Origin of the sequence: Amycolatopsis sp. lyj-108 (genome assembly GCF_046549005.1) — a bacterium.
Taxonomy (GTDB): domain Bacteria; phylum Actinomycetota; class Actinomycetes; order Mycobacteriales; family Pseudonocardiaceae; genus Amycolatopsis.
Window position 1 is genome coordinate 1 of the sequence record NZ_JAJPWQ010000013.1, and the last position, 115,343, is coordinate 115,343.

Consider the following 115,343-nt stretch of genomic DNA (forward strand, 5'->3'; position numbering starts at 1 on the left):
GAGTCACCCAGATCACCGCACGCCACGCCCGCATGCTCGCCTGCGACGCCAAGATCATCCCCGCCGTCCTCGGCACCGAGAGCGAACCCCTCGACATCGGCCGCGCCACCCGCAGCGTCACCCCCGCACAACGCCGGGCCTTGAACCTGCGCGACCACGGCTGCGCCTTCCCCGGCTGCCATCGACGGCCGAAACATTGCGAGGCCCACCATATTTTGCCGTGGGGCCAACTCGGCGACACCGACCTGAACAACCTCTGCCTGCTCTGCCGCTACCACCACATGGTCATCCACGGCCAATCCGGCTGGAAAGTCCGCATGACCAACGGACGCCCCGAATTCATCCCACCCCAATACCTCGACCCGCTACAGAAGCCCCGCCACAACCACCGCTGAACCCGAGGAGCCCGCCGACCACTTGGCGACGGGCCCCTCGGCATGCCTGGAGCACCGCGCGAAGCCAGGCCAAGCCAACGGTCTCGCTCCTCGGAACGACGCACCAACCTCCTCTCACCGAATCCCGCGCCGCCGATTCGCCGCGACCAGCGCGACAATACTGAGCGACGCGGTCGCCAAAAGGTAATAACCAGGCGAAACAGGTGATCCGGTGGCCGCGATCATCGCGGTCGCGATGGTCGGCGTGAACCCGCCGAAGACCCCGACGGTGGCGTTGTAGGCGAACGAAAGTCCCGTCGCCCGGGTGTGCGCCGGGAACACGTCCGCCATCACCGACGGAAGCGCGCCGAAGTAGGTGGCCTTCAGCAGTCCCAGGATCGTCATCGTGATCGTGAGGGTCAGGAACGACGGTGAGGTGGTGACCCACAGGTACAGCGGCACCACGCCTGCCCCGATCACCGCAGCGGCGCCGATCATGATCCTGATGCGGCCGTGCCGGTCGGTGAGCAGCCCGACGATCGGTGTCACGACGGTCAGGATGGCGGCGGTGATCATCAGGGCGACGAACGAAAGCGAGTCGTCCAGGCCGAGGTTCTTGATCGCGAACGTCGGCAGCGACTGAAGGATGAAGTTCAGCGAGGTCGAGACGACCAGCGCTCCACCGGCGATCAGCAGGCCGCCCCACTGGAAGCGGAACAGCGTCCGGACCGGCGTGGACTTCGGCTGATCCTCCTTCGCAGCCTCGGGTTCGTCGACGTGGCGCCGGATGTAGTAGCCGACCGGGCCGACGAGCAGCCCGAAGACGAACGGGACTCGCCAGCCCCAGGACGTCATCGCGTCGGCGCTGAGCGAAGCGGTCAGCCCGGCGGCGAACCCGGCTGACATCAATGTCGCGAAACCCTGGCTGGCGAACTGAAAACTGCCGAGGAAGCCCTTGCGGCGATCGTCCTGTTCGATCAGGAACGACGTGGCCGCCCCGAATTCCCCGCCCGCGGCGAAGCCCTGGATCAGCCGCGCGACGATCACGCCGACCGGCGCGAGGAAACCGATCGTGGCGTAGCTCGGCATCACCGCCAGCAGGAACGTCCCGGCGACCATCAGCCAGATGGTCAGCACCAGCGCCTTCTTGCGGCCGAACCGATCGGCGTAGGCGCCGAGCACGAGACCACCGAGCGGACGCACGAGGAACGTGATGCCGAAGACCGCGTATGCCTGCACGAGCTGGACGGCCGCGTTCCCGCCGGGGAAGAATGTCTTGCCGATATAGGCCGCCATGAGCGCGTACACGCCGAGGTCGAACCATTCGAGCGCGTTGCCGATGGTCGCGGCGGCGATCGCGCGCCGCGTGGACGACGGCGTGCGCGGCCTGGCCACCGTCCGCTCGCTCATCATGCCTCCCCGCCGCGCCGTCCGAGAGCGTGGAACAGTGCCGCGGCGAGGACGATTCCCTCGCGGGCGATCGGCGCGAGCAGGTGTTCGTCGGGCGCGTGCTGCAGGCATCCGGGATAGGAGTGCGGCAGCCACAGCGTCGGAAGGCCGAGGAGGTCGGTGAACACATGGTTCGGCAGTCCCCCGCCGAAGCTCGGCAGGATCGCCACGCTCTGATCGGAAACCTCGTCGAGGACGCTCTTCGCCCAGCCGACCCATGGGTCGTCGACCGGCGTGCGGCTGGCACGGAAACTCCCCTCGACGGTAACGTCGACCATGGAAAACCCTTGTGCAGCAAGGTGTTTCCTGATCGCCTCGCCCACTCCGTCGACATCGGTGCCCGCGACGTAGCGCAGTTGCAGCATCGCCCGTGCGCGGCCGGGGATGGCGTTGACCGGCCGGTCGATGTCCGCGGCGCCGAGCGAGAGGACTTCGAGGGTGTTCCAGCCGTACAGCCGCTCCGCCGCGGTCAGCCCGGTGTCGCCCCAGCCCACGTCCAGCGCCGGATCGCCCGGCTTGTTCCCGATCTCGAGTTCGGCGAGCGCCGCGCGGACGCTGTCCGGGAGTTCGGGCGGCAGAAGCTCCGGCACCTGGACGCGGCCGTGCCCGTCGACGAGACAGGCGATCGCCCCGGCGAGGGTGGTGGCGGGGTTACGCAGCACGCCACCCCAGTTCCCCGAGTGGTAAGCGTCAGGGCGGAGGTCGACGTCGAGGGCGATCCGGACACTGCCTCGCGCGCCGAGGAACAGCGTCGGCGTCTCCGCGTCCAGGCGGGGGCCATCCGACGCGATGAGGACCTCGGCGCTCAGTGCCTCCCGGTGCGCCGAGACGAACTCGTCGAGCCCCGGCGAGCCGATTTCCTCCCCTGTCTCGAACAGGAACTTGAGGTTGAATCCGAGCGAACCCGTCTCGGCGAGGAGCAGCCTGAGCGCGGTCAGATTGATCAGGTGCTGGCCCTTGTTGTCCGCCGAACCGCGGCCGTACCAGCGCTCGCCGTCGGCGGTCAGCGTCCACGGGTCCCGGCCACCGCTCCACCGGCCTTCGTGTCCGTCGACGACGTCCGCGTGGCCGTAACACAGGAGTGTCGGCAGCTCTGGCGACTCGATCCGGGTGCCGATCAGGAACGGGCCGCCGCCGGGATCCGGATTGGGATGGATCGCCACGGAACAGCCGAGCGCGGTGAGTGCCGGGGCCAGCACCTCGTCCAGGTATGCCTTGATGGCAACGCGACCGCTCGGATGATCACTCACGGTCGGATACCGGACGAGCTCGGCGAGTTCGGCGAAGAACGCTCCCGAGTCGACGTGCTCGTGGGCCTTCGCGACCAAGTCTGCAGGGATCACCGTGTTGTCTCCCGATTCGCTCGTCGAGTGTCGCAGAGGAGCGTAAGTCGGTTTGCGTATCGGGACCATTGCCGTTTACCGTGCTCCGCGTTCTCATTGCGGCAATCCTGCGGAGACCTGATGCGACTACTGCCGATCGCGTTGACGTACTTCCTCGAAGTCGCCCGCACCGGCTCGGTGTCCGAAGCGGCGACAGAACTGACGGTGGCGCCGTCGGCGATCAGCCGCCAGATCGCCAAACTCGAAGCGGGGCTCGGGGTGCCGTTGTTCGTCCGGCATCCGCGCGGCATGGTGCCGACCGGGGCCGGGACCCGGCTGCTCGACCACGTCCGGCGCAGCGAGGCCGAATCGGCCGTTCTCGTCGACGAGCTCCGCACCGGCCGCGGACTGCACGCCCGGTCCCTGACGGTCGCCTGTTCCGAGGGGTTCGCGCGCCGCGTGGTCCCGCAGGCGATCGCCGCCTTCCGGCGCGAGCACGACGTCACGTTCCACATCGACGTCGTCACCAGGGAGGAAGCGACTCGGCGTGTGCTCGAAGGCGCGGCAGACGTCGCCGTCACGTTCGCGACCGGACCACAGCACGGGGTACGTGTCGAGAGCGCGGTCGTCGTCCCGGTGTACGCGATCGTCCCGCTCGATCATCCGCTGACCAGCCGTGACTCCGTCGAACTCGCCGAACTGTGCCGTCATCCGCTCGCGCTCCCGGCGCCAGGGCAGAGTCTGCGCGACCTGTTCGACATCGCCGCCAGGATCGAGAATCTCGCCGCCCATCCGGTGCTGGAGTGCAACGAACTGAGCCCGAAGTACGAGTTCGTCCGGTGCGGCGGCGGGATCGCGCTCGTCGGCGGGCTGGGTGACATCGAGCAGGACGCGGCCACCGAAGGCGTCGCCTACGTGTTGCTCGACAACGCCGTGTTCCGCAAACGCGAAGCCCAGGTGCAGACCATGGCGGGACGGACCTTGTCCTTGGCGGCCTTGCGGTTCACGGCGCTGCTGACCTCGTTCGTCCGCCCGCCGGTCAGCGGAGCAGCACTCCCGGGTTGAGGATTCCGGCCGGGTCGAGCGCGGACTTGGCGGCGTCGAGCGCGGCGGCGAACGCGTCGGGGCGCTGCCGGTCGTACCAGGGTCGATGGTCGCGGCCGACGGCGTGATGGTGGGTGATCGTGCCGCCATGGGACGCGATCGCCTCGGAGACGGCGGCCTTGATCTCGTCCCACTGCTCGACCGTGCTCCCCCAGCGCCCGGCGGCATAGATCCCGTAGTAGGGCGCGGGACCGTCGGGGTAGACATGGGTGAAGCGGCAGGTGATGACACCGGCACCGCCGCACACCTCGTCGATCGCGGCGCGTGCGGCCGACGTGATCGCGTCGTGGAACTCCTCGAAGCCGTCCCAGGTGCACGCGGTCTCGAAGGTCTCCACGATGAGCGACCGGCGGGCCAGCGCGTCACGTTGATAGGGCATACGCAGGAACGACGATCGCCACGTCGATGCACTGTCCTGGCCGGAGGAATCCTTGCCGCGCCTGGTTTTCACGACTCCGCCGTGGCCCGCGGTCACTTCGAGCGCGCGGTCGAGCCAGGGGTCGACCGGATGATCGGCGGATTCGAACCCGATCAGCAGGAGGCCACCGCCCACACTCGCGCCCGCGTTGATGAAGGCCTCGGCCGGGTCGAGGAGACGGCAGTTCGACGGGTGGAGCCCGGACTGCGCGATCGCGCGGGTGGCGGCGACCGCGTCTTCCTGCCGCTCGAACGCGACCGACGCGGTCACCTGCCAGACCGGGCGGTCCTGCAGACGCATCCACGCTTCGGTGATCACGCCGAGCGTGCCCTCGGAGCCGAGGAACATCCGATCCGGTGAGGGGCCCGCACCCGAGCCCGGCAGGCGCCGCGATTCGCTGATCCCGGCCGGGGTGACGACACGCAGCGACTCGGTGAGATCGTCGATATGCGTGGCGAGAGTGGCGAAATGCCCGCCCGCGCGGGTGGCGAGCCAGCCGCCGAGCGTCGAATGGGCGAACGACTGCGGGAAATGCCGCAGGGTCAGCCCCAGCGGGCGAAGGCGGTCTTCCAGCGCCGGCCCGAAGATCCCGGCCTGGATCCGGGCCGCGCGGCTGACCGTGTCCACTTCGAGCACGTCACCGAGGCCCGCGAGATCCATCGAGATCGCCGGCCCGTCGAACCTCGGTTCGACCCCGCCGACCACGGAACTGCCGCCACCGTACGGAATCAGCGGAGTGCCGGAGGTCGTGCACCAGTCGAGGAGGTCGACGACGTCCTGCTCGGTACGCGGGCGGGCGACCAGGTCCGGCAAGTGGTCGGGCCGTCCGAGCAGGTTGCGGACGACATCGCGGAACGCCTTGCCCCTGGCGTGGGACAACCGGTCGACAGGAAGGTCGCTGCACAACGAGGCGAGCGCCGCGGGCGGACGGATCCGCGATACCGGGACGTCGAGCCCCGCGGGGTCCGGCGGGGCGTGGTCGGTGAAGTCGTGAGCGGGCAGCACCCCCGAGGTGCGGGCGACCAGCGCGTCGGACTCTTCCCTGGACAGTGCGCCGGCGGTAGTGCCCCAGCCCCACCAGGAACGCTCCTCGGTCGGCATCGATGCCTCCGTTCGATCTGACTCGCCAGTAAGTTACCTATCGGTCAATTATTGTGTCAACGCATCGGCCGAGCCGGAGGTGAAGGGGCCTTTCCTCGCATCGGATGCGAGGAAAGGGCCCTTCACCTCGCCCGCCAGCCCTCCACCCAGGACCGATTCGAGGCCTTCGACGCTTTACAACGTTGTATCAACGATGTAAAAACATCCTGACGGCCTACCGTGGCCCGGCTCACACCGGTTCCCCGGCCCACGGCGTCGTGGTTTCACGCCTGCACAAGTCCAGTGGGCGGCGCACCTCCGCCGAGGCGGCCGCCCCCGGAGAAGGGTGTCGAGCAGATGTTGTCAACGTTGTCACCTCACCGCTCCCGAAAGCCGAGACGCTTCCGGAAATCACTGGCCACCGCGGTCGCGGTGGTCTCCGCCCTGGCGATGACGTCGGGAGCCGCGACGGCCGCGGAGAGCGGCTGGAAGATGGGCAAGCCGCGCCTGACCACGCCGTGGACGAACCAGGTGTCGCCCTCGAACGCGTTGCCCGAGTACCCGCGGCCGCAGCTGGTGCGCGAGAACTGGCAGAACCTCAACGGGGTCTGGGAGTTCGCCGGTGCCGGCCCCGGCGAGGTCCCGCCCTTCGGCGAGAAGCTCGCCGAGAAGATCCTGGTCCCCTACCCTGCCGAATCGGCGCTTTCCGGGATCCAGCGGCATGAGGACTTCATGTGGTACCGACGCACGTTCACCGTGCCCAGGAACTGGAACGTCGGCAGGGACAACACCCTCCGGATCAACTTCGGCGCCGTCGACTACAAGGCGAAGGTCTACGTCAACGGCAAGGAGGTGGCCGCGCATCAGGGCGGCTACGGCGCGTTCTCCGCGGACGTGACCTCGGCGCTGAAACCCAAGGGAGAGCAGGAGATCATCGTCGGCGTCGAGGATCGCGCCGACGCGACCTGGCAGCCCGTCGGCAAGCAGCGGCTGGTCCCCGACCGCGGGATCTTCTACGAAGGCGCTTCGGGCATCTGGCAGACGGTGTGGATGGAACCGGTCGCGGCGAAGCACATCGGCACGCTCGGCATGGTCCCCGATCTCAAGTCCTCCACGCTGAAGCTCACCGTCGACACCGGCGGCGACTCCGGGCTGACCGTCGAGGCCGTGGTCCGCGACGGCAGGAAGGTGATCAGCCGCAGCAAGGCGTCCGCTGCCGGGACGATCTCCCTGCCGGTACCCAAGGCGAAACTCTGGTCGCCGGATTCGCCGTTCCTCTACGACCTGGACGTCGAACTGAAGGACGGCCGCCGCACCGTGGACAAGGTTTCGTCCTACTTCGGCATGCGTGAATTCGGCACCGCGAAGGGCGCCGACGGCAAACTCCGCTTCACCCTCAACGGCAAGATCCTCTTCCTGCAGTCCACTTTGGACCAGGGGTACTGGCCGGACGGCATCTACACCGCGCCGACCGACCAGGCGCTGCGCTTCGACCTCGAACAGCACAAGGTCCTCGGCTTCAACACGGTCCGCAAGCACATCAAGACCGAACCCGACCGCTGGTACCACCACGCCGACAAGCTCGGCCTGCTGGTCTGGCAGGACATGCCGTCGATGCGCACCGGCGGGCGTCCGCCGGCCGACGCCCAGCGGCAGTTCCAGGTCGAACTGACGGAACTGGTGGAGCAGAAGAAGAACTGGACCTCGATCGTCGGCTACGTGCCGTTCAACGAGGGCTGGGGCGAATGGTCGCGCGAGACCACCGGCAAGATCGCCGACGATGTCAAGGCCCAGGATCCGACCCGGCTGGTCAACGCGCACAGCGGCGTCAACTGCTGCGATTCCCTCGGCGACTCCGGCAAGGGTGACGTCATCGACTGGCACGCCTACCCTGGCCCCGCGAAACCGATGCCCGACGGCAAGCGGATCTCGATCGACGGCGAACACGGCGGCTACGGCCTCGAAGTCGAGGACCACATGTGGTTCGGCGAAGGCCACGCCTACGAGATGGTGAAGGACCAGGCGACGCTGAACAGCCGCTACGTCCAGAACCAGCGCGACGTACTCGCGTCGGCGCAGAGCTGTGGCATCAGCGGCTCGATCTACACGCAGATCACCGATGTCGAGCACGAGGTCAACGGTTTCTTCACCTACGACAGGCAGGTGAAGAAGATGGACTTCGCGCAGGTGCGTGCCGTGAACCAGGCGATCATCTCGGGCGCCGACGGTAGCGGTTCCGGCGCACCCGACCCGGGTCCCGGCACTCCGGGGCTCGCCGGTGTGCACGCCTACAAGTTCAACGAGGGCACCGGATCCAGCGCGGCGGACTCGGTCGGCACCGCGCACGCCACGCTGACCAACACGCAGTGGGCAGGCGGTGTCGAAGGCGGCGCGCTGGCCTTCGCGGGCAACGGCCAGGCCGACACGGGGGCGAACCTCGTCAACACGGCGAGCAGCTACTCGGTCTCGGCGTGGGCGAAGCTGGATGAGGCGAGCGGCGCTTTCCAGACCGTCGTCAGCCAGGACACCGGCCGCGACAGCGCGTTCTTCCTGCAGTACTCCGGGCAGGATCAGCGGTGGGCGATGAGCTTCGTCGGCCTTCGCGCCTTGTCACCGGAGAAGCCGGAAGTCGGCCGCTGGTACCACTTGACCGGGGTTCGCGACGCCAAGGCAGGCACATTGTCGCTGTACGTCGACGGCCAGAAGGTCGCCTCGCAGAACGCCTGCTCCGCCGCACCGAGCACCGGGCACACCGTGATCGGCCGCGGCCAGTACGGCGGTCAGCAGGTCGACTTCCTGCGTGGCGCGGTGGACGACGTCCGGCTGTACGACCGGCCGCTGTCCGACGCCGAAGTCGCGACGCTCGCGAAGCGCGGCTGAGCTCGCTCGCGCGGCGCCGGGGTCACTCCCGGCGCCGCGTGCCCGCCACCCACTCCCGCACGATGTCGCCGAGCACGGGCAACGGCACCTGCCCTTGCCTCAGCACGACGTCGTGGAAATCGCGGATGTCGAAGTCCTCGCCCAGCCGCTCCTCGGCGAAGGCGCGCAGCCGCTGGATCTCCAGCCTGCCCGTCATGTACGACAACGCCTGACCGGGCCATTCGATGTACCGGTCGGTCTCGGACTGCACTTCGACGTCGCTCAGCACGCAGTGCTCGGCGAGGTAGTCCACGCACTGCTGCCGGGTCCAGCCCAGCGCGTGCAGCCCGGTGTCGACGACGAGCCGCGCCGCGCGCAGGGAGTCTTCGGCGACCATGCCCAGGCGCATCACGTCATCGGAGTACAACCCCATCTCGTCGGCGAGCCGTTCGGTGTAGAGCGCCCAGCCCTCGTCGAATGCCGAAAGCGGGACGAGTTTGCGCAGCCGAGGCACTCCGTCGAGCTCGTAGGACACACAAGCCTGGAAGTGGTGTCCGGGAACGGCTTCGTGGAAGGCGACCGATTCGGCGATGAACCGGAACCGCTCGGTCACCCGGTAGGCGTTGGTGGAGTAGACGCCAGGGCGGCTGCCGTCGGCCGACGGCGGCATGTAGTACGCCTGCGCGGCGGACGGCCCGTCCGCTTCCGGTACCGCGCGCACGACGCATTCGGCGGACGGCACCCGGCGGAACCAGGCGGGCGCGGCGGCCGTGGCCCGCGCGACCGCTTCCGTCGCGGTCGTGATCATCTCGTCCGCGTCACGCCAGCACAGGGAGGGATCGGTGCGCAGCCGACGCCGGACCTCGACGGGGTCGTCCTCGCCGAACACCGCCGAGCCCAGCCGCCGGTACTCGTCGTCCAGCGCCCGGCCGATTTCGAGGCCCGTCTCGTGCAGTTCCTCCGGCGAGATCCCGGTGGTGGTGTGTGTTCTGACCAGGCCCGCGTAGCTCTCCTTGCCGCCTTCCAGCCAGCAGAGGCCCGGCCGGTCGTCGGGGCGGCCGCGGCCGGCGATCTCGCTCGCGAGAGTGTCGCGATAGGTGACGAGCGCCGGGCGCACCTTCTCGGTGAACAGCCGTTCCCTGCGCGACACCCGGTCACCGGTCAGCGGTGGGACGAGTAGCGAATTGGGCTCGGCGGCCAAGAATCGGTCGACGTGGTCGATGGCGCCGTGCACCGCGCGATCCACCGGCGTCCGGCCCGCCGCGACCCCGGCACGGTGGCGATCGGCCAACGCCGCGAAGAACTCCGGGAAGGCGGCCAGCCTGGCCAGGTAGTCCTCCTCGGCCTGCTCTCCCGAAGGCTCGAGTTGCGGAAGCCAGGACAGCACGCCCGTTCCCTCGGCCGCCATCTGATCGGCGATGGTGAACTCGATCTTCCGCGAGTCCAGCCGGGAAAGGAGCGATTCCGCGTGGTGGGTGACGACGCCGAGCGTGATCCGGTCCGGATCCGTGGACCGCGCGGCGTGCCCGGCGATCCGGACGGCCCGTTCCCGCAGCCGGGCGTCACCGGCCTCGGAGACGTCCCGCAACTCGTGATCGTGTCCGGGGATGTTGTCGAAGGTCGCCATCAACGGCATCTCGGTCGCGAGTACGTCGAGGAGTTCGTCGGCCAGCTCCGCCGCTGTCGGCTGATCGCTCATATTCGATGACTACCAGACGGGACCCGCTCCTCGCTGGCGGTTTTTTCGTTCATTCCGGGCCGGTGAGCGACCGGTAGAGCGGCCGCAGCAGGGCGGTGACCGAGGTTCCGTCCACGGTGGCCTTGAGCGGCGGGACCTCGTCGAGCAGTCCCAGCGGGTCTCCTGCCGCCGGTCGGCGCTTGTTCGTGACGTCGCCGGCCGGGCCCCAGCCGAAGAAGTCGTCCATCACCTCGTCGAGGCCGGGCGTCTCGTCGTCCGCCGACGGAGCCGTCACGCGAGCGCCCGCCTGCCGTCCGATCTCTTCGAGCAGCGTCGCGCGGTCGCGGCCGCGGAGGGCGAAGATCGCGAACGGGTCCGCCTCTTCTTCGAGCGCGATGAGCCCCGCGACGAGGTGATCGCACGGGACGCGGGTACCGGGACAGGTGCAGTCCAGCGACAGTTCCCACGCCGCCTCGGGGAACAGCGGCACCTGTTCCGCGGCGAAGAAGCGATCGATGTCGTCCGGGATCCGGCCGTCGAGCAGGGCCGTCCTCGTGACCTCGTCCGCGGCCACGGCGGCGATGACCGCCGTCCACACCTGTTTGCCGAAGGTCGGCAGACCGACACGGACCTCGTAGAACCGCTGCCGCGTCACCCGGACCTGGGCGACGGCGGCGCCGGGCCCGACCGTGAGCGTGTCGACCCGACAGGGCGGCACAAGTCCTTTGTGGACACCCAGTTCGTCCAGTGCCCGCCGGAATCCCTCAGTCATCGGCCGCCTCCCGGCCCAGTGCGAAGACCTCGCGCAGCGAATCGGCGGACAGTTCCGTGAGCCAGTCCTCCCCGTCGGTGACGACGAGACCGGCCAGCGCTTCCTTCTTGGTGATGACGGCGTCGATCCGCTCCTCGATGGTGCCGGGGCAGACGAACTTCCGTACCTGGACGCTGCGCCGCTGACCGATGCGGAAGGCACGGTCGGTGGCCTGCTCCTCCACCGCCGGATTCCACCACCGGTCGAGATGCAGGACGTGGGTGGCGGCGGTGAGCGTCAGACCTGCTCCCCCGGTCTTCAAAGACGCGAGCAGGATCGACGGCCCCTCGCCCGACTGGAAGTGCTCGACGATCGAGTCGCGGCGCCGCTGCGACAACCCGCCGTGCAGGAAGGCGATCTTCACGTTCAGCCTGTTCGAAAGATGCGGCACGAGCAGATGTCCGAACTCGGCGAACTGGGTGAAGCACAACGCGCGATCGCCGGAGTCCAAGATCTCCGCCAGGAGTTCTTCGAGCCGGTTGACCTTGCCGGAGCGGTGCCCGATCGGCGAACCGTCGTGCAGCAGATGCGCGGGGTGGTTGCAGATCTGCTTGAGCTTGGTGATCGCGGCGAGGATGTTGCCGCGCCGTTTGACCCCGGCGCTGTCAGCGATCCTGGTCATCATCTCGTCCACGGTCGCGCGGTACAGCGTCACCTGTTCGCGGGTGAGGCGGTATTCCTGGAGGATCTCGATCTTCTCGGGCAGGTCGGCGAGCACGGTGGGATCGGTTTTGAGGCGCCGCAACAGGAACGGCCGGGTCAGCCGGCGCAGCTCGGTGGCCGCGGAAAGGTCGCCCCGGCGTTCGATGGGCACCTCGAACCGCTCGCGGAACTCCTGCCTGCCACCGAGGACGCCGGGGTTGAGCAGATCCGAAAGCGACCACAGGTCGGCGAGCCGGTTCTCCACCGGCGTCCCGGTCAGCGCGATCCGGTGCCCGGCGGGAATCCGGCGCAGGGCCTGCGCGGGTCCGGTGTTCTGGTTCTTGACCGCCTGCGCCTCGTCGAGCACGAGCCGGTGCCACCGGATGCCCGCGAGTTCGTCGGCGTCGCGGGCGGCGGTCGAGTACGTGGTGACGACGAGGTCCGCCGCGCCGGCGCGCGCCGTCAACCGCGCGCCGTGCTCGCGATCGGCACCGTGATGGAGGTGGACACGCAGCTCCGGCGCGAACTTGGCCGTTTCCCGTTGCCACGTCCCGAGCAGCGACATCGGGCAGACGAGCAGCGTCGGCGCCCTGTCGTCCTGTGCCCGCTCGATCGCTTCGAGCGCGAGCAGCTGGACGGTCTTGCCGAGCCCCATGTCGTCGGCGAGGCAGGCCCCGAGCCCGATCGACGTCATGAACGAAAGCCAGGCGACGCCGCGGCTCTGGTAAGGCCGCAGGGTCGCCAGGAACGTGGGCGGCGGCTCGGCCGGTTCGATGGTGCGCTGGACTCGGCCGGCGAGGAAGTCGTCGATCCAGCCGTCGGTCGTGACCTCGGTGACCGGGAGCGGCGTGTCGTCGAAGCCGTGGAGCAGGGCCAGCAGTTCCGCCGGTGTGGGCAGCGGCGGTTTCTCGCGATCCGGCTCGCGACGGAGGTACTCGAGACCGGCGCGAAGCAGCTCGGGGTCCACACTCACCCACCGGCCGCGCAGCCGCACCAGCGACGACTTCGCGGCGGCGAGCCCGGCGAGTTCCTCGTCGGTCAGCGCGTCCTCCCCGACGGCGAGCGCCCAGCGGTAGGAGGCGAGCTGGTGGCGGCCGAGCCGGTGCACCGCGGCCTGGTCGACGGGCGCGCCGCGGACGGACAGCTTGAGCGCGAGTTTCCGCCTGCCGCCCCAGCTCGCCGGGAGCTGGACGTCGAACCCGGCCGCGACCAGGTGCTCCGCGCCGCCGTCGAGGAACTCCACGGTTTCGGCCACGGTGAGGTCGTAGATGCCCGGCTTCTCGGCTTCGACCGCGGGGCGGAGCAGCGGCAGCACCTCGGCGGCCCGCTCCAACTCGGCGGCGAAGAGGCCTTCGGGGTCGGTGAACTTGGCGCCCGCCTTACCGGACCAGACGTCCTCGGACGGGAGCAGAAGACTGGGGTCGGCCGCGGAACGCAGGAAGAAGCGCAGCTGCCACTTGGTCCCGTCGCCGGTCTGGTCGTCCGGATCGTCGGCCGGGCCGTGCAGCGTGGGAACCTCGTCGAGACGGAAGCAGACGGTGCCCTCGGTGAGGTCGGTGTCGCCGACGGCGTCCCAGGCTGCGATGCCTTCGGCGACGATCCCCATCCGTCCCGGCGACTGGCCGATCCGGTCATCGGCGCTCTTCAGCGCGTGGAGCCACGACCCGAACGGGCCTTCGCGCCCGTCACTTTCCGTGGCGTGTCCGGCGGCGGCCAGCCGGTCTCGGACCGCGGCGTCGACCAGGGTGCGGAGCGCGTCGGTGACGAGCGCCGCCGGATCCGGTCCGGGGTGTTCGGCCCGGCCGACCGGCGGGGTGGCCGCGATCAGCGCCCGGACCGCGACCGCGTCGCCGCCGCGGGCCACCGGCCGCCAGCGCGCCCGCGCCACGATCTCGTTCCGCACGAGCGTGGGAAGCACCCGGCCGCGGCGCACCAGGTCGTCCGCCAGCCGCACGACGGCGCGAAGATGGCGGACGGAGGTGCCGTAGCTGACCGTGTCGGCCAGGTCGCCCAGCTCGGACGGGTCGATCAGGAGCGCCGGCACCGACCAGGGTTCCAGCGTCAGTTCCTGCTGCGGACGACCCCGAACGCCCAGTTCGGGCGAGGCGACCGGCCCGCCGCGCCGTGACGGCAGCAGCAGGACGGCCGACGCCGGCTTGCCGGGATGCAGGGCCGTCAGATCCGCGACCGACGCGGCGAACGGATGCGGCCGGGCCGCGCTCGACGGCCGCATCGACGTCGTCGCCGGGCGGTCGCCGTGTTCGCCCCAAAGCAGGATCCCGCGGCCAGGGGACCACAGGCCGTGCACGACGAGTGGCGACATGATCCCCCCTTCCGCGGTCTGGTCCTTCCAGCATGCCCGGGACCGATCAGCGTCCGGTCAGCGCGTCGCCGATAGGATCCCGTCGATGGAGGCGACCGGTGTTCTCGACGCGATCGATCCGCGCGAGGCGCTGACCGTTCTCGGCCCTTCCAAGGCCAAGAACCGAGGCGGTGACCTGCCCGAGTCCAGCACTGCCTGGCCGGAGGCGATGCTTCGCGCGCGGGCCGATGTCCTGGCGAGGTCCAAGGTCGACGACGGCGGGTTGCGGCCCGCGTGGCTGCGCTACAACGGGAACTTCTACCGGAACGTCGGCGGCGCCTTGGCCGAGGCCGCCGCGTCAGGGCGGACACTGATCCTCAGCGGCGGCTACGGACTCCTGCGCGCCCACGAGCCGATCTCCTACTACGACCGGAAACTCAAGCTCGGCGACTGGCCGCCGGGTGTGCTCGAAGACGCCGTCCTCGGCGAGGCACGCCGGATCGGGGCGGCGAAGGTGGTCACATTCGTGTCCGCCAGCGCCGACTACGCGAAGCTGATCCGGCGGATCCCTTGGGGTTCCACAGAAATCGGCGGCGTTCTGGTGACCGTCGACTTCCACGGAGGCGGCGCGCAGGTCGAGGTGCCACGGCGGCTGGCGCAGGCTTTCGGCGCATGGTGGCGCCGGTCGCCGTCGGACTATCCGGCGGGCATGGTCGTGGAGGAGCTGGCATGAGGGATACGGATCTCGCCGAGTTCTACACCCTGCTCGGCAAACTGGGACCTCCTCGACTACTGAGCGAGGCGACCGGCCGGGACGACTGGCCGAGTCACGGCGTCTACTTCTTCTTCGAGGACGGCGAGCTGCGCACCGACGGAACGCCGCGGGTGGTACGCGTCGGGACCCACGGCCTGGGCAGCAGCGGCCGGACGAAGCTGTGGCAACGCCTGGCCCAGCATCGCGGCACGCTCAAAGGCAGCGGGAACCATCGCGCCTCGATCTTTCGCCGTCACGTCGGGACGGCGTTGATCAAGCGCGACCGGGGGTCCGGCGATCTGCTCGCGGCGTGGACCAGTAAGCGCCGCCTGCCCGAGTGGGCCGCGGCCGAGGCCGAGATCGAGCGACAGGTGAGCGAGCACATCGGCCGGATGCCGTTCCTCTGTCTGGCGGTGCCCACCGACTCTGACGGCACCAGTCTGCGTGGCGACATCGAACGGAACAGCATCGCGTTGCTCTCGAACCGGCGTGACGCACCCGATCGCCCGAGCGCGGGATGGCTCGGCCATCACGCGGTGCACGAGAAAGTCCGCGAATCGGGACTGTGGAACGTCAACCACATCGACGAGGATTACCAGCCGGAGTTCCTGGCGTCGTTCCGAGCGCTGACAAGCCGCTGACTCACGGCCACCGCGTCTCGGACAGCACACGCGCGGCGCGAAGGAAGGCTTCGCGATCGGCAGCGGAAAGCTGTCCGAGCAGCCGCTCCTCCTGCGCCTGGATCTTCGACTGGGCCGACCTTCGCGCGGCGCGGCCGGCTTCGGTGATCCCCAGCAGCCGGACCCGGCGGTCTTTCGGATCCGGCTCGCGGGTGATCAGCCCGTCCTCCTGGAGTTTGTCGAGGGTGCCGATGATCCGGGTCTTGTCCGCGCCGACCGCCTTCGCGAGGGCGGCCTGCGTGCGGACAGGCCCGTCGTCGAGCGCGCTCAGCACCACGTAGCCCCACATGGTCAACCCGTGCTCGGCCAGCACCGGCGTCTCGGCGTTCATCAGCCGTCGCATCAGCCCGCCGAGCATCGCCGCGAGATCCGGCCTCCCCTGCTCCGCCATGCGCAGACCATACCGACCTGGTTCGCGAAACCGGTTGACGAACTCGTACGCATATGTAGATGATATGCGCATGCCTATCGATGAACTCCGCATCCTCGACGCCATCGTGACCCGGGCCAGCCTGGATCTGGTCACCAAGATCACGCCCGCCGACCTGACCAAGCCGACGCCGTGCAGCGCCTGGACCCTGCACGGCCTGCTGGCGCACATGGCCACCCAGCACCACGGCTTCGCCGCCGCGGCCGACGGCGAGACCGACCTCGGCCACTGGCGCCTGCTCCCGCTGGGCGACGACCCCGTCGAGACCTACCGCGCCTCGGTCAAGCGAGTGCTGAACGCCTTCGTCCCCTACGACCTCGCCGACCGGAAGTTCGCTCTCCCCGAGTTCTCCACCGAAATCACCTTCACCGCGGAGCAGGCACTGGGCTTCCATTTCGTCGACTACCTGGTGCACTCCTGGGACGTGGCCAAAACCCTCGGCCTGCCGCTCGAGTTCCAGCGAGAGGTGCTCGACGCCGGCCTGCGGTTCGCCGAGTCGATTCCGGACGGGAAGAACCGGAAAGCACCGGGCGCCGCCTTCGCCCCGGCCGTCGCCGAGAAGGGGCCGTCCGACCTGGACACGATCGTCGCCTTGCTCGGCCGTTCGCCGTCGTGGTCGCGTCACGAAGCCGTACTGGCGTGATGCGCGGCCTCGAGAATCCGTGCGGTGACGAGCTCCGGTTTCTCCAGAGACAACCCATGAGTGGTCTTGGGCACGACCTCGACATCGATGTGCGGATTCAGTGCTCCGAGCCGGGCCTCCACTTCGCGAGCGCGGTGGATGACGCTGCGTTCGGCGACCACGATCCGGGTGGGCACGTCGATCGCGGACAACTCGTCGTCGCTGAACAGGTGCATTTCAGGAAGGCGCTGTTTGTATTTGAGGGCACCGAAAAGCAGAGGTCGTACGATGTGCCGGACCTCGGGATCCCCGGACGACACCAGCCGGAGCAGCCATTTCGGCAAGAACCAGCGGAAGATCTCACGGAAGCTCCACCAGATGAAGCTCCGGCCGATCGCACCGAACCCCGCGGCTTCGAAGGTGACGACCCCGGCGATCCGGTCGGTGGCCCGGGTAGCGAGGTTCAAGGCGAGCCAGCCGCCTCGTGAAACACCGGCAAGATAGACCTTTTCGTGGCCGGTCCCCGCGAGCACCCCGTCGACGACCTCGGCGAGCCAATCCGCACAGTCCTCTGTGGACTCGATGGGCGCGGTCTGGATCGATCGCCCCGGTTCGCCGATCGTGTCGACGGCGTGGATCCGGTGCCGGACGGCGAGTTCCGCGATATGCGGGTACCAGGACAGTGACGTTCCCATCCCGCCGGAGAGCAGCACGATCGGCGGACCGTCTTGGGGGCCACAACGCCGGACACGGGTCGGGCCGAAGCTCGTCCTGATGTCCAGTTCCTCGGCGGGAACCGGCCATTTCCGCAGGATCGCGTCGTAGACGCCGAAGAACCGCTCTTCCGCTTTCTTGTCGATGAACTCCCCCAGCATGGGACCCCCTCAGGTTTATGGTGCACTTGCACTATAACAGCGGGTGGCTGTTCGGACCACCCCCAGGAGGTCATGGCAGAGTGACCGCGTGCCGAAACGTGTCGACCACCAAGAACGAAGGCGCGAGATCGCGGAGGCACTCTTCCGGATCGCCGCCGCCCGAGGCCTGCAAGCGGTCACGCTGCGTGCGGTCGCCGCGGAGGCAGGCATCTCGATGAACCTGGTCCAGTACTACTTCCCGACCAAGGAGGAGATGCTGCGGTTCGCCTGGCAGCGGGTCGTCGAACTGACCGGCGAGATCGCCGGAAAGAGCATCGTCGAGGCGATGGCGACCGGGGACGAACGCACCATCGTGCGCGCCTACCTGACCGCCGTCCTGCCGGACGGCGAACGCCGCCGCATGCTGGCCGCGGTCCAGATCGCCTACTTCGCCGTCGATGTCACCCGCGGAAGCCAGGACCCCGACCAGGAACCGCTTCTACCCCACCTGACCCGCGCGCTCACCGAGTTGCTCCGAAAAGCGCAGGCAAAGGGCGACGTCTCCGCCCGCCTCGACCCCACGCTGGAGGCCGACGCGCTCGCGACGATGTCCGCCGGCCTCGTGACCGCGATCATGGTCGACGCCTACACCCCGGAACGCGCGGCGGAGATCGTCGACTACCGGCTCGACGAGGTGTTCAGCGGCGATCGATGAGCGCTTCGATGCCGTCCAGGATGCGGCCGAGGCCGAACTCGATGTCGGCTTCCTCCATGCCTTCTTCGCCGTACGCATCGCCGGAGATCACGGCGGCGACGCGCAGGTAGCCTCGGCCTTCGAGACGCGGCCCCAGGAACGCGCTCAACGCCCGGACCTGATCCGAAGGGCTCGCGTTCACGTCTCGCAGCAGTGAAGCGGTGCTGCGGACCCAGCCGTCAACGAGGACGGCGCAGCCGGTCGCATCCTGGACGCTCAGGCCCGAGCCGGCCATCCCCTCCAGGAAGTTTTCCAGCCACCCCAGCAGATTCGGCGTGCTCGGCGCCCTGCGCACCGGCAGGTCGATCAGCCAGGGGTGGCGGCGGCAGCGTGCGAGGAGCGCGCGGGCCCAGGCCGTCACCGCGGCGCGCCAGTCGCCGGACGACAGTTCCGGCGGCGGCCCCCAGGCCGCTTCGGCGACCAGGACGAGCAGCTCCTCCTTGGAGCTCAGGTACCGGTAAAGCGCGTTCGCGGTGATGCCGAGCCGTTTGGCGATCGACGGCATGGACAGTGCCGCGTAACCCTCCGCGTCGGCCTGCGCGATGGCCGCGTCGACGATCTGCTCGAGGCTGTATCCCGGTTTCGGCCCGCGCCGGGGCGCCGGGGTGTGCCCCCAGGCCAGCGCGGTACCCGGCGGCAGCAACTCGATCTCGACGTCGTCCATCGGGGCATTGTTGCACCCAAAACAGGTAAAGGCATACACTGTTCATGGCATACACAGTTACTTCCTGAGTTGGGGGATCGACCATGACCGAACCGAACAGGCGGAACGTGCTCCGCGGCGCGGCCGCGCTCGCCATCGGAGGAGCCGCCGCGGCCTACGGGAGCACCGGGTCCGCGTCCGCCGCGCCCAATCCGGCGAAACCGCGTTACCCGTTCATCGAAGGCGCGTTCGCGCCGGTGAAGGAGGAGGTGACCGCGTTCGGCCTGCCGGTCACCGGCCGCATTCCGGACGACCTCTGCGGGCGGTACCTGCGCACCGGGCCGAACGTGCTCGGGCTCGAAGATCCGCGCGCTCACCACTGGATGCTGGGTGAGGGAATGGTGCACGGTGTCCGGCTGCGCGACGGGAAGGCCGAGTGGTACCGCAACCGCTGGGTGCGTTCGTCCGGTGTCGCGGCGAAACTGGGCGAACGGTATCCGTGGCCGGTGCCCGCCGAGGATTTCGCGCCGAACACCCACGTGATCAGCCACCACGGCCGCATCCTCGCCCTGCAGGAGTCCGGTGCACCGCCGTACGAACTCGACGGCGAGCTGAACACCTTGGGGCCCTTCGATTTCAGCGGCTCGCTGGAGGGCTCCTACACCGCGCACACCAAGTTCGACGCGCGCGCCGACGAACTGCACGCCGTGACCTACCACCCGATCTGGGACCACGTACGGCATCTGATGATCGACCGGACCGGCCGCGTCGTGCGGACCACCCGGATCCCCGTCACCGACAGCCCGATGATGCACGACTTCGGGCTCACGGAGAACTACGTGGTCGTCTTCGACGTACCGGTCACCTTCGATCCGCAGCCGGGCAAGGTCGTGCCCTACAAGTGGAACACGGATCACCCGGCGAGGGTCGGGGTGATGAAACGCGACGGTGGCCCGGTCCGCTGGTTCGGCGTGGATCCGGTGTTCTACTCGCACACGCTCAACGCCTACGACCACGGCTCCACTGTGGTGGTCGACCTGACGACGATGCCGGCGCCGTTCGAAGTGGCAGGCAAGCAGGGCTTCGGGGGCCCGTCGGCGTCGGGGCCGCCGGTGCTGGAGCGCTGGACGATCGATCTCGCGCAGGGCCGCGTGCGGCGCCGTGTCCTCGACGACCGGCCACAGGAGTTCCCGCGGGTCAACGAAAGCCTGGTGTCACGACGGCACCGGTACGGCTACTCGGCCTCCCCCGGCGAACTGTTCGACGTCTACCTGGACAAGCCCGCCGACACCTTCGGCAACGCGCTGATCAAGCACGACCTGCGGAACGGACGCTCGGAGGTGCACCGCTTCGGCCGGGGCGCCGACGCGAGCGAAGCGGTCTTCGTCCCGTCGTCCCGCGGCAAGTCCGAGGACGACGGTTATGCCCTCGCCTACGTCAACAATCCCGACCGTAACGCCTCGGACCTGGTGATCCTTTCGGCACAGGACTTCACCGCGAAACCCTTGGCGCGCATCCACCTGCCGAGGCCGGTGCCGCTGGGCTTCCACGGAAGCTGGGTCGCCGACTGACCGATCGGGCGGTCACCGGACGCCCCGGCGACCGCCCCTCGGGTTCACACCCCGGTGAGTACCTCCTCCAGCGCGGCGGCGGAGTCCGGATACCGCTCTAGCAGCGTCAAACCGGTGGGTGCGGTGCTCCCCCATGGCTCGTCGCAGCCCAGCAGTCCCGCCACGGCGTCGCAGGCCGCCGGGTGCGCGGCCAGCAGCGCGAGCCCGCTCCCGCCCGATTTCCTCGGTAGGGCAAGCGGTTCCGGCTGGTCTTTCCAAGGCGGAACCCATTCATCGAGCGCCGCCAGGCGGCCGGGGAAGATCCGCCCCGCCTCACGCACGAGCAGCGGCACCAGATCCGCGCCCCGGGATCGCAGCGTGGTGATCAACGTCGGCAACCACGGCAGCAGCAACCTGTCCGGGAGCTCGGAGAAGGCGTTCGACACCGCCTCGACGACGAAGTCGGCCAATCCCGGCGCCGGTTCCAACGCGTGGACGAACCCGCTCAGGTAGCGCGGATAAGCGGGCAGCACCAACGGGTTGGCCAGCAGTCCGGCGCACCGCTCGCGGAGTTCCGCGCGCGAGAGGCGGCCGAGCTGGACCTGCGCCGCCCACAGCAACGCCACCTTCGACGGCTCCTCCGGATGCGATCCGGAGATCGCCAGCTCCAGCTGCGTACGGTCGCACCCCAGCGACAAGGCGAGCGCCTCCATGCTGAACAGGAAGCCCAGCATCGCGGCGACCTGCTCGACCCCGGCCTCCTCGTCGGCGAAGGCCGCCGGGAGCAGGGTGCAGTAATGCGCGTACCCCGTCCTGACGAAGTCCTCGATCCACCGGGGCAGCACCGGCTCGCTGGTCCGGTAGTGCGCCAGCAGCCTCCGCACCCGCCGCAGCACTTCCGGCGCGCCGTCGACGGAACGTTCGGTGGCCAGCACCTCCAGGGCACGCGTGCCCAGCTCCGCCGCAAGCCGGGCGCTGCGCAGGTAGAGCGTCGCGTCCTCGACCGCTCCTAGCACCTTCGCCGCGGTGGCCTGCGGATGGTAGGCGGCACGACGAAGGCGTTGCTCCAGCACCTGTTCGATGCTGACACCCTCGTAGCCCAGCTCGATGAGGGCCCGCTGGTGGGTGCCCAGCGCCAGATCCCACGACTCCTGGATCGGCCGTTCACCGAGCCGCCGCTCCCCCATGATCGGCCGCGCCGCACCGTGCGGCATCAGGTACCGCAGCATCCACAGCAGATCGGAGCAGGGCTCCAGCTCCGGCCTCGAAGCGATGTCGAGCAACGCCCGCTGCACACCTCGTTGCTGCAGCTTGAGGTTCAGGGGTTCGAGCCTGTCGTGCACGTCGCGTGCCAGCGGCGGCAACGCGTCGTAGCCGACCTGGCCGATCCGGTCGCCACCCATCATGATCTCGACGAGGCGGCGCACGTCGCGCCTGCCGGGCACGACGTCCTTCTCGATACAGGTGACCGCCGCGTCCTGGAAGTCGTACGGCGTCGGCTTGGCCCTGTCACGCAGGCCCGCCAGCAGGATCGAGGTCTCGAACACCGCGATGGCGTCGGCTGTCGAGGACAGGTACCCGTTGCGGCGCGCCGCCCGCACGATCTCGACCGACCAGCCGAGCAGCTCGGCCTCGTCCAGCCGGTCGAGCACCGGAGGCCGTTGCAGGAAACCGGAAAGCTGATCCGACGCCGCCGGATCCGGCGTCTGTGCAGGCAGCTCCGCGGCCTTCTTCCGCTTCGGGACGCCCACCTGCCCGTCCAGCTGAAACTGTTTCACCTTCGTGCGCTTGAGGTTCTTCGCCCATTCCGTCGCGGCGATCGACACCGATCCCCCGGCGAGCCCGAACTGCGCCTCGATCGAGGCGTGGCTCGACGGGATCAGCCCGTACTGCCAGGTGCTCGCGCTGCGCGGGCTGATCACGAACCCGTCCGCGCCTTCGACGCCGAACTCCGCGACCCGGCTGGCCGCGTGGAACGCGCCGCAGATGTAGAGGCAGTCCGCGGGATCCGCACCGGAAGTGGCGAGGTGCTCGCGCATGCGGGTCCACATGTAGCGCTCGCGGTCTTCGTCCACCCGCACGCGCCGGGTGTCGCCGGGCGCGAGACGGCGGAACAGGCTGCCGATCAGGAACATGACCTGGCGGTAGGTGTCGTGGTCGCTGTCACCGAGCGGCAGCTCGACGTACTGGTGCCACCACTCCGACCAGTGCCGCACCCGCCCGTGCCGCAGGAGGTGTTCCTCGAGTTCGGCGAACCGCGGCCGCAGGTCACCGATCTCGACGCCGACCGCGTCTCCGTGCAGCGCGGCCTCTTCCTCCGCGGGCGGCGCGTCCGGATCCGGGACGGGTTCGCCTTCGTTCCACTGGAAGACGTGGTCGGCCGACCGGTCGACGAGGACGAGTTCGACACCCGGGGTGTCGAGGGCGTACGCGATCGCCTGGTACTCGGCCGAAGCCTCGGTGATCGGCGCGACAACGGACAAGGGCGCCCACTCGGCGGGGAATCCCTTCACGTCCGTCGCGAAAGCCTGCACCGCCACGGGAAGACGGCAGTTGCGCAGCTCGGTCAGCAACGGCGCCATGTCTTCGCACAGTTCGAGGTACACCACCTTCGGCCGCTTCTCCCGCAACCGCCGGGCCATCGCCACGGCCGAAGCCGGGGAATGGTGGCAGACCGGGAAGATCTCCAACGGTTCCCGCACGGCGCGGTCGACGTCGTCGACGAGCCCGAGCAGGATGCCCTCCAGCGCGCCGGGCCCGTCGGCGAAGGCGGCCGCGGCCTCCTGCAACTGGCCGCGCAGCGCCTCGAAGGCGCCGCTCACGAGAGGGTGGCGATCGCGTCGCGGCCGCCGTCGAGGAACTCCGGCCAGTCCCCGCCCTCGTCCTTGCTGCGCGGCTCGACGACGCCGTGCAGGTACTTGTTGAGGATCGCCAGGTCTTCCGGCTCACGACGGGCGAGTGAGCCGACCAGCGACGACGCGAGCGTTCGGGCGGTCAGCGCCTGTTCGCCGAAGAAGTTGCTGTGCAGCACCGCGTCTTCGAGCACGCCGATCTGTTCGGCGGTGGACAACGCGGACTCCAGCTTCTCGTCGTCGCTGCCCGCCGACGCCGCCGCGGCACGCAGGTCACCGAAGCTGCGCAGCAGCACGTCGAGCAGGGTCGGCGGCACGTCCAGCTCGATCTGGTGGCGGCGCAGCAGTTCCTCCGTGCGGAAGCGGACGATCTCCGCCTCGCTCTTCTTGTTCGTCACCACCGGGATGCGGACGAAGTTGAAGCGGCGCTTGAGCGCGGAGGACAGGTCGTTGACGCCGCGGTCGCGGCTGTTGGCGGTCGCGATCACGGAGAAGCCGGGTTTGGCGAAGACGATGCCGTCACTGTCCAGTTCCGGTACCGAGATGTACTTCTCGGACAAGATCGAGATCAGCGCGTCCTGCACGTCGCTGGTGGACCGGGTCAGCTCCTCGAACCGGCCGATCGAGCCCGCCTCCATCGCGGTCATGATCGGCGACGGGATCATCGACTCCCGGGACTGGCCTTTGGCGATGACCATGGAGACGTTCCACGAGTACTTGATGTGATCCTCGGTGGTTCCGGCGGTCCCCTGCACGACGAGCGTCGAGTTGCGGGAGATCGCCGCGGCCAGCAGTTCCGCGAGCCAGCTCTTGCCGGTGCCGGGGTCGCCGATCAGCAGCAGCCCGCGGTCGGAGGCGAGCGTGACGATGGCTCGTTCGACGATGCTCCGGTCGCCGAACCATTTCTGCGAGATCTCACGGTCGAGGCCGTCGGCGCGCTCGGCGCCGAGGACGAACAGGCGCACCATCTTCGGGGACAGGCGCCAGGCGAACGGTTTGGGGCCGTCGTCGATCGACTCGAGCCAGTCCAGCTCTTCGGCGTACTTGAGTTCGGCGGGGGCGCGCAGGACGTCGGACATGTCTTGCCTTTCGGGGAAGTTCAGGAGGTGAGGAAGGTCTTGAGTTCGTGGACGAGCTTGGTGATGTGACCGGAGATCACCGGCGTGCCGAGATCCTTGAAGCGCTCACGGAACCAGGGGTTGACGCTGCCCCGGCCGGCGCTGGTGACCGAACCGACCGGGATGAACTTCGCCCCGGATCGGTGGATCGCGGCCATGCTTTCGAAGAGCTGCTCGACGCGGGTCTCGTAGAAGTCGGAGATCCACACCACCACGGTGTTGGCGGGCTCGGCGATCTTCGGCTGGGTCAGCGCCATCGCGACCATGCCGTCGTTGCCGCCGCCGAGATTCGTGCGCAGCAGGGTTTCGAACGGATCGTGCACCCACGGCGTGAGGTCGAGGGCCTGGGTGTCGTAGGCGATCAGGTGAACGTCCACTTTGGGCAGTCCGGCGAAGATCGAGGCCAGTACGGCGCAGTTGACCATCGAGTCCACCATCGAGCCGGACTGGTCGACGACCGCGATGAGCCGCTGCGGGGTGGTCTTCTTCGCGGTCTGCTTGTAGTAGAGGCGATCGACGTAGAGCCGTTCCTCGTCGGGGCTCCAGTTGGTGAGGTTCTTCCAGATGGTGCGATCGAGGTCGAGGTTGCGGAACACACGTTTCGGCGGGACCGACCGGTCGACCTTGCCCGTCGAGGCCTTCTCGACCTGGGTCCGCAGGACCTCCGCGATCTCGTCGACGTAGCGGCGGATGAGCGACTTGGCGTTGGCCAGCGCCACTCCGGACAGATTGTCCTTGTCCCGCAACAACTGTTCGATGAGGGACATACTCGGGCTCAGCTTCGCCGCGAGCGCGGGATCGGCGAGGACCTCGCGCAGATGCATCCGCTTGACGAGGTCGGCCTCGATGGCACCGAGTTCCGGGCCGATCGACGGGAGCAGCGTGCTCAGATCGGGAGCCGGGCCCCCGCCGGTACCACCCAGCCCGGTCGGAGCGCCACCGGGACGACCGCCGCGGAGCTCACCGGGGCGGCACCCCAGTGCGCGCTCGAACCAGCCCGCGTCGGCCTGCCAGCTGGACAGCTGCCCGGCTGTCACGGTGGAGGGTGCCGCGGCGAAGACGTTGAGCAGCACCTTCGACACCAGCGCCGCTCGCCGCACCTCCGCTGCCTTGTCCCGGCTGTCTTCGGCTTCGGGGACCATCAGCCCGTCGAACTCGACGGCCAGTTCCGGATGACGCTGGACGACCGAGTCGACCGCGACGTTCGGATCGAGCAGCGCGGACGGCAGGCCGATGTCCTCGACCACGGCCACACTCGCCGCTTCGAGCGCGGCCTGCTCCTCGGGGTCGAAGAGCCGGGCGAGCAGCCGCCAGTACAGGACCTGGCGGCGGTTGTCCTCGGATTCGGTCATTTCCGCAACAGCCTTCCGGCGCGTTCGCGCAGCACGGCCGCGGCGTCGGTGGCCGCCTTCTCGGCTTTCACCCCGGCCTTGTCCGTGGTGCCCCCGGCCCAGGCCCCGGCGTGCACGGCGGTGGTCTTCTTGCGCACCGTGGTCTCCACCGCGAGCGGTTGGAGCCGGAAACCGCCGTCCCACCGGATCAGGCCGATGCACGCACTGGAACTCGCGACCGCTTTCGGTGTCAGCGGCCCGGCTGCCGGGATGCGGTCGGTCTCGACGGCGAGGTGGTTCCCCGCGAACGTGAACGTGAGCGCGTCTTCGTCGCCCTCGATGCCGTAGCCCTCGAGGAAGACGGGGACGGCGATCCGCACCGGATGCCGATCCAGTGGTGCGACCGCCGGCGTGACAGCCTTCGGCAGCGCGACACGCGCGGTGGAGAAAGCGTCCGCGGGCTCACCGAGGCGGGCAAGTTCGTCCTGCCAGAGCAGGTCGCCCTCGGCGGTGAGCGGCATCTCGGCAAGGTCCATCGAGCGGCCCTCGCTGATCGCCGTGAGCAGGGAAAGATGCGGGCGCAGCAGCTGCCAGATCCCGGCGCCGATGATCGTGTCCGGCTTCGGCACTGTCACGCTGGCACGCACGAGACGCGGCGTGCTGCCGTCTTCGGGCTCGAATACGGCGTGGACCTGGGCTTGCGCTGCCGTCGAGTGTTCCAGCAGATCGACCCCGAGCGGCAGCAGGCGGCCGGTGACCGTGCCGATCGCGGGCGTGGCCGCGGGCAAGGTCAGCAGCATCCCGCGCGACCACAGGTCGCCCCAGCGTCGAACCGGAACTCGTTCCAACGCCGCACCAGGACAGGACGCGGCGAGCTCCGCGGCAAAGCCGTCGAGCAGGACAGCCAGCCGACGCAGACTCGGTTCCGCGAGCAGAGCGGAGATCACCTGCGCCGAAGCCGAGATCAAATCGTGGTCGATGCCCTGCCAGCCGGCGCGGGCCAGATCGGACAGCCAGGAACGCGCGGCGGCCGGCAGATTCGGCATGTCCGTCTCGGACACTTGCCGAATGGACTCCTCTTCCGACGGCCGGCCGGTCGCCTCGGCAAGGCGCGCGAGGACGGCGTCGTGCACGGAACCGAACACGGCGATCCTCGCCGCCGCAAGGGAAACGAAGTGTTCCTCCCCCGCGGCACCGGCTGCCGTCTTCTCGGCCGCCTCGGCGACTCGCGACGCCAATGGCGACCCCGCGACGGCCTCGGCCAGCTCGGTCAAACCGGCGATCTTCTGTGGACGAAGCAAGCCGGCGACGAGTACGTCATCGAAGGCGTCGACAACCGCCAGCGCCTCATCGAGACCGGCGATGGGGTCGGTGAGCAGATCGGTGCGCATCACACCACCGCCCTGGTCGGCGGGAACCAGTGCAGTTCCGGCACCGGCGCCGTCGACGCTTCGAATTCCAGATATGCCAAGTGCCGCAAGAACTGGCTGAACACGGACGCGGCGGCGGTGTTGTCGCCCTGCGACGGCCGCGTCGCGCTCATGGTCTGCGAAATGGCCTGCGCGGTCGGCTCCGGAACTTCGACACGCAGGTACCGCGCCACACGCTCGGCGCCGTACTGAAGGGTGGATTCGTTGATCAGGGCGAGGATGTGGTTGCAGAACATGCCCCGCGCCCCGCCGCAAGGCCGGTTGTTGTTGGTACTACAGGCGAATTCGTACGTGCTCGCCGCGACCGACGAGACGTACACGCGCCCGATGTCCGATCCGCTGGACACCACGCCCTGCACCCGTCCGTCGGCCAGTTCGACGAACGGGACCTTCGCGAGCTTGCGCGGGCGGGCAGGTGGCAACACCCGGGCCGTGCTCGCTCTTTCCCAGTCTGACAACGCATCTTCTCCTTGCGGGGTGCCTCGGTGGGGACTGGGATGAACCTAGCGGGCGGCACCGACAGTTTTGATCACATCCGTTGTTTTGCGAGCTGAACCGCCAGATCGGCGAGGTCCTCGGTGTAGAAGTCGAACCGGTCCGTCGCCACCGGCGGGTCCCCGACAGGCCTCGCGACATAGGCGGTCCGGAGACCGACACTCTGCGCTCCCCTCAGGTCCCACGCGTGGGTGGCGACCATCAGCAGCCGCTCCGGCGGCGCGTCTGAGGCCCCAACGGCCAGTTCGTAGACGGCCGGGTCCGGTTTGTAGGTCTGTGCCTCCTCCGCGGAGAGCGCCAGATGCCACCGGAGGCCGGCGTGGGCATTGATCCGCAGCAGGCTCCTCCGGCCGGCGTTGGAGAGGCCGATCAGCCGGTGGTTCTCGGCGAGCCTGGCCAATCCTTCGACGGAGTCGGGCCACGGCGAGAGCTTCGGCACCACGTCTGTGTTGGTGGCGACCTGGGCCGCTTCGCGGTCGAGAACGTCACTCGGGGCGTACGGCCTCTCCCCCTCGACGATGCGCCGCTGCTCGGTCTCGACGTGGCCCTGCCACAGCTCGACCAGCTCGTCAGCGTCCGCATCCGGCGCGGCTTCCCGGATGGCCGCGCGAATCCCAGCCGGTTCGTCGACGAGCGTGCCGAGTATGTCGAACACCAAGGCGTCGATCTCCACGGAGAACCTCCCGGTAAGGGTTAAAGTAACGGTTAACCGCGAACGTACGAGAGGCCGGTAAGGGATGCAAGTAGCATTAGACGATTACGTCTGGGCGGCGGGCATCGCTACCGACCTGGTCAACACCACCGCGGAGGTCTGGCAAGGCGAAGACAAGCTGCCCGACCTGGCGTCTCTCGCCGCCTTCGCCGAGCTTCACTCACTGCCTGAGCCCTCCCGGCCCGGCGATCTGCGTGCCGTTCACCGGCTACGCGTCAAAGTCCGGGATCTGATCGACCACCCGGACCAGGCGCGCCTCATCACTGGCGCCACCGCGCTCACCACTTCGATCGGTGACGTCACCCTCGACACCTCGCGCGACCGCGCTCGATGGGCGGTCTCGCTCCGGCCGGACGCGACCGTCTTCGACGCGCTTTCCCTGATCTGTGGCGTCGGAATACTCGGCGTCGTCCAGTCTCTCGGCGTGGAACGGTTCCGCGCCTGTGGCGCACCTACGTGCCGAGGTGCGTTCATCGACACAACGCGCCCTGGGCGACGTCGCTATTGCATGCCGGGATTATGCGGAAATCGCGTCAACGTGGCCAACCACCGGGCACGTAAGGCCGCCGAGACTTTGGATTTCCGGGCGTCGTAGGCAAATGCCGTAGCAGCGGTTCGAGAACTTGGCCCATCAAAGAATACTGCCCACTTCGAAGTATGGTGCGCGCGAGTGAACTTTCTCGACAGCGGACGAGTCGTGGCGGACAATCGAATGCGCGCGACACATTACGGCAATCCCTTGTCGCGCTCAGTTCCCTCGCTCCCCTCATTCGGCGAAAAGGAAACCCATGCATGACGATGATGAGCCCGTAGGCCGGGTACTCGGCAGGCGGCAGGCGTTGATTCTCCTCGGCGCCGCCGGCGCGACACTGACTGTCGCCGGATCCGCCACCGCGAGTGCCACCACCTCCAGCGCAGGCACACCCGAGGTCTGCACGCTTGATTGCGTGGTCAAGCCAGAACAAATGGAAGGTCCGTACTTCGTCGACGAACGGCTCAACCGTTCCGATATCCGCAGTGAGCCATCCACCGGACAGCTGGTCGCCGGCACCGCGCTGGCCATCAATTTCACCGTTCAGCAAATTCGCCAGCAGGTGTGCACCCCACTACCGGGGGCCATGGTCGACCTCTGGCAGTGCGACGCGTTCGGGCTGTATTCCGACATTCCGTCCCAGGGAAGTCGCGGACGCCGTTTCCTGCGCGGTTACCAGAACACCGACCAATCGGGAGCGGCCAAGTTCACGACCATTCTTCCCGGCTGGTACACGGGACGCACGCTGCATATCCACCTCAAAATACGCACCGTCGGAACCAACGGCCGGCCGTACGAGTTCACCTCGCAGCTCTACTTCACACCCGAGTTCGGCGCGGCCTATCTGCGGACCGAACCGTACCGGCGGAAAGGCCCGGCCGACACGACCAACAGCCGGGACTCGATCTACCGCAGCGGCGGAGCCCAGATGCTGCTGCGCCCACAGCAGGCCGGAAGCGGCTACACGGCGGACTTCGCGATCGGTCTCGACCTGTCGAACACCCAGGTCGGCCGTCCCGACTAGCGCGTGTCTCATATTTGAGGGGTAAGGCAAACGTGTCGTGCCTGGGGCGAGACAGCGGTCTGGGTGACGCGACACCGCACTCGCGTGCTCAGACTCCGCACACCCGAGTGCGACATCCAGGCACGCGAGTCACGCCTTACCGAAGTACATGAAGGCCCCCTTCCTTGCGCTAGACGCAAGGAAGGGGGCCTTCATGTACTTCACGACCGGCCACCGAGGTCACAGCCGTCCCACTGTCACCAGAGACCACATCCGACGGTAGCGAAAGCCTCCTTCACTACCCTCAGAGTAGGCAAGGAGGCCCTCACAACCAGGAGAACGCATACGCAGAAGCGGACACCGGCCCACGCCGCGACACGTTTGCCCTTCCCCTCAAATAGAACCCTCATCGCCACTCACGACCTCTTTGCCTAAACGGGCATATGCCTTAAAGTAGACATTTCGTCGCTGGAAAGCGTCCCTTGTGGACACTCAGAGCGCAGCTGACTCCTGTCGGCCAGTCCGGAACCACGCTTGGGCGCGAAGATCGCGAGCTTGGCTTATGAAACGCGCGCTAAGAGCACAGCACAGGGCCCTCCCCGGCAACCGCCGGGGAGGGCCCTGCTACACCAGATGTCAGACGCCGGCGATCTGCTGGATCCAGGGCCGGTACCGCGTGATGTTCGTGTACGCGGTCGTGGTCTGCCGGTCACTCGTCGACGCGACGCCGACCTGACGGCCGGAGGCGAACATCGGGCCGCCCGAGTCGCCGCCGGCGGTGATGCCGTCGCCGCGGCGCGCGCACACCGCGATGCCGCCGTTGTAGTCACGGCAGGAGACCGACGTGACCGAGACGTTGGCGACCTTCAGGTAGCGCGACTGGCAGTTGATCTCCGAGCCGCACTGACTGGTCGCGCCCCAGCCGTAGACCTGGACGGTCTGCCCGACGGAGACGTTGGCGGTCGTGCCCAGCGGCGAGTACGTGGCGTTCACCGGGGCGGTGAGCCGCACGATCGCGAGGTCCGCGCTCGCGTGGCGGGTGACGGTGGAGCCGGTGGCCATGGTGCCGCCGCTCTGCTGGTCGAGGCTGCCGATCCGGAAGGTGAACGTGCCACTGCTGGCCACGCAGTGCTTCGCGGTCAGGATGTACTGCGGCGCGATGATCGTCGAGGTACAGGTCTGCCTGCCGTTGGCGAAGAGCCTGGCCGCCCAGGGGCCGCTCGACGCGTTCTGGCCGCCGATGATCATCGGCTGGACATCGGAGGACGGTTCCGCGGCGGATGCCACGGGGGCGGTGACGCCGAGCAACGCCGCGAAGGCGGTGCCGGCGATCAGGGCGAAGGAGCGCAGTCGCATGGTTCCGACTCATTTCTGCGACCCGGGTTCGGCCGCGCGATGGGGACGGGTGTGCTGATTCTGGGGCGCGGCAAGAGAAGCCTGACACCGACGAAAGTCGTGCAGTAGATACCTATTCCTACGTCGCGGCCACCGCTAAGTGGCCCTCTAGGTACTGGAACGGCCCACCGGTTACGACGACCGGCGTCCGTCCACTTGAGACGGATGGCGGCATAACCCCAGGGACATAACCTGGCTCCAGGGCTTCCCGAAAACCAGGTCCGCCACCACAATCGGGACCATGACCGCAGCACAGTGGACCCCGACCTACGGCGACCCCTTCGAGCCGGTGCCCTATCGCCCGGCGCGCATGTCCGCGGAAGAATCGCTGGCCACCGCCGCCGATCTGCGCCGCCGCATGGACACCCGCCGCACCGTGCGGATGTTCTCGACCGACCCGGTACCCGAGCAGGCAGTGGTGGACGCCATCGCGGTGGCCTCCACCGCACCCAGTGGCGCACATCAGCAACCGTGGACCTTCGTACTCATCAAGGACGCCGCGACCAAACAGCGGATTCGAGAGGCGGCCGAAGAAGAGGAGCGGGTTTCGTACGAGGGCAGGCTCGGCGAAGAATGGCTGTCCGCCTTGCGCCCGCTGGGCACCGACGCCGTGAAGACCCATCTCACCGACGCCCCGTACCTCATCGTGGTCTTCCAGCAGCGCTACTTCCTCGACGAGGACGGCACCAAGCACAAGCACTACTACGTCGACGAGTCGGTGGGCATCGCGGTCGGCATGCTGATCACGGCGTTGCATCTGTCCGGACTGGCCGCGCTGACGCATACGCCGTCGCCGATGCGGTTCCTCGGCGAGCTGCTCGAACGGCCTCAGAACGAGAAGGCGTTCGCCGTCATCCCGGTCGGCTATCCGGCGGACGACTGCGTGGTGCCGAACCTGGTGCGCAAGTCGATCGACCAGGTGCTGATCCGCCGTTGAGCGCGAGCGTGACCCGGGTGTGCGCGCACCCGGGTTGCGCGAAGCGCCCGCAAACAAGCAGTCAAACTGCGCATTAGTGCAGTTTACTGCTCACTTTGACGCATCTCTTGACATATCCGGCGGCGATTGGACAAGGTCTGGGCACCGAAGGCGACACGAAGGAGTGTTCTTCATGGCCGACCTGCCCTCTGTCTCCCGGCGGACACTGTTCGGCGGCGCGCTCGCCGCCGGGGCGCTCGCCGCGATCCCGACGAGCGCGACCGCAGCCGAAGAGGCGGAAAGCGCGCCTCGCCGTCCTGGTCAGCGCAGCATGATCGGGGTGCCGTTCGAACGGCACCAGACCGTCCGCGTCGGGATGATCGGTCTCGGCAATCGCGGCATGTCCATGATCGGCGGGTGGAGCGCCGTACCGGGCGCCGCGGTCACCGCGGTCTGCGACATCCGCGCCGAACGCGCGAAGGCCGCCGCGGACAAACTCGCCGCCGGTGGGCGTCCGCGCCCGGCCGAGTACGGCGGATCCGCCGACGCCTACAAGAAGATGCTCGCCCGCGACGACATCGACCTCGTCTACATCGCCACCCCGTGGGAGTTCCACTACTCACAGGGCAAGGCCGCGCTGCTGTCCGGCAAACACGTCGGCGTCGAGCTGCCCATCGCCACCGAGCTCGACCAGCTGTGGGACCTCGTCAACACCAGCGAGCAGACCGGCAAACACCTGTTCCTTGCCGAGAACTGCAGTTACGGCCGCAACGAGCTGGCCATCCTCAAGATGGCGCACGAGGGGGTCTTCGGCGAGGTCACCAACGGGCACGGCGGCTATCTGCACGACCTGCGCGCACTGCTGTTCTCCGACACGTACTACACCGACGCGTGGCGCCGGAAATGGCACACCCGCAGCACCGCGAGCTTCTACCCGATGCACGGCCTCGCGCCGATCGCCGCCTGCATGGACGTCAACCGCGGCGACCGGTTCGCCACGTTGCGCGCCACGGCGACCGAGCCGAAGGGGCTCGCCGACTACCGGAAACGCCACATGCCGCCGGGCCATCCGTCGTGGAAAGAGACCTACGTCAACGGCGACCTGGTGACCTGCCTGATCGAGACCGAGCAGGGGCGGATCATCCGCGCCGAGCACGACGTCAGCTCGCCGCGGCCGTACAGCCGCATCAACAGTCTCGCCGGCAGCCGAGGCATCGTGGAGGACTACCCCGCCCGCATCTACCTGGAGCCCGACCACAGCGGGCACGCGTGGAAGGACTTCGGGCCGTACCGCGAACGCCACGACCACTGGCTGTGGAAGAAGCTCAAGGACGACCCGAACCTCGGCGGGCACGGCGGCATGGACTACGTGCTGCAGTGGCGGATCGTGCAGCAGATGCGCGCCGGGCTGGTGCCGGACATCGACGTCTACGACTCGGCGGCCTGGTGCTCCCCCGTGCCGTTGAGCGTGGTGTCCCTCGCCCGCGGCGGGAAACCGGTCGCGGTACCGGACTTCACGCGCGGCGGCTGGTCGAAGCCCCGGACGGGGCTGGACTCGCAGCCTTCGGAGATGCCCGGCTAGGGCTTGCGGCTCGGTACGTGGCAAGGCTCCGTGAGGGCCTCCTTCCCTACCCTGAAAGTAGGGAAGGAGGCCCTCACGGACCTTCCTGGCTCGTCACGAGGAGTAGCGAGGCACGACGCGGTAGACACGGAGGTCCTTCGGGGTCCCCTTGGCGCGGAAACTCCGGCGCGGGCGCACGATCACCGCGCCGGGGTCCAGCTCGTCGACGACGCTTCCGCTGGCCAGCACCTCGTCGCCGTCTGCGGCGGCCATGATCCTGGCGGCGATGTTCACGTCGACGCCGAGGTAGTCGTTGCCGACGCGGCTCGGGTTGCCGCGGTGAAGCCCCGCGCGCAGATGGGGCAGGTAGCCCTCGGCCTTGATCACGCTCACGGCGGAGCACGTCTCGTACGCGGCTTTCACCGCCTCACCCGGGTCGGCGAACACGGCCATCACTCCATCGCCGAGCCCTTTCACGATGCTGCCGCGGTGCCCGGTGACGACCGATTCGGTCACCTCGGCGACCGAACGCAGCAGCTCCAGCACGCGCTCGTCGCCCGCCTGCAACGCCCAGGTCGAGAAGCCGACCAGGTCGGTGAACAGCACCGTGATCCCGTCCGCGGACATCGGCTGCGCGCCGGTCCGGCGGACGGCCTGCCAGGCCTGCACGGCGGCCAGTCCCAGCTCACGGGTGGCGCTGGGCCGGTCCGCGCCCGCCTCGGTGAGCAGGCGGGCGAGCCGGTCGGACGAACGGCCCGTCGACGGCGCCAGCGGGTCGCCGGGCGTGCCGTCCCCCGGGACGAGCCTGCGGAGGAACCGCGCGCCGCGCACCAGTTCGCCGCGCTGGTCCGTCGCACGCAGGAACCTGCGGGTCCGGCGATGCCACGGCTCGGGTCGTTCGGTCACGATCAAGACCTTAGACCGCGCACGGTACGACCGGAGCACCTGTCACCGGGATGACAAGAATGCGGCACGTATTTCCCCTTTCCGCCTTCGTATGACAATTCATGAACACGCCATTCCACATATGCGTGACAAGATCCACACGTAAAGAAAACGCGAGAGATCTTTTCCTTTCCTCGTTGGTGACTTTCCACCTAGATTCGGCGTCGAGCCCATTCAACGACGAAAGGACCTGACATGACGGAAACCCTCGTACGGAAGGGTGTTCGGCGGTTCTGCGCGGCCGGGATCGCGGCCGCGGTCGCCGGCACGGTCATGTTCGCCGCGGCGGGAACCGCTGCCGCCGTCGAAAAGAATCTCACGTACAAGGGCGGCTTCCCCATCATCGGCGACCAGAAGGTGGCGGTGGTCGTGAAGGCGGAAATCCCGGCGGCGGCGAAGGCCGGGGAGCCGGTTTCGGTGCCGTTCACCCTCGACGTCGACGCCGGTCAGGCCGCGGGCGACGGGCTCCGGCTCGTCGGCGCCAAGAAGCTCTCCGGCACGATCAGCTCGAAGGTGAACATCGCGCTCGGTGAGCAGAAGATCGCGATCCCCATCGAGCTGCCGATCCCCGACACCGAGGTGCCCGCCGAAGGACCGCTGAAGTTCACCGCGGAGGGCAAGGTCGACTTCACCATCCCCGCGGGCACCCCCGCCGGTGAGGCGACCAGCAGCGTGGACGCCGCGGCGACCTCGCATATCGTCACCGACAGCTCCCTCGGCGAGTTCGACGTCCAGCTCGCGCTCGACCCGCCCGACCAGGACGCCGTCCTCGGCAAGACGACCGTCAGCTGAACCCTCGTCTTCCCCCGGCTCGCCGAGCCGGGGGAAGACGCGTCTTGACCTCCAGCGCACTGGAGGTCGCAAGCTGTCGATCATGTGGATTTGCGACAGGTGCGGTATCGAACATCCCGCCACCCCCGAACCTCCCCGGTGCGTTCTCGACCGCGGCGAGGTCGGCATCGAAGAAGCAGGCGACCTCGGCGCGCACACCGGACGTTGGTGGACGCACGAGGAACTGATCTCCGCGCCGCACAGGACCTTGCACCGCGATCACGGCCGCGGCCTGCACAGCATCAAACGGGAACCGAACTTCGCGATCGGGCACTGGTCGTTCATCGCGGTGACCCCGGCGGGCACCCTGCTCTGGGATCCGCCGTCCTGGTTGGACACCGAGGTGCTCGACGTCGTGCGCGGCCTCGGCGACGTCGCCGTGATCGCCACCAGTCATCCGCACATGTTCGGCGCCCAGCTCGGCTGGAGCCGCGCGCTCGGCGGCGTCCCGGTGCTCGTCAACGAACGCAACCGAGAATGGCTGCCCGCACCCGATCCGGCGTTCGAGTTCTGGGACGAGTACGCGGAACCCTTGCCCGGCCTCGAACTCGTCCGGCTCGGCGGGCATATGCGGGGCAGCGCCGTGGCCAGGACGCCGGACGGCAGCATCCTCGCCGGGGACACGATCTCGGGTGGGCTCGCGCCGGACTGGGTGTCGTTCCAGCGCAACTTCCCCAAGCACGTCCCGCTTTCGGGCGCCGTGGTCCGCCGCATCGTCGACCGGCTCGACGACTTCGCCTACGACCGGCTCTACACCCTCGGCGGCGACACCATCGATCGTGACGCCAAGGCCGTGGTGCGCCGAAGCGCCGAAACCCACATCCGGTGGGTGAACGGCGACTTCGACCACCTCACTTGATCGCGTTCTTTTCCTTGTTGCGGAAGGTCAACGCGATGGCCCCCGCCATCGCCATGAAGAACGCGACAGCCCACATCCCGGCGCGGAAGCTCCCGGTCAACCCCTGCAACCAGCCGGTGAGGTAGGGACCGACGAAGCCCGACAGGTTACCGAAGGAGTTGATCAGGCCGATCCCGGCGGCGGCACCGACTCCGGTCAGGAAGGCGTTGGGCAGCTGCCAGAACACCGGGATCGCGGTGAACACGCCGACCGCGCAGACGGTCACCGCGATCATCACCCACAGCGGCGAGCCGAGATACAGCGCGCCGGCGATCGCGACCGCGCCGACGAACGCGGCGATGGCGACGTGCCCCGCCCGTTCGCCGGTGCGGTCCGAATGGCGCGCCCACAACACCATGGCCACGGCGGCCACCGCGTACGGGATCGCCGTGATGAGCCCGATCTCCACGATGCTGTAGTTGGTCTGGAACTGTTGCTGGAAGCCCTTGATCACCTGCGGCAGGAAGAACGCGAGGACGTAGAGGCCGAAGATGATCCCGAAGTAGACGGCGCTCAGCGCGAGCACGCGCGGATCGGTCAGCGCCGATCGGGTGCTCACCTCCTTGCCGACCTCACGGGAGTCTTCCGCGTCGATGGCCGACTGCAACGCCGTGCGCTCCCCCGGGGAGAGCCACTTCGCGTCCTTCGGTTTGCTCGGCAGCAGGAAGAACACCGCCACCCCGAGCAGGATCGAAGGCACCCCTTCGGCGAAGAACATGAAGCGCCAGCCGGCGTCGAAGCCGAGGACGCCGTCGCCGTGCTTGATGAGCAGAGACGAAACCGGGCTGCCGATGACCGACGAGAGCGGCACCGCGAGGAAGAACAGCGCGACGATCTTGGCTCGCTGCTTACGCGGGAACCAATAGGTCAGGTACAGGATGATGCCGGGGAAGAACCCGGCCTCGGCGATCCCGAGCAGCACGCGGACGATGTAGAAGCTGACCTCGCCCTGGATGAACGCGGTGGCCGAGGCGACGATGCCCCAGGTGACCATGATCCGCGCGATCCAGATCCGGGCGCCGACCTTGTGCAGGATGACGTTGCTGGGCACCTCGAAGAAGAAGTACCCGACGAAGAACAGGCCCGCGCCGAGCCCGTAGGCGGCCGAGCTGATGCCGAGGTCGGCGTTCATGGTGAGCGCCGCGAACCCGACGTTGACCCGGTCGAGATAGTTGAGCAGATAGAGCAGCCCGAGTAACGGGACCAGCCGGATCATCGCCTTGCGGACCGCTGACGCGGTGGACACCTCTGCCGTCTGTTCGTCCATCCGCGGGAGTGTAGAGGGCGATCAGAACAGTGGAGGCAGGAACGCACCGAAGTTTCCGCCGGCGGCCCGATCGGCCGGATCCGGATCCACCTGGACCGAGTCCGGGTTCAGCGGGTCGTAGGTGACCTTCACCGTCGAACCTCGGGCCGGGGCCTGCATCGGCGAGGTGATCATCGTCGTGATGACGGTCCGCTCACCGCTGTCCGTGGGAAACCGGACCTGCACGCTGAACCGCGGATTCCCCATCACCCAGACGTTCGTGAACTCGACGCCGAGCACGTGGCCGATCACCTGACGGCCGGTCTGGGCCAGCGCCTGCGCGCGGTCGTCCGCCTCGGCCCTGGTGACGAAGGCCCGCCCCAGCACCATGATCATCACCAGCGCGCTCACCCCCGCCACCGCCGGTACGAGATACGGCTCGTAGTAGACGATCCAGTCCACATCGGTCCAGGGGTCGGACGGCAGCCGCTGCCCCACCGACTCGGGCGGCGTCCAGGACGGGATCGCGACGCCGCTGCCCAGCGCGATGCCGAGGGACGCGGCGAGGCTGCTCGCCCGGAAGCCGACGCCCATCCCGCGCAGCGACATTCCGCCGCCCCACAGCATCGCGAACCCGAGCGACGAAGCCACCGTGATCGAGACGCTGAAGAACAGGACGAGCGAGACCGCCGGACCCGCGTCGGGCCCCCACGCGTCGACGCGGTTCAGCGACATCAGCCGGAAGCCGTCCAGCAGCCCGAGGGCGCCCGACCAGCCGACGGCCGCCCACGCGAGGGTCGTCGGCACGCCGAGCAACCACAGGCGCAGACCCGGGCGGCGGGCCTGCCGGGGGTCTCCCGGCAGGCCGAACTCGAAGGACCCGAACATCGCCGCCGCCTACGCGATCGGCCCGAACACGGCGACCTTCGCCGGGTCTGCGGGGTCGACGCGGGCCTCGTGACGGGTGCCGGGCGCGTACTGCTGGATCGTCGCCAGCGGCGCGATCAGCTGCGACACCGTCCGGTAGGTGGTGCCGTCGGCGCGGGTGACCTCGAGCGTCGCGGTGTACTGCGCCTGCCCGGCGATCTTCCGGCCGGTCGGCTCCAGCTCACGGATCACCAGGGTGGCGGGCTCGCAGGTGTCGTAGAGCCGCCGCAGTTCCGTGCCGTAGGCCTGCAATTCCTGCTGCTGGCGCAACTGCTCGTCCATCGGCAAGGCCAGGAACGCCGCCATGTCCGGGTCGGCGTTGAGGTTCCGGAACGCCTGCGCGGCCAGTTGCGGTGTGGGCAGCTGCGGGGTGATGTCGTGCCCCTGCGCGGCGGCGGCCTGCCGGAACTGTTCCGCGTGGCGGTGGAAGTCCTGCTCCCCACGCGCCATGCCCTGCTGCGTCGCGTCGTTGATCTTGTCGCGGATCTTCTTGAACATCGGGTGCCGCCTTTCGCCGTGTCGTTCGTGCTGGACACAGCTTCGGCGGACCGGCCCGCTACCGAACCCAGGTTTTCCCGTCGTCGGTCGCGTCGAGGCAGGTCAGCGGTGCCCAGAAGACCGGCGAGGCCGCCGGTTCGGGCTTCTCGCGCCAGCGGGCGAGCCGGGACCGCTGCCAGGCGCACAGTTCCGTGACCGGATCCTCGCCGGCGAGCGCGGCGTCGACGGCGATGACCAGTTCGGACATCGGGTCCGAACCGGGCACGGCGGCCGAAGTCGGCAAGGCCCAGACCGTGGCGGCGACCAGTCCCGCGCCTGCCGCGACGGCGGCGAGCAGCACACCGAACGGTTCGGCCAGGCCGAAATCGCTCGCGCTGGCGCAGCCGATCAGCGCCACCCGCGCCGGCATTCTGTCCATTTCGGACAGTGCGAGGTCGGCGGCGGTGAACGGCCGGTGCGCTCCGATCGGCGTGGCCGTGCCGGGAAGATCGGCGGAACAGGACAGATGGAGCGCGGTCTGCGCGCCGTACTCGTCGCGGACCCGGCTGACGTGTCCCACGAACACCAGCCGCGAACAGGGCCGCGAGAGGAGTTCGGCGAGCAGTCGGCGGTCGGTGTCGGTGCGGCGGACCAGATCGAGCCCACGCCCGGCGTCGGGCAGGACCGGGCCTTCGGCGAGCCGCGCGTCCAGATGGCGGATCAGCGGCGACGTCGCGTCCTGCTTGCCCAGCACCGAACCCAGCTCGCCGAACGCACTCTGGCCGGGGATACGCGGGTCGAGCAGGTAGACGGGCGGGCCGTCGGCGGCGGGCGGGCGGCGTGGGATCGCGGCCGGGGCGAGCAGTGAGACGTCGGCGACGTCGAGAACGCGCTCGTCACCGTCGAAACAGCTGCCGATCTCGTCGATCTCGAGCACGTGATCGGCCCGGCGGTTGGGCAGGGCGAGCAGTCCCCACGGGACACCGGCGAGGCTCGGGGACGGCTGGATCCGCAGGAGCGGGCGGGTTCCGCCGTCCGCGGCACGCCGGAGCCGTTCGACCAGGTCGGCGGGGAGGAGGTTGAGGGCGAGGACGCGGGCAAGGCGTTGTTCGCCGGCGAAGCTACCGAAGGCGTCTTCGCTCAGTGAGCGCCGAACGGCGTCGGCCACGCTCTCGCCTTCGCGCGGCGTGGGGGAAGCGGCATCCAGGCACTGGCGAGCGGTCGCGACCAGGGCGAACTCGATCGGATGGGTGTGAACGGAATCGAGATCCTCCGCGGTCCGCCAGGTGAGGAAGGTGTGGCCGGCGTCGGCGTAGCGCAGCAGGAAAGTCTCGCGTCCGGGCTTCGCGGCGGGCCAGGTCTCGACGGTTTCGGCGACCGGACGGGGCAGCTGATATCGCTCCGCGGCGAGGCGGAGCCACGGGTCAAGCTCCATGGGAGACGAAGGCGACCAGCGCAACGCGAGTGGCGGGGCGAGCCGCAGCGGTAGCGACGACGTGACGGAACCCAGTGCCGCCAACGGAAGTCCCTCGGCGACCGGGCCGACTTCGAGGGTGGGCAGCGCGCCGGTGAGGTCCAGCGAACGCCCCTCCACGCCCGTGTACGCGCCGACGGCGCAGGTGCGTTCGATCAGTTCCGCCGCCAGCCTCGGCTCCTGGAGCTGAGCCAGCAGCGCCATCAGCATTTCCGTCGCCGGACCGGCGACGTCTCGCGCCCATGCCGTGCGCGCCTGCGGCGAGGTGAACTCGAACCGGTACTCCGCCGCCGCGAGGGCGAGCGGGAGCAGCAGGTCCAGCACCGAGCGCAGGTCCTCGCCGTGGGCGAAGCCGATCGTGGCCGCCACGAAATCCGTGTGCAGGCGGTCCGACCAGTCCCCCGACGTCCGCGCCGACTCCCGGGCGCGGGTCGCGTGCTCCCCCGCCGTCGCCCAGTCTCCTTCGGCCATGGCGCAGCGAGCCAGCGCCACGTCGAGGCGCCTCAGGCCCGGAACGTCGGCGTTGGCCGTCCAGATCTTTCCCGCGTGCTCGAACTGGTCCCTGGCCTGCGCGACATCACCCGTGTACAGCAGCAGTGTGCCCAGCGCGTGGCTCGCCTCCGCGACATCGCCGTTCAGGCCCGCGTCCGCGAGTTCGTCACGGGCGGCGACGATCGCGGCGACCGCTCCGGGAAAGTCTCCGCCGAAGGCCCGGTCGGCCGCCAGCTCGATGCTCGCCCTGGCGGCCAAGGGGCGGCCTTCGTGCTGGGCGCTCAGCCGCAGCAGATCCGCGCGCGCGTCGGCGTCTTCGCCGCCCGCCTGGCGGACGCGGGCGCGTTCGGCTCGCGCCATCGCCTGCAGCGCCGCCACTTGCTCGCGGACCTCGTCGATCTCCGCGATGGTGTCCAACGCCGTCAGGATCTCCTCGATCGCGGCCCGCGCGCCCGCCATGTCCCCGGCGGCGATCTGGACGCGCACGTCGAAGATCCGCAACTCCAGCTCGTCCGCGCCGTGCACGTCGAGCAGCTCGGGCGGGTACTGGTCCGGCCCCTCTTGCCTGCGCAGCGCCGCTCGGCGCCGTTGCCCGGCGATCAGCTCACGCGCCTTGACGACGTCGCCTTCCTCCGTGCTCAAGGAGATGAGCACGCGCTCGGCGACCTCCCGGGAGCCTTCGATCATCCGGATCTCGGCGTACTGTCCGAAGTGGACAATGGCGGCGGCGCTCACCCTGAAGGCTTGAAGCACGGCCTCGGCGCATTGTCTCGCGTTGCGCAGGTCACCCGCGGAATAGCAGACGGTGGCCAGGTCGCTGACGGCGGCGAGGTCCAGATCCGTCCGGTCCAGCCGTTGCGCGATCTCCCGCATCTTGCCGTACGTCCGGTGCGCGCCGGCGACGTCCCGGGCGGCGGCGAGCCGCTTGGCCTTGGCCTGGAGCTTGGCGGCGTCGATGAGCAGCTTCCGGTACTGGCGTTCGGAAAGCGAGCACGCCGGCAGTTCGCCGTACGGTGCCGGGTCGAGGCCGAAATGCCGCGCGACACAACGACAGTTGTAACCGTGCGAAGTGGCCGGGCCCAGTTCGGGCGGGAGCGGCCGGTCCGGCGAATTCCGGGGCGGTGGCATGCCGACGAGCACGTCAGAACTCCTCATCGGCGGAAGCGGCCGCCGCCCGTTCGGCGAGCGTTCTGGCCTCCGGCGGGCGTGCCCGCACGAGCGCGACCACTTCCGCCCGGTCTTCCGCCGTGGTCCCGGCGACCCCCTCGTCGGCAACGCCGACGACGAGGGTGATCTGTCCACTTTGGACGCGGGCGGCGAGCCGGGCCGCGGTCTCGTCAAGGTCGGCCGCGCCGGTGAACCGCCCGGCGCCCAGTGACAACGGCACTTCCGCGAACGGCTCACCCTCGTGCGTCGCGAACGCGGTGATCGCCGCGTCGGCGAACGCGCCCGCGACAACGACTTCGAGCCGGGTGGCGGACGCGGCGGCGACGATCCGCCACGTCACCGTGTCCTCCGCGGCGTCCAGGATGCCCGGCGGCACTCGTGCCCAGTCGACGCTCGCTCGTCCGCTCGCGAGTACGCCTTCGCCGGGTGCGACCGGATCGGTGCCCGCTGCCAGCGCGTACGCACGTTGGCCCGGGGCCGCCATCTCAAAGCGCGCCGCCGCTTCGGCGCGCACAACGTCATCCTGGTCGTCGAACCAGGCCGCGAGGCGAGCACACAATTCCCGGACTTCGCCGGCGACCGGCGCCGCGGCGGCCAGCAGTGCGCCGTCCGCGATCGCCGTGTCGAACAGTTCGGCCGCGGAGGCTTCGAAATCGTCAAGGAGACCTTCAGCCAGATCCTCCACGTCCGCCGTCGCGACCGCCGTTTCGAGGTCCAGCAACGCCGGGTCCAGCGAAGGGATTCCGAGCGACGCGCTGGCGGGCCACCAACGGCGCAGCCAGAGCAGCAAAGCTAGTCTGCCCAGTTCCGGCCTGGCGACGAGGTCCGCCTGGCCTTGGCCGAGCGCGACAAGGCCGGCTTCCGCGCCCGCGAGCCGGGTCAGCCACGGTTCGGCGGCTCCGGCGTCGGTGAGTTCGATGTGCATCGTGGTCGTCCGGCCGGCGAGGAGATCCGCGAGGGCGAAGCGAATGAGGCCGCCGTCGGCCGCGAGTACGGGGGTGTGCACCGGATGCGTCACGACACGGCCTCCAGATCCGGCAGGCGGGCCATGAGCGAGCGGCGCACCTTCGTCCGCAGATCCAGCGAGGTCGAACGGACCACGCCGGTGACGAGGTCGCGTACGTCCGCGGCGTCGGCGGGCAGCTCGCCGCGGACGTCGAAGCCGTGCAGCCGGACCCACAGCCTGCTGAGGAACTGCTTGGCGAACTCGCGAAGGTCGCGCAGGAGTTCGGCGTCGGGCCGCGGGGTGAGCGGCGTGGCCCCGGCCAGAGCGCGGCGGGCGTGCAGGACGTAGCCCTCCCGCGCGACCTGGGCGTTGAGCTGCCGCGCGAATTCGGGGACGCCCGCGGGCGCCGCGCCGTCGAGCGGCCGCAACGCGGGCGCGAGCACGACACCGAGCGCGAAGCAGGCGGCCAACGCGGGCAGGCCGAGCCCGAATCCGGCCGCGACCCTGGCGAGTTCGTCGTCGACGAGGTCGGCGACGGGAGCCCGCTCGTCCGAAGGGAGACGGCGCAAGGTCGCGCGCACCCGCCGTTCGACACTGCGTTCGAGGAGTTCCGCCCCGGTTTCGTCGCGCCGGTTCAAAGGTGGGACGGCGGTGCGTTCCCCGCGTTGCAGCCCGAGATCCGGAACCGGGAGCCCGGAGATCTCCCGAACGGCTTCGCTCAGGGCGCGGACCCCTCCCGGCCGTCGCAGGCCGAGCCCGAGGGCGTGGCCGGTGGCCGAGTCGGCAAGGGCACGCCATGCGGTGTCGGACAGCTCGTCGACGAACGTCCGGAGCGCGGAAATGTCCGGTGCTACGGCGGATTCGGCGTTCCAGCGGCGACGCAGCTCCGCGGTCAGATCCGCCGAATGCCGCGGATCCGCGAGATACGCGGTGAGCTGATCGACGCCCGCCGTGCCGCTATCGCCGTGCAGATCCCGCAACGCCGCCGCGGCCGTCGACGGCGCGTCCGGACCTGGCGTGCCGAAACCCGTCGCCAGCTCGTACGCGAGCGGGAAGCAGACGTCCTGGACGTTGCCCGCCGTGATGCGCAGGGCACGGCGCTGGCGTTTGAGGTGGGTGAACCACGCGGCCGTCGCGCGCAACCTGTCCGCGTCGGCCAGCAGCAGTTCCGCCACCTCCGCCGCCGCGACCGGATCCAGCACCGGACGCCCCAGCCGGGGCCGCGCCGCCGTGCGGATCACCAGCGGGTCGATGATCTTCTTGATCGTCCGGGTCAGTGGACCGCCGTCGGCCGACGACAGGACCTCGACACCGTCGATGCGCTCCCAGGCTTGAGTGAGGACGGCCGAACGCAGCCGGGGCCCGCCCGATCCCGTCGTCAATCGCCCTCCCCACGCTCCGGCCACAACTCTATCCGAGTGTCGTGCCGGAGTTCGTGAGTAAGGGCTGTCGGGCAGCGCGACCGTTCGGACTAACTTTCGTCCGTTCTGTACATACTTTCGTTGACTTCGACCGAAAGTCCTCTTAGGTTCAGCGTCGTCACAGAGGTGCTCCGCCGCCGACCCGAGGAGCGACGATGCTTCCGTCCGTCCGCAAGCGCTTCAACCGGTCCATCGTCGCTTCCTTGGCGCTGGTCACGGCGATATCCGGGCTGGTGACAGCCCCAGCCGAAGCGGCCATCCCACCCCAGCAACCAGGAGTCACGCTCCGCACGTACGACCTCCAGCGCGAGATCACCAAGCTCTGCACGATCAAATCCGGCCAGACGCCGAACGTCGACAAGCTGATGCCGACGATCAACTGGACCACCACGGCCGACTTCGGGCTCGGTGAACAGTTCGTCTCCGAGGTCATCGGCAACATCAACATCGCTTCCGCCGGCCAGTACGAATTCCGGCTCACGAGCGACGACGGGTCGCGGCTCCGGATCGACGGCCAGACGGTGATCAACCACGACGGCCTGCACGGGGCGACCCCGGCGACCGGCTCGGTCCAGCTGGGCACGGGGTACCACGCGCTGCGGATCGACCATTTCGACAATCTCCACGACCAGCAGGTCACCCTCGAATGGCGGCCGCCCGGTGCGGCCGGCTTCGCGCTCGTGCCGACTTCGGTGCTCAGCACCGACGCCGACGTCGTCCGGGTGACCGCGCCGGGACGCAAGGAATGCGAGGGCGCCGCGGACTCGCCGGGTGACGGCCTGCCACTCAACGGCGTCCACCCCGGCTTCACGCTGACGAACCTGCGCCCCGACGGTTTCCAGCCGCAGGTCACCGGCATGGACTGGCTGCCGGACGGACGGCTCGCCATCGCCACCTGGGGCGGATCCGACAAGGTCCTCGGCGAGGTCCACCTGCTGAGCAACGTCAGCGGGAACACCGACCCGAGCAAGGTCCGGACCCAGCGCGTCGCCGGCGGGCTCAAGGAACCGATGGGCGTCAAGTACGTCGACGGCAAGCTGTACGTGTCAGAGAAGACGCGGCTCGTCGAACTGAACGACACCAACGGCGACGGCGTGACCGACGACTACCGCACCGTCGCCACCTGGCCGTTCGGCGGCAACTTCCACGAGTTCGCCTTCGGCCTGCTGTACAAGGACGGCTTCTTCTACGCCAACCTTTCCGTCTCCATCAACTACGGCGGCGCCACGACCGATCCGCAGCCCGCGCCCAACCGGGGCACGACGATCAAGGTCAACAAGGCCACCGGTCAGGTCTCCTACATCGCCGGCGGGTTGCGCACGCCCCACGGCATCGGCTGGGGACCGGAAGGCGACGTGTTCGTCACCGACAACCAGGGCGGCTGGCTGCCGGCGAACAAGCTCGTACGGGTCAAGCAGGACCGCTTCTTCAACCACTACACCAATCCCGCGGGCCCGTTCGACTCGAAACCGGTGACCGCGCCGGTGTTGTGGTTGCCGCACAACGAGATCGCGAACTCGCCCAGCAACATGGTCATGTTGTCGCAGGGCCCCTTCGCCGGGCAGATGGTGTACGGCGACGTGACCTACGGCGGGCTCCAGCGCGCTTTCCTGGAGAAGGTCAACGGTGAGTACCAGGGCGCCGTTTTCCGCCTGACGCAGGGACTCGAGTCGGGCGTCAGCCGGATCAGCCTCGGTCCCGACGGCGCGATCTACACCGGCGGCATCGACGGCGGAGGCAACTGGGGCCAGCCCGGCAAACTCGCCTACGGTCTGCAGAAGGTGACACCCAACGGCACGAACGCCTTCGACATCAAGGCGATGCGGGCGGTCGCGGGCGGATTCGAACTCGAGTACACCCAGCCGCTGTCGGCCGAGACCGCGCAGAACCTGGCGGCGAAGTACCAGGCGCAGCAGTGGCGCTACCAGCCGACCTCGGCGTACGGCGGGCCCAAGATCGACGAGAAGACGCTGTCCGTCACCTCCGCGAGCCTTTCGGCCGACCGCAAGAAGGTCACGCTGCAGATGGCGGGACTGAAGGCCGGGCACGTGGTCCACGTGCGGTCGCCGCGTCCGTTCGCCGCGGAGTCCGGTGCGACGTTGTGGAGCACCGAGGCGTGGTACACGCTCAACTCGCTGGCCGGTGGCACGCCGGCGAGCACTACCTACGAGGCGGAGCGGGCCGCGCTCAGCGGTGGCGCCGGCACGAACACGAACCACGCGGGCTACACGGGCACCGGTTTCGTGGACGGCTACTGGAACCAGGGCGCCGCGACGACGTTCACCGTCAACGCGCAGAAGACCGGTGCCTACAACGCGGCACTGCGCTACTCGAACGGCCCGGATCCGGCTCCCGGTACCAAGTCCGTGACCGTCTACGTCAACGGCGCCAAGGTGAAACAGGTCAGGCTCGCCAGTACCGGCAACTGGGACACGTGGAACACACAACCCGAAACGCTGAACCTGAAAGCCGGGGCGAACACGATCTCCTATCGCTACGACACGGGTGACGCGGGCAACGTCAACCTCGACAGCCTCACCGTCACCGAGTCCCAGCGGATCCAGTTGTTCAAGGGCACCGACCTGAACGCCTGGGAGAAACGCGCGGGCGGCGCCGCCACGTGGCCGGTCTCGGGCGGCGCGATGGAGTCGAACGGCGGGGACATCCGCACGAAACAGCAGTTCGGCGATTTCCGGCTGCACGTCGAGTGGAACGAGCCGAACTATCCGCCCGAGGTCACCGGACAGGCCAGGGGCAACAGCGGCGTCTACCTCCAGGAACGCTACGAACTCCAGGTACTGGAGTCGTTCGGGGACACCACGCTCGCCAACAACGAAGCGGGCTCGATCTACTCGAAGCGGGCGCCCGACCGGAACATGGCGACGGCTCCCGGAACCTGGCAGACCTACGACGTCACCTTCCGGGCCGCGCGGTTCGACGGTGCCGGGAACAAGACCGACAACGCCCGCGTGACCGTGGTCTGGAACGGTGTCGTGGTCCACAACGACGTGGCGATCGACGGCGGCACGGGTGACAACAGCCCGGAGAACGCCGGACCGGGCGCGATCCGGCTCCAGGATCACGGCGATCCCGGCGAGAACCCGCGATTCCGCAACATCTGGATCGAACCCGTCGGTTGAGACGGGCCACGGAACGGTGCGTGCCGGTCGCTCGATCGGTGTCCCCAATGTGGCATTGGAGACGCTCAGCGCCTCCAATGCCGCACTGGGGACACCCCGGCCCAGCATCGAACCTCGCCTCAGCGGTGGGGCGAGTGAAGGCCCCTTTCCTCGGCTGAGCCCAGTGTTCCGGCAAGGTCCCATAACCGCTGCTCAGCTGGGCGATGGAGGCGGATCCGGCACAGCGGACTGACACCCTTTTCGACTGTCCACAAGGGACGCTTCCGGGACGGAAGTGCCCGATTCGGGCGTTTTGCGAGGCAGTCGTGAGTGTTTGGGGCGGTTATTGGGGTAACTCAAAGGTGTCGGGTCGCGAGGATTGCCCGTGGCCGTGGGGCGACCGTGTCGCGAAAGCCACGTTCGGGACCTCAGGCGTCGCGAAAGTGGCTTTCGCGACACATCTCGCCCATGGGTCCAGTGAGGGCCACGGCACCGGCGTAGCTCAGGCCGTCTCCGCCGCGAGGACTTCACGGGCGACGAGGACACCGCCGACGAAGCCCATCGGCATCACGATCAGCGCGGCGAACGGGATCAGGCACAGCAGTGACACGGGAAGACCCAGTCCGAGCGCGAGCGCGCGGTGGCGGCGCAGCAGGACCCGTCGCTGCTTCAGATCCATCCCGCGCCGGTAGAACGGCACGGCGATCAGTTCCAGCGCCAGGAACCACGCCGTGACCAAGGCCAGCAGGACCGGCACGACGGTTTGCCCCACCACGGGGATGAACCCCGCGATCAGGAGCGGGATGGTGAACATCAGCGAGCGCAGCACCAGGGACAGCCCGTCTTTGAGGCCCATCACCAGCAACCGCCACCCCGAGAGGTCCACCGCGCCCGGCACTCCGCCGAGGTCGTCCTCGACCTTCTCCGCGATGTGCTCGTAGAACGGTCCGCCGACGGCGAGGGTGATCGCGGTGAACCCGATCATGGCGATGGCCAGCACCACCCCGAACACCGCGACACCGACCGCCACCCGGATGGTCGTCTGCCAGCCAGGCGACCAGTCGTCGGCGAACGGGGTGACCAGCAGCGAGAGGTCGTCGATCCAGAACGCCAGCGCGACGATCCCGCCGATCAGCAGCAGTGTGGTCAGGACCGCGGGCAACGCCCCGATCAGGAGCAGCTTCGGCGACCGCGCCAGGATGCCGAGCCCTTGCCCGAACATCCGGAAACCCTTGAAGAAATCCCGCATCGGACCTTTCTACCGTGTCCGGGATGTCCGGTCGTGGCCGCGGTCCTCAAGGCGACCGGAGCCGCTGTCCCGGGTTGAGCAGGTTCCCCGGCGCGTACCGGGCCTTCGCCTCGGCGAGCTTCGGCCAGGCGGGGCCGAAATGCGCACGCCAGTCCTCTGTGGACATCGACAGCGCGTTCGACGGATAGACCTTCCCGCCCAGGTCCCGTGCCTTCCGGTAGAGGTCCACGTTGAGCTCCAGCAAACGCGCGTTGTGCAGCGGGTCGTCGGGAGGGCCGACGCGCAGCGGCGAGAAGAGCCACGAGAGCTCACCCGGGGGCACGCTGAACAGCGGGGTCTTCAACCGGTCGTTCCGCACCGGATAGAGCAGGATCAGTCCCGTGGCACCCAGTTCGGGTTCGCCGGTGGCGGCGAGGGTTTCGGCCACGAAGTGCTCGACCGTATCGTCGGTGAGGAACACGTTCAGCCATGGGTGGGGATGGAACCAGCTTCCCTCCGCCCGTAAGGCCGCCTCGCCGTCGGCCATCCGGTTCAGGAAGTCGAAATACGTCGTGTCCTCGTCTTCGGACTCGCCGAAGTCGAGCGAGTCCAGCAACGCGTCCTCGTCCGGCGCGCCGGGCGGCGTGTAATAGGCGACCGCCTCCAGCATGTACCGCCAGCCGTCGTCGACGGGGATCAGCTGGCCTTCCACGTAGTCGAAACGACCATCGCGGACGACGGCGCGCTGATCCGCCAGGAACGCCGGAAGAGAGTCGTAGTAGAGCTTCCACCGCCGGGCCCGTGCCGGGGCCGGGATCAGGCGCAGAGTCGCGCGGGTGATCACCCCGCATTGCCCGAGGCCACCGAGGACGGCGTCGAACAGGTCCTTGCCGCTGTCGCGTGAGCAGGTGAGCACTTCGCCGGCGCCGGTGACCACTTCCAGTTCCACCACGCTGTCGGTCTGCGTGCCGTGGTGGTGGGCGGCCCCGCCGATCCCGCCGACCACGAGCGTGCCCGCGACGGTCAGCTCGAGATAGTCGGTGAGCGCCGGAGGGGTCAGCCCGTGCGGCAGAGTCGTTTCCAGCACCTCACGCCAGCGAGCACCCGCGTCCACCGAAACCAGCTCACCGGTGACCACCCTTCGCGGCGGCAGCGAGGTCATGTCCAGCAGGATCCCGCCCTCGACCTGTCCCTGGCCGTACGGCGAATGCCCGGCACCGCGGGCGGCGACCGGCAGCCCGCGCGCGGCGGCGAACCTGAGCACCACGGCCACGTCGGTCGCCGAAGCAGGCCTCACCACCAGGCCCGGCCTGGCGTGGACGAGGTTTCCCCAGTCCCTGCTCGCGACGGAAAGGTCCGCTTCTCCGGTGAGGATCTCTCCGGCGATGGCGGGCAGGATCTCGGCAGTCATACCCGCACGCTACCGAGCTAGGCGATTTTCACCGACGCGAACCCCGGCCTCCCGCTGCGAGATTGGTGGCGTGACGAACCGAGCGGACACCCTGACGCCGACGCGCCTGGCGCGCGGCACCGTGCTGGCCGCGGCGCCGCTGACCATCATGGCCGCGGCGATCATCGCGCCGAGCCTGCCCGCGATGCGCGAGGTCTTCGCCGGAACGCCCGGCTCCGATCTGCTCGTGCGGCTGGCGCTGACCGTGACCTCGCTCGCGATCGCGATCAGCGCGCCGCTGTCCGGGATCGTCGCCGACCGCGTGGGGCGCCGTCCGCTGCTGTTGACGGGCCTCGGGCTCTACGCGATCTCCGGCACGGCCGGCTTCTTCGTGAGCGACCTCCCCCTGCTGCTGGCCACCCGGGCAGGGCTCGGACTCGCCGTCGGCGCGATCATGACCGCGGTCAGCACCCTGATCACCGACTGGTACTCCGGCGAGCGGCGTGCCTCGTTCCTCGGCCTGCAGCAGGCGTTCGCGAGTCTGGGCGGCGTCGTCTTCCTGCCTCTGGCGGGATTACTGGCCACAGTGGACTGGAAGGCACCGTTCTGGATCTATTCCGCCTCGGCGATCGTGGCCGTCTTCGCGATCGTCTCCCTGCGCGAACCGGCCCGAAGCAGCCCCGCGGCCAGTGAGAGCCAGCGAGCTCGGCTGCCCGCTCGCATCATCGGCGTGTACGTCCTGGCGCTGGTGGCGACGTTGGTCTTCTACATGGCGCCGACGCAGTTGCCATTCCTGCTGCAAGGCTTCGGCAGCGGTCCCGCCGTCATCGGCGCCGTGGTCGCCGGGAGCACGGTGACCGGCGTCGCCGGTGCGCTGGCGTTCCCCCGCCTGCGCGAACGGCTGAGCCCCACGGCGATCACCACGTTCAGCGTCGCGCTCATGGGCGCGGGCTGGCTGGTGATCGGTACGGCGGGCACCGTCGCCCCAGTGGTGGCGGGGCTGCTCGTCGGCGGGCTCGGCGTCGGCCTCGTCGTCCCGAACCTCAACCTGCGACTGGCCGAGTTCGCCCATCCCGCACAGCGCGGCCGGGTCCTCAGCGGCCTGGTGACCGGGATCTTCCTGGGGCAGTTCCTGTCCCCGCTCGTCGTCCAGCCACTCGTCCAGGGCATCGGCATCTCCGACGCCTTCACCTGGACCGGTGTCGCCATGGGAGCCGGAGCGGCACTCGCCGCTCTTCTGACCAACCGGAACAACGGAAAGGAAAAACGATGATCTACCACGGCAACCGTTTCACCCTACGGCCCGACGCCGCCCCCGAGCAGGTCGAAGAAGCATTGGAGAGCCTTCGCAATCAGGGCCGGGTCATCCCGTCGGTGAAGTCCTTCGTCGTCGGCCGCGATTTCGGCGGCGAGTACGAATGGGGCGCCGTCTTCGTGCTCGAAGACCTCGAAGGCTACTGGGAGTACCTCATCCATCCGGCGCACCGGAACACCGACCAGGTCGGGCTGCCGCTGGTCGACAAGTTCGCGTCCTTCGACGTCACCGACGACCCGGATCCGGAAATGGGCGCGAAGATCGCCGAACTGCACCAGCGCCGCTACGACAACGACGCCGAGCTGACCAGGTTGATCACCGATCTCGGTGAATACTCGGGCAGCGCGGCGCCCGGAAAGCACGGGACGGCCGGGGGTTCAGCCACCGTCCGCGAGTGAGCCGCTGCCGCCGGGGCCGGTCACGATCACCCTGCTGCTCACAGCGGTCCCGATCGGGACGATCGTGACCTGCCACGTCTGCGGCGTGCCGACCTCGATCGTCGCCGTCGCCCTCCGGACCAGGGCCGGGACGCGGTCGGCCGCCAGCTCGCGGAGGTCGAACCGCGGCACCTGGGCGTCCGTCGGCGCGAAGACCACGGTCAGCCGCTGGTCCTCGACGACCGCCGTGAGCACCCGGGAGACGTCCGCGGCCTGCGCCAGCGCGTCGATCGCCCGGCGCAGTTCCCCTTCCCCCAGCAGGGATCTGTCGACGTTCACGGTCGCGGATCCCGAGGACGAGGTGGTCACACTGGACTCGGTTTCTTCCGTCAGCGCGGGTGCTTCCGGCGTGAACAGTTCGGCGCGGAACAGGAACAGCACGAGCGCGGCGCCGAGCAAGAACCCGAGGACCGCGAGCAAGCCAAAAGTGCAGCCCTCCGGCGGCTCCTGCACCAGGGTGGACTCCGGAGCGGACTCGATCACGGCCGCGGCCACGCGGCGCTCCCACTCCGGCGACAGCCGCTCCACGATCCGCGCCTTCCACGGCCGGTCCCGCGGGTACTGGACGACGAGGACGTCGCCCGGCCGGTAGTTCGGGAGGTCGACCAGGTTGATGCCGTGGTTGACCTTCAAGCGGTACGACGCCTCGCCTTCGGGGGCGACGGTCAGGACGAAGTCGACCGGGATGTCGCCGGTCTCGGTGCCTCCTGCCCGGAGGCTTTCGATCTTGGCGAGCGCGATGACCGGGACGGTCGCCGCCTCACGGGCACGGCGTGGCGCCCCGGCGAGGTAGAGCAGGATCCCATAGACGACGGGAAGTCCGACGCCGGTGACGATCAGCGGAACGTACTCGATCATGATGCCGACGACGAACGCGCACAGGGTCGTCCCACTGACGATCCCGGTCAGAAATCCGCGGACAAGGGCGAGTGGCGTCAAGGTGACTCCAGGTTTTCGGGCGGCGTTCAGTCCGCGGGCAGCCAGTCACTGAGGGCGGGGTGGCGCCGGAGCGCCACGAAGATCTTCTTCTCGTCGGCCGGTGAGGCCGGGTCGAACAGCACTTCGGCGCCCGCGATGGTGGTGTCCCTGGTGCGGCGGGTCACCCAGTGCCGGACACCGGCGAGGTCGGCGAACATCACCGTCACGTCCGCGCCCACGACGCGGGTGCCGGACTCGTCGCCTCCCAGGCGCAGCTTGACGTCGACGATTTCGGCGGGCACCCGCCGCCCGGACCGCAGCAGCCGTTCCCTGGTGCGCGCCATCTCGGCATGCCGTCGCGAAAGCCCGACGCTGTACCACAAGGCGAGCAACGTCAGGAGGAGCAGGAACGCGGGCGTCCACAGGTCGGCGTAGTACATCAGCCACGCCCAGAATCCCCACTTTTCGTCCGTGTGGAAGACGGGGTCGACCGCGGTGCCGACGGCGAGCGGCGGAAGCCACCCTAGCGACGAATCCCAGAGGCCGAGCGTACTGGCCGCGAGGGCAAGGACGGCAGGGAACGCCGGCCCCGACTGCCGTCCCCGGTACCGCCGCACGGCCACCCCCGCGAGGCCGCCCGCGGCGAAACACCCGAGGAGACCGAAGGTTCCCCAGATCGCGCGGTACGGCGGATCGCCGTCGCCGCGGTCGTCGAAGACGCTGTCGATCGCCATGGTCCGGAACTGCTCCAGGATGTCGCCGAATCCTTGTCCGGCCACGAAACCGCAGACCAGGGTGACCGCGGAGGCCAGGATCGCGACCGCGAGCAGGCGGCGGTCACCTCGCAGGCGCTCGATGCGCTCGTACCGGGCACGGGCCGGGTCCACTGTGTTCATCACGCTCACCTCCGTTCGGCTGCGCCCAGCCTCCGTCGAACCGGGTGCTACCGAACCCAGGTTTGCTTCCTAATCCTATTAGGCAAGTCCCGAATGGACTATGGTAGAGTCGACGGCATGGCAAGAGCGGGACTGACCACGGAACGGGTGGTCCGGGCGGGCGCGGACATGGCCGACGAGATCGGCTTCGAGCTCGTGACGCCGACACAGCTCGCGAAGCGGTGCGGCGTCAAGACGGCGAGCCTGTATTCGCACGTCAGGAACGCCCACGAACTGAAGACCGAGATCGCCCTGCTGGCCTTGACGGAACTCGCCGATCTCGCCGCCACCGCGGTGGCGGGCCTGGCGGGCAAGGACGCGTTGATCGCACTGGCGAACGTCCACCGCGACTACGCCCTCGAACATCCCGGCAGGTTCACCGCCGCGAGGTTCCGGCTCGCGCCGGAGCAGGCGGCCACCAGCGCCGGCGTCCGGCACGCCGAGCTGATGCGGGCGATCCTGCGCGGCTACGACCTCGCCGAACCGCATCAGACGCACGCGGTCCGGCTGCTGGGCAGCGTTTTCAGCGGGTACGTCGGCTTGGAGGCCGCCGGAGGCTTCAGCCACAGCACCCCCGGCTCGCAGGAGAGCTGGACCGAGATCCTCGACGCGCTCGACATCCTGCTGCGCGCTTGGCCCCGAACGAAATGACCGGAGAAATGCGTACGACCCCGATCACCGCCGCCCTCGTCCGCGGCGCACTGGACCTCGAGTACACCGAACGCGGCGTACTCCCCCACCGGCTGCCCGCGCGCCAGGCAGCAGATCCCCGACGATCAGCTGACCATGGCCGAATCGCAGCCGTCCGGCGTGCGGCTCGTCTTCCGCACCGCTGCGACGATCGTCGAACTGGACGTCCTCGCCACCAAACGGTTCCTCGTCGGCGTGCCACCCCGACCCGACGGCGTCTACGAACTGCTCGTCGACGGCAGGCATGCGGGACAGGCGAGCGTGACCGAGGGCGACACGATCAGCGTCGACATGGCCACCGGCGCCAGGACGCACCAGCCAGGGCCTGTGCGCACCCTGCGCTTCACCGGCCTGCCCGCCGACGAAAAGGACGTCGAAATCTGGCTGCCGCACAACGAAACGACCCGGCTGGTCGCCCTGCGCACCGACACGACCGTCCACAATGCACCGTCGGGCGGCCGCAAGACCTGGCTGCACCACGGCAGTTCCATCAGCCAAGGCTCCAACGCGGCGACCCCGACCGGGATCTGGCCCGCCACGGCCGCGGCTCTCGCCGGCGTGGAGCTGGTCAATCTGGGCTTCGGCGGCAGCGCGCTGCTCGACCCGTTCACCGCCCGCGCCATACGGGACACGGCCGCGGACCTGATCAGCGTCAAGATCGGCATCAACGTCGTCAACGCCGACCTGATGCGGCTGCGCGCGTTCGGCCCGGCGGTGCACGGTTTCCTCGACACCATCCGGGAAGGGCATCCCAGCACGCCGTTGCTGGTCGTCTCGCCGATCCATTGCCCCATCCACGAGCACACCCCTGGGCCCGGCCAGTTCGACCCCGATGGCCTACGGGAAGGAAAAGTGCGGTTCAGGGCCACCGGGAATCCCGCGGAAACCGCCGCGGGGAAGCTGACGCTCAGCGTGATCCGCGGGGAACTCACCCGGATCGTCAAGGAGCGGAGCACGACGGATCCGAACCTGCGTTACATCGACGGCCTGGAACTGTACGGCGAAGCCGACCATGCCGAACTGCCGTTGCCCGACCGCCTGCATCCGGACGCGGCCACGCACCGGCTCATCGGAGAGCGCTTCGCGAAACACCTCGTCATCGGCGGGTCGTGAGCGTGGGGTCGCCGCGTTTACTGTGCGCGTATACGTCGGTAGCCCCTTTCACGGTACCTATTTTTCTTCCTGTCCAACGAAAGTCGGTACCCGCCCACCGGTGACGCGATCACCATGATCGGCACCGGATCACCGGTGCCGGAGCACCTCGACCGTGCCCGGCTACCCCACTGTGTCCAGTGCGGCCACCCCTCGCGCTGGATCCTCCCTCGCGAAAGTGAGTAACCGGTATGCGCACAAACCCCTTAGCTCGTACCGCCACCACACTGGTGGCCGCGGCCGCGGTCATCGGTTTTCTCACCCCGTCCACGGCCACCGCCACCACCATCTCGGGCTACTCCCCCACGGTGCAGCACGAAGCCGTGACGTCCCTGGCCTCGGAAGCCGGAATCAGCACGGCCGCCGCCGTCGAGTTCCTCCGGACGCAGACGGCCAGTGTGGAAACACTGCAGAAGGTCACCGCGTCGCTCGGCGCCCGTGCCGCCGACGGCTACCTCGACGACGCCGCCAAGCCGGTGGTCAACGTGCTCGACCAGGCCGCCGCGGACCAGGTGACCGCGACCGGGGCCCAGGCCCGCGTGGTCAAGCATTCCAGCGCGGCGCTGGCGGGGGCGCAGAACGCCTTGCAGGCGTTGCCCGCCGTCACGCACACATCGATCGGTCTCGACCCGAAGACCAACCAGGTCGTGCTGACCATCTCCGACGCGGCGAAGGGCACCGAAGCCCTCGTGAAGGCCGCCGAAGCGCTCGGCGACCGGGTCCGGGTGGAGCGGACCACCGGCGAGATGCACACCGCGATCTACAACGGCGAGGCCATCACCGGGGGCGGCACCCGTTGCTCGGTCGGGTTCAACACCAACCGCGGCGGCCAGAACTACATCGTCGACGCCGGCCACTGCACCCGCGCGGTCTCGCAGTGGAACGTCGGGCCGTCGCAGGGCGCCAGCTTCCCGACCAACGACTACGGCCTGATCCGCAACACCACCGGCAGCGCGCCCGGCGCCGTCACCCTGTGGAACGGCTCCACCCAGCGGATCGCCTCCGCCGGTACCGCCACCGTCGGTCAGCGGATCAGCAAGAGCGGCAGCACCACCCGCCTCACCTCGGGTTCGGTGCAGCGGCTGAACGTCACGGTGAACTACGCCGAAGGCTCGGTGCACCAGCTGATCCAGACCAACGCGCTGGCCAACCCCGGTGACTCGGGCGGCTGCCTCTTCTCCGGCAGCGTCGGGCTCGGCATCACCTCCGGCAAGGGCAGTGGCACCTCGTACTACCAGCCGATCGGTGAGGCGCTGAGCGCCTACAGCGTCACGCTCAACCCGTAAACGCCCCGAGGCCGGGCCCTGGTCACCGCGACCGGGGCCCGGCCTGTGCGTGGAAATATTCGACTGTGTGGTCACGAAAGCGCTGGGCGGCAACGGAAAGATAGGTGTCCTCGCGCCACGCGACGCTGAGCACGCGGCGACAGTCGGGATCGTCGACGTCGAGCCAGACCACCGTCGGGCTGGTGACCGACCGCAGCCCCAGGGAGGGCACCAACGCGATGCCGAGTCCCGCGTCGACGAGCTGGAAGAGCACCGCGGCCTCGTCTCCCTCACAAACGACGTGCAATGCGAGACCGGCCTTCGCGAAAAGACGGTCGACGAGCGCACGCTGCCAGTAACCGGGCCGTGTGGTGAGGAACGGCTCTCCCTCGAGATCCGCGAGCCCGACGCGACCGCGTCCGGCGAGCCGGTGACCGGCGGGCACGCAGAGCATCACCTTTTCGTCGAGCAGCACGCGACTGTGGATCTCGTTACCGGACAAGGGTTGCGACGTGACGCACAGGTCGACGTCGCCGGATCTCAGCTTCTCCGCCATCCCCTCTCCCGACGCCTGGGACAGCCGCACGTCCACCAGCGGGTGGCCGGGCACGAACGTGCGCAATGGTTCGGTGAGCACGAGCAGGCTTTCGGCCGCGACGGTGACCGCGCCGCGTTCCAGCCCGGCGGCGTCGTCGAGCTCCTGCCGGGCGTCGTCGAGTTCGGCCAGTGCCCGGTCGACGCGGCGGAGGAACGCGATGCCGAACCGGTTGAGCCGGATCCGGCGGCCGTGCCGGTCGAACAGCGGCACACCCAGGTCGTTTTCCAGTCTGGCCAGGGTGCGGCTGAGCGAGGGCTGCGCGACACGCAGCTTCTCGGCGGCGCGGCCGACGTGCTCGAGCCGGGCGACCATCTGGAAGTACCGGAGCGCCAGAAGATCCACTGCTGATACCTCACCTGTTATGAACAGATAACCGATCTTGTCTTGGACAGCATAAGCCGTGGTCTCTTACCTTCGAGCACGTGAGTGAAACCCTGACCGGCCCGAGCCGGAAGGCGAACGGCACGCTGGTGGTGAACCGGGTGCTGGTGACCGCCCACGCCGTCGCGATCATCGGCCAGCCGGTGTTCGCCGGCGGCTATCTCGGCGGCGACTACGACATGCTCTGGCTGCACCGCTGGGGCGCCGACGCGGTGTCCTACCTGGCGTACGCGCAGATCCTGGCCGCGCTGGTCCTGTGGCTGGTGCGCGGACCGCGCTGGTTGTTCTGGGTCAGCCTGCTGCTCGCGCTGGGCGAGACCGGGCAGTATCTCGCCGGGATGAAGGGCGCGCTCGATCTGCACGTCCCGCTAGGCGTCGCACTGGTCACCGGAACCGTGCTGACCACGATAGCCGTCTGGCGGCCGCAGACCTGGCGGGCGAGCCGATGAGCCGCCGTCTTCCCCGCCGGACCTTCCTCGGGCTCGCCGGCGGGGCCGGCGTCCTCGTCGCCGCGGGGATCGCCGCTCCCCGCCTGATCGCCCAGGGCGCGCCCGGGACGGGCGAGTTGCTGCGCAGCGCACTCCCACTGCCGGAACCGTTCCGGGTACCGCTGCCGATCCCGCCGATCCTGCGTCCACAAAGGACCGCCGACGCCGATCACTACACGATCACCCAGCGGGCGGCGACGGCCGAGATCCTGCCCGGTGTCCGGACGCCGATCTGGGGCTACGACGGGATCTTCCCGGGACCGACGATCGAATCGCGGCGGGACAGGACGGTGGTGGCGCACCACCGCAACGAACTCCCCGTCCCGACCGTGGTCCACCTGCACGGCGGGCACACGCCCGCCGAGTCCGACGGCTATCCGACCGATCTCGTCCTGCCGCGGTCCGGCTGGACCGCCGGGCACACCGGGCACGGCATGGTCGACTCGCGCGCCCGGATCTCGAACGGCGAGCGTGACTACGTCTTCCCGCTGCGGCAACGCGCCGCGACCCTGTGGTACCACGACCATCGCATGGACTTCACCGGTCCGGCCGTGTACCGGGGCCTTGCCGGTTTCCATCTGGTCCGCGACGACGAGGAAGACTCGCTGGGGCTCCCGTCCGGGGACCGTGAGCTGCCGCTGATGATCGCCGACCGCGCTTTCGACGAGCACGGCGCCTTCGCGTACCCGTCTCTCGACCGGACGCTGCGGACCACGCCGGGTGTGGAAAGTGCTTACGTGGAAGGCGTTTTCGGTGACGTCATCCTGGTCAACGGCGCACCGTGGCCGGTGCAGGAAGTGGCTGCCGTCAAATACCGCCTGCGTGTCCTCAACGGCTCCAACGCCCGGCGCTACGACCTGGCGCTGGACCCGCCACCACCCGGCGGAGGCGGTTTCGTCCAGATCGGCGGGGACCAGGGCCTCCTCGACGCGCCACGCGAACACGACCACCTTCCCATCGCACCGGCGGAACGGTACGACCTCGTCGTCGACTTCGGCCGGTATCCGGTCGGCACCGAGGTCACCCTGGTGAACCGGCTCGGCACCGGCTCGACCGCTCAGGTCATGCGGTTCGTCGTCGCGCGTCACGCGGCGGACGACAGCCGGATTCCGGCGAAGCTCAGCGAAATCCCGCCGCTCACTCGCGGACAGGCCACGACCACGCGGGACTTCTCGTTCCGCGCCGGCACCGTCCACGGCCGCGCGGGCTGGGTGATCGGCGGGGAACCGTTCTCGCCGGACCTGATGTCGGCGAGCCCCCGCCTCGGCGACGTCGAGATCTGGCGGTTCGTCGCCGACATCCACCACCCCGTGCATCTGCACCTGGTGGGTTTCCGGATCCTCTCGCGCGGCGGACGTCCGCCAGGGCCGTTCGACGGTGGCATCAAGGACACCGTGGACCTGAGTCCCGGCGAGTCGGTCGAGATCATCGCCCGCTTCGACGGCTACCGCGGCCGCTACGTCTTCCATTGCCACAACGCCGAACACGAGGACATGGCGATGATGGCGAACTTCGAGGTCGTTTGAGGGTAGGTGCGGCAGGTGCCGGGCTCGTGAGTGGTAAGGGTGTCTCAGGTACCTACGTGATCCGGCTGCGGTTGATCTCAGGCCCGGTCCGTGAAGGCCCCCTTCCCTCGGCTCAGCCAAGGAAACTCGACCTTCACACCTTGCCAGGCGAGCAAGGAAACTGGCACCGAGCCGGTCAAGCCCTCGGGAGTGGTAAGGACGGTTATTGAGGGGTAAGGCAGAGGTGGCAGGTTGCGAAAGCCACTTTGACAACCTTCAAGGCCACGAAAGTGGCCCTTCGCTATGACGGTGTCGTCGCTGAAGGCGTGGTCGAGATGCGTCGCGAAAGCCACTTTCGCGACGCTTGACGTCCTGAAAGTGGCTTTCGCGACACGGTCGCCCCGCGGATGCGAGCGAAGCCCCGCGACCCGACACCTTTGACCTTCTCCTCAATAGAACCGTCTTACCACTCACGAAGCCGCACCGGGTTGGTCAGTTCGCCCACGCCTTCGATGGCGACGGTCACCTCGTCCCCCGGCTTCATCGGCCCGACCCCGGCCGGGCTGCCGGTGAGCACGACGTCGCCGGGGCGCAGGGTGAACCAGCGGGTCACCCAGGCGAGAATCGCGGGCACGCCGAAGATCATCTCCCCGGTGGTGGACCGCTGGACGGTCCGATCGTTGATCCGCGTGGTCACCTCGAGGTCTCCGCTCCCGATGTCGGTGCTGATCCAGGGGCCGAGCGGCAGGAACGTATCGGCGCTCTTGGCCCGCGCCCATTGGCCGTCGGCCCGCCAGTCGTGCGCGGTGACGTCGTTGGCACACGTGTAGCCGAGGATGTGTTCCCTGGCGTTGCCGACGGTCAGCTTCCGCGCGGTCCTGCCGATGACGACGGCCAGTTCACCCTCGTACTCCAGGCGTTCGACCTCCGGCGGGTGCAGGATCGGCGCCCCCGGACCGGTGACCGCGTTGGGTGCCTTCAGGAACAAGGCGGGCCGCTCCGGCCACGGACGGCCCTTTTCCTTGAGCTGACAGGGATAGTTACTGCCGACGCAGACGATCGTGCGCGGGTCGCACGGCGCCAGCAGCCGGACGCCGGACAGCGGGCCGACGACCTCGCCGGGACCGGTGACCGGGTCGTAGGCGCGGACGAGATCACCGTCGACGCATCCCGTCCGGCCGGCTCCGTCGGCGGCGAATCGGATCAGGCGCATTCCGCACCACCGAGCGCCTCGCGGACGAGTTCGAGCGGATGCCACGCTGTCCTGCCCGCCCCGTGGAAGATCTGCTGACGGCACGAAACCCCCGTGGCGGCGACCAGTGTTTCGGCCGGTTCCTGTTCCAGCGCGGGGAAAAGCCGGTCACGGCCGACGGCCATCGACGTCTCGTAGTGCTCGGCCTCGAAGCCGAACGAGCCCGCCATCCCGCAGCATCCGGAGTCGATCTCGACGACCTCCAGCCCTGGGATGCGGCGCAGGAGCGCCATGGTGGCGGCGGTGCCGACCTCCGCTTTCTGGTGGCAATGGCCGTGGAAGACCACGCGCCGCCCGCTGAGCCAAGATCGCTCCGGCAGTGTCAGCCGCCCGTCGTCGATGGCCTCGACGAGCAGTTCCTCGACCTGCCGGACTCGTTCCTTGACTTGCCGTGCTTCGGGAAGGTCCGGCAGCAGCGCCAAAGTCTCGTCGCGCAAGGTGTACACGCACGACGGCTCACAGCCGACGATCGGCGATCCCGGTTCGGTGTCGCGGGCCAGCGACGTGACCAGCCCGGAGGCCTTCTTCTTGGCGTCGTCGAGCAACCCCTTGGACAGGCTCGACCGTCCGCAGCAGCCGCCGGAAGCGAGTTCCACCGCCCAGCCCGCGCTTTCGAGCAGTTCGATGGCCGCCTTGCCGATCTGTGGTTCGGTGAAGGTGGTGAAGGAGTCCGCCAGCCAGTTCACCGTGCCTGCCGTCCCCGGCGCCGCGGTGCGGCGGCGATTCCAGCGCACGAGGTTGTCCCGCACGAACTTCGGCAGCGGACGTTCGGCTTTGATGCCGACGGCCCGTTCCATGATCCGGCGGAGCGGCCCGATCCGGCCGGGCACATTGGACAGTGGCGCCGTGGCCGAGCCGACCCGGTTGAGGAACCGGATCGAGCCGAAGATCCGTGACCGCAGCGGGGTTCCGTGTTCCTCGTGGTGCTGGTGCAGGGTTTCGGCCTTCAGCGAGGCCATGTCGACGCTCATCGGGCATTCGCTCTTGCAGGCCTTGCACATCAGGCACAGGTCGAGGATCTCGTGCAGGCGTTCCCCGCCGAGCGCGGCCTTCGGATCCGGTTCGGAGAGCGCCTTGACCAGTGCGTTGGCCCGGCCGCGCGTGGAATGCTCCTCCTGCAGCGTGACCTGGTAGGACGGGCACATCACGCCGCCGGTGGTCTTGCGGCACAACCCGATGTTCATGCAGCGGTCGGCGGCGTCACGCATGCCACCGCCGCCGATGACCTCGAACGACAGCATGGTGCGCAACGGCGGCGCGGGCGGCAGGGCGTCGCGGTCACGCAGGTTCTCCGTCATCGAGGGCGCGTCGACGATCTTGCCGGGATTCATCGTGCCGGCCGGATCGAACAGTTTCTTGACCAGACGCATGGCTTCGTAGAGCTCGTCGCCGAAGATCTCGCGGTTGAACTCGGAGCGGGCGAGGCCGTCACCGTGTTCGGAGGAGTTCACGCCGCCGTATTCGGCCACGAGATCCTTGATCTTCTCCGCGACCACGCGCATCGTGTCGACCTGCGCGGGATCGGTGAGGTCGACGAACGGCCGGATGTGCAGGCAGCCGACCGAACAATGGCCGTAGAACCCGGCTTCGAGGTGATGCTCGTCGAGGATCTCCTTGAACCGCGCGGTGTACTCCGCGAGATGCTCGGGGGCGACGGCGGTGTCCTCGATGAACGCCAGCGGCCGTTTGGTGCCCTCGCCTGCCGCCATCAGCAGCCCGAGACTGGATTTGCGCACCTTGAGCAGCGCCTCCTGCTCGGCGGCCGTGACGAGCTTGAGCGTGTGATAGCCGTGCCCGTTGCGCTTCCAAAGGGCGGCGACCTCGTCGAGTTTGGCCCCCAGTCCGGCCTCGTCGTCGCCGGAGAAGGACACGAACAGCAGCGCCGCCGGGTCGCCGACGAGATGGTCGCCGAGATCGGCGTACTCGATCTTCTCCCGTGACAGGTCGAGGATGGTCTTGTCCATCATCTCGACCTGGTGCGGCCCGCGGCTGAGCGCGTCGAGCGTGGCTGAGATCGCGCCATGCGTCGTATCGAAATGCCCGACTGCGTACACGGTCTTCTTCGGTTTGGGCACCAGGTCGACTTCGATCCGGGTGGCCAGCACGAGGGTGCCTTCCGCACCGACGACGAATTTGGCGAGGTCGAAGGGATTCCCGTCGCCGTATCCGGAGAGGCGGTCGAGCCGGTAGCCGCACGCGCGACGCCAGAACACCGGCATGCCTTTGGCGATCGCGTCCTCGTGCGCGGTGACGAGTCCCGGCAGTTCGCGGTAGATGCGGCCTTCGAGCGTGTCCGCCTCGGCGCGTCGCACGCGTTCGGTCTCGCTCACCGGCTCCAGCCGGGCGGTCGAACCGTCGGCGAGGACGACGTCCAGCGCCCGGATGTGGTCAATGGTCATCCCGAAGGTCAGTGATCCGGAACCGGCCGAGTTGTTGCCGACCATGCCGCCGATGGTGGCGCGGTTGCTGGTGGAGGTGTCGGGCCCGAACATCAGTCCGTGCGCGGCCGCCGCCTTGTTCAACTGGTCCTGGACGACGCCGGGTTCGACGACGGCGGTGCGCGCGACGGGATCGAGTTCGACGATGCGGTTCATATGCCGCGAAAGGTCGAGCACGAGGCCGGGGCCGACCGTCTGCCCGGCCAGGCTCGTGCCCGCGCCGCGCGGGACGACGGGCACACCGAACTCCGCCGCCGTTGCGACGGCCGCGGCGACGTCGTCGTGATCGCGGGGGAACACGACACCGAGCGGCATGATCGAATACATGCTCGCGTCGCGAGAAAAGAGGTGGCGCGTGTAGTCGTCGAAAGCGACTTCACCGTTGATCCGCGCGGACAACGCGGCTTCGAGCGGACTGGTGCGGGTCAGTTCGGCTGTCATCGGCGGGCCCTCAGTCGTTCTGCAGCAGTTCGAGGGCGTCCTGCAGACCGCGCGGATCGGCCGGGACACCGGCGAGCGTGAGTCCCATTTGGACTCCCGCGAGCGTTCCGGCGAGGGTGAGATCGTTGAACGCGCCGAGATGCCCGATCCGGAAGATCTTCCCGGCGAGTTTGCCCAGTCCCGCGCCAAGGGACAGGTCGAACCGGTCGAGGATGATCGCGCGGACCTTGTCGGCGTCGACGCCCTCGGGAACCAGGACCGCTGTCAGCGCACCGGAATGCTCCCGCTCGTCCTGACAGAGGACCTCCAGCCCCCAGCCGCGGACGGCGGCTCGCGTGGCGGCGGCGTGCCGGGCGTGGCGGACGATGACGTTCTCCAGGCCCTCCTCGTAAAGCAGGCGCAAGGCCTCCCGCAAGCCGTACATGAGGTTGGTGTTGGGGGTATAGGGGAAGAACCCGCGTTCGTTCGCGGCGAGCATCGGGCCCCAGTCCCAGAAGACCTTGGGCAGGCCCGCGGTCTTGGCGGCGTCGAGGGCCTTGTCGCTGATCGCGTTGAAACTCATGCCCGGCGGGAGCATGAGGCCCTTCTGGGAGCCCGCGACGGTGACGTCGACACCCCATTCGTCGTGCCGGTAGTCGATCGAACCCAGCGACGAGATGGTGTCGACCAGCAGCAGCGCGGGATGTCCGGCGGCGTCGATCGCGGCCCGGATCTCCGGGACCCGGCTGGTGACGCCGGTGGAGGTCTCGTTGTGGACCACACAGACGGCCTTGATCCGGTGCGCGGTGTCGGCGGCGAGCTTGTCGGCGACCACCTCGGGGTCGGCGCCGTGCCGCCAGTCCCCCGGCACGAAGTCGACGTGCAGCCCGAGGCCCCGCGCCATGTCCTGCCACAGCGTGGCGAAGTGACCGGTTTCGAAGGCGAGGACCGTGTCGCCGGGACTCAGCGTGTTCGTCAGCGCCGCCTCCCACGCGCCGGTCCCGGTGGCGGGATAGATGACCACCGGATTCGTGGTGCCGAAGACGGGCTTGATGTCGCTCAACAGTCGTGTCGCCAGCTCCTGGAACTCGGGGCCGCGGTGGTCGATGGTCGCCGCCGACATCGCCCGGAGCACCACGTCCGGGACGTTCGTCGGGCCCGGGATCTGCAGGAAGTGACGTCCGGCCGCATAAGTCATGTGCGCCTCCACGCTCGGCTTCGAGATGTTCCACAGAGCGAAACCTTGGTCTCGCTGCTTGAAAGGTATACCGTGTACCGAACTCCGTCGAGGGGGTTCCCGAAACAACTTCGACCCGATTCCCTGACCGTGTCAGCGCCGACCGCAGAGGATTCCCATGTCCATCCAACTCGTCACCGTCGTGGCGCTCGCCCTGGTGTTCCTGATCGCGACCGTGCTCCCCGTCCACATGGGAGCGCTGGCTTTCGTCGCCGCTTTCGTGATCGGCACGGCGTTCGCCGGGGAAAGCACCGACGACATCGTCTCGGGCTTCCCCGGTGATCTCTTCGTCATCCTCGTCGGGGTGACGCTGCTGTTCGCGATCGCCAAAGGCAACGGCACCGTCGACCGGCTCGTCCATCTGGTGGTGCGCGCCGTCGGCGGCCGGATCGCCCTGATCCCCTGGGTGATGTTCGTGGTCACCGCGGCACTGACCGCGGTCGGCGCGGTGGTCCCGGCGGCGGTGGCGATCATCGCGCCGATCGGCATGGGTTTCGCCCGCCGCTACTCGATCAACCCGATGCTGATGGGCCTGCTGATCATCAACGGCGCCAGCGCGGGCGGCTTCTCCCCCATCAGCATCTTCGGCAGCATCGTCAACGGCGTCGTCGCCCGCGACAACCTGCCGAGCAATCCGGGACTGCTGTTCGCGTCTTCCTTCGTTTTCAACCTGGTGCTCAGTGTCGTGGTGTTCTTCCTCTTCGGCGGCCGCGAACTGGTCCGCCGGTCTTCCGCCGCCAAGCCCAGGGTCGCCGCGGCGGCGCTCGCGCTCAGCAGTACCTCGACAGGCACGACTCTGACTGACGAGCCCGCGCCCTCCAGCGGCGGCACCGACGAGCCGGACGAGCGTCTCCCGCTCACTCGCGACCACGTGTTCACCTTGATCGGGCTGGCCGCGCTCGCGGTGGGCGCACTGGTGTTCAAACTCGACGTCGGGTTCACCGCGCTGACCGTCGCGACGGTGCTGTCGCTGGTGTCGCCGGGCTCGGCCAAGGCGGCCGTCGGCGAGGTGGCGTGGCCGACGGTGCTGTTGATCTGCGGAATCGTCACCTTCGTCTCGCTCATGGAGCGGGTCGGCACGATCGACTGGCTCGGCAACCTGGTGACGCGGATCGGTTCACCCCTGCTGGCCGCGATCCTGATCTGTGCGATCGGCGCGGTGGTCTCGGCGTTCGCGTCGACGACCGGGATCCTCGGCGCGCTCATCCCGCTCGCGGTGCCGTTCCTACTGGCCGGCGAGGTCGGTGCGGTCAGCATGATCATCGCGCTGGCGATCTCGTCGTCCGTGGTCGACTCGTCGCCGTTCTCCACCAGCGGTGCGCTCGTCGTGGCCAACGCGCCCGCCGGCCAGAACGACAAAGTGTTCCGGGGCCTGATGATCTGGGGCTTCAGCATGTGCGCGATCGCGCCGATCGCGACCTGGCTGCTGTTCATCCTGCCCGGTTGGGGCTGAGCACGGTCCACATCGGACGGTCCAGCGGGGCGTCGGTACAGGTGGTCGTGAGTGGCGTTTCGGGTTCTATTGAGGGGTAGCGGCATCCAGGCACGCGAGTCACGCCTTGCATGTACTTCACGACCGGCCGCCGAGGTCACCGCCGTCCCATTGTCACCAGGAATCACATCCGACGGTAGCGAAAGCCTCCTTCCCTACCGTCAGAGTAGGCAAGGAGGCCCTCACTACCAGGAGAACGGCGTACGCAGGAACGACACCGGCCGCGCGCCATGACACGGTTGACTTACCCCTCAATAACCCAAAACGCCACTCACGACCAGCCGGAGGCTAGCGGGACCGGCGTTCGGCCAGCCAGCGCTCAGAGTCGGGAGTGCCGCCGTCGAGCTGATCCACCACCTCGTCGAGGAAGCTGCCGTGCCCGTGATCGGCCAGCGCCTTCAGCACCGCTTCGGGGTCGCCGCCCTCGATGGTCGTGAGCAGTTCGCGATGCCGCTCGACGTTCTGCAGCAACGATTCACCACCGCGGCGGGCACTGCGGTTGAGCGCCATGCACAACTGCATCTGCAGGGAAAGCGCGCGATACGCCTCGGTGACGCGCTCGTGCCCGGCCAGCGCGACGATCGACTGGTGGAAGTCGTACTTGCGCTGGGTGAACACACCTTCGTCACCGTCGAGGCCCGCCTGCTCGAAAGCGGCCAGCGCGTCCCGGCAGGCCTGAAGCCGTTCCGGCGAGCGGACCGGGATCCCGATCCGGACGGCGAAAGCTTCGAGCTCTTCGCGCAGGGTGACGATTTCGTAGACGTCGTGGCGGGTCAGGGGGCGGACGATGACACCGCGCCGCGGATGGGGTACGACCAGTCCTTCGAAAGCCAGCACCTGCAACGCTTCGCGCAGCGGCGGGCGGGAAACCCCGAGCCGTTCGGTGAGCTTGGCCTCGACCAAACGAGTGCCGGGCGGGAGTTCGCCGGACAGGATCATCGCGCGCAGCGCCTGGGTGGCCAGGTCGGCCATACTCGGCGGCGCGACGATCCGGCCGTCGTCATACCGCACGGCACCCATCGAACCCGAAGCCGTCGTCATCAAGACTCCCTCCCTTGCTGTATACGGTATATCAACCGCCTTCCTCGCGCGTGAGCGGTACGTCACTGGATACCTGCTTGGACTTTTTGTCCAACGCTTATACAGTCGGTCTCGTGACCAACGAGCATCCGTACCCGCCGGCCTTCCGCAGCGGCGACCTGGTTTCCGTGTCCGGACGGCTCGGCGTGACCGAGACGGGAGAACTGGCACCCGGTGGCTTCGACGCCGAATGCCCGCAGTCCTTCGCCAACCTCGACGTCGCGCTGCGTTCGGTGGGCGCGACCCGCGCCGACGTGGTGAAGGTCGTCGTGTACCTGACGGACATCACCGACCGCGACGGCCTCAACCGTGTCTACGAAGAGTTCTTCGCCGAGCCCCGGCCTGCTCGGACTTGTGTCGGCGTCGCGTCTCTGCCCTATGGCGGCAGCGTCGAAGTCGAGGCCCTCGCCCGAGTACGCGATGTCTGAGCAGGACGCGATCCTCGACGCGCTCGCCCCGGTGGCCGACGGCATCGCGGCGACGCTCGGCTCGTTCTGCGAGGTCGTGGTGCACGATTTCCGCCGTCCGGAGCGATCGGTGGTCGCGATCGCCGGCTCGGTCACCGGCCGCGGTGTCGGCGGATCGATGAGCGAGATCGGCATGGGCCTGCTCGCCCGCGGCGACGACGCCGAAGACCAGCTGAACTACGTCACCCGGACGGCGTCCGGGAAGCTGGTGAAGTCTTCGACCATGCTGTTGCGCGACAGCGGCGGCTCGGTGTTCGGCGCGCTGTGCCTGAACCTCGACGTCACCGCGTTGGGCCAGCTCAAGACCCTGGTCGGCGAACTCGCCGATGTCGGTACCGCCACCGAAACGCCGACCACCACCTTCGGCGACGACGTCGACGCGGTGGTGGACGCGATCGTCGACGAACACCAGCTCCGGCTGAACAAACCCTGGGCCGCGCTCAGCCGCGAAGAACGGCTCGACCTGTTCCGCAGCCTTCACGCGCGCGGTGTCTTCGCGGTGCGGCGGGCGGTGCCCCAGGTCGCCGCACGCATCGGGATCTCCCGTGCCTCCGCTTACAACTATCTCGCCGAAATCCGTGATCAAGGAGCATCATGACCGCCCCCGTGACCATCGACGACATCCGTGACGCCGCCGCCCGCCTGGCCGGTGTCGTGCACCGGACCCCGGTCGTGCGTTCCCGGACCCTCGACGCCCTCGTCGGCGCCGAGGTCTTCATCAAGTGCGAGAACCTTCAGCGCGTCGGGGCCTTCAAGTTCCGTGGCGCGTACAACGCCGCCTCCCGGCTCTCGCCGGAGCAGCTGGCCAAGGGAATCGCCGCCTACTCCTCGGGCAACCACGCCCAGGCCGTCGCGCTCGCCGCGCGGGAACTCGGGAGCAGCGCGGTCATCCTGATCCCGGAGGACACCCCGAAGTCCAAAAAGGACGCCACTGCGGGTTACGGCGCCGAGATCGTCACCTACGACCGGTACACCGGCGACCGCGTCGCGATCGGTGAAGCGCTGGCGGCCGAACGCGGCCTCGCGCTCATCCCGCCGTACGAACACCCGCACGTCATCGCCGGACAGGGCACGGCCGCGCTGGAACTGCTGGAGGACACCGATTCCCTCGACACCCTCGTCGTCCCGGTCGGCGGTGGCGGCCTGATCGCGGGCAGCTCGACCGCCGCGAAGGCCGTGCGGCCCGGCATCCGGGTCGTCGGCGTCGAACCCGCCGCGGGCGACGACACCAAACGTTCGCTGGACGCCGGGGAGCGCGTGTCGATCCCGGTGCCGCGGACCATCGCCGACGGCCAGGCCGCCGAGATCCCCGGCGAACTGACCTTCTCGATCAACCGGAAGCTCGTCGACGACATCGCGCTGGTCACCGACGACCAGGTCCGCGACGCCATGCGGTTCGCCTTCGAACGGCTGAAGCTCGTCATCGAGCCGAGCGGGGCCACCGGTCTCGCGGCGCTGCTCAGCGGGCGGATTCCCGTTTCCGGCCGGGTCGGGGTGATCATCAGCGGCGGGAACGTCAGCCCGGAACGCTTCGCCGAACTGATCGCGTCCGAGTAACCCCCGCAATTCGTCACCTACTTGCGATGGGCGCGATCAGAGGCCGAGCCCACCCGCGAGTACCGGCCAGGAGTTACGAAGAGCGCGCTGCCAGTACGGCCAGCTGTGCGTGCCGTCGCCGTAGTAGTCGACGGTCGCCGGGATTCCCTTGGCCTTCAACCGATCCGTGAAGCTCACCGAGGAGGCCAGCGCCTGGGATTCGAAGATGTCGGACTGGCCCGGCGGATCGAGCGGGCCGGTCTTGCCGTTCCCACACGAGATATAGAGCGCCGTGCCGCGCAGGCCGTCGACGTGGTCGAACGGGTTGTTCGCCGTCCAGAGCGGCCGCATCCCCCAGCTGTCGCCCCACAGTTCGAGGTAGTTGAAGATCCCCGCGCGGGCGAGGATCCCCTGGATGAACAGCGGCGCTCCCTGGTTGAGCGTGTTCGGCACGCCGCTGTACGACGCCGCCGCGGCGAACATCCCCTTGTGCTTGTAGGAATACGCGAGCGCGCCGTATCCGCCGATCGACAGTCCGGCGATCACCCGGCGCGTGCCCGCGCGGTAACCGCGTTCGACGATCTGCCGCACTTCGAGGGTGTGGAAGGTGTCCCAGTCCGGCGTGCTCTTGAGCCCGAAGTTCCACCACTTCGTGTACATCCCGGCGGGCCCGCCGGTCGGCATGACCACGAGGGCGTCCTTGTCCGCGGTGAACGCCTTGACGTCGGTGAACTGGTCCCAAGAGCGGTAGTCCACCGGCTCGCAGCAACCGTGCAGCAGGTACAGCGTCGGCCAGGTCCGGGTGGGTTGCACGGCCCAGCCGGTGGGGACGAGCAGCCGGACCATGCCGGTGGTGCCGAGCGAGGGCGAACTGATCTTGAGATCGACGGTGCGCGCGTCCAGCCACGTCTCCTCGACGACCTTCGCGCCGTTGTCGGCGGTGACCGGCGTTGGTGCCGCGCTCGCGGGGATCGAGCTTCCGAGCAGGGCGGCCAAACACAGCGCCAGCGCACCCCACCGCCACGTTCGCTTCATCGTTTCTCCTCGCTCACAACGGGATGTTTCCGTGTTTCCTCGACGGGGTGGTCTGCCGTTTCGTCCGGAGCGTGTGCAGGGCCCGCGCCACTTGCAGCCGGGTCTGCGACGGCGCGATGACCTGGTCGACGTAGCCGCGTTCCGCTGCCAGGTAAGGATTCGAATGCCGTTCGCGGTACGCCTCGGTGAGCCGCCTTCGTTCGGCGGAGCGCTGTTCCGGCGGCAGCGCGGCCAGTTCGTGCCGGTGCAGCACCCGCACCGCGCCCTCGGCGCCCATCACCGCGATCTCCGCGGTGGGCCAGGCCAGGTTGACGTCCGCGCCGAGATGCTTCGACCCCATGACCGCGTACCCGCCGCCGTAGGCCTTGCGGATCACCACGGTCACCATCGGCACGGTCGCCTCGGCGTAGGCGTAGATCAGTTTGGCGCCGCGGCGGATGATCCCGTTCCGTTCCTGCGCCTCGCCGGGAAGGTAGCCGGGGACGTCGGCGAGGGTGAGGATCGGGATGCTGAAGGCATCGCAGAACCGCACGAACCGCGCGGCCTTCTCCGAGGCGTCGATGTCGATCACGCCTGCCTGATGCCGCGGCTGGTTGGCCACGACGCCGACGGTGCGGCCCCGCACCCGGCCGAACGCGCAGATCATGTTCGGCGCGAAACCGCTGTGCACCTCCATGAAGTCGCCGTCGTCGACGAGCCGGACGATCACCTCGGTCATGTCGTAGACCTGGTTCAGCGAATCGGGCACCAGCCGGTCGAGTTCGAGGTCTGCGGCGGTGAGTTCGGGATCGGTTTCGTCGGCGTACTCCGGGACGGCGTCGAGGTTGTTGGACGGCAGGTAGCCGAGCAGCGTCTGCACCCAGTCGATCGCGTCCTCTTCGCCGGCCGCCCGGTGGTGGGCGTTCCCGGAGACCTCGCTGTTCACCGCGGCGCCGCCGAGCTGCTGGGCGGTGATCCGTTCGCCGCTGACGGCGTGCACGACATCCGGCCCGGTGACGAACATGTGCGCGGTTTCGTCGACCATCACGGTGAAGTCGGTGATCGCCGGCGAGTAGACCGCCCCGCCGGCGCAGGGCCCCATGATCAGCGAGATCTGCGGGATGACACCGGAGGCCAGCGCGTTGCGCCTGCCGAGCTCGGCGTAATAGGCCAGCGAGACGACACCTTCCTGGATCCGGGCACCGCCGGAGTCGTTGATCCCGACGACGGGGCAGCCCAGTGTCATCGCCAGATCCATCACCTTGAGGACCTTCTCGCCGAAGACTTCGCCCATGCTGCCGCCGAAGACCGTGAAGTCCTGGGAGAACACGCAGATCTGCCTGCCGTCGACGGTGCCGTGGCCGGTCACCACGCCGTCGCCGTACGGCCGGTTGGAGTCCATCCCGAACTCGGTGCACCGGTGCCGGGCGAACTGGTCGAGTTCGACGAAGGAACCCGGGTCCAGCAACAGCTCGACGCGTTCGCGCGCGGTCAGCTTGCCCTTGGCGTGCTGCCGGTCGACGGCCCGCTTCTCGGCGATCCGGACGGCTTCGTCCTGACGGGCGGCGAGATCGGCGATCCGGAACGCCGTCGTCGGCGCGAACGGGGCATCGGTCATGGTCTCGCCGCCCTCGATGCCCCGAGCCGGGCGGAGAGTTCGGCGGCGACCACTTCGACGTGCGGCGGGTCGATCATCGACAGGTGATCGCCGGGCACCCGCACCACTTCCAGATCCGTGCAGAAGACGTCCCAGCCGAGGGCGTCGTCGGTACGCAGATACCGCGGATCGAGGGTGGTGGTCAGGGGATGCGGCTCCTGCGCGCGCACCAGGAGCACCGGCCCCGCATAGGGTTCCGGCTGGTAGCGTTCGGCGACCCGGGCGTCCACATAGGACTCGTACTGATGCCGCAGCACGCCCTGCCCCATCTCCGGGACCTGTGCGGCCAGTCTGCTGATCACGAGCCGGATCTGTTCGTCGTCGCCGAGCCGGACGAGGTCCTCGCGCGGGATGTCCAGCGGCACACCGTAGATCCGTTCGACGTGCTCGGCGAACCGGTCGAACCGGTCCAGCAGGATCTCGTCCGCCGCCTTCCCCTGCGCGGGCAGGGGCAAGATGCTGTCGATCATGAACACGAGATCGACCCGCTCCCCCGCCGCGCTCAGCCGCCGGGCGGTCTCGTAGGCGAGGCAGCCGCCGAACGACCAGCCGCCCAGCCGATACGGGCCCTGCGGCTGGATTTCGCGGATCAGCTCGAGATAACACTCGGCCTTGTCCTCGACGGTGTCCTCTTCGTCGATCCGTTCGAGCCCGTAGACGGGCCTGCCCTCCGGCAAGAGGCGGACGAGTCCCTCGTACACGCTCGTCGGTCCGCCCGCCGGATGGAACAGGAACACCGGATCCGCGCCGCCTTCGCGCAGTGGCCGGACCGGACAGCCTCCGCGTCCCTCGATCCGGTCACGCAGCAGATCGGCCATCGCGGCGATCGTCGGCGTGGCGAAGAGCAGGTCGACGTCGGGGACCGCGCCGAGCTGCCCGGCGAACACCGCGCGCAGTCGCTTCGCCGCCTCGTGGTCGCCTCCCGCGGCGAAGAAGTCGTCGTGGACGCCGGGTTCCGCACCGTCGAGTTCCGCCTGCCAGTGCCGGGCGATCCAGCGTTCGGCCGGATCACGCGGTCCGACGGTCACGGCCGGCCGGGCGGGCCGCGGGCCTCCCTCACCGAAGCCTGCCTGGTCGGCGAGGTGATCGGCGAGTTCACCGAGGCTGGCGCCACGCAACAGCAACGGAATCGGCAGCGGCAGGCCGAAATCGCGTTCCACGACACCCTTCGCACGCATGGCGGTGAGGGAGTCCAGGCCGAGCCTGGTGAGCGAGACGTGCCTGTCGATCTCGTCCGCGGCGAGGCCGAGCATCCCGGCGACGAGACCGGCGAGATAGTCGGCCAGCATCTCGCGGGCCGCTTCCGGCAAGACCGCACGCAGCGCGTCCAACCCGTCCCAAGTGGACGGTCCGGTATCCGGTTCTTCCTTCGGTACCAGCATCTCGAAGAACGGTCGTCCGGCCAGACGCGGGAACAGGGCCAGTACCGTCCCGGCGTCGACGCGGGCGATGCCGGTCGATCCGCGATCACGGTTCAGCACGGCGTCCATCGCCGCCAGCGCCTCATCCGTGCCGAGCGGTTCGAGTACCGGGTTGCGGCTTCCGACGGCCGCTCCCGCCTCACCCCAGGCTCCCCAGCCGATGGTCGCCGCCGGTAACCCGCCTGCCCGGCGCCACTCGACGAGCGCGTCCACCCAGGCGTTCGCGGTCGCGTACGCGGCCTGCCCCGGCGATCCGAACAACGCCGCCGCCGACGAGTACGTCAGCCACCAGTCGAGTTCGTGTCCGACCGTGGCCTCGTGCAATCTCCACGCTCCCAGCGCTTTCGCGCGCCAGACGGCCTCGACGGCATCCTCGTCGACGGCGATGGCGGCACCGTCGACCAGCACACCGGCCGCGTGCAGTACGCCACGCAACGGCATACCGCCTTCCGTGGCGGCCACGACCAGCGCTTCGGCCGTTCCCGGCTCGGCGATGTCGCCCGTCACCACGCGGACGTCCGCGTCCAGTGCACGCAGGTCCGCCAGGACGGCGGGGCTCGCGCCACGTCGCCCGGAAAGGATGAGCCTGGTCGCGCCGCGTCCGGCCAGCCAGTCCGCCGCGACCAGTCCGAGGCCGCCGAGACCACCGGTGATCACGTAGGCGCCGTCACGGACAACGGTTTCGTGGCCGGCTTCGCCGAGGTCCGGGCGGGCCAGCAGCCGTGTGTACCGGACGCCCTCACGCCAGGCGATCTCGTCGTCCGGCGCGTCCGCGTGGAGCTCCGCCGCCAACCTGGCGACCCACAGCTGTGCCGGATCCGGCTCGGCATCGAAGTCGACCTGGCTCGCGCGCAGCTCGGGGTGTTCGAAGGCGAGGACACGGACCAGCCCGCGAAGCCAGGCCTGCCCGGGATCACCGCGTTCGCCGGGCTCGACGGCCGAGGCGCCGGCGCTGACCAGCCACAAACGTGGAGCGGACGCCGCTTCGGCCAGCTCGGCGACGACGCCGGAGAGCGTGGCGACACTCCGCGCGGCCCGCATCGGGTCGGGCGCGTCCGAAGCGGCCACCCACGCGAGGACTCCCGTCACTTCGCGGGAACGCAGGACCTCCGCCAGCGCGGCCCGATCCCCGAGCGGAACCGTCACCAGTTCGTCTCCGGCGAGTCGTTCACGCAACGCCGCCGGCCACGGCGACCCGTCCTCCAGGACGACCCAGCTGTGCGGACCCGGTTTCGCCGCCGGAGGCTCGGCCTGCCGCCAGACCGTCTCGAACAGCAGATCCGTCATCGGGACCGGCAGTGCCGAACGCTGGAACCGGCGGCAGTAGACGTCGCGGAACTCGACGAGGACGACGTCGTCGGCGTCGACCAGCTGGACGCCGCCGACCAGGCCGTCACCGGCCGGGTCGAGCGAGTCGAGTACGGCGTCGACCCGGACACCGCGCCGAGGATCACCGGCGAGGATTATCTCGCCGAGGGTCAGCGGCAGGAAGACGCCGTCGGCTTCGCGCAGCGCGTCCCCGGCGGCCGCGGCCAGCGCGTGCAAGCAGGCGTCGGCGACCACCGGATGCAGGACGTACGCGGGATGGCCTGCGGGCAGCGTGATCCGCGCCGAGGCCCGGCCGGGCGCCGCCAGGACCTCTCGCAGGCCACGGAAAGCGGGACCGTAGCTCTGCCCGGCCGCGGCCAGCACCTGGTAGAGGTCGACCGGCCGGGCGTCGCCGCCGACCGGGCCGAACGGCACGACCGCGGTGTTCCCGTCGCGGACGCGGGCGGTCGCGTGCCGGACCCAGCCGCCGTCCGCGGCCCGCGCGTAGACGTCCACTTCGGACGGTCCGGAACCCGTGCTCAGACTGGTCGTCACCTCGGTGTGCGCGGCGAGCGGGAGCACGCGGTGCAGTTCGAGACCGCTGATGCGCAGGTGCCCGCCGGGCCGCAGGACGGTCTTCACCGCCGCGAGCGCCAGTTCCAGGAAACCGGCGGCGGGGAACAGCGGGACCCCCATCGCCGCGTGGTCGGCCAGCCACGGCTGCACCGCTGTCCCGACGTCCGCGTGCCACAGGTGCCCACCGCCGGTCGGCTGTTCGATGTGGACACCCAGCAACGGATGCGCGCCAACGGATCCAGGCCGGGAGGCCGTCCGTCGCGGCCAGAACCGTTCGTGCCGCCAGCGCGGTCCGGGCAGCTCGACCGGAAGCGGACGGGGGCCGCCGCCGTCGAGCACCACGGGCAGTCCGAGGGTGTGGAGCCGGGCGAGCGAGGTCAGGAACGCCGTCCGCTCGTCGATCCGGCGGCTCGCCGACGGCAGCGCGAGCGCGCCGGTGCTCTGCTCGATCGCGGCCAGCGCGACCGGATGCGGCGAGATCTCGACGAATACGCCGTACCCGTCCGCGGTCGCCGCCGCCAGCGCCTGGCTGAACCGCACCGGACGGCGCAGATTCGCCGCCCAGTAGTCGACGTCGAACACCGGTGACCACTGTGGATCGTCGAGAACACTGCTGTAACAGGGGATCTCCGCCGGTCGCGGGGAAAGCCCGTCGAGCTCGGCGCGGAACCGGCCGAGGACGGTGTCGACGGCTTCCGAATGGCCGGCACCTCCGACCGGCAACCGCTTCGCCAGCCTGCCGAGACCCTCCACATGCGACACCAGGGCCTCGACCTGCTCGGCGCCACCGCTGACGGTGCACTGGACCGGCGAGGCGTAGACCGCGACGGTGATCCCGGGGAACTCCGCTTCCAGCTCGGCGAGTTCGGCCGGGGACAGTTCGACCACCGCCATCGCGCCGTCGCCGGACGCGTCGACCTCGGCGAGCAGCCGGGCGCGCGTGGCCATCACGCGCAGGCCGTCGGTGACGTCCAGCGCTCCCGCGACGACGGCGGCCGCGACCTCGCCCATCGAATGCCCGGCCACCGCGGCCGGGACGACGCCGTGCGCACGCCAGAGCGCGGCGAGGGCGAGGTGCATGCCGAACAACGCGAGCTGGGTCGCGGCGAGGTCCGGCAGGTCGCGCTCGCCGGAGAAGACCGCGCGCAAGGAAAATCCCGCTTCGGCCAGGAAGACCGGGTCGAGCGCCTCCACCTCGGCACGGAAGGCGGGTTCGGAGCGCAGCAGGAGGCGGCCCATGCCGGGCCACTGGGAGCCGTAGCCGGAGAAGACGAACACGACGTCGGGCAGGGGACCGGCCTCGCCGGCGACGACGTCACCGCCGTCGCGTCCGGCGGCCAGTTCCCGCAGCGCGGCGGCGGCCCGGTCGCGTTCCCCGGCCACCACCGCGCCGCGGATCGGCAGATGGTCCCGGCTCCTGGCCAGCGTCGTGGCGACCGCGTCGAGCGGTACCGCGCGATGGGCGGGGTCTTCGAGCCAGTCGGCCAGATCGGCGGCACGCGCCCGAAGCACCTCGGGCGATCGGGCCGACAGCGCCAAGACCCGCGGGCCCTCGGCGTCCGTCCCGCGAGCGGGGAACGACGCGGCGGGCCACTCTTCGAGGACGACGTGGGCGTTGGTGCCGCCGAACCCGAACGCCGAGACCCCGGCCCGCACGACGTCGGAGTACCGCGGCCAGTCCGCCCCGGCGCCGACCATCCGGAGGCCGAGACCGGCGAAATCGATATGCGGACTGGGTGCGCGATGATGCGGGGTCGGCGGCAGCCGCCGGTGGACCATCGCGAGGACCACCTTGATCAGCCCGGCCATCCCCGCCGCGCCTTCGAGATGGCCCAGATTACCCTTCACCGACCCGATCAGGAGCGGTCGGCCGGATTCGCGGCCTGCTCCGAGCACCTCGCCGAGCGCGACGGCCTCGATCGGATCCCCCACGGCCGTCCCGGTCCCGTGCGCCTCCACGTAGTCCACAGAGGACGGTTCGACCCCCGCCGCCGCGTACGCGTCACGCAACAGGTCGGCCTGCGCGCCGGGGCTGGGCGCGACGAGACCGTTGGACCGGCCGTCGGAGTTGACCGCGCTGCCGCGGATCACGGCGAGCACCCGGTCCCCCGCGCGGCGAGCGGCCTTCAGCGGCCTGAGCACGACCACACCACAGCCTTCACCGCGGGCGATGCCGTCGGCGTCGGCATCGAACGGTTTGCAGTGCCCGTCCGGGGCCAGCACCCCGGCACGCCGGAAGGACGCGGTGACGGCGGGTGAGAGCAGGAGGTTCACCCCGGCGACGAGCGCCGTCCCGCATTCACCGCGGCGCAGGCTCTGCACCGCCTGATGCACCGCCACCAGCGAAGACGAGCACGCGGTGTCCAGGGTGAGGCTGGGCCCGCGCAGGTCGAACAGGTACGAAAGCCGGTTGGCGGCGATGCTCGTCGCGGCGCCGGTGGCGGACCAGACGTCGACGGTGGCGGGATCTGCCATCGTCAAGTGGCCGTACTCGCCGGCCGAGAGCCCGACGAACACGCCGGTCCTGGTCCCCCGCAAGGTGGACGGCGGGATCCCGGCATGCTCCAGCGCCGCCCAGGCGACTTCGAGCAGCATCCGCTGCTGGGGATCCATGGTTTCGGCCTCACCCGGGGTGATGCCGAAGAACGCGGCGTCGAATCCGGCGATGTCGCCGAGGAATCCGCCACGGCCGAAGTCCTCCTCGAACCCGTCCCATCGGCCTTCGGGGACCTCGCGAATGCCGTCACGGCCGTCGTCCAGGAGCCGCCAATACCGCTCCGGCGAGTCCGCCCCGCCCGGCAGACGGCAGCCGACACCGACGATCGCGATCGGCTCCTCCTCGCGGCCTTCACCGCCCGCGATCAGGGATTCCTCCACTGTGGACAGACGCGCGGCGAGAGCGGCGATCGTCGGGTACTGCCACACGAGGGTCGGTGGCAGCGGACGGCCGAGGTACCGGCCCAGCTCCGCCGCCAGCTCCATCGACTCCCGGGAGGAAAGGCCGCTCTCGTGCAGCGGGCGGTCCGGGTCGACCTGATCCGCCGGCAGCCCGGTCCGCTCCGCCACCCGCGCGACGAGCCAGGCGCGGATCTCCGCGGTCACCCGAGCCGCCGCGCGGTCAGCGAACCGTCCAGAAAGGACTTCCGGCAGAGGGCGCGGCTGATCTTGCCGCTGGAGGTGCGCGGAACCTCCCCAGGGGCGAGGAAGACGACGTCGTGCGGCCGCAGACCGTGCGCGGCCGAGACCGCCCTCCGGATCTCCGCGGCCGCCACGGCGATGTCGGCCTCGGCGCCCTTGGCCCGTTCCGCCACCACGACCGCCACTTCGCCGTCTTCGCGCTCGATCGCGAACGCCGCGGCGGAATGCGGCCGGACCGCGGGATGCGTCTCCACGGTCTGTTCGATGTCCTGCGGGTAGTGGTTGCGGCCGTCGACGATGACGAGGTCCTTGAGCCTGCCGGTCATGAACAGCTCGCCCTCGTAGCGCACGCCGAGGTCCCCGGTCGCGAGCCAGCCCGCGCCGGACTCCGGATCGATCGGCGGCAGGCCGAAGACACCGTCGGACGCGGCGGGCCGTCCCCAGTAGCCCACGCCGACGTTCGGGCCGTTGACCTGGATCTCCCCCACCCGCCCCGGTTCGACGAGCGCGCCGGTGACCGGGTCGGCGATGCGGACCCGTTGCCCCGCCGGAAATCCGCAGGAGACGAGCGTGGTGGACACCGCGCCAGGGAGGGCGGGCGTCGCCAGCCCGGCGGCGAGCCGCTCACGGTCGAAGGCGACCTGTCGCGGGGCCTTGCCCGCTTCGGTGACGGAGACGAGCACGGTGGCCTCGGCCAGCCCGTAGGACGAGCGATGCACCTCGGGCCGCAGCCCGCAGTCCTCGAAAGCGCCGTGGAACTTCGCGATGGTCGCGGGCAGGACCGGCTCGCTACCGTTGATCAACGAGACGACCCGGCTCAGTTCGAGGTAACTCTTCTCGTCCTCGGTCACCCGGGAAGCGCTGTAGGCGTAGGCGAAATTGGGTGCCGCGCTGATCGCGCCGGGGCTGGCGGAGAGGGCGCGCAACCAGCGTGACGGCCGTTCGAGGAACGCGAGCGGATCCATCAGGACCGACGCCGCGCCCGCCGCCATCGGCGCGCCGATCCCGAGGATCAGGCCCATGTCGTGGAAGAGCGGCAGCCAGCTGACGGTGGACGTCGTCCCCGTCTCGATCGAGTAGGCGTCGCAAGCCTGGCGGGCGTTGGTGAGCGCGTTGCGGTGGGTCAGCATCACCCCCGCCGGCGTCCGCGTGGAACCGGACGTGTACTGCAGGTACGCCAGTCCGTCTGGTTCCGGTCGCGGCCAGGAACGATCACCGGCCGCGACCGGAGTCGGGGTGTCGACGGCGAGCACGGCGGGGCGCTCGATGTCCGTCGAGGAAAGGAAACCGGCGGTGGTGTCGAGCCCGTCGGCGGTGGTGAGGACGACCCGCGGCGCGCAGTCGGCGAGCACGGCGGCCAGCCTGCCCGCATGCCCCGGGAGGTCCGGGGCGAACAGCGGGACCGCCACCAGCCCGGCGCGGATCGCGCCGAGGAAGGCGACGACGTAGTCGACGGACTGCCGCGCCAGGATCGCCGCCCGGTCCCCCGGGGCGGTGAAAGACGTCAGCCGGGTGGCGAGGACGTCGACCCGGTCGTCGAGTTCGCGCCAGGACACGGTGACCGCCCGGCCGTCCGCTCCGGCGCGATGGTCGAGATAGGTCACGGCGACCTCGTCGCCGAGCCGCCACGCCCAGTACCTCAGCAGTGTCGCGAACGACTCGCCGCCGCGCGCGTCGTCCGGCTCGCAGGCGGCGACGGCCGATTCCGAAATGGTTTCCATGGCCCCTCGTTTGACGACGTGAGCAGGAGCGGGTGAATTCGGAACGGCACCGTTGCCGAAAGCGGATTCCATTCCGGAGACCGTTCTTTATCTGCCCGGAACTGTATGGATACCGCGGGAAGAGTGTCAATGAAAGGACGGTGAAACGCCGACGGCGATGCCGACGTGCTCACCGGGAAGAGAGAAAGGGGGCACCCGGCTTGTCACTTCGGGACGAACTTCGGCCCGGCCGGGGGTTCAGCAACCGGAGCGCGAGGAACGCGCCGGCGAGTTCCAGCCCCGCCGCCGTCAGCAGGCCCGCCGTGTAACCACTCGCCAACGCGGACGCGGCGCCCTCGTCGAGCCGGGCCGTGCGGACCACCGCCAGCACCGCCCCGATCAGCGCGACGCCCAGCGCGCTCGACAGTTCACGCGACGCGGTGAGCAGCCCGGACGCGGTGCCCGCGTGCCGCTCCGCCACGATTTCCAGCGCGTACGAGGTCAACGGTGTGGTCAGGGCCGATCCGGCACCGATCAGCACCAACCCGGGGATCCGCGGAAGGATTTCCGGCACGTGGTTGACCGCCGCGATCGCCAGCAGTCCCGCGGCCACCGTCGCCAGCCCCGCCGCGACAGTCCGATGTGGACCGAACCGCGGTACGGTCCACGGCACCAGCGGCGTCGCGGCGACGACCGCCACCGCCACCACGACCAGCGGCAATCCGGCGTGCAACGGCCCTAGCCCGAGGGATTCCTGGTGCAGCAACGGCGTGAAGAAGAAGACGCCCGAAACGCCCAATCCCCACAGCAACTGCACGGTGAGGGCGCCGGCGAAGACCCGCTGACCGGTCAGCTCCACCGGTACCAGCCGCACGCGCGCGCGTCTTTCCCTGAACACGAACCAGATCGCGAAGCCCGTCCCCGCGACGCCGAACACTGCGGACAGCAGCGCGCCGCCCTCGCCCAGCTCCACCACGGCGGCGGTGATCAGGACCATCCCCGCGGTCACCACCAGCATGGACAGCACGGCAGGCCGCCCGGCCGCCGGATCGCGATCCGCGAGGGCGACCGTACGCGACAGCAGCAGCATCGCCGCCACGAACGGGAGATTGACGAAGAAGATCCAGCCCCAGGCCCAATATTCGCTCAGCACCCCGCCGAGCGTCGGACCGAGCGCGAGCGCGGCGGCGAGACAGGCGGTCCACACCGTCGCCCCGACCGCCCGTCCTCGCGCGTCGAGATTGGTGCGCAGCAGGCTGAGCAGGGCCGGGACCAGGAACGCCGCGGCGGCGCCCTGCAGTACCCGCGCGGAGATGACGAGCCAAGCCGTCGTGGCCAGCCCGCCGGCCGCCGCGCCGACCCCGAACGCGAGCAGCCCGGCCCGCAGCGTCGCGGCCTGGCCCCACCGGTCCACCATCGTGCCCGCCACTGGGAGCAGCCCGGCGAACGGGAGCATGTAGCCGATGCTCACCCATTGCAGCGTGGGCAGATCGAGGCCGAGATCCCGGGCGATCGACGGCGCGCCCGCCGCGACGATCGTGTTGTCGAGGGTGGTGACGAACGCCCCTAACGCGATCATGAGGAGCGTCGGGCCCATTTCCCCTCCTCGTGAGCGGTAAGGACGGCTCCCACGGACGCCTGAACCGCAGGTCCGTGAGGGCCTCCTACCCCAAGTACATGAAGGACCCCTTCCTTGCGCCTAGGTACAGGAAGGGGTCCTTCATGTACTCCGAAGCGCCCACCCCCAGCCAGGACGTAGTGAGGGCCTCCTTCCCTACCCTGAAGGTAGGGAAGGAGGCCCTCACTACCCGGCGATGTGGTCCCTGACTTTCAGCTCAATAGTTCTCATGACTACCTGTACCGAGCTTGCGGTTTCGCGTGACTGCATGGACGGCACGGTCGGCTCTAAGGACACTTACCACCCGCGAGACGCGACCCCATTCTCGCGTGACAATTTCCGGCGTCGGCCTTGGTGCCCACACCACAGAAACGCGATTCACAGCCAGCCTTGGCGCGACGCCTGTACTCCCAGCTGGAATCGCGTCTGCGCGCCCAGCAATTGCTGCAAGCGGCTGATCCGCCGGAGCACCGTGCGTTCGCTGATGCCGAGCTCGCGCGCGATCGCCTCGTCCGTCAGGCCTCCGCTCAACAGCGCGAGCAGACGGCGAGTGGCGACTGTCGGTTCCTGGGCGGCTTCGGCGTCGTCCGGACCACCCGCCCGCACCGGCACACCCATCCGCCAGAACGATGCGAACAACTCGATCAGCGCGCTCAACATCATCGACGGATGGATCAGCAGGGCGAGCACGTCACCGGCGTCGGAGTTCGGGACGGCGATCAGCGCCCGCTTGCTGTCGGCGATCACCAGCTTCAAGGGCAGCCTCGGGAACACCCTGGCCTGCTCCCCCAGTGCGATACTCGACTGCACCTGGGCGAATCCGTCATCGTCCTGCAGCACGGACGAGTCGTAGACGACGCGGTACGCGATGCCCCGCGCCATCGAACCCGGCTGCACCGTGCTCACCTCGGCTTTCGGGCTCATGTACGACCCGGGGTCCAGGGCGACGATGTCCACGCTCGCCTGCGTCTGCATGGCCTCGAAGGTGGCGATCACCTCGTCGCGGCTGCGCAGCACCTCGACGAAATCCGCGTCCCGGCCGGTCCGCAAGGAGTAGGCGGCGCCGAGTACCTCGGCCGCTTCCCGCGCGCGGACGGCCGCGGCCTCGTGCTGCGCCGCGAACGCCGACAGTGCCGCACGCGGCGGACGCACCTCGACCCCGGAGGCGCCCGCCCGGACCAGACCGAACCGCTCCAGCTCCGCCAGCTCGGCGCCGGGCGTGATCGGGCGCCCGTCCAGCAAGGCCCGGTACAGCTGCTCGGCCTCCATCGACAGGCCCCGCGACTCGGCGAGCATGACGCTTCTCCTCCCCCACCCCAGGATCGACAGGCGTGACATCGATGTCACGCCTCGCGGTATCGCTGCTTCCGTTCACTGCTCTTGAGGGGGTTAGCGCCGGAATCGTGCGGCTGGACCAGTAACGAAAGGATCACAGATCCCGGTGGAGGCACGCCGAAGAGGCTCCCGCGAACCGGATCGGGCTCGCGGGAGCCTCTGTTCAGCGCTTTCGGAGACTAGGCGTTGGCGGGCATCCCCTTCTCGTCGGCCGCCGGGGTCGCGGCGCCTTCGAGCAGCTCACGGACGATCTCGTTCGCCTTGCGGACCTGGGGCGTGATCATCTTGATCTTGATCTTCCCGTCGTGCCCGAGGTGACCGCCGACCTCGGCCGTCTTGTCCTCACCCGGCAGGGGCAGCCCCTGGCAGCCGGTGAACTTCTTCTTCGGCGTGAGACCGGTCTGGAAGTAGGCGACGATCGGGTCGTCGACGCAGTCGGTGTTGTACGGGAAGATCCCGTGGCTGCCTTCGTTGTCGACACTGATCATCTTGGCGCCCGGCAGGCCGTTCGCGGTGGCGAGCGCGCCCTCGTACGGCGTGGCCGCGTCGAGTTCGGTCTGCGCGATCAGCAGCTTCGGGAACGTCTTCTCCTCCGGCGCCGGCTTGGCGTTGGTGGTCGGCCAGAACGCGCACAGCGGCGCACCCGAGAGGGCCATGATCGGCGCGATGAACGGCGCGTTCACGGTCAGGTCGGCCTGCCAGTAATTCCAATAGTGGAGATTCTGGTTCCACTGGCCGTCCTGGCACCGGATCGCCTCGAACGCCGCGTCCCAGGTCTCGACCTCGGCGCCGCCCTGGTAGGAAGCCTTGCGCTCGACCGAGTCCTTCTTCGCGATGGCCTCCAGGGCGTTGCCCTTCGCCTTGTTCAGGAACGCCTTGTTCGCGTCGGTCAGACCGGGCGTGGCCAGTGCCTTCGCGACGACCTGCTCGAGCTTCTCCGCGTCGGTCCCGGTGGGCGCCGGTCCCTTCGCCAGCGCGGCCACCATCGAGGCCGCGGACGGGTACTGGGAGGTGTCGTACATCGCCGGGATGATGAACCACGCGGCGTAGAGCATGCCCGCGAACTCCCGGGTGCCGCCCGCCTTCTCCCAGTTGCGGCGGATCTCGAGCGGGTCGGTGCCCGTCTTGTACTTGGCATCGTTGCGCGCCATGTAGGGCAGCAGCGCTTCCTGGAACTGGCGGTCACGGCTGCGCGGCTGGAGATCCCACGTCTTCTCCAGCGTCGAACGGCTCGCGTCGGTCGAGGAGTCGAGCAGGAACCGGTGCGCCTTGCTCGGGAACGTGGTGGCGTACCAAGTGCCCAGCCACGTGCCGTACGAGTAGCCGATGTAGCTGGTCTTCTTCTCCCCGAGCAGCACCCGGATGAAGTCCATGTCATACGCGGTCTGCTCGGTGGTGATGAACTTCGTCAGCGGGTTCTTCAGGCAGCCTTCGACCTTGGCCCGGCTGATCACGTTCTGATCCGTGCTGTCCGGGACGGTGTAGCTACAGGTCAGCGGAGTGCTCTGGCCGACACCGCGGGGATCGAAACCGACGAAGTCGTACTGCGAGGCCAGCACAGGGCTGCGCATCGCCATCGCGGCGCCCCACGGCAGGCCCTCGCCACCGGGTCCGCCCGGGTTGACCAGCGCGATGCCCTGCCTGCCGGTGCCGGGGTAGGCGGTCGCGGTCTTGGAGACGCGGACGCCGATCGTGTTGCCGTCCTGCGGGTTGTGCCAGTCGCGCGGCACCTGGATGGTGGCGCAGGCGAGGCCCTTCACCTTCTTCAGTTCGGCTTCCGTCGCCGGCGCGACGGAGGGGAACGAGCACTCGCCCCAGGCCACGGCCTGCTTGGTCAGCGCGCCGGCGAGCGCCGCGGTGTCCGGGTCGGCCTTGGCCGCGGGAGCCGCACCCGCGGCGGGAGCCAGTACCAGGCCCGAGGCCAGGAACGCACCGGCGACCACGGCCACCGTGCCTCTCCGCGTCTTTCTCGTACTACCGATCACCATGATCCCTTTCGACAAGAGCCCCCGACGTCCGTACGTGAAGTAAAGACGGGTGATCAGGTTTCCCACACGGCCCGGAGCTGGCGGATACCCGACATGGCAGGATCTCGACACCTCATGAGTGGCAGGGACGGTTCTGTTGAGGGGTAACTCAAAGGTGTCGGATCGCGGGGATTCGCTCGCGGCCGCGGGGAGGCCGTGTCGCGAAAGCCACTTTCGGAACCTCAGGCGTCGCGAAAGTGGCTTTCGCGACGCATCCCGTTGCTCTACCCCTCACTAACCGTCCTCACCACTCACGAGGCGGTGGTCATCCCTCGCGCAGGTGATCCCGCAACGCCCGCGCCACCCGGGCCATCAGGACTTCGGCCTCCGGCTGGATCGCCGCGGGCACCCGGGATGCGGTCAGCGCGGCGATCGCGTACATCCCGCCGTCGGCGTGTTCGACCACCCCGACCTCGTGCCGCAGGTTCAGTACGGTGCCCGTCTTCGATGACCATTTCGTGGCGTCGGAGACGAAATCGGGGCTCAGTCGTTGACGCAGCAGGTTGAGTCCCATGAGCTCGCGCACCCGCGCCGCCACCTCTTCGTCCACTTTGGACGGTTTCCACAGCGCTTCGAGCAGGTTCACGAACGCGCGGGCCGAACCGGAGCTCGCGCGCGTGACGTCGAGCTGCGGAACGGGATGGCCTCGCCCGGCGGTGCCCGCGTTGATCGCGAGCGCGTGCGCGAGGTGGACGTCCGTGGGGTCGAACCGTTCGGCGGGGGTGTCGCTGAGGTCCGCGGCCGGATGCCGCGCGGTGATCCCGGAAACGCCCCATTCGCGCGTCATCCTGGTGACCTCGGCCGGCGGTGTCAGCGCGAAGAGCGCGTCCGCCGCGGTCTCGTCGCTGATGGCCATGCTCAGGTAGAGCAGGTCGTCGATCGCCACCCTGGCCGGATGCCGGAACCGGGTCAGCCCGGTCGGTCCCGGCGCGGTGGCCCGCCCGGGCTGGACGTCGATCGGCGCCGAACCGTCCAGTTCGCCCCGGCGGATCCGCTCCAGGGTCGCCGCGGCGAGCGGGATCTTCACCAGCGACGCGCTCGGGAACTCCAGGTCGGGGTCGATGCCGATCTCGTATCCGGTCCGCAGATCCCGCACCAGGAACGAACCGCGCAGGCCGCCGTCGTCCAGTTCGGCGCGCAGTGTTTCGGTGTTCATGTCGTCTCCTCCGCGCCGAGACATCGGGCGATGTCCGGCCACAATCGTGCCCGGAGCCGCTGCGCGTCCTCGCCGAGCCCCGCCGTGATCTCGAATCCGCGCGCGAGCCGGAGCTCGCCGAGCGGCCGCCAGGCCAAGCCGAGTTCGGCGGACTGGGCGGGCGAGCACAACAACAGATCGTCCGAACCGAACACGGCCGCCGCGGCCGCGGTGAGCGAATCGGCGACGGACACCTGCGCGGGCCGCAGCCCCACCGAGTCGCGGATCCGGAACAGGCGGTCGCGGATATGCGGCACGTCGTCCTCGGGCTGGATCCAGACCCGGCGTGGCGTGCGGCCCGACCGGCCGACCCGCAGCGTTTCCAGGTGCAGGGCGCCCGCCCGTGGCTTCCCTCTGCTCGCCAGGCCGAGCGGCACCTTCCACCCGCCCTCTTCGGCGGGGACGACCGTGAGCGCCGCGCGCACCTCCTGCGTACGCACGAGTTCCGCCCGTTCCCTCGGCGGGGCCTGCCGGAACTCCAGGAAGACGCCGAGCGCTCGCGCCGCCGCGTCGAGTTCGGCGAGCTCGCGGACGGTGCAGGTTTCCGGCATCGCCAGCCGTAGCGGCCGCAGTTTGGCGCGTTGCGCGTCGTGTTCCATGGCGTCGGCCAGTGCCACCAGGCGTTTCGCGGACGGCAGCATGTCCCGGCCGAACGGGGTGAGCCGGGCGCGCCGGGTGGAGCGGTCGAACAGCCGCTCGCCGAAATGCCGTTCCAGCGCGGCGATCCGGCGGCTCGCCACCGGTTGGGGAATGCGGGCGATCGCGGCTCCCGCGGTGAAGGTCCCGGCCTCACTCACGCTCACGAACGCCCGGCAGCTGCCGATCAGGTCCACGACCACATGCTATGCGGATTTCGCATGAAACAGGTCATTTGTGTCTTGGACAGCATGACCGGCGCTGGACAGACTGCGGACATCGAATGATCTTGAAAGGAATCACCGTGTCCGTCACTTCTCGCCGCTGGGCCGCCCTGCTGGCGCTCTCGGTCGTGTCACTCGCCTCGTGCTCCACTCCCGCTCCCGCGCAACCGCCCGCCGCCACTCCGGCCGCTTCGGTCGACCGAGCCGGCTTCGAACAGCTCGAACGTGCTTTCGCCGCCCGTCTCGGGGTGTACGCGGTGGACACCGCGAACGGCCGCGAGGTCGCCTTCCGCGCCGACGAACGGTTCGCCTACGCCTCGACGCACAAGGTGTTCAGTGCCGGCGGCGTTCTGCAGCGGACGTCGATCGCCGACCTGGACCGCACGGTGACCTACGGCCAAAAGGACGTGGTCGTCAATTCGCCGGTCACGGAGAAGCACGTCGGGACGGGCTTGCCGCTGCGCGCCGTCATGGACGCGACCCTCCGGTACAGCGACAACACCGGCGGCAACCTGCTCTTCCGCGAACTCGGCGGCCCCGAAGGTCTCAACGCGGTGCTGCGCGGCATCGGCGACACCACGAGCCACGCCGACCGGATCGAACCCGAACTCAACGACACCGCGCCCGGCGACCCTCGGGACACCAGCACGCCCCGTGCTCTCGCCGCGAGCCTGCGCGCGTTCGCCCTCGGCGACGCCCTTCCCGAGGACAAACGCAAGATCCTGGTCGACATGATGCGCGCCAGCACCACCGGCGACCAGAACATCCGGGCAGGCGTCCCCGGCTGGCCGGTCGCCGACAAGACCGGTACCGCGTCTTACGGGACGCGCAACGACATCGGCGTCGTGTGGCCGCCGAACCGGGCGCCGATCGTCATCTCGATCCTGACCGACCGGTCCGCCAAGGACGCGAAAATCGACAACAAGCTCCTCGCTCAAGCCACCGCGGCCGTGGTCAAAGCCCTCCCCTGAGCCACCGGACGGCTTGTCCCGTCGGGGCGGACGAGGATCCGTCCGCCCCGACGGGACTCACCGGCTCAGCGACGGCAGGGGTTACCCGCCGGATGCGCCGAGGTTCCGTGCACGTCGGCCTGGGACTCCGCGAGCACGATCTTCGCGAGCGCGGTGTCCAGTGCGACGGCCTGCTGCTTCACGACGCCGTTCGCCACGGTCTGGCCGTTGAGCTTCAGCGAGCCGATGACCAGCGGAATGGTCAGCGGCGCCGAGCCCACCGTGATCGACTCGCCGTTGATCCTGAGCGAAGCGACGTTCGAACTGCCCGCCAGCACCGGGGCGAGCCCGCCCGCCGACGGCTGACAGGTCGCCGTGGCCTGCGACTGGATCACGCCGAGTTCGACGGTCAGCCCGAGCGTGCTGATCACCGTCTTGTCGATCTTGGCCGACGCCAGCGCGCGATCGCCCGCGGCCGGAGCCGCCGACTGGTCGTCCGGCGTGAGATCGGTCGACGCGGTCAGCACCTTGGTCTCCACCTTGATCAGGCCGGCGTTCAGCGTCGCGGCGGCGACGGTGCTGCTGTCGTCGGCACAAGGCAGGTTCGCCGGGTTGGCCCGCGCCGCGGTCACGCCGAGGACGTTCGCCGCGGTACCCGTGCAGGAGAAGACGCCGTCACGGTCGTCGTCGACGATCGTGCCGACCCCGGTCGCGTCGATGAGACCGGCGCCCGACGGGGCCGAGAGGTTCACCGTGAACGTCTCGTTCGGCTCGTCGACGGTGTCCGGGTTGACCAGGACCGTCACCGGTCTGGTCGTCTGTCCCGGTGCGAACGTGACAATCCCATTCGCTGCCGCGTAGTCGGCGGGCGCCGTCGCGGTGCCGTTCGCCGTCGCGTACTGGACCGTCACCGGATTCGGGCTGGGACCGCCGAGCAGCGACACCGTGAACGTCGCCGGTACCTGCGCTCCCCCGGAACCCTCGTTGACCGTCACGTCGTCGATGCTCAACCCGAGCACGCGCACGGTCGTGGTCTCGATGTACCCGCGCGACACACCGTCGACCTGGTAGTCGACGACGCACTGGTAGGTGCCGGGAGCGGCGCCTGCCGACGCCGTGATCGTCTCGGTGAACGTGGCGACGTCGCCGCTGGCCACCTTGACACTGCCGGGATCGTTGGTGACCGTGAGCTGCGGGTCGCAGCTGGTCACCTTCGGGGTCACGGTGACCTCGATGGATTTGATGCCGTCCAGGATGGCCTGGGAGACCTGACCGGCCGGGACGTTGTTCAGCAGTACGCCGCCCGTGGCCGAGGTGATGGCGGTGGCCTGTCCGGTGGCATCGAGGTTGCCGACGTTGACGGCGACCACGCGGATCTTCGCCGCCTGCAGCGCCGCGATGGTCTGGGCCAGCGTGTGCCCGCCGCTCGGATCGTGCGAGGGCGCGTCACCGAACCAGGCGATGATGCGGGTGCCGTCCGGCCGGAAGGCGACCGCGCCGGAGGCCAGCTGGTACAGGGCGTTCAGGTTCGCCTCCGGCGTGTCCCCGCCGCCCGCTGCCGCCCACTGGTTGATCCCCGCCTGCACCGCGGCCGTGTCCCCGGTGATGCCCTGGTTGACCTTGAACGGCACCGAATCGGTGAAGTCCTTGTACTCGGCGACGCCGAACTGCGCGGTCGGCTGCGCGGCGAGCACGTCGCCGGTGATGGCGCCGGCGTTCGACCGTACGTTGCCGATCGGCCCGCCCATGCTGCCCGTGGTGTCCGCGAGCAGGACGAGGTCGGGATTCGGCGGCACCGCCGAGGTCGTCACGTTCTTGGTCACGGTCGTGCTCTGCCCCGCGTTCAGGGTGAGATCGACCGTGGCCGGGTCGACTCCCGGCGGGGCCGCGGCGGCGACCGCGGTGGACGCGAGCATCGCCGTGACGGCGGTCAGAACGACGAAAAATGGTCTTCGCGACATGGACTTCCCTTTCGAGACCCGGCGGGAGCCGGAATTCCTGTGGGCTTCCTGGAAAGACGGAAAGATCCGCATTTCGTTAGCGCGCGACCCGAACGCTCCATGTCAAGGCGCTCAACGGGCTGTTACCGCGAATCCGGCCTACGTGGACCATGTCCGCGTTACACCGTCCAGCCGAAGGACCTTCGGCACCTCTCACTCTTCAGTGTGAGAGGTGCCGAAGTGTTCTACGTTTTCCGTGATCACCTCGCCGGGGCGGAACCCGAATTCATCCGGTTCTCATCAGCGAATATTCACCGAATGTCGCAACGTCGCCCGCCGATCGATACCGCGGCGAGACATCGGGCTCCCTTGTGGCGCCCGGTCAGTAGACGCACTGGATGATCGCGTCGTCCAAGCGGATGTACTTCGCCGGTCCGCCGTTGTTGCCGTAGATCGGCTGGAGATAGACGGTACCCACGCCGTTCAGATTGAGATTGGGCAGCGCGATGAGCTGATAGCCCGCGCGGTCGTCGATCCACTTCACCGTGTGGGAGATTTTCCGCCAGCCGTTGGGATCCCAGATCTCGAGGCCGATGTTCGCCCCGCCGCCGACCGGGTCGGCGTGGATCGCCGCGGCACAATTCGATCGATTCGACGGGAAACCGCTGAGCGACTTCGCGGTCCTCATCGCCGACCAGCCGTTGTCCGCGAAGAGCCAGCCGTTGTTGTTGCCGGTCCGCGCCACTCCCATGCCGATGTCGAACCAGGAATGCCCGTCACCGCCCTGGATTCCCCGCTCCCAGACGCCATGGGGATTCGATTCGTAACCGTCGGACCATTGCACGATCCCGGCGTGCGCGGTTCCCGCGACACCCAGGAGTGCCATCGAAAACACCGACAGGACGGCGAATACTTTCTTGAACACGAGAGTTCCCCCTCTTCGCGTGAATGAACCCTGACAGAGGACCAGAGTCCGGAACGCGGGCACAAGGTACCTTCGCGCGCACAATCGACTGCCTCGAAGTACTGAAACCTAGGCGAGATCGACCGGCCGTGTCCGCAGTTTCGCGGCAATGCGGGCCAGCGCCTGCTGATCCTCCGCGGTCAAGGGGTCGAGGACGAGATCCCGCACCGAACGGACGTGCGTTGGCGCCGCCGCGACCACGACTTCGTAGCCGTCGTCCGTGAGCACGGCGAGGGTGTACCGGCCGTCACTCGGGTCGGGAGTCCTCTCCACCCAGCCCCGCTGCTCGAAGCGTTTGACCACATTGGACAGACGCGAGAGCGAGCCGTTCGCGAGGTAGGCCAGTTCGCTCATCCGCAGCCGTCGCTCCGGGGCCTCGGAAATATGACTGAGGGTCAGATATTCGAACAACGTCAGCCCGGCGTCGTGCTGCAACGGCGACTCCAGCCGCCCCGGCAGCAGGAGGACCAAGGAGACCAGGCCGGTCCAGGCCTCTTTTTCGGCAGGGGTCAGCCACAGCGCTTCGTCCGGGTCCGGGGTGGCCATGGCGGAACCTTACCCAGAACCAGACGACTTCACACATGAAGTCAAACCGTGCTACGTTGACTTCAAGCGTGAAGTCAACGAGAGGATCCACCATGGCCCAGCCGGAGTTCTTCGCCACTCCCGGATACGGCGACCGTCAACTCGCCGAGATGCGCTACAGCCAGGCGGTGCGCGTCGGCGATCGCATCGAGATCTCGGGACAGGGAGGCTGGGACGACGACTTGAGCTTCCCCGAGGACCTGGAGGAGGAAATCGTCCGGGCCTTCGAGAACGTCGAGCGGACCCTCGCCACCGCCGGCGCGACCTGGCGCGATGTGATCGCCGTGAACTCGTACCACGTCCCGGAAACGCCTGGTTTCATCGGCGAGGTCCACAACCGCGTGATGGTCGAGCAGTTCCGCGAGCGCATGGGCGACCGCGCGCCGATCTGGACGGAGATCGGCGTCCCCGCCCTCGGCGCGCGGAAAATGCGGGTCGAGATCAGGGTCACCGCGATCGCCGGACCTTCCCGCGTGTGAACGCGACTCTCCTTGGGTATCCCCAGACTGCACCCATGCTCTTGGCCAAGCTGGGAAACCCGCTAAGGAGACACGCGTGGGTATCACAAGAACACGGCAGGCTTACGAATTCCCCGCCGGTATCGCCCCGCCTTTGGGAAAGGTACGGGCCTGGCTGCGAGAGCAGCTCGGCGAGGTCGGCAGCACCACCATCGCGGACACCGAACTGCTGACCACCGAACTGGTCACGAACGCGCACGAACACGCGAACGGCGTCTGCGAACTCAGGGTCTCCCTGCCCTCGGACAGGGAGGTCGTCCGCGTGGAAGTCGACGACCACCGTCCGCTCCTGCGGCCGCGCCGCGTCGCCAAACAGGATCCGACAAGCCCCCGCGGACGAGGGTTGGAGCTGGTCGAGGCGATCAGCACGCAGTGGGGCGTGAACACCGGCACCGGATACAAAACGGTGTGGGCGGAGATCCCGGTGCTCTGACGAACCCGATCACTTCCCTCAATCCTTCGTCTCGACCCGGCCGAGCGGATCCGGCGCCGCGGCCAGCTCCTCGCACGCCACCTGCCAGGCGCTGTCTCCCTGGTAAAGCTCGGAGCGAAGGTACGCCCAGGTCAGGCGCTGCACCGCGGCCACGCGCTCGGGGTTCTCGTCCGTCGTCTCGGCGACGTCGTAGCCGGAAACCCCGCCGAGCCCATGCTCCGCGTCGATCAGGGTGAGGAGCGTCTTGCGGCCCGGCGAAAGGAAGTACGGGTCGGTATGCCATTCCGGACCGCGAACCGTCAGATGGGTGGAGGCGTCCTTCTCCCCCGCGACGACGAGCGCGGGCGTCGTCATCGCGGAGAAGTCGGCGCTGAGGAAGAAGGTGTAGTTCTCGGCCACGAATTCGGTGACGGCGTCGCCACCGCGGCCGGGCGCGGCGAGCAGGACACCGGCCGAGATCCGAGGCTCGGCGAGGTCGACCTCCTCACCGCCGCGGGGATCGGTGTACCGCGCGCCCAGCAGAAGGCTCGCGGTGTGCCCGCCCATCGAATGCCCGGCCACGGCGATCCTGGCCCGATCCAGCCGCCCTCGCAGAAAGGGGACGACGTCCTCGATCTCGTCGAACCGGTCGAGGATCCGGATCATGTCCTCGGCTCTGGACCGCTGGTACAGCGGCGCTTCCGGGTCGCCGGACGGCAGGTTCAGTGTCCGCGAGCTCAGATGCGTGGGCTGGATGACGACGAAGCCGTGCGCCGCCCAGTAGTTCACGAGCGGGGCGTAGCCGTTCAGCGACGAGAGATGGTTCGACGGACCTTGGCCGTGCGACAGCAGGATGACCGGCAGCTCGCCTCCGGTCATCGGCGCGGAGATCCGCAGCTGCAGGTCCACGGCCCGATCCGGCGTCGACAGGACTAACGGGGCGATCGAAACAACAGGTGTGCTCATAGTGAGTTTTCCCCTTTGCGTGACGACCCCGCGATAAGCGGAGCGCTGTTCCACAAACATACGGAGCGGCGTTCCGCTTTGTCAAACGATCACGCGCTACGCGAGGTACTTCCGCGCCCAGGTGGCGAAGTCGGTGAGCGGGATGCCGAGCTCTCGCGCGTATCCCGGCCGCCCCGGCTGGCCGATCACGTTCAACCACTCATGCGAGGCGCCCATCGGCGGCATCCCGGCGGCGACCGCCCGCTCCACGGTCATATCCGGGGCAGGCAGCCGCGTGCCCAGTACTTCGGAAAGGACCGCGGCGATCTCCGCCATGGTCAGGAAGTCGCTCGCGAGCTCGAGTTCGACGCCCGAGAACCGCTCCGGTTCGGCGATGGCCGCGGCGGCCGCGATGCCGATGTCGTCGACTGCGGCCAGCGAGAGGGAAGTCGACGGCTTGATGACGCTCACCAGGCCGCCGTCGACCCCGCGCGGGAACAGGAACTTCATGTCGGGCAGGAAGTTCTCCATGAAGAAGCCCGGCTTGAGCAGGGTCCACTGCGGAAAGCCCGCCTCGCGGAGACGGTCCTGGATCGCCGCCTTGGCGCCCAGCGTGGGCTCCATCGCACTCCAGCGCCCGTCGGCCCATCCGTCCGCGTCGACGTGCTGGCCGGCCCCCGAAACCGAGGTGTGCACGAACTGCGGCACTCCGGCCGCTTTCGCGGCTTCGATGAGGTTGACGCCCTGGGTCACTTCCCCGGCGAAGTCGAACCCTTCCGCGCTCACGCCGGGCATCTGCACCGAGAAGACGGCGCGGGCACCCTTGGCCGCCCGGATCACGGAATCGATGTCGTGCAGATCGCCGACGACGAGTTCGGCGCCGAGTGTCTCGACGGCCTTCGCCCTGGCCGGGTCACGCACCAGCGCGCGGACGGGAACGCCGGCCGCGAGCAGGGCACGGGCGGTCGCACCACCCTGCCTGCCAGTGGCACCGGTGACCAAAACAGGTGCTGAGGACATGTTCGCTCCTTCGGACAGCTAAGTGGCGGGGCCCGCCATTTGTCGTCCGCTACCATATGGCGGGGCCCGCCATTTACGCAAACACCGAGGTGAAGACATGTCCGACGGCCAACGCGCCGACGCACGGCGCAATTACGCGCGCATCCTCGCGGTGGCCGAGGAGGAGGTGGCGGCCCACGGCTCCAGCGCCTCCTTGGAGCAGATAGCGCGCACCGCCAACGTCGGCTCGGCGACCGTGCGCCGCCACTTCCCCACTCGCCGGGCCCTGCTGGAAGCGGTCTCCGCGAAACGGATCGCGGCGCTGTGCACCCGCGCCGCCGAACTGACCGGCGAGGACGACAGCCGGAAGGCGCTCCTGACCTGGCTCGACGAGGTCGTCACCTACTGTGTCTCCGCCCGTGGCCTGGCGGCCGCACTCGCCTACGACGGCCCGACCCACGAGAACTCCTGTTCCGCCGCCATCGAGGAAGCCGGAAGCCCGCTGCTCCGGCAGGCCGCCCGGGACGGCGTGGTGGCGCCGGAGGTCACCGTGGCGGATCTGATCACGATGATCGTCGGCATCGTCCTGGCCACCGAGCATCACCCGGATCCGGCCGCGCAGGCGAACCGGCTGTTCCGGCTGGCCGTGGCAGGGTTGAGCCCCCGGACATGAAAGAGGCCGGAGCGGTCGCCCGCTCCGGCCCCTGACGACTTTCCTTACCTCGTACCGCGGCGGCCCGACGAGACCACCGCCGGCACCGGTCCGCCGTTGATCACGAACTGCGATCCCGGCTCACGGACGACGTCGCCGCCCGCCGAATTCGTGATCGTCACGTTCGTCAAGGTCGCGCTGCCGCGAGCGCCACTCATCGCGAGGATGCCCGCCCCGTTGTTCGACTTGTCGATCTTGACGTTCGTCACGGCCGCGGTCACGACGCCGCCACCCGTCTTGAACTGGATGCCGTCGTAGGTCGAGTCGTGGATCTCCGTATCGCGCAGGACGACCCCGGGAATGTCCTTGCTCTGCGCGAAGAACGTGATCGCGCCGAACTCCTGCTGCTCGCCCCAGAACACACCGCCGCAGCGGTACAGGGCGTTGTTCGCGATGAGCGTCTGCCCGGAGAACGGCAGCGGATCGTGATCCGTCGCCAGCATGATGCCCGGGTAGTTCATCGTGTCGTGGACGACGTTGTTCTCGATCTTGTTGCCGTAGCCGCCGTAGATCGCGATCCCGTTGGCACGCCAGGGAAGCTGGATCGTGTTGTTGGCGAACACGTTGTCGTGCGCGATGTCCTGCGACGGGTCCTTCACGTACTGGTTCGCCCACACCGCGAGCGAGTCGTCACCGGTGGTACGGAACGAAGAGTTGAACACCTTCGAGTTCCGGGTGCCGTTGGTGAAGTTGATACCGTCGGCATAGGTGTTCCGGATCCGCATACCGCTGAACTCGAGGCCGTCGCCCGGGCCCCAGAGCGCCGGGAGGTTGGTGTAGTCCCGGCCGACCCACACACCCACGTTGGCGTGCTCGATCCACACGTTCGAGATCTTCGTGCCGGTGCCGAACCGGCCGTTGAGACCGACGCCGCCTTCCGCGCCGCCGTCACCGCCGCGGATCCGGCCGGAACCGAAGATGGCGATGTCGGAGATCTGGGTGTTCTTGTCGATGTCGAACCCGAAATTGCCCTCGTGCGGATGGTTGATGCCGCCCGCGTTCTGCGGCTCCGTCAGCGAGTACAGCTGCGAATGCCACATCCCGGCGCCGCGGATCGTCACGTTGGAGATGCCGATCTGGTTGTACTGGCCGCCGCCGTTGGGCACGTTCGGGTCGTCGGTCAGGATCTTCTTCTCCTGCCGCCACTGCCCAGCCGGGATCCAGACACAGCCGATCACGCCGTTCTGGTCGTCGGTCACCGCGCGCTGGATCGCCGCCGAATCGTCGTTCCCGTCGTTCGGCGCCGCGCCGTACTCAGTGATCGACGTGCAGTTCGCGGGCTTCCCCGACGCCGGGGCGACCTGCTCGAGATCGATGAGGTCGACGATGTAGAACGCCGCGTTGTCACCGCTGTCCCGCTGCAGCTTGAACTTCGTGCCCGGCGGATACGACTGCGACAGCAACGCGTGCGACTCGTCGAACAGCCGCCGCGCGTTGGCCTGCGGGGTGTTGGTCAGGCCTTCGGGATCGTCGGTGCTGCCGTAGAGCCAGCTGTGCTTGGACGACAGCGTCAGCTTCTGCGCGAACGTCCCGTTGACGTACAGGCTGATCGTCGCGTCCTGCCCGCCACCGCCGGGGGCGTCGGGGATGGAGTTGCGCACGACGATGGAGTTCGCCTGGTTCGCCGACGTGAACTCCACGTACTGACCCTGATTCGCCAGCCGCACGGACTTCCGGCCGGAGGACTCGGTCGCGAAGTTCGTGTGGCCGAAGGTGCGCAGCGGATCCGCCACCAGCAGTTCTCCTTGGTACTGCGCGGTTTCCGCCTCGTACTCGACGTACGGGACCGCCGCGCCGCGGCCAACCACGATCGCCCGTGAGAGGGCGTTGTTGGCCTCGTTGGTCTCCGTGACCGTGCCGGTCGCGTCGGCCGTCGCGGTCAAGGTCGCCCCTCCGTCTGCGGCGGTCCACGTGCCCGAGATCGCGACGTTCGCGGTGGCTCCCGCCTCGATCGCGCCGGTGGCGCCGGTCAGCGTGGTGCCGCCGACGGCCAGCCGGGTCACCGAAGCACCCGCGCCGCTCGTGCCGCGGTTGTGCACCGCGACGGTGAACGACACCGCCGAACCGGCCGACGGGTTGGGCGGGTTCGAGGTGATGCCGGTGACCTCGAGGTCGGGACCCGGCGACTGCGCGACGACCAGCGGCGTCGGCGAGGTGTAGGTGTTGTCGGTTTCGTTCTGCTCGGGCACCGTGCCGGCCGGGTCGACGGTGGCGGCCACGGTATACGCGCCCTGCGGCCGCGTTCCCGCGTCGACGGTCACCGTGGTGGACGCGCCTGCCGCGAGGGCCCCGACCGCCGCTTCGCCGACGACGGTTCCGCCGAGGGCGGCGTTCACCGTCGTCGCGCCCGCGTTCGCGGTGCCGATGTTCTTCACCGTCGCCGACACGGTGAGCTCGCTGGTCTCCGTCGGGTTCGCGGGCGTCCAGCTCGTGCCTGTCACGACCAGGTTCGGGTTCGGCGCGGGGGTGCCGATCACCTGGAATTCCGCGACCTGGCCGCCTGGCGCACCGGAGTTGGCGAAGAACTGCAAGCGCACGTCCGACGCACGTCCGCTGACCGGGATGACCACCGAGTTCTGGTTGGTGGCCGGGTCGAAGCGGTGATCCGCCCGCGCCGACAGAGCGGTGAACGCGGTGGCGCCCTGCGTGCGGCCGAGAATCTCGAAGTTCTGTGCCCGCGCGCCCCAAATCGCGTCCGGGTTGAGTTTCACCACGACCGAGTCGACGTCCGCGTCGGTCCCGAGCTTCACCGTCAGCGAGTTCGGGTAGCCCGCGGCGGATTCCCAGTACGTCGCGGTGTTGTTGTCGTTGGCGTTGGCGGGAACGAACGAGTGGACCGCCGAGGTGGCCTCGATCGGTTTGCCCGCCGCCAGGTTCGCGCCCGCGCTCGTCCCGGAGCGCACGACGTGGTTGCTGTCGCCGGATTCGTTGCCCGCCGCGTCCTTGGCGCGCACGAAATACTCGACCCGCGTCCCGGTGGGCCTGGCCTCGGTGAAGGTGGTGCCGGTGATCGTGGTGACCGGCGTGCCGTCGCGGTAGACGGTGTATCCGGTGACCCCGACGTTGTCGGCCGAGGCCGCCCAGCTCAGCCGGATCTGCCCGGCGGCGGGCTCGGTCAGCGCGAGGCTCGCGGGCGCGCTCGGCGCCTGCGTGTCACCGGTGTCCGGTCCGTACAGCTCGAACTCCGCGAGCTGCGCGGCCGGCCACCGCGTGTTCGCGGTGACCTGCAGCCGCACGTAGCGGGCCGACGCGGTCATCGAGATCGTGACCGTGTTCGAGCCGGGGGTGAAGGTGTAGCCGACCGGTGCGGCGAGGTCGGTGAACGCCGCGCCGTCGGTGCTCCCGCGCACGGCCAGCGTCTGCGTCCGGGATTCCCAGCCCGACGGCAGTTTCAGCACGATCCGCGAGAGGGTTTTGGCCGCGCCGAGGTCGGCCTGGATCCACTGCGGGAACGCGTTGTTGGCGGATTCCCAGTAGCTCTCCTGATTTCCGTCGACGGCGTTCGCGACGGGGTAACCCGGCAGCGCGCTGCTCGCCGACACCGTGCGGGTCAACGGCACCTCGGCGAGCGCGGCGGGCCCTGGTGGGGCGGCGGGATCGGGAGGTGGCCCGCTCGCGGCGGAAGCGAGGGAGAGTCCGGCGACGGAAAGCCCCGTGACCAGGAAACCGGCGATGAGCCGGGACAGGCGCATACGTGTCATGGCGTCTTCTCTTCTTTGAGACGGCGGGGAGGGAGCCAGAGCCGTACGAGCATGCAACAAACCGGGGACAGAATGCAAGAAGTTGACATGTTTCAGAAATTTTGCGACTGCCTGCCTTGTGGGCGGGCCCGGGTGATCCCTGGGGTTTGACATTCAGCCCACGACCGTTCACCGGTGCTCGGCTTATTTCTTATGCAGCAACGGAACGCGAACTGCATGTTCCGTTTACTCGGAGTACGGCTGTACACTCAAATCAGGCAATCCGCGTGGAGGTCGATTCCTGATGGACGTGACGAAAACCCTGAAGTCCGCGCTCACTGGGACGACAACCGAGTCGAGGTCCGCCGTCCGGGAGCTGCGACGGGAGACCGGGGACCTCGTGGCCCGGCGCGCGGGCAGGACGGCGAACCGGCTGACCGAACTCGGCGAGCGCCTCGCCGATCTGGTCCTGGTCTCCGGGAGCAGGCTCGCGGGACTCGCCGATCGGCACAGCAAGCCTGTAGGCGAGGGCGTGCGCCGGGAAGCGGGCCGGATCGGCGATTCGGTTGAGCGACTGTCCGTCACGCTTTCGGACCGGGCCATTCTCCTCGCCGAGGAACTACTCGATCCCAAGCCCCGTCGTCGATGACCGCGAGTTATTGAGGGGTAAGTCAAACGTGTCGTGGCGTGGGGCCGGTGTCGCTCCTGCGTAGGCGTTCTCCTGGCAGTGAGGGCCTCTTTGCCTACTCTGAGGGTAGCGAAGGAGGCTTTCGCTACCGTCCGATGTGGTCCCTGGTGACAGTGGGACGGCTGTGACCTCGGCGGCCGACCGGCCGACAAGGCGTGACTCGCGTGCTTGGGGACGTGACTCGCGTGCCTGGATGCCGCACTCGGGTGTGCGGAGTCTGAACACGCGAGTTACGTCTTTGAACACGCGAGATCCGGGTCTGAGCACGCGAGTGCGACGTCGCGTCACCCAGCCCCACCGTCTCGCCCGAGACACGACACGCTTGCCTTACCCCTCAATAGATCCCTGTCCGTGAAGGCCTCCTTGAGGACGCTGGTGAAGCGTCGCCGTGACACATCGGTGCCATCGGCACTGTCGTGCCGAAAGCCCAGATGCCGTGCGGCCTTCTCCCGTCTTTAGTCGCTATCGACCGCCGTATCCGCCTGCCTAGCATGGGAAACCGGTAACGGATCCGGCCGGGCGATCCCTGGTGATCCGCCGCGGCCGTGAACGGATGATCCGCCGCTTTCCCCGATTCCCCTGCATTGGAAGGCACTCATGCGTATCCGAGGTCTCCTCACCGCCCTGCTGTGCGCGGCCGGGCTCACGACGGTCGCTCCGGCCGCCGGCGCGGCCCCCATCATCGACGGCGAATACGCCCAATCCGGCCCGTGGGCGGCCATGATCGAACAGAACGGCCGGCAGTGGTGCTCCGGTTCGATCATCGGTGCCCGCTGGGTGCTCACCGCCGAGCACTGCGTCGACGAACCCGGCGCCGAATACTCGGTGCGGGTGGGCGATGTCGACCACCAGGCCGGGACGTACGCCGTGGTGGCCGACATCTACACGCCCTCCAGCGGCGCCGACATCGCGCTGCTGCGGCTTGACCGGTCGGTGAGCACGACCTATGCGTCCCTTGGTACCTCCGTCGCCGTCGGAGACACCGAATACGTTTATGGCTGGGGTTACAACGAAGACGGTGACCTGCAGCGCTACCTCAAGGTCGCCCGGATGACGGTGACCAGTGTCGGGAATGGACTGATCAAGGCGCGCCGGGGCAACGGACTGACCAACGGCGGTGACTCGGGCGGGCCGGTTTTCGTCGGCGGCAAGCAGGTCGGCGTGCACATCGCCGGCAACAAGGTGGACAGCTCGACGCACACCGCGATCTCGGCGAACCGCACCTGGATCCGCAACACTTCGGGCATCTAAGCGTGTCCTCGGACGGCCTCGCCGCGCAGCTGATCAGACTCGGCGTCGGCGAGGCCGCCGCCCGGATCTATCTCCGGATGCTCGAGTCCGCACCCGTCACCGCCGAGGGCCTGGACGACGCGGAGACGGTCCGGCCTGCACTGAAAGAGCTGGCCGACGCCGGACTCGCGGTGCCGTCCGGAGTGGACGGGGCCGAGTTCCTCCCCGCGAACCCCAGCGAAGCGCTGACGGCGCTGACCACGCGGCGGCAGGCCGAGCTGCACGACGCGCGGCTCGCGGTCCAGACCGCGTATCGCGCCTTCCGCCGGGCGCATTCGGGGATGCCGAACGCGCAGGACCTGCTCGAAGTGGTCACCGGCGACGCCATCATCCCCAGGCTGCGGCAGCTCGCGACCACCGTGCGGCATCAGGTGCGCCGTCTCGATTCCCCGCCGTACTTCACCGGTGGCCGCAGGAATCTGCTGGAGGAGGAGCAACTTCGGCGCGGGATCACCTACCGCTGTGTCTACAGTGGAGCGTCGTTCGGCGATCCCGGCTATCTCGCCGAGAACATCCTGCCATGCCTGCGGGCGGGCGAACAGGCACGCCTCCTGACCGAACTCCCGGTGAAACTGACGCTCTTCGACGACCGTGCGGCCACCATCGCCTTGACCATCCGCGAGGCCGATCGCAACCAGTCCATCGTCGTCGTGCGCCCGTGCAGCCTCTTCTCCGCGCTGGAGGGACTGTTCGAAACGTCCTGGGCCGCGGCGCTCCCGCTCGACCGGCAAGGACGGACGGCCGAGCAGCCGATCCGGCCGATCGAGCGACAGCTGCTGATCCTGCTCGCCGCCGGGCTCAAGGACGACGAGATCGCCGCCTCGCTCGGCGTCAGCAGGCGCACCCTGTTCCGCTATCTCGAAACCCTGATGGACCGCGCGGGCGTCTCCAGCAGGTTTCAGCTGGGGGTGTTCGCCGCCCACAACGGCTGGCTCTGACGAAGCCTCACGACCACCCCTCACCCGGATGGGGTCACCCGGCTGGCCCATCCCCGCTGCGGAGAACACGCGGACGGCGGAAGGTGATCTTGAAAGGAGGGCGGCACCATGGGCAATCACCGACAGCACCACCGTCAGCACGACGGCACCGCGTCGCTCCGGATCGCCACCGCCGGTCTGCGGGTGTTCGCGGTCGTCGTCGCGGTCGCGGCCTGCGCCTGGCTCGCGCTCTGGCTCGCGTTCACCCTCTGAGCCCGGCAGGCCCCGGCTCGGTTTCCGGCGGACTCCCGGGATCCGGCAACGGACGGTCCGGTCCCGGCTCGGGGAGCCGTTCGGGCACCCCGGGGTCCGGGACCGGCTCAGGTTTGCCCGGATCCGGCACCGGTTCGGGGATCCCGGGATCGGGGACCCCGGGATCCGGCGGCATGGGGTCCGGCGGCGCCGGAGGCGCGGTCATTCGAGCACTCGTCATCGCACTACCTCCTGCTCACGCCACTACCCGATCCTCCGCCGGCCAAAACGGTCCGCTAGCCCGTATGGGTGGCGATCCAGTCCGCGATGACGTCCGCGCGCGAGGTCGTTTCGATCCCGGCGTGCGGGCAATTCGGCCCGGTGGCCTCCAGCGAGACCAAGACGCCGCTCTTGCCTCCCGGGACGAAGTACGGCGCGCCCGAGTCGTAGGTGCAGGCACTGGTCGTGATCGACGGCGCCGCACCGCGGACACCGATCGTCGACGGCGCCACCGTCGCCACCTGGACGGTGCCTTGCTGCATCCGGGTCGCGGGAGCGGGATTCGTGGCGGTCAAACTGCCCCAGCCCGCCAACGTCAACTGCTGGCCGACCTTCGGCAGCACACGGTTCACCGTCAGCGGGGCCACGGTGGGCACCGGGGTGTCCAGTTTGATGAGGGCGACGTCGTTTTCCTTCGCCTGCAACACTTCGGTCGCCTTGCGGGCCACGCCTGATTCGGTCGCTTCGTCGACAAGGCCCAGCGTCACCATCGTCGGATACGGCACCTTGCCCGCGACCCGCTTGCGGTGCGCGTCGTGGAAGCAGTGCCCGGTGGTGACGACCCAGCCAGGTGCGATCAGCGCACCCGTGCAGTAGCTGTTGTAGGTCGAGCCGTCCGGGCGCGGGATCTTCGTCATCGCGATCTTCGCGACGAACCCGAACTGCCCGAGTGGGACATCGGTGCCGTGGGCGACGTCCGGCGCGGCGAGCGCGGCCGGAGCGGTGGTGATGGTCAGGACAGCAGCGGCCAGCAGGGCGCGCAGACGCAATTTCTTACCCTTCGTCGATGAGATGATCCGAGGCTAGGACCCACTGCACGACAAGGGGAATTCCCCGACCAGGTGTCACCCGATGGCACGCCGTGCGACCGGTTCACCGCGGCGGGCGAGCCAGTGGCGATAGGTGAGGCTGGTTTCGGTGTCGGACCGGTAAGCCGCCTCGGCCGCGGCGATCAAGGCATCGCTGTTCCCGCCGAAGGCGCCTTCGACGCTCCAGGCGATCAGATACCGCATCCACAACGGATCTCCCGACAGCGCGCGGATCGCGATTCCCGGCGAGGCGGGAAAGGTGACCTGACAAGGGGAAATCGCCCGGCCCGCCGCGATCAGGCGTTGCAGCGGCCGCAGTTCCGTGCTCCGGTGCGCGACCTTCGGCCGGAATCCGGCCCGTGCACAGGCTTCCTCGAAGCACTCCGGCCAGCCTGCCCCGTCGGACGGTCCGAGCACCCACCGTTCCCCGGCGAGATCGGCGAGGTCGATCTCGCGGTGCCCGGCGGCCGGATGGTCCGCGGCGATCGCCACGAACACCGGTTGCGTGGCCAGCGGCCGCGAAACCACACCCGGCGCGGACGGCAGGACGTGCCCGGGATAGTCGGCGACGACGGCGGCGTCGAGCTGTCCGCAGGCCACGAGATCCAGCAGCCGCGACGGCGAGAACTCGGTGGTCACCGAAACCGCTTGCCCCCGGCCGGAATCGCCGAGCCGGTCCGCCAGTTCGACGACCATCGAACCGCCGATCCCACCCAGCGCGACAGGGCGTTCTTCGCCTTCCGCCAGCCAGCGTGCCGCGTCGTGGTGCATCGTGTCCGCCGCGGCGAGGACCGCCCGCGCGCGGCCGAGCACGCATTCGCCGAACGCCGTCGGGAAGACGCCGCCCCGCCCGCGGACGAACAGGGTTCCGCCGAACGCGCGCTCGATCCGTTGCACGGCGGCGGTCAGCGCGGGCTGGGTGCTCCCGATCTCGATCGCCGCGCGCGTGATGCTGCCCGCGTCGGCGACGGCGCACACCACGCGCAGGTGACGTAACTCGACGTCCATCACGCGGACCTTATGGCCACTTGGGATGTGCCGGAAGCCGTCGAAAGTCGGGATCGTTTTTCGTGCTCCCCCACCCTCCCCGCAAGGAGTACGCATGCGACGCGCCTGTCTCGTGTTCGCGCTGACCGCCACCCTCGCCGCCGCACTCGTTCCCGCGACGGCGTCGGCGGCTCCCCGGTTCACGACGTCGATGGAGGCCTTCGAACCAGGAGGAACCATCACCCGGGTGGACGTCACCCGGCCCGTTTCGGACAGAACCGCCGCGCCGCAGCAGATCGCGAGCGCCGCCGCGGTGACCCCGATCGAAACCAACGGCCCGAGCGAGACCACCTTCGACCTGGTCTTCGTCGGTGACGGCTACACCTCGACCCAGCTGGGCACGTACTCGCAGCACGTCCGCTCCAGCATCGCGGCGCTGTTCGCCATCGAGCCGTACAAGAGCTACCGCAAACAGTTCAACCTCTGGCAGGTCGACGTAGTGTCACCGCAGTCCGGCATCACCAACGACCCGACCCAGGGGATCCGGCGCAACACCGCGCTGGGCTCGTACTTCTGGTGCGGCGGCATCGAACGGCTGTTGTGCGTCAACGAAACCAAGGCGAACCAGTACGCCGCGGCCGCGCCGGACGTCGATCAGGTCATCATGCTGGCGAACACCACGAAGTACGGCGGCGCCGGCGGCGGGGTCGCGACCTCCTCGGGCGGCAACGTCCAGGCCAGCCAGATCGTCGCCCACGAACTCGGGCACTCCATCGGCGGGCTCGCCGACGAGTACGACTACGGCACCTGCGATGCCCGCGAACCCCGGGAGCCCAACGCTTCCGCGCTCACGGCCGCGCAGATGCGGGACCGCAAAGCCAAGTGGTACGCCTGGCTCGGCAAGCCTTCCCCCGACGGCGGCACCGTCGGCGCCTTCGAAGGATCCCGTTACTGCAAGACCGGGATGTACCGCCCTAGCGTGAACTCACTGATGCGCACGCTCGGGCAGCCCTTCAACCCCCCGAGCACCGAAGCGATGATCGCGGGCTTCCACCGCGAAACCGCTCATCGGCATTGATCCCTCGTCATGGCCTCCTGGCCGGGCCGCCGGCGTGGTCGGCGAGCCCGGTCGCCATGCTCCGCATGAAGCGGCGGAGGTACCACCGGAAGATCCACGCGTTCCCCTTGCCCACGCGATACGTTCCGTGCCAACGGATCCGCGTTCCCCCGCCGGGCATTTCGCTCAACTCGACCGAGGCCTGGTAATCGACCATCACCGGGACGTCCACCCCCTCGTAGGCGAACCGGCGTTCGGGGTCGAGGGCGGTGATCCGCTCCTTGGTGACCGTCTTGCCGGTGCGGAAGGCACGGACCGCGCCGACATCGTCGCGCCCGTCGGCGGAAAGTCCTTGCGACGCGGCGACTTCCAGGGACCCGACCCGCGACCAGACCGGCCAGCTGCGGGCGTCCAGCAACAGTGCCCACACCGCGGCGGGCGGCGCCGGCGATTCGGCGGTGACGTCGTACGACTGCATTCCAGAACTACTCACCCGGCTCACCCTAGAAACGGGCGGCCGGGGTCACCATGCGCGGAATTGCGGGGCCGTGATCAGGAATTGCGGTAGTCCGAGGGCCGCGATCCGGTGTGCCGCAGGAAAGCGGCCGACAAGGCGCCGGGAGTGGCGAATCCGCATCTTTCCGCGATCCGCGCGATCGGGAGATCGGTGCCGCGCAGCAGTCTTCGCGCCTCCTCGATACGGAGCCCGCCGAGGAAACGATGCGGTGTCTCGCCGGTCTTCTCTTTGAAGACCCGGATGAAGTGGTAGACGCTCAGATGCACTTCCCCGGCGATTTCGGCGACGCTGAGCGGGTCGCCCAGCCGGTCACGCATCATCGCGACAGCGGCGCGGACCCGTTCGTCCTCCCGTCCGGCGTTCGGCGGGCCCGGCTTCCGCGCGTGGCGCGTGAGCAGGTGCACGGTGAGGAAAGCGGCCGCGGATTCGGCGTAGAGGTCGTCGTTCTCCCTCGCGTTCCCGACCGCCCGGACCAGCTCGTCGAGCATCGGATCTCCGCCGGCCACGGACGCCGCCATCGCCTCGTGGTCCACCGCGCGGCCGCCCAGCCGCGCGGCGACCGATTCCACCGTGGGGCCAGGGATGTGCACCTGCAGGCTGCGCATCGACTCGTCCCCGCGGTAGCGGCGCAGCAACGACTTGCCGGGTACGGCGAGTTCGAGCCGCCCCGGCCCCCAGTGGTGGCGGTTCCACCGGCCTTCGCCGCGGGTCTCCATCACCGCCCGCCCCGAGAGCGGCAGAATCAGATGCAGATCCGCGACGGCGGGCAGCCGCAGGTCCTCGGCGACCGGAACGTGCTCGAACCGCTGGACGAGCAGCGACTCCCAGCCGGAATCCTCCCAGCTGCAAGAGGTCCGCCGGACATAACGGGACATGTCGAAACCGGTGTACGGCTGAAGGTCGAATCGCTTGGAATCGAACACCACGGTTTCGAGGCTAGCCGAGCAGCTCCTTCACGCGCGGGATGACCTGCTCGCCGTAAAGCCGGATCGAGTTCAGGCGCTGCTCGTGCGGAAGCGCGCCGACGCTGTACTTGAGCTGGAAGCGCGACAGGCCGAGGGTCCGCACCGCCCAGGCGATCTTCTGCGCGACGGTCTCCGGCGAGCCGACGAACAGTGCGCCGCGCGACCCGGCCATGGCGTCGTAGTCGGCACGGGACATCGGGCCCCAGCCCCGTTCGGCGCCGATCTTGGCGAACGCGGCCTGATGATGCGCGAAATGCTGGGCGACGGCCAATTCGTCGGTCTCGGCGATGTGACCAGGGCTGTGCATCGAGATCGGCAGCTCCTGGTGACCCGCCTCCTTCACCGCACGCCGGTACAGGTCCGCGAGCGGGGTGAACCGCTCCGGCGACCCGCCGATCACGGCCATCACCAGCGGCAGGCCGTACGCGGCCGCGCGGACCACCGACTGCGGAGTCCCGCCGACGCCGACCCAGGCGGGCAGACTGCCCGATTCGGTGACCGGGAACGCCTGCGCGCCTTCCAGCGCGGGGCGGACGGTCCCGGACCAGTCGACCGGCTTCTCCCCCTGCAACTGGGTGAACAGGTCGAGTTTCTCGGCGAAGAGCACCTCGTAGTCGTCCAGCGAATAGCCGAACAGCGGGAACGACTCGGTGAAGGACCCCCGGCCGAGCGTGACTTCGGCGCGGCCACGGGAAACGGCGTCCAGCGTGGCGAACCGCTCGTACACGCGCACCGGGTCGTCCGAGCTGAGCACCGTGACGGCCGTGCCCAGCCGGAGCCGTTCGGTCTGCCCCGCGATCGCGGCCAGCACGACGTCCGGCGAGGACACCGCCATCTCCGCGCGGTGATGTTCGCCGACGCCGAAGTAATCCACGCCCACCTGGTCGGCGAGGACGCCCTCGGCCACGACCTGACGGATGGCTTCGGCCTGGCTAACCGGCTGGCCGTCCGTGCCGTTCTCGACGTCGCCGAACGTGTCCAGGCCGAAAGTCGGCTCTTGCCGGGTGCCCAGGATCTCGTAACCCATGTCCAACTCCTCAAGTAGTTGAACGCTCAAACGTCGGGTCGGGTGATCGTATTCCGCGCCGGTTCGAGGCCTGTCCAGGTGGTCGTGAGTGGCGTTTCGGGTTCCGGCGAGCCTGGACCTAGGCGCAAGGAAGGGGTCCTTCATGTACTGAGGAAAGGCGTGAAGGTCGCTTCACGCAGGGCTGAGCTCAGCCCGGCATGACGTGAGGGACTCCTTGCCTACTCTGAGGGTAGGCAAGGGGCCCCTCACGGACCTGCTGGTGCTTGTGGGGCGAACATGGCGGTCACCGAGCCTGGGGGATCAACCGCAGCCTGAATCACGTAGGTACCTAAGACACCCTTGGCTCTAACCCGAATCGCCACTCACGACCCACCGCACCGCCAGGCTCAGGCGCCGGCGATGTCGCGTGCCAGCTGGCGGGCTTCGGTCATGGTGAACTTGCCGGTGATCTGGGTTTCGCCGCCGGTGATGGCGGACTGGATCATCGGTGCCGTCAGCACGCGGCTCTTCAGCACCATCGCGACCTGCTTGCCGACGTTCCCCGCGGTCCAGTCGGCCCAGGTCCGCGCACCCGCGTCGGTGAAGCTGAGCCCGACGAGCGGGCCTCCCGATTCCGTAGCGAGCCTGGCGTTCGCCCGGCTGAGGTCGGCCCCGGTGAGGAACGCCGGGCCGAGCAGGTACTTGGTGCCCTCCACGCGGTCGCAGCTGACCAGCGGGAGCGCCGGATCGTCCCGGCCGTCCAGCGGATCCGGTCCCGCCGAACAGTCCAGCGCCGCGGCCGCGGCCTGTTGCCCGGCGGGATCGGTGCTCTGCCGGTCGGTCGCCGAACCTGTCGGCGGCCCCGGCGGGAGCTCGGCCAGCACCGGCCGGAACCGCAGCCGCGACCCGTCCTTGATCGTGAAGCTGTCGCCCTCGGGCTCGGCTTGGCCGGAGACCCCGCCCTGACAACCGGCGAGACCGAGCAGGACGAGCGCCACTACGACGCGAAGTATTCGCACGGGGTCATTCTGGCGGGTTCAGCGCCCGCGCGGGAGTGTTTCGCCTCGACGCCGGACCGTCCGTTCGAGAATGCCGAGCGTGGCCTTGAGCGCGGACACCGGGACCACGGGGAACGTGAGACGTTTCTTCCACTCCTCACCGACCTCCGACCAGTCGTAGTACGACGTGACGAGGGTGCCGCCCTCGGCAGGCGCCAGCCGGTAGCCGTAGATGTGCCGGGCGTGCGGCCGGACCTGGCCTTCGACGGTCCAGGCGATCTCCTCGTCCGGGGCGAGCGTGGTGATGACGACCTCGACGTCGCACTTGCCCAAGGGCACGTCCCCGAGCGCTTCCCGGTCCATGTGGACCAGGAACCGATCGCCCGCCTGCCGGACCGGGTCCCCTTCCGCGTCGAGGAGCATCCCCGACGCGTCGATGTCGACATGGCCCTTCGGGTCACTCAAGACCGCGAAGACAGATTCGGCGGAGGCCGGGATAAGCCGCGAGACCTCGACGCGCTCCTCACCCGGGGTTTCGGCCGTGGCGATCAAGACGGCGCGACCGAGCACGTGCGAGGTCATGGTGAAGCCGAGGAACGCGGGCGTGGCGTCGGCCGGGACGCCGAGCGACTCGACGTCGAGGGCGTGCACCACGACGAAGTAGCGGTGCACGCCGTGCCCGGCAGGCGGCGCGGCACCGAGAAAGCGGGCCAGGCGGACGTCGTTGGGCAGCTGGAAGGCGCCCTCGGGCAGCCCCGATCCGCTGTCGTCGCCGGCGCCCTCCGGCAGCTCGGTGACGGCTGCGGGGATGTCGGCGACCGCCCAGTGCCAGAAACCGGAGCCGGTGGGGGCGTCGGGGTCGTAAACGGTGACGGCGTAGCTCTTGGTGCCTCGCGGGGCGCCGTTCCAGCTGAGTTGCGGCGAGATGTCCTTACCGGCCAGCTGATCGGGCGACCAGGCGGCACCGTCGACGACAGAGGTACTGGCGACAGCGAACGAGGCCACTTCGGGCAGCCGGGCGAAAGGGTCATTGACGGCGATCATGAATCGACCATAACACAGATAATCGATTATCTTCGGGTTCGTCTATACTTCGCGGATGGCTTCACCGGACAAGCAGATGCTCTCCGAACAGGTGTACACGCGCCTGCGGGACGCGATCATGCGCGGCGACCACGCCCCCGGTGCCGCGCTCAAGCCGCAGGACCTGGCCAGGGAACAGGGCGTGAGCCTGGCCGTCGTCCGCGAAGCACTCGTGCGGGTGGTCGGCGACGGACTCGCCGACAGGCTGCCCAACCGCGGTTTCGCCGTGCCGGCCTTCTCCGACCGCCGCTGGCAGGAGATCACCGAGGCCCGCCGGACGATCGAACCGCTCGTCCTGCGCCTCTCCGTCGAACGCGGCGACCTCGACTGGGAGGCCCGCGTCCGCGCCGCCCATCACCGGTTGAGCCGGACGCCGCCGTTCGAGCCCGGCGAAGGCGAGCACCTCAGCGGGGCGTGGTCCGAAGCCCACCGCGTCTTCCATCGGACCTTGCTGGACGGCTGTGGAAACCCCGTCCTGCTCGAGACCTTCGACCGGATGTGGACCGCGAGCGAACTGGCCCGCCGCTGGGCCGCCCGACGCGCCCCCGGCCGCGACCATCTCGCCGAACATCGTCTACTGGAGGAGACCGCGCTGGCCCGCGACGCCGATGCGGCGGGCGAGGCGCTGACCCGGCATCTCACCCTCACCGCGGCCGCGCTGACGGACGAGTCATAAGTCCAGCAGGCCCCGACACTGTCGGAAAATCACCCAGACTGACCTAGCCTCGTCATCACATTGGGTGTTTCCTTGCTCGCAGAACGTCGTTGATCGACGATTTGGGGGCGGCCGATGTCCTTCGGATGGGTACTTCGACTCATTCCGGTCATGTTTCTCGTGACCACGGTGGCGGTGGCGGTCCCCGCACCGGCGAGCGCGGCTCTCGCCGCCGAACCACCACTGGCACGGGTGTGGCCGACACCCCAGCAGCTGACGCCGCGACCGGGTCAGGTGACCATCCCGCGCACCGTCGTCGAAGTGGTCGGAGCGGGTACCGATCCGTCCGCGCTCGCCGTCGTGGACCAGGTGCTCCGCTCGGCGGGCGCGAGCACGATCGTCAAGATCACCGACAACGACCGGACTGCCGTCGAGCGGGAACGCGGCAACGGCGGGCTCGTCGTCTTCGTCGGCGGTCCCACCGAAAGCAGGGCGACGGCCCTCGCGCTCGCCGCGCTCCGCGTCGACGGCCCCGAAGGCCTGTCCCCGGGCGGATACGTCCTCGCCGCCGACCGCGGCGTGATCGCGCTGTCCGGCGTGGACACGTCGGGGACGTTCTACGCCGCGCAGTCGTTCCGGCAGCTCTTCGCGTCCGGCAAGAGCCGCGCGTTCGGCATGCGCGACTGGCCGGCGGCCCCGCTGCGCGGCGTGATCGAAGGGTTCTACGGCGCGCCGTGGTCGCACGCCGATCGGCTGGCGCAGCTGGACTTCTACGGCCGCACCAAGCAGAACATGTACGTCTACTCCCCCAAGGACGACCCGTTCCTGCGTGCCCGCTGGCGCGACCAGTACCCGCCGGAACAGCTCGCGCTGCTCTCGCAACTGGTGGCCCGCTCCGCCGCGAACCACGTCGAGTTCACCTACGCCCTCTCCCCCGGCCTTTCCGTGTGCTACTCCTCTGACGCCGACAAGACCGCGCTGGTCACGAAGTTCCAATCCTTGTGGGACATCGGGGTGCGGTCGTTCGCGATCCCGCTCGACGACATCTCCTACACCCGCTGGAACTGCGACGCCGACGCCGCGAAGTTCGGCACCGGCGGCGCGGCCGCGGGCGCGGCGCAGTCGTTCCTGCTCAACCGGGTTCAGCAGGACTTCATCGCCACGCATCCCGGTGTCGAACGGCTCCAGACCGTCCCGACCGAGTACTACGACCTCGCCGACTCCCCGTACAAGACCGCGCTGCGCACTCAGCTCGACAAGGCGGTGATCGTCGAGTGGACCGGTGTCGGCGTGATCGCCGGGCAGATCACCGAGAAGCAGGCCCGGCAGGCGAAAGAGGTGTTCGGGCACGACATCCTGATCTGGGACAACTACCCGGTCAACGACTACATCACCGAACGGCTGCTGCTCGGCCCGTACATCGGCCGTGAGCCCGGGGTCGCGAAGTACCTGTCCGGGATCACCGCGAACCCGATGGTGCAGGCGGAGGCGTCCAAGATCGCCGAATTCACCTCGGGTGACTTCCTGTGGAACCCGGATCGCTACGACCCGGACGAATCGTGGCTCGCCGCCATCGCCGACCTCGGCGGCCCCGCCGCGCCGGCGCTGAAGGTGTTCGCGGAGAACAACTATTCGAGTCTGCTCGTCCGCCTCGAAACCGGGAAGCCGGATCTGGATTCGCCGGTGTTGCGCCCCCTGCTCGCCGCTTTCTGGTCCGCACTGGAGAAGAAGGACCCGTGGGACGCGGCGGCGAAACTGGATCGCTATCTCACCGCGATGGCGTCGGATCCCGACGAGCTGCGACGCGGAATGGCGTCGAACCCGAAGTTCCTCGCCGAGGTCGGACCGTGGCTCGACCAGGTCGGCCTCTACGGCCGGGCAGGCGGTCACGCGGTGAAGATGCTGCTGGCACAGTTCGACGGCGACGGCGCGAAGGCGTGGGCGGAGCGCGGGGAACTCGTCGCCGCGCTCAAGCAGGCGCAGGCGATCCGCGTCCCGACATCGCGCGGGCCGCGTAACCCGAGCACTTGCACGGCGGTCTGCGTTCCGTTCCTCAACAGCGCGCTGGCCACGGCGGACCGCTGGTTCGGCCTGCCGGGGGTCCGGCCGCAGCCGACGACGTCGCTGGGGACCTACACCGACAACGTGCCCGCCCGGATGGTCGACGGTGACCCCGAGACCTACTACTGGAGCGACTGGGCGCCCCGCGTCGGCGCCACCATCGGCGTCGACCTCGGCTCATCGCAACGGGTGTCCCATGTGGACATCCTGATGGGCAAACCGACCAGCCCGGACGACTTCGTGCGCAACGGCGTCCTCGAATACTCCGCAGACGGCACGCGATGGACGACCGTGAAGACGGTCACCGAACCGGTGATCTCGGCGGACCTCCCGGACGGCGCCGAGGCCAGGTTCGTCCGCCTGCGCACGACCGGCCCGCAGTCCTTCTGGGTCGTGGTCCGGGAATTCACCGTGTCCACACCGGATAGTCCGAAGTACACGGTCACCGGCACCCCGGCGGGGTCGAACCTGGCCGCCGCCGCGGACAACAACGCAGATTCGCTGTACACGGCGGCGTCGGCGCCGATGCCTGGCGACGCACTCGTGGTCACCTCCGCCACGCCGAAACCGCTGGACAAGGTCGTCGTCCTGGCGGCCGAAGCCGGAGCGGGCGCCGATGTCCAGATCGAGGACCCGGCCGGAGGCTGGCGCACGATCGGCAGGATGTCGGGCGGCTACACGGAACTGCCCGCCGAGGGCGTCGTGACCGGCCAGATCCGGCTCCTCTGGGCCCCGGGAGGCGCGCCGCCGAGGATCGCGGAGGTCGTTCCGAAGTTCTGACGCGTTCAACCGCTTTGCCGGAGGCTCCGGAACGCGTCCCTGATCTCGGACACCAACAGTTCCGGTTGCTCCAGCCCCGGGAAGTGGCCGCCGCGGTCCACTTCGTTCCACTGGCGCAAGTCGCGGTAGCGGCGCTCCGCCCAGCGTCGCGCGGCGGGCCAGGGATCGGCGGGGAACAGCGAGACGGCGGTGGGGACGGTCACCGGCTGGGCGTTCTCCTCCTCCGCACTACGCGGCACCCACCGCATCGCCTCCCAATACCAGCGGGCGCTCGAAGCACCGGTTCCGGTCAGCCAATACAACGCGATGTTGTCGACCTGCTCCGCCAGGCTCAACCCGCCCCCGGTCTTCGGCCGGTCGTCGGCGTACGCGGCGAACTTCTCGCCGAGCCAGGCGGCCAGTCCCGCCGGTGAATCGAGCAGGGCGTAGCCGAGGGTCTGCGGGCGCGTCCCCATGAGCATCCCGAAGCCGTATCCGTCGGCCAAGTGCAGGTCACGCCGGTCCAGCTTGCGGCGCTCGTCCGGGCTCGGCGCCGTCCGGTCCTCCGGCAGCGGCGACGCCGAGGGCATCGTCAAATGCAGGCCCGCGACGCGTTCGGGCACGAGGCGCGCCAGCTCCGTGCTGACGACGGCGCCCCAATCCCCGCCGTGGGCCCCGAAACGCTCGTAGCCGAGCGCGGTCATCAGGCAGGCCCATGCCTGCGCGGTCCGGCCGGGATGCCATCCGCGCTCGCGGGGCCGTTCGCTGAAACCGAAGCCCGGCAACGAAGGCACGACCACGTGGAAGGCGTCGCTCACGGAACCGCCGTGGGCCACCGGATCGCTGAGCGGCCCGATCACCTTCTCGAACTCGATGATCGAGCCGGGCCAGCCGTGCGTCAGGATCAGGGGAAGCGCCGTGCGTTCGGGTGAACGGACGTGCCAGAACGCGATGTCCAGGCCGTCGAGCCGGACGCGGTAGTGCGGCAGCGTGTTCCAATGGATTTCCCTTGCCCGCCAGTCGTGCTTTCGCCACGCCTGGAGCAACGCCGTCAACCGGTTCAGCTCGATTCCCTGCGTGGCGTCGGAAACCGTCTCGGCTTCGGGAAGGCGCACCCGGGCCAGGCGAGCGTGGAGATCGGCCAGCTCGGGATCGGGAACATGGATGGTGAAGGGTTCGATGTCGGGCACAACGCCGAAACTACGGGTGGGTCACGGGGTTTCCCATGCTCGGAATTGGGGTCCGGCGGTCAGGGATTGCGCAGTTCCCGCGTCGACGTCGTCGACTCCGGTTTCGAGCATTCCGCCGGACCGCACCGGGACACCGGCGGCCGGGTTTGACGTTCCTGGTTCCCAATGTCGCATTGGAGACGCTCAGTGTCTCCGATGCGACATTGGGAACATCGGGCAGGCCCTAGGCATCCGTTAGCACTAACGTGACCTGCCCTGCACTACCCATCTGAACCAGTGCTGCCAGCCTGTAGGCATGCCGAAGGGCCCGTCGTCGGTGTGGCCGACGGGCTCCTCGGATCAAGCGGCGGCGCGGTGCAAGGTGTTGCGCCGGGATCTTCGTAACGGATCCAGATACTGCGGCGGGATGAACTCCGGTAACCCATCGCCCGCCATCCG

Annotated in this window: 91 protein-coding genes and 3 pseudogenes (1 of these 94 running past the window's edge); 37 read left to right on the top strand and 57 right to left on the bottom strand. The window is 69.0% G+C overall.

What is annotated here, in order from left to right:
• Positions 1-395: pseudogene (locus ACLJO0_RS35725) on the top strand (HNH endonuclease); the annotation flags it as partial.
• A gap of 114 nt (positions 396-509) precedes the next feature.
• Here ACLJO0_RS35725 and ACLJO0_RS35730 read toward each other — a convergent pair.
• Both ACLJO0_RS35730 and ACLJO0_RS35735 read right to left on the bottom strand, forming a co-directional pair.
• Positions 510-1,784 (bottom strand): MFS transporter, encoded by a 1,275-nt coding sequence (locus ACLJO0_RS35730; protein ID WP_410583537.1) that lies wholly within the window; start codon positions 1,782-1,784, stop codon positions 510-512.
• Positions 1,784-3,166 carry a M20 family metallopeptidase gene (locus ACLJO0_RS35735; protein WP_410583539.1) on the bottom strand — a complete coding sequence of 461 codons (1,383 nt, stop codon included), beginning with the start codon at positions 3,164-3,166 and terminating at the stop codon, positions 1,784-1,786. The genes ACLJO0_RS35730 and ACLJO0_RS35735 overlap by 1 nt, the downstream gene beginning before the upstream one ends.
• Positions 3,167-3,286: 120 nt before the next feature.
• Between ACLJO0_RS35735 and ACLJO0_RS35740 the strand changes: the two genes are divergently transcribed.
• Positions 3,287-4,210, top strand: a complete 924-nt coding sequence (locus ACLJO0_RS35740; protein ID WP_410583540.1) for a LysR family transcriptional regulator — start codon at positions 3,287-3,289, stop codon at positions 4,208-4,210.
• On the opposite strand, the gene ACLJO0_RS35745 is transcribed toward ACLJO0_RS35740, so the two are convergent.
• A complete protein-coding gene (locus ACLJO0_RS35745; protein WP_410583541.1) occupies positions 4,185-5,768 on the bottom strand; it encodes an FAD-binding oxidoreductase in 1,584 nt (527 codons plus the stop codon). The two genes, ACLJO0_RS35740 and ACLJO0_RS35745, sit on opposite strands and share 26 nt — an antisense overlap.
• 429 nt (positions 5,769-6,197) lie before the next feature.
• Between ACLJO0_RS35745 and ACLJO0_RS35750 the strand changes: the two genes are divergently transcribed.
• Positions 6,198-8,627: a LamG-like jellyroll fold domain-containing protein gene (locus ACLJO0_RS35750; RefSeq protein WP_410584000.1), complete on the top strand. Its 2,430-nt coding sequence runs from the start codon at positions 6,198-6,200 to the stop codon at positions 8,625-8,627.
• Positions 8,628-8,649: 22 nt separating this feature from the next.
• Here the strand turns inward: ACLJO0_RS35750 and ACLJO0_RS35755 are convergent, their stop codons facing one another.
• From ACLJO0_RS35755 to ACLJO0_RS35765, 3 genes are read right to left on the bottom strand one after another with little or no spacing between them, the layout of a single operon-like run.
• On the bottom strand, positions 8,650-10,305 hold the full coding sequence (locus ACLJO0_RS35755; RefSeq protein ID WP_410583543.1) for a DUF885 domain-containing protein: 1,656 nt from the start codon (positions 10,303-10,305) through the stop codon (positions 8,650-8,652).
• A 49-nt stretch (positions 10,306-10,354) separates the two neighbouring features.
• Positions 10,355-11,056 carry a hypothetical protein gene (locus ACLJO0_RS35760; protein ID WP_410583544.1) on the bottom strand — a complete coding sequence of 234 codons (702 nt, stop codon included), beginning with the start codon at positions 11,054-11,056 and terminating at the stop codon, positions 10,355-10,357.
• Positions 11,049-14,060: a DEAD/DEAH box helicase gene (locus ACLJO0_RS35765; RefSeq protein WP_410583546.1), complete on the bottom strand. Its 3,012-nt coding sequence runs from the start codon at positions 14,058-14,060 to the stop codon at positions 11,049-11,051. The genes ACLJO0_RS35760 and ACLJO0_RS35765 overlap by 8 nt, the downstream gene beginning before the upstream one ends.
• 85 nt (positions 14,061-14,145) lie before the next feature.
• Here ACLJO0_RS35765 and ACLJO0_RS35770 point away from each other — a divergent pair, with 85 nt between their 5' ends.
• Together ACLJO0_RS35770 and ACLJO0_RS35775 are read left to right on the top strand one after the other, a co-directional pair.
• Positions 14,146-14,772 (top strand): hypothetical protein, encoded by a 627-nt coding sequence (locus ACLJO0_RS35770; protein WP_410583548.1) that lies wholly within the window; start codon positions 14,146-14,148, stop codon positions 14,770-14,772.
• Positions 14,769-15,434 (top strand): hypothetical protein, encoded by a 666-nt coding sequence (locus tag ACLJO0_RS35775; RefSeq protein ID WP_410583549.1) that lies wholly within the window; start codon positions 14,769-14,771, stop codon positions 15,432-15,434. The genes ACLJO0_RS35770 and ACLJO0_RS35775 overlap by 4 nt, the downstream gene beginning before the upstream one ends.
• Position 15,435: 1 nt before the next feature.
• Here the strand turns inward: ACLJO0_RS35775 and ACLJO0_RS35780 are convergent, their stop codons facing one another.
• Positions 15,436-15,864: a MarR family winged helix-turn-helix transcriptional regulator gene (locus tag ACLJO0_RS35780; protein ID WP_410583551.1), complete on the bottom strand. Its 429-nt coding sequence runs from the start codon at positions 15,862-15,864 to the stop codon at positions 15,436-15,438.
• A gap of 70 nt (positions 15,865-15,934) precedes the next feature.
• Here ACLJO0_RS35780 and ACLJO0_RS35785 point away from each other — a divergent pair, with 70 nt between their 5' ends.
• Positions 15,935-16,546 (top strand): TIGR03086 family metal-binding protein, encoded by a 612-nt coding sequence (locus tag ACLJO0_RS35785; protein WP_410583552.1) that lies wholly within the window; start codon positions 15,935-15,937, stop codon positions 16,544-16,546.
• On the opposite strand, the gene ACLJO0_RS35790 is transcribed toward ACLJO0_RS35785, so the two are convergent.
• The gene (locus ACLJO0_RS35790; protein ID WP_410583553.1) at positions 16,525-17,400 is read right to left on the bottom strand and encodes an alpha/beta fold hydrolase; all 876 of its coding nucleotides are present in this window, start codon (positions 17,398-17,400) and stop codon (positions 16,525-16,527) included. The two genes, ACLJO0_RS35785 and ACLJO0_RS35790, sit on opposite strands and share 22 nt — an antisense overlap.
• A gap of 88 nt (positions 17,401-17,488) precedes the next feature.
• Between ACLJO0_RS35790 and ACLJO0_RS35795 the strand changes: the two genes are divergently transcribed.
• Positions 17,489-18,094, top strand: a complete 606-nt coding sequence (locus tag ACLJO0_RS35795) for a TetR/AcrR family transcriptional regulator (protein WP_410583554.1) — start codon at positions 17,489-17,491, stop codon at positions 18,092-18,094.
• Here ACLJO0_RS35795 and ACLJO0_RS35800 read toward each other — a convergent pair.
• Entirely contained in the window at positions 18,078-18,797 is a 720-nt protein-coding gene (locus ACLJO0_RS35800; protein WP_410583556.1) for a TetR/AcrR family transcriptional regulator, read from the bottom strand. The genes ACLJO0_RS35795 and ACLJO0_RS35800 overlap by 17 nt on opposite strands.
• An 83-nt stretch (positions 18,798-18,880) precedes the next feature.
• Between ACLJO0_RS35800 and ACLJO0_RS35805 the strand changes: the two genes are divergently transcribed.
• Positions 18,881-20,347, top strand: a complete 1,467-nt coding sequence (locus ACLJO0_RS35805; protein ID WP_410583557.1) for a carotenoid oxygenase family protein — start codon at positions 18,881-18,883, stop codon at positions 20,345-20,347.
• A gap of 44 nt (positions 20,348-20,391) precedes the next feature.
• Here ACLJO0_RS35805 and ACLJO0_RS35810 read toward each other — a convergent pair whose 3' ends face one another.
• The 6 genes from ACLJO0_RS35810 to ACLJO0_RS35835 all read right to left on the bottom strand — a co-directional run bounded on the left by ACLJO0_RS35810 (position 20,392) and on the right by ACLJO0_RS35835 (position 28,225).
• Complete coding sequence (locus tag ACLJO0_RS35810; protein ID WP_410583559.1) at positions 20,392-23,148, bottom strand: DUF5682 family protein; 2,757 nt, start codon at positions 23,146-23,148, stop codon at positions 20,392-20,394.
• Positions 23,145-24,257, bottom strand: a complete 1,113-nt coding sequence (locus ACLJO0_RS35815; protein ID WP_125784594.1) for an ATP-binding protein — start codon at positions 24,255-24,257, stop codon at positions 23,145-23,147. Before ACLJO0_RS35815 ends, ACLJO0_RS35810 begins: the two co-directional genes overlap by 4 nt.
• Positions 24,258-24,277: 20 nt before the next feature.
• Entirely contained in the window at positions 24,278-25,648 is a 1,371-nt protein-coding gene (locus ACLJO0_RS35820; RefSeq protein ID WP_410583561.1) for a VWA domain-containing protein, read from the bottom strand.
• On the bottom strand, positions 25,645-27,018 hold the full coding sequence (locus tag ACLJO0_RS35825; RefSeq protein ID WP_410583563.1) for a hypothetical protein: 1,374 nt from the start codon (positions 27,016-27,018) through the stop codon (positions 25,645-25,647). Before ACLJO0_RS35825 ends, ACLJO0_RS35820 begins: the two co-directional genes overlap by 4 nt.
• Positions 27,018-27,515, bottom strand: coding sequence for a hypothetical protein (locus ACLJO0_RS35830; protein WP_410583565.1), 498 nt, complete (start codon positions 27,513-27,515; stop codon positions 27,018-27,020). The genes ACLJO0_RS35825 and ACLJO0_RS35830 overlap by 1 nt, the downstream gene beginning before the upstream one ends.
• A 71-nt stretch (positions 27,516-27,586) precedes the next feature.
• Positions 27,587-28,225, bottom strand: coding sequence for a haloacid dehalogenase type II (locus ACLJO0_RS35835; protein WP_410583567.1), 639 nt, complete (start codon positions 28,223-28,225; stop codon positions 27,587-27,589).
• Between the two features lie 64 nt (positions 28,226-28,289).
• Between ACLJO0_RS35835 and ACLJO0_RS35840 the strand changes: the two genes are divergently transcribed.
• Positions 28,290-28,859 carry a CGNR zinc finger domain-containing protein gene (locus tag ACLJO0_RS35840; RefSeq protein ID WP_410583568.1) on the top strand — a complete coding sequence of 190 codons (570 nt, stop codon included), beginning with the start codon at positions 28,290-28,292 and terminating at the stop codon, positions 28,857-28,859.
• 193 nt (positions 28,860-29,052) lie between these two features.
• Positions 29,053-29,820, top strand: a complete 768-nt coding sequence (locus ACLJO0_RS35845; RefSeq protein WP_410583569.1) for a twin-arginine translocation pathway signal protein — start codon at positions 29,053-29,055, stop codon at positions 29,818-29,820.
• Positions 29,821-30,435: 615 nt separating this feature from the next.
• Here the strand turns inward: ACLJO0_RS35845 and ACLJO0_RS35850 are convergent.
• A complete protein-coding gene (locus ACLJO0_RS35850; protein ID WP_125784604.1) occupies positions 30,436-31,155 on the bottom strand; it encodes a S1 family peptidase in 720 nt (239 codons plus the stop codon).
• A 280-nt stretch (positions 31,156-31,435) separates the two neighbouring features.
• Here ACLJO0_RS35850 and ACLJO0_RS35855 point away from each other — a divergent pair, with 280 nt between their 5' ends.
• Positions 31,436-32,131, top strand: coding sequence for a nitroreductase family protein (locus ACLJO0_RS35855; RefSeq protein WP_410583572.1), 696 nt, complete (start codon positions 31,436-31,438; stop codon positions 32,129-32,131).
• A 172-nt stretch (positions 32,132-32,303) separates the two neighbouring features.
• Positions 32,304-33,692 (top strand): Gfo/Idh/MocA family protein, encoded by a 1,389-nt coding sequence (locus ACLJO0_RS35860; protein ID WP_410583574.1) that lies wholly within the window; start codon positions 32,304-32,306, stop codon positions 33,690-33,692.
• A gap of 93 nt (positions 33,693-33,785) precedes the next feature.
• On the opposite strand, the gene ACLJO0_RS35865 is transcribed toward ACLJO0_RS35860, so the two are convergent.
• The gene (locus ACLJO0_RS35865; protein WP_125794462.1) at positions 33,786-34,583 is read right to left on the bottom strand and encodes an adenylate/guanylate cyclase domain-containing protein; all 798 of its coding nucleotides are present in this window, start codon (positions 34,581-34,583) and stop codon (positions 33,786-33,788) included.
• 228 nt (positions 34,584-34,811) lie between these two features.
• Between ACLJO0_RS35865 and ACLJO0_RS35870 the strand changes: the two genes are divergently transcribed.
• Positions 34,812-35,408 carry a DUF6801 domain-containing protein gene (locus ACLJO0_RS35870; protein WP_410583576.1) on the top strand — a complete coding sequence of 199 codons (597 nt, stop codon included), beginning with the start codon at positions 34,812-34,814 and terminating at the stop codon, positions 35,406-35,408.
• An 82-nt stretch (positions 35,409-35,490) separates the two neighbouring features.
• Positions 35,491-36,306 (top strand): hydrolase, encoded by an 816-nt coding sequence (locus ACLJO0_RS35875; protein WP_410583578.1) that lies wholly within the window; start codon positions 35,491-35,493, stop codon positions 36,304-36,306.
• Here ACLJO0_RS35875 and ACLJO0_RS35880 read toward each other — a convergent pair.
• Genes ACLJO0_RS35880 through ACLJO0_RS35905 form a run of 6 tightly spaced genes read right to left on the bottom strand, consistent with a single transcriptional unit; the run spans position 36,299 to position 44,456 of the window.
• Complete coding sequence (locus ACLJO0_RS35880; protein ID WP_125794464.1) at positions 36,299-37,612, bottom strand: MFS transporter; 1,314 nt, start codon at positions 37,610-37,612, stop codon at positions 36,299-36,301. The genes ACLJO0_RS35875 and ACLJO0_RS35880 overlap by 8 nt on opposite strands.
• A 21-nt stretch (positions 37,613-37,633) precedes the next feature.
• Positions 37,634-38,479, bottom strand: coding sequence for a DUF3592 domain-containing protein (locus ACLJO0_RS35885; RefSeq protein WP_410583580.1), 846 nt, complete (start codon positions 38,477-38,479; stop codon positions 37,634-37,636).
• 9 nt (positions 38,480-38,488) lie between these two features.
• Positions 38,489-39,016 (bottom strand): hypothetical protein, encoded by a 528-nt coding sequence (locus tag ACLJO0_RS35890; RefSeq protein ID WP_396562845.1) that lies wholly within the window; start codon positions 39,014-39,016, stop codon positions 38,489-38,491.
• A 58-nt stretch (positions 39,017-39,074) separates the two neighbouring features.
• Positions 39,075-42,116 (bottom strand): hypothetical protein, encoded by a 3,042-nt coding sequence (locus ACLJO0_RS35895; RefSeq protein ID WP_410583582.1) that lies wholly within the window; start codon positions 42,114-42,116, stop codon positions 39,075-39,077.
• Positions 42,103-43,146, bottom strand: a complete 1,044-nt coding sequence (locus ACLJO0_RS35900; protein ID WP_410583584.1) for a hypothetical protein — start codon at positions 43,144-43,146, stop codon at positions 42,103-42,105. Before ACLJO0_RS35900 ends, ACLJO0_RS35895 begins: the two co-directional genes overlap by 14 nt.
• Positions 43,143-44,456, bottom strand: coding sequence for a hypothetical protein (locus ACLJO0_RS35905; RefSeq protein ID WP_410583586.1), 1,314 nt, complete (start codon positions 44,454-44,456; stop codon positions 43,143-43,145). Before ACLJO0_RS35905 ends, ACLJO0_RS35900 begins: the two co-directional genes overlap by 4 nt.
• A 194-nt stretch (positions 44,457-44,650) precedes the next feature.
• Between ACLJO0_RS35905 and ACLJO0_RS35910 the strand changes: the two genes are divergently transcribed.
• The gene (locus ACLJO0_RS35910; RefSeq protein ID WP_410583588.1) at positions 44,651-47,635 is read left to right on the top strand and encodes a family 16 glycoside hydrolase; all 2,985 of its coding nucleotides are present in this window, start codon (positions 44,651-44,653) and stop codon (positions 47,633-47,635) included.
• Between the two features lie 481 nt (positions 47,636-48,116).
• Here ACLJO0_RS35910 and ACLJO0_RS35915 read toward each other — a convergent pair whose 3' ends face one another.
• Both ACLJO0_RS35915 and ACLJO0_RS35920 read right to left on the bottom strand, forming a co-directional pair.
• The gene (locus tag ACLJO0_RS35915) at positions 48,117-48,863 is read right to left on the bottom strand and encodes an EI24 domain-containing protein (protein ID WP_410583590.1); all 747 of its coding nucleotides are present in this window, start codon (positions 48,861-48,863) and stop codon (positions 48,117-48,119) included.
• 46 nt (positions 48,864-48,909) lie between these two features.
• Entirely contained in the window at positions 48,910-50,253 is a 1,344-nt protein-coding gene (locus ACLJO0_RS35920) for an FAD-binding protein (protein WP_410583592.1), read from the bottom strand.
• Between the two features lie 70 nt (positions 50,254-50,323).
• On the opposite strand from ACLJO0_RS35920, the gene ACLJO0_RS35925 reads away from it, so the two are divergent.
• Both ACLJO0_RS35925 and ACLJO0_RS35930 read left to right on the top strand, forming a co-directional pair.
• On the top strand, positions 50,324-51,505 hold the full coding sequence (locus tag ACLJO0_RS35925) for an MFS transporter (protein ID WP_410583594.1): 1,182 nt from the start codon (positions 50,324-50,326) through the stop codon (positions 51,503-51,505).
• On the top strand, positions 51,502-51,945 hold the full coding sequence (locus ACLJO0_RS35930; RefSeq protein ID WP_410583596.1) for a Dabb family protein: 444 nt from the start codon (positions 51,502-51,504) through the stop codon (positions 51,943-51,945). Before ACLJO0_RS35925 ends, ACLJO0_RS35930 begins: the two co-directional genes overlap by 4 nt.
• On the opposite strand, the gene ACLJO0_RS35935 is transcribed toward ACLJO0_RS35930, so the two are convergent.
• Both ACLJO0_RS35935 and ACLJO0_RS35940 read right to left on the bottom strand, forming a co-directional pair.
• Positions 51,925-52,923: a hypothetical protein gene (locus ACLJO0_RS35935; protein WP_410583598.1), complete on the bottom strand. Its 999-nt coding sequence runs from the start codon at positions 52,921-52,923 to the stop codon at positions 51,925-51,927. The genes ACLJO0_RS35930 and ACLJO0_RS35935 overlap by 21 nt on opposite strands.
• Before the next feature lie 26 nt (positions 52,924-52,949).
• A complete protein-coding gene (locus tag ACLJO0_RS35940; protein WP_410583600.1) occupies positions 52,950-53,798 on the bottom strand; it encodes a hypothetical protein in 849 nt (282 codons plus the stop codon).
• A gap of 117 nt (positions 53,799-53,915) precedes the next feature.
• Between ACLJO0_RS35940 and ACLJO0_RS35945 the strand changes: the two genes are divergently transcribed.
• The 3 genes and pseudogenes from ACLJO0_RS35945 (at position 53,916) to ACLJO0_RS35955 (ending at position 56,965) form a co-directional block, all read left to right on the top strand.
• Positions 53,916-54,488, top strand: coding sequence for a TetR/AcrR family transcriptional regulator (locus ACLJO0_RS35945; protein WP_410583602.1), 573 nt, complete (start codon positions 53,916-53,918; stop codon positions 54,486-54,488).
• Between the two features lie 8 nt (positions 54,489-54,496).
• Positions 54,497-55,640, top strand: a pseudogene (locus ACLJO0_RS35950) (GDSL-type esterase/lipase family protein).
• Between the two features lie 230 nt (positions 55,641-55,870).
• Positions 55,871-56,965: a S1 family peptidase gene (locus ACLJO0_RS35955; RefSeq protein WP_410583604.1), complete on the top strand. Its 1,095-nt coding sequence runs from the start codon at positions 55,871-55,873 to the stop codon at positions 56,963-56,965.
• Positions 56,966-56,987: 22 nt separating this feature from the next.
• Here ACLJO0_RS35955 and ACLJO0_RS35960 read toward each other — a convergent pair whose 3' ends face one another.
• Complete coding sequence (locus ACLJO0_RS35960; RefSeq protein WP_410583606.1) at positions 56,988-57,884, bottom strand: LysR family transcriptional regulator; 897 nt, start codon at positions 57,882-57,884, stop codon at positions 56,988-56,990.
• An 80-nt stretch (positions 57,885-57,964) separates the two neighbouring features.
• On the opposite strand from ACLJO0_RS35960, the gene ACLJO0_RS35965 reads away from it, so the two are divergent.
• A complete protein-coding gene (locus ACLJO0_RS35965) occupies positions 57,965-58,372 on the top strand; it encodes a hypothetical protein (protein WP_125784662.1) in 408 nt (135 codons plus the stop codon).
• Positions 58,369-59,937: a multicopper oxidase family protein gene (locus tag ACLJO0_RS35970; RefSeq protein ID WP_410583607.1), complete on the top strand. Its 1,569-nt coding sequence runs from the start codon at positions 58,369-58,371 to the stop codon at positions 59,935-59,937. The genes ACLJO0_RS35965 and ACLJO0_RS35970 overlap by 4 nt, the downstream gene beginning before the upstream one ends.
• Positions 59,938-60,379: 442 nt before the next feature.
• Here ACLJO0_RS35970 and ACLJO0_RS35975 read toward each other — a convergent pair whose 3' ends face one another.
• The 3 genes from ACLJO0_RS35975 to ACLJO0_RS35985 are packed head-to-tail and all read right to left on the bottom strand — an operon-like array spanning position 60,380 to position 65,224.
• The gene (locus ACLJO0_RS35975; protein WP_410583608.1) at positions 60,380-61,129 is read right to left on the bottom strand and encodes a fumarylacetoacetate hydrolase family protein; all 750 of its coding nucleotides are present in this window, start codon (positions 61,127-61,129) and stop codon (positions 60,380-60,382) included.
• Entirely contained in the window at positions 61,120-64,047 is a 2,928-nt protein-coding gene (locus ACLJO0_RS35980) for an FAD-binding and (Fe-S)-binding domain-containing protein (RefSeq protein WP_410583609.1), read from the bottom strand. The genes ACLJO0_RS35975 and ACLJO0_RS35980 overlap by 10 nt, the downstream gene beginning before the upstream one ends.
• 10 nt (positions 64,048-64,057) lie before the next feature.
• Complete coding sequence (locus ACLJO0_RS35985; protein ID WP_410583610.1) at positions 64,058-65,224, bottom strand: pyridoxal-phosphate-dependent aminotransferase family protein; 1,167 nt, start codon at positions 65,222-65,224, stop codon at positions 64,058-64,060.
• Positions 65,225-65,381: 157 nt separating this feature from the next.
• On the opposite strand from ACLJO0_RS35985, the gene ACLJO0_RS35990 reads away from it, so the two are divergent.
• A complete protein-coding gene (locus ACLJO0_RS35990; RefSeq protein WP_410583612.1) occupies positions 65,382-66,716 on the top strand; it encodes an SLC13 family permease in 1,335 nt (444 codons plus the stop codon).
• Between the two features lie 327 nt (positions 66,717-67,043).
• On the opposite strand, the gene ACLJO0_RS35995 is transcribed toward ACLJO0_RS35990, so the two are convergent.
• Positions 67,044-67,796 (bottom strand): GntR family transcriptional regulator, encoded by a 753-nt coding sequence (locus ACLJO0_RS35995; protein WP_410583613.1) that lies wholly within the window; start codon positions 67,794-67,796, stop codon positions 67,044-67,046.
• Between the two features lie 113 nt (positions 67,797-67,909).
• On the opposite strand from ACLJO0_RS35995, the gene ACLJO0_RS36000 reads away from it, so the two are divergent.
• Genes ACLJO0_RS36000 through ACLJO0_RS36010 form a run of 3 tightly spaced genes read left to right on the top strand, consistent with a single transcriptional unit; the run spans position 67,910 to position 69,859 of the window.
• Positions 67,910-68,263: a RidA family protein gene (locus tag ACLJO0_RS36000; RefSeq protein WP_410583615.1), complete on the top strand. Its 354-nt coding sequence runs from the start codon at positions 67,910-67,912 to the stop codon at positions 68,261-68,263.
• Entirely contained in the window at positions 68,256-68,900 is a 645-nt protein-coding gene (locus ACLJO0_RS36005) for a transcriptional regulator (RefSeq protein WP_410583617.1), read from the top strand. Before ACLJO0_RS36000 ends, ACLJO0_RS36005 begins: the two co-directional genes overlap by 8 nt.
• Complete coding sequence (locus ACLJO0_RS36010) at positions 68,897-69,859, top strand: pyridoxal-phosphate dependent enzyme (protein ID WP_410583619.1); 963 nt, start codon at positions 68,897-68,899, stop codon at positions 69,857-69,859. The genes ACLJO0_RS36005 and ACLJO0_RS36010 overlap by 4 nt, the downstream gene beginning before the upstream one ends.
• 36 nt (positions 69,860-69,895) lie before the next feature.
• On the opposite strand, the gene ACLJO0_RS36015 is transcribed toward ACLJO0_RS36010, so the two are convergent.
• From ACLJO0_RS36015 to ACLJO0_RS36055, 9 genes are all read right to left on the bottom strand, one after another.
• On the bottom strand, positions 69,896-70,873 hold the full coding sequence (locus ACLJO0_RS36015; protein WP_410583621.1) for an alpha/beta hydrolase: 978 nt from the start codon (positions 70,871-70,873) through the stop codon (positions 69,896-69,898).
• Between the two features lie 13 nt (positions 70,874-70,886).
• Positions 70,887-72,470, bottom strand: a complete 1,584-nt coding sequence (locus ACLJO0_RS36020) for an acyl-CoA carboxylase subunit beta (RefSeq protein ID WP_410583622.1) — start codon at positions 72,468-72,470, stop codon at positions 70,887-70,889.
• Entirely contained in the window at positions 72,467-78,916 is a 6,450-nt protein-coding gene (locus ACLJO0_RS36025; protein ID WP_410583624.1) for an SDR family NAD(P)-dependent oxidoreductase, read from the bottom strand. The genes ACLJO0_RS36020 and ACLJO0_RS36025 overlap by 4 nt, the downstream gene beginning before the upstream one ends.
• A complete protein-coding gene (locus ACLJO0_RS36030) occupies positions 78,913-80,673 on the bottom strand; it encodes a fatty acyl-AMP ligase (RefSeq protein WP_410583626.1) in 1,761 nt (586 codons plus the stop codon). Before ACLJO0_RS36030 ends, ACLJO0_RS36025 begins: the two co-directional genes overlap by 4 nt.
• A gap of 169 nt (positions 80,674-80,842) precedes the next feature.
• Positions 80,843-82,249: an MFS transporter gene (locus tag ACLJO0_RS36035; RefSeq protein WP_410583628.1), complete on the bottom strand. Its 1,407-nt coding sequence runs from the start codon at positions 82,247-82,249 to the stop codon at positions 80,843-80,845.
• A 399-nt stretch (positions 82,250-82,648) separates the two neighbouring features.
• The gene (locus tag ACLJO0_RS36040; protein ID WP_125794488.1) at positions 82,649-83,566 is read right to left on the bottom strand and encodes a helix-turn-helix transcriptional regulator; all 918 of its coding nucleotides are present in this window, start codon (positions 83,564-83,566) and stop codon (positions 82,649-82,651) included.
• 218 nt (positions 83,567-83,784) lie between these two features.
• The gene (locus tag ACLJO0_RS36045) at positions 83,785-85,554 is read right to left on the bottom strand and encodes an alpha/beta hydrolase (protein WP_410583630.1); all 1,770 of its coding nucleotides are present in this window, start codon (positions 85,552-85,554) and stop codon (positions 83,785-83,787) included.
• A 343-nt stretch (positions 85,555-85,897) separates the two neighbouring features.
• Positions 85,898-86,788, bottom strand: a complete 891-nt coding sequence (locus ACLJO0_RS36050) for a serine hydrolase (RefSeq protein WP_410583631.1) — start codon at positions 86,786-86,788, stop codon at positions 85,898-85,900.
• The gene (locus ACLJO0_RS36055; RefSeq protein WP_410583632.1) at positions 86,785-87,666 is read right to left on the bottom strand and encodes a LysR family transcriptional regulator; all 882 of its coding nucleotides are present in this window, start codon (positions 87,664-87,666) and stop codon (positions 86,785-86,787) included. Before ACLJO0_RS36055 ends, ACLJO0_RS36050 begins: the two co-directional genes overlap by 4 nt.
• Before the next feature lie 80 nt (positions 87,667-87,746).
• Between ACLJO0_RS36055 and bla the strand changes: the two genes are divergently transcribed.
• Entirely contained in the window at positions 87,747-88,658 is a 912-nt protein-coding gene (bla, locus tag ACLJO0_RS36060) for a class A beta-lactamase (protein WP_410583634.1), read from the top strand.
• A gap of 65 nt (positions 88,659-88,723) precedes the next feature.
• Here the strand turns inward: bla and ACLJO0_RS36065 are convergent, their stop codons facing one another.
• The 3 genes from ACLJO0_RS36065 to ACLJO0_RS36075 form a co-directional block, all read right to left on the bottom strand.
• Positions 88,724-90,598 (bottom strand): Calx-beta domain-containing protein, encoded by a 1,875-nt coding sequence (locus tag ACLJO0_RS36065; RefSeq protein WP_410583636.1) that lies wholly within the window; start codon positions 90,596-90,598, stop codon positions 88,724-88,726.
• A gap of 361 nt (positions 90,599-90,959) precedes the next feature.
• A complete protein-coding gene (locus ACLJO0_RS36070) occupies positions 90,960-91,502 on the bottom strand; it encodes a hypothetical protein (RefSeq protein ID WP_410583637.1) in 543 nt (180 codons plus the stop codon).
• Positions 91,503-91,610: 108 nt separating this feature from the next.
• Complete coding sequence (locus tag ACLJO0_RS36075) at positions 91,611-92,087, bottom strand: MarR family winged helix-turn-helix transcriptional regulator (RefSeq protein ID WP_396564356.1); 477 nt, start codon at positions 92,085-92,087, stop codon at positions 91,611-91,613.
• A gap of 92 nt (positions 92,088-92,179) precedes the next feature.
• Here ACLJO0_RS36075 and ACLJO0_RS36080 point away from each other — a divergent pair, with 92 nt between their 5' ends.
• The gene (locus ACLJO0_RS36080) at positions 92,180-92,605 is read left to right on the top strand and encodes a Rid family hydrolase (RefSeq protein ID WP_410583639.1); all 426 of its coding nucleotides are present in this window, start codon (positions 92,180-92,182) and stop codon (positions 92,603-92,605) included.
• A gap of 76 nt (positions 92,606-92,681) precedes the next feature.
• A complete protein-coding gene (locus ACLJO0_RS36085; RefSeq protein WP_410583640.1) occupies positions 92,682-93,077 on the top strand; it encodes an ATP-binding protein in 396 nt (131 codons plus the stop codon).
• Between the two features lie 18 nt (positions 93,078-93,095).
• Here the strand turns inward: ACLJO0_RS36085 and ACLJO0_RS36090 are convergent, their stop codons facing one another.
• Entirely contained in the window at positions 93,096-94,022 is a 927-nt protein-coding gene (locus ACLJO0_RS36090; RefSeq protein ID WP_410583641.1) for an alpha/beta hydrolase family protein, read from the bottom strand.
• Positions 94,023-94,118: 96 nt separating this feature from the next.
• Entirely contained in the window at positions 94,119-95,021 is a 903-nt protein-coding gene (locus ACLJO0_RS36095; RefSeq protein ID WP_410583642.1) for an NmrA/HSCARG family protein, read from the bottom strand.
• A 97-nt stretch (positions 95,022-95,118) separates the two neighbouring features.
• Between ACLJO0_RS36095 and ACLJO0_RS36100 the strand changes: the two genes are divergently transcribed.
• Positions 95,119-95,673, top strand: a complete 555-nt coding sequence (locus ACLJO0_RS36100) for a TetR/AcrR family transcriptional regulator (RefSeq protein ID WP_410583643.1) — start codon at positions 95,119-95,121, stop codon at positions 95,671-95,673.
• A gap of 44 nt (positions 95,674-95,717) precedes the next feature.
• On the opposite strand, the gene ACLJO0_RS36105 is transcribed toward ACLJO0_RS36100, so the two are convergent.
• Positions 95,718-99,413, bottom strand: a complete 3,696-nt coding sequence (locus tag ACLJO0_RS36105; RefSeq protein ID WP_410583644.1) for a CARDB domain-containing protein — start codon at positions 99,411-99,413, stop codon at positions 95,718-95,720.
• A gap of 283 nt (positions 99,414-99,696) precedes the next feature.
• On the opposite strand from ACLJO0_RS36105, the gene ACLJO0_RS36110 reads away from it, so the two are divergent.
• The 4 genes from ACLJO0_RS36110 to ACLJO0_RS36125 all read left to right on the top strand — a co-directional run bounded on the left by ACLJO0_RS36110 (position 99,697) and on the right by ACLJO0_RS36125 (position 102,560).
• A complete protein-coding gene (locus ACLJO0_RS36110) occupies positions 99,697-100,041 on the top strand; it encodes a hypothetical protein (protein WP_410583646.1) in 345 nt (114 codons plus the stop codon).
• Positions 100,042-100,677: 636 nt separating this feature from the next.
• The gene (locus ACLJO0_RS36115; protein ID WP_410583647.1) at positions 100,678-101,331 is read left to right on the top strand and encodes a S1 family peptidase; all 654 of its coding nucleotides are present in this window, start codon (positions 100,678-100,680) and stop codon (positions 101,329-101,331) included.
• Positions 101,332-101,333: 2 nt separating this feature from the next.
• Complete coding sequence (locus ACLJO0_RS36120; protein WP_410583648.1) at positions 101,334-102,308, top strand: helix-turn-helix transcriptional regulator; 975 nt, start codon at positions 101,334-101,336, stop codon at positions 102,306-102,308.
• A gap of 108 nt (positions 102,309-102,416) precedes the next feature.
• Positions 102,417-102,560 carry a hypothetical protein gene (locus tag ACLJO0_RS36125; protein ID WP_199749009.1) on the top strand — a complete coding sequence of 48 codons (144 nt, stop codon included), beginning with the start codon at positions 102,417-102,419 and terminating at the stop codon, positions 102,558-102,560.
• Here ACLJO0_RS36125 and ACLJO0_RS36130 read toward each other — a convergent pair.
• From ACLJO0_RS36130 to ACLJO0_RS36140, 3 genes are all read right to left on the bottom strand, one after another.
• Positions 102,550-102,780: a hypothetical protein gene (locus ACLJO0_RS36130; RefSeq protein ID WP_410583650.1), complete on the bottom strand. Its 231-nt coding sequence runs from the start codon at positions 102,778-102,780 to the stop codon at positions 102,550-102,552. The two genes, ACLJO0_RS36125 and ACLJO0_RS36130, sit on opposite strands and share 11 nt — an antisense overlap.
• 55 nt (positions 102,781-102,835) lie before the next feature.
• On the bottom strand, positions 102,836-103,588 hold the full coding sequence (locus ACLJO0_RS36135; RefSeq protein ID WP_410583652.1) for a S1 family peptidase: 753 nt from the start codon (positions 103,586-103,588) through the stop codon (positions 102,836-102,838).
• Between the two features lie 75 nt (positions 103,589-103,663).
• The gene (locus ACLJO0_RS36140) at positions 103,664-104,635 is read right to left on the bottom strand and encodes a LysR family transcriptional regulator (RefSeq protein WP_410583653.1); all 972 of its coding nucleotides are present in this window, start codon (positions 104,633-104,635) and stop codon (positions 103,664-103,666) included.
• A gap of 94 nt (positions 104,636-104,729) precedes the next feature.
• Between ACLJO0_RS36140 and ACLJO0_RS36145 the strand changes: the two genes are divergently transcribed.
• Entirely contained in the window at positions 104,730-105,692 is a 963-nt protein-coding gene (locus ACLJO0_RS36145) for a M64 family metallopeptidase (protein ID WP_410583654.1), read from the top strand.
• A 7-nt stretch (positions 105,693-105,699) separates the two neighbouring features.
• On the opposite strand, the gene ACLJO0_RS36150 is transcribed toward ACLJO0_RS36145, so the two are convergent.
• The 5 genes from ACLJO0_RS36150 to ACLJO0_RS36170 all read right to left on the bottom strand — a co-directional run bounded on the left by ACLJO0_RS36150 (position 105,700) and on the right by ACLJO0_RS36170 (position 110,201).
• The gene (locus ACLJO0_RS36150) at positions 105,700-106,149 is read right to left on the bottom strand and encodes an SRPBCC family protein (RefSeq protein ID WP_410584002.1); all 450 of its coding nucleotides are present in this window, start codon (positions 106,147-106,149) and stop codon (positions 105,700-105,702) included.
• 74 nt (positions 106,150-106,223) lie between these two features.
• A complete protein-coding gene (locus tag ACLJO0_RS36155) occupies positions 106,224-107,114 on the bottom strand; it encodes a helix-turn-helix domain-containing protein (protein WP_410583656.1) in 891 nt (296 codons plus the stop codon).
• A 10-nt stretch (positions 107,115-107,124) separates the two neighbouring features.
• The gene (locus ACLJO0_RS36160) at positions 107,125-108,180 is read right to left on the bottom strand and encodes an LLM class flavin-dependent oxidoreductase (RefSeq protein WP_410583657.1); all 1,056 of its coding nucleotides are present in this window, start codon (positions 108,178-108,180) and stop codon (positions 107,125-107,127) included.
• A gap of 386 nt (positions 108,181-108,566) precedes the next feature.
• The gene (locus ACLJO0_RS36165; protein WP_410583658.1) at positions 108,567-109,178 is read right to left on the bottom strand and encodes a SecDF P1 head subdomain-containing protein; all 612 of its coding nucleotides are present in this window, start codon (positions 109,176-109,178) and stop codon (positions 108,567-108,569) included.
• 18 nt (positions 109,179-109,196) lie between these two features.
• Positions 109,197-110,201, bottom strand: coding sequence for a YbhB/YbcL family Raf kinase inhibitor-like protein (locus tag ACLJO0_RS36170; RefSeq protein ID WP_410583660.1), 1,005 nt, complete (start codon positions 110,199-110,201; stop codon positions 109,197-109,199).
• Positions 110,202-110,277: 76 nt separating this feature from the next.
• On the opposite strand from ACLJO0_RS36170, the gene ACLJO0_RS36175 reads away from it, so the two are divergent.
• On the top strand, positions 110,278-110,916 hold the full coding sequence (locus ACLJO0_RS36175) for a GntR family transcriptional regulator (RefSeq protein WP_410584004.1): 639 nt from the start codon (positions 110,278-110,280) through the stop codon (positions 110,914-110,916).
• 150 nt (positions 110,917-111,066) lie between these two features.
• Positions 111,067-113,736: a beta-N-acetylglucosaminidase domain-containing protein gene (locus ACLJO0_RS36180; RefSeq protein WP_410583661.1), complete on the top strand. Its 2,670-nt coding sequence runs from the start codon at positions 111,067-111,069 to the stop codon at positions 113,734-113,736.
• 5 nt (positions 113,737-113,741) lie between these two features.
• On the opposite strand, the gene ACLJO0_RS36185 is transcribed toward ACLJO0_RS36180, so the two are convergent.
• Together ACLJO0_RS36185 and ACLJO0_RS36190 are read right to left on the bottom strand one after the other, a co-directional pair.
• Positions 113,742-114,905 carry an epoxide hydrolase family protein gene (locus tag ACLJO0_RS36185; protein WP_410583663.1) on the bottom strand — a complete coding sequence of 388 codons (1,164 nt, stop codon included), beginning with the start codon at positions 114,903-114,905 and terminating at the stop codon, positions 113,742-113,744.
• Between the two features lie 339 nt (positions 114,906-115,244).
• A pseudogene (locus ACLJO0_RS36190) lies at positions 115,245-115,343 on the bottom strand (HNH endonuclease) (its annotated part continues 33 nt past the right edge of the window); the annotation flags it as partial.

Coding starts and splice junctions, on each gene's coding strand:
- ACLJO0_RS36130 (WP_410583650.1), bottom strand. CDS start 102,780: ATGACGAGTGCTCGAATGACCGCGCCTCCGGCGCCGCCGGACCCCATG.
- ACLJO0_RS36005 (WP_410583617.1), top strand. CDS start 68,256: ATGTCTGAGCAGGACGCGATCCTCGACGCGCTCGCCCCGGTGGCCGAC.
- ACLJO0_RS35980 (WP_410583609.1), bottom strand. CDS start 64,047: ATGACAGCCGAACTGACCCGCACCAGTCCGCTCGAAGCCGCGTTGTCC.
- ACLJO0_RS35885 (WP_410583580.1), bottom strand. CDS start 38,479: ATGTTCGGGTCCTTCGAGTTCGGCCTGCCGGGAGACCCCCGGCAGGCC.
- ACLJO0_RS36095 (WP_410583642.1), bottom strand. CDS start 95,021: ATGTCCTCAGCACCTGTTTTGGTCACCGGTGCCACTGGCAGGCAGGGT.
- ACLJO0_RS36150 (WP_410584002.1), bottom strand. CDS start 106,149: ATGCAGTCGTACGACGTCACCGCCGAATCGCCGGCGCCGCCCGCCGCG.
- ACLJO0_RS36125 (WP_199749009.1), top strand. CDS start 102,417: ATGGGCAATCACCGACAGCACCACCGTCAGCACGACGGCACCGCGTCG.
- ACLJO0_RS36080 (WP_410583639.1), top strand. CDS start 92,180: ATGGCCCAGCCGGAGTTCTTCGCCACTCCCGGATACGGCGACCGTCAA.
- ACLJO0_RS36075 (WP_396564356.1), bottom strand. CDS start 92,087: ATGGCCACCCCGGACCCGGACGAAGCGCTGTGGCTGACCCCTGCCGAA.
- ACLJO0_RS35825 (WP_410583563.1), bottom strand. CDS start 27,018: ATGCGCACCGATCTGCTCACCGACCCCATCGCCGGTCTCGATGAGGCG.
- ACLJO0_RS35985 (WP_410583610.1), bottom strand. CDS start 65,224: ATGACTTATGCGGCCGGACGTCACTTCCTGCAGATCCCGGGCCCGACG.
- ACLJO0_RS36065 (WP_410583636.1), bottom strand. CDS start 90,598: ATGTCGCGAAGACCATTTTTCGTCGTTCTGACCGCCGTCACGGCGATG.
- ACLJO0_RS35910 (WP_410583588.1), top strand. CDS start 44,651: ATGCTTCCGTCCGTCCGCAAGCGCTTCAACCGGTCCATCGTCGCTTCC.
- ACLJO0_RS36110 (WP_410583646.1), top strand. CDS start 99,697: ATGGACGTGACGAAAACCCTGAAGTCCGCGCTCACTGGGACGACAACC.
- ACLJO0_RS35890 (WP_396562845.1), bottom strand. CDS start 39,016: ATGTTCAAGAAGATCCGCGACAAGATCAACGACGCGACGCAGCAGGGC.
- ACLJO0_RS35855 (WP_410583572.1), top strand. CDS start 31,436: ATGACCGCAGCACAGTGGACCCCGACCTACGGCGACCCCTTCGAGCCG.
- ACLJO0_RS35870 (WP_410583576.1), top strand. CDS start 34,812: ATGACGGAAACCCTCGTACGGAAGGGTGTTCGGCGGTTCTGCGCGGCC.
- ACLJO0_RS35755 (WP_410583543.1), bottom strand. CDS start 10,305: ATGAGCGATCAGCCGACAGCGGCGGAGCTGGCCGACGAACTCCTCGAC.
- ACLJO0_RS36160 (WP_410583657.1), bottom strand. CDS start 108,180: ATGGGTTACGAGATCCTGGGCACCCGGCAAGAGCCGACTTTCGGCCTG.
- ACLJO0_RS35805 (WP_410583557.1), top strand. CDS start 18,881: ATGACCGAACCGAACAGGCGGAACGTGCTCCGCGGCGCGGCCGCGCTC.
- ACLJO0_RS35785 (WP_410583552.1), top strand. CDS start 15,935: ATGCCTATCGATGAACTCCGCATCCTCGACGCCATCGTGACCCGGGCC.
- ACLJO0_RS36145 (WP_410583654.1), top strand. CDS start 104,730: ATGCGACGCGCCTGTCTCGTGTTCGCGCTGACCGCCACCCTCGCCGCC.
- ACLJO0_RS36035 (WP_410583628.1), bottom strand. CDS start 82,249: ATGGGCCCGACGCTCCTCATGATCGCGTTAGGGGCGTTCGTCACCACC.
- ACLJO0_RS35760 (WP_410583544.1), bottom strand. CDS start 11,056: ATGACTGAGGGATTCCGGCGGGCACTGGACGAACTGGGTGTCCACAAA.
- ACLJO0_RS36010 (WP_410583619.1), top strand. CDS start 68,897: ATGACCGCCCCCGTGACCATCGACGACATCCGTGACGCCGCCGCCCGC.
- ACLJO0_RS35930 (WP_410583596.1), top strand. CDS start 51,502: ATGATCTACCACGGCAACCGTTTCACCCTACGGCCCGACGCCGCCCCC.
- ACLJO0_RS35770 (WP_410583548.1), top strand. CDS start 14,146: ATGGAGGCGACCGGTGTTCTCGACGCGATCGATCCGCGCGAGGCGCTG.
- ACLJO0_RS35975 (WP_410583608.1), bottom strand. CDS start 61,129: ATGCGCCTGATCCGATTCGCCGCCGACGGAGCCGGCCGGACGGGATGC.
- ACLJO0_RS36170 (WP_410583660.1), bottom strand. CDS start 110,201: ATGATCGCCGTCAATGACCCTTTCGCCCGGCTGCCCGAAGTGGCCTCG.
- bla (WP_410583634.1), top strand. CDS start 87,747: ATGATCTTGAAAGGAATCACCGTGTCCGTCACTTCTCGCCGCTGGGCC.
- ACLJO0_RS35820 (WP_410583561.1), bottom strand. CDS start 25,648: ATGACCGAATCCGAGGACAACCGCCGCCAGGTCCTGTACTGGCGGCTG.
- ACLJO0_RS35860 (WP_410583574.1), top strand. CDS start 32,304: ATGGCCGACCTGCCCTCTGTCTCCCGGCGGACACTGTTCGGCGGCGCG.
- ACLJO0_RS35875 (WP_410583578.1), top strand. CDS start 35,491: ATGTGGATTTGCGACAGGTGCGGTATCGAACATCCCGCCACCCCCGAA.
- ACLJO0_RS35845 (WP_410583569.1), top strand. CDS start 29,053: ATGCATGACGATGATGAGCCCGTAGGCCGGGTACTCGGCAGGCGGCAG.
- ACLJO0_RS35920 (WP_410583592.1), bottom strand. CDS start 50,253: ATGACTGCCGAGATCCTGCCCGCCATCGCCGGAGAGATCCTCACCGGA.
- ACLJO0_RS35740 (WP_410583540.1), top strand. CDS start 3,287: ATGCGACTACTGCCGATCGCGTTGACGTACTTCCTCGAAGTCGCCCGC.
- ACLJO0_RS35730 (WP_410583537.1), bottom strand. CDS start 1,784: ATGAGCGAGCGGACGGTGGCCAGGCCGCGCACGCCGTCGTCCACGCGG.
- ACLJO0_RS35955 (WP_410583604.1), top strand. CDS start 55,871: ATGCGCACAAACCCCTTAGCTCGTACCGCCACCACACTGGTGGCCGCG.
- ACLJO0_RS35850 (WP_125784604.1), bottom strand. CDS start 31,155: ATGCGACTGCGCTCCTTCGCCCTGATCGCCGGCACCGCCTTCGCGGCG.
- ACLJO0_RS36030 (WP_410583626.1), bottom strand. CDS start 80,673: ATGGAAACCATTTCGGAATCGGCCGTCGCCGCCTGCGAGCCGGACGAC.
- ACLJO0_RS36040 (WP_125794488.1), bottom strand. CDS start 83,566: ATGCTCGCCGAGTCGCGGGGCCTGTCGATGGAGGCCGAGCAGCTGTAC.
- ACLJO0_RS36050 (WP_410583631.1), bottom strand. CDS start 86,788: ATGAACACCGAAACACTGCGCGCCGAACTGGACGACGGCGGCCTGCGC.
- ACLJO0_RS36175 (WP_410584004.1), top strand. CDS start 110,278: ATGCTCTCCGAACAGGTGTACACGCGCCTGCGGGACGCGATCATGCGC.
- ACLJO0_RS35915 (WP_410583590.1), bottom strand. CDS start 48,863: ATGCGGGATTTCTTCAAGGGTTTCCGGATGTTCGGGCAAGGGCTCGGC.
- ACLJO0_RS36105 (WP_410583644.1), bottom strand. CDS start 99,413: ATGACACGTATGCGCCTGTCCCGGCTCATCGCCGGTTTCCTGGTCACG.
- ACLJO0_RS36100 (WP_410583643.1), top strand. CDS start 95,119: ATGTCCGACGGCCAACGCGCCGACGCACGGCGCAATTACGCGCGCATC.
- ACLJO0_RS35990 (WP_410583612.1), top strand. CDS start 65,382: ATGTCCATCCAACTCGTCACCGTCGTGGCGCTCGCCCTGGTGTTCCTG.
- ACLJO0_RS35970 (WP_410583607.1), top strand. CDS start 58,369: ATGAGCCGCCGTCTTCCCCGCCGGACCTTCCTCGGGCTCGCCGGCGGG.
- ACLJO0_RS35765 (WP_410583546.1), bottom strand. CDS start 14,060: ATGTCGCCACTCGTCGTGCACGGCCTGTGGTCCCCTGGCCGCGGGATC.
- ACLJO0_RS36090 (WP_410583641.1), bottom strand. CDS start 94,022: ATGAGCACACCTGTTGTTTCGATCGCCCCGTTAGTCCTGTCGACGCCG.
- ACLJO0_RS35745 (WP_410583541.1), bottom strand. CDS start 5,768: ATGCCGACCGAGGAGCGTTCCTGGTGGGGCTGGGGCACTACCGCCGGC.
- ACLJO0_RS36020 (WP_410583622.1), bottom strand. CDS start 72,470: ATGACCGATGCCCCGTTCGCGCCGACGACGGCGTTCCGGATCGCCGAT.
- ACLJO0_RS36115 (WP_410583647.1), top strand. CDS start 100,678: ATGCGTATCCGAGGTCTCCTCACCGCCCTGCTGTGCGCGGCCGGGCTC.
- ACLJO0_RS36180 (WP_410583661.1), top strand. CDS start 111,067: ATGTTTCTCGTGACCACGGTGGCGGTGGCGGTCCCCGCACCGGCGAGC.
- ACLJO0_RS35775 (WP_410583549.1), top strand. CDS start 14,769: ATGAGGGATACGGATCTCGCCGAGTTCTACACCCTGCTCGGCAAACTG.
- ACLJO0_RS35945 (WP_410583602.1), top strand. CDS start 53,916: ATGGCAAGAGCGGGACTGACCACGGAACGGGTGGTCCGGGCGGGCGCG.
- ACLJO0_RS36015 (WP_410583621.1), bottom strand. CDS start 70,873: ATGAAGCGAACGTGGCGGTGGGGTGCGCTGGCGCTGTGTTTGGCCGCC.
- ACLJO0_RS35815 (WP_125784594.1), bottom strand. CDS start 24,257: ATGTCCGACGTCCTGCGCGCCCCCGCCGAACTCAAGTACGCCGAAGAG.
- ACLJO0_RS35800 (WP_410583556.1), bottom strand. CDS start 18,797: ATGGACGACGTCGAGATCGAGTTGCTGCCGCCGGGTACCGCGCTGGCC.
- ACLJO0_RS35840 (WP_410583568.1), top strand. CDS start 28,290: ATGCAAGTAGCATTAGACGATTACGTCTGGGCGGCGGGCATCGCTACC.
- ACLJO0_RS35895 (WP_410583582.1), bottom strand. CDS start 42,116: ATGAGGAGTTCTGACGTGCTCGTCGGCATGCCACCGCCCCGGAATTCG.
- ACLJO0_RS35995 (WP_410583613.1), bottom strand. CDS start 67,796: ATGACGACGGCTTCGGGTTCGATGGGTGCCGTGCGGTATGACGACGGC.
- ACLJO0_RS36140 (WP_410583653.1), bottom strand. CDS start 104,635: ATGGACGTCGAGTTACGTCACCTGCGCGTGGTGTGCGCCGTCGCCGAC.
- ACLJO0_RS35940 (WP_410583600.1), bottom strand. CDS start 53,798: ATGAACACAGTGGACCCGGCCCGTGCCCGGTACGAGCGCATCGAGCGC.
- ACLJO0_RS35750 (WP_410584000.1), top strand. CDS start 6,198: ATGACGTCGGGAGCCGCGACGGCCGCGGAGAGCGGCTGGAAGATGGGC.
- ACLJO0_RS35780 (WP_410583551.1), bottom strand. CDS start 15,864: ATGGCGGAGCAGGGGAGGCCGGATCTCGCGGCGATGCTCGGCGGGCTG.
- ACLJO0_RS35790 (WP_410583553.1), bottom strand. CDS start 17,400: ATGCTGGGGGAGTTCATCGACAAGAAAGCGGAAGAGCGGTTCTTCGGC.
- ACLJO0_RS35880 (WP_125794464.1), bottom strand. CDS start 37,612: ATGGACGAACAGACGGCAGAGGTGTCCACCGCGTCAGCGGTCCGCAAG.